This is a genomic window from Thermosulfurimonas sp. F29 (genome assembly GCF_019688735.1).
Lineage (GTDB): Bacteria > Desulfobacterota > Thermodesulfobacteria > Thermodesulfobacteriales > Thermodesulfobacteriaceae > Thermosulfurimonas_A.
This window is the reverse complement of sequence record NZ_JAIFYA010000002.1, coordinates 57,672-169,724: the sequence shown is the minus strand read 5'-3', so window position 1 is coordinate 169,724 and position 112,053 is coordinate 57,672. Positions and strand designations below refer to the sequence as shown.

117 protein-coding genes, 4 tRNA genes, 1 pseudogene and 1 riboswitch (2 of these 123 running past the window's edge) are annotated in these 112,053 nt (G+C 56.8%); of the genes and pseudogenes, 76 read left to right on the top strand and 46 right to left on the bottom strand.

Going from position 1 to position 112,053, the window contains the following annotated elements; translation table 11 throughout:
• Positions 1 to 369, bottom strand: partial view of an ABC transporter substrate-binding protein gene (locus K3767_RS05445; RefSeq protein ID WP_221172556.1) — the 5' portion only. 771 nt of this gene lie to the left of the window's left edge; the window shows 369 of its 1,140 coding nt (coding positions 1-369); its start codon is at positions 367 to 369; the stop codon falls past the left edge of the window.
• Between the two features lie 159 nt (positions 370 to 528).
• On the opposite strand from K3767_RS05445, the gene K3767_RS05440 reads away from it, so the two are divergent.
• Complete coding sequence (locus tag K3767_RS05440) at positions 529 to 1,788, top strand: glutamate-5-semialdehyde dehydrogenase (protein ID WP_221172555.1); 1,260 nt, start codon at positions 529 to 531, stop codon at positions 1,786 to 1,788.
• 5 nt (positions 1,789 to 1,793) lie between these two features.
• Here K3767_RS05440 and K3767_RS05435 read toward each other — a convergent pair whose 3' ends face one another.
• The 5 genes from K3767_RS05435 to K3767_RS05415 form a co-directional block, all read right to left on the bottom strand.
• A complete protein-coding gene (locus tag K3767_RS05435) occupies positions 1,794 to 3,110 on the bottom strand; it encodes an amidohydrolase (RefSeq protein ID WP_255592303.1) in 1,317 nt (438 codons plus the stop codon).
• Positions 3,111 to 3,450: 340 nt separating this feature from the next.
• The gene (serS, locus tag K3767_RS05430; protein ID WP_221172554.1) at positions 3,451 to 4,731 is read right to left on the bottom strand and encodes a serine--tRNA ligase; all 1,281 of its coding nucleotides are present in this window, start codon (positions 4,729 to 4,731) and stop codon (positions 3,451 to 3,453) included.
• Positions 4,732 to 4,750: 19 nt separating this feature from the next.
• A complete protein-coding gene (feoB, locus tag K3767_RS05425) occupies positions 4,751 to 6,772 on the bottom strand; it encodes a ferrous iron transport protein B (protein WP_221172553.1) in 2,022 nt (673 codons plus the stop codon).
• A complete protein-coding gene (locus K3767_RS05420) occupies positions 6,757 to 7,068 on the bottom strand; it encodes a FeoA family protein (protein WP_221172552.1) in 312 nt (103 codons plus the stop codon). The genes feoB and K3767_RS05420 overlap by 16 nt, the downstream gene beginning before the upstream one ends.
• Positions 7,069 to 7,070: 2 nt before the next feature.
• A complete protein-coding gene (locus K3767_RS05415) occupies positions 7,071 to 7,520 on the bottom strand; it encodes a Fur family transcriptional regulator (protein ID WP_255592302.1) in 450 nt (149 codons plus the stop codon).
• Between the two features lie 388 nt (positions 7,521 to 7,908).
• Here K3767_RS05415 and K3767_RS05410 point away from each other — a divergent pair, with 388 nt between their 5' ends.
• Positions 7,909 to 8,076 carry a hypothetical protein gene (locus K3767_RS05410; protein WP_221172550.1) on the top strand — a complete coding sequence of 56 codons (168 nt, stop codon included), beginning with the start codon at positions 7,909 to 7,911 and terminating at the stop codon, positions 8,074 to 8,076.
• Positions 8,077 to 8,158: 82 nt separating this feature from the next.
• Positions 8,159 to 8,302, top strand: coding sequence for a hypothetical protein (locus K3767_RS05405; RefSeq protein ID WP_221172549.1), 144 nt, complete (start codon positions 8,159 to 8,161; stop codon positions 8,300 to 8,302).
• Here the strand turns inward: K3767_RS05405 and K3767_RS05400 are convergent.
• From K3767_RS05400 to K3767_RS05380, 5 genes are all read right to left on the bottom strand, one after another.
• Entirely contained in the window at positions 8,295 to 8,840 is a 546-nt protein-coding gene (locus tag K3767_RS05400) for a hypothetical protein (protein WP_221172548.1), read from the bottom strand. The genes K3767_RS05405 and K3767_RS05400 overlap by 8 nt on opposite strands.
• Before the next feature lie 88 nt (positions 8,841 to 8,928).
• Complete coding sequence (locus K3767_RS05395) at positions 8,929 to 9,168, bottom strand: hypothetical protein (protein WP_221172547.1); 240 nt, start codon at positions 9,166 to 9,168, stop codon at positions 8,929 to 8,931.
• A 270-nt stretch (positions 9,169 to 9,438) separates the two neighbouring features.
• Positions 9,439 to 9,876, bottom strand: coding sequence for an ATP-binding protein (locus tag K3767_RS05390; RefSeq protein ID WP_370630441.1), 438 nt, complete (start codon positions 9,874 to 9,876; stop codon positions 9,439 to 9,441).
• A gap of 165 nt (positions 9,877 to 10,041) precedes the next feature.
• The gene (locus K3767_RS05385; protein ID WP_221172545.1) at positions 10,042 to 10,272 is read right to left on the bottom strand and encodes a putative toxin-antitoxin system toxin component, PIN family; all 231 of its coding nucleotides are present in this window, start codon (positions 10,270 to 10,272) and stop codon (positions 10,042 to 10,044) included.
• Positions 10,272 to 10,457 (bottom strand): hypothetical protein, encoded by a 186-nt coding sequence (locus K3767_RS05380; protein ID WP_221172544.1) that lies wholly within the window; start codon positions 10,455 to 10,457, stop codon positions 10,272 to 10,274. The genes K3767_RS05385 and K3767_RS05380 overlap by 1 nt, the downstream gene beginning before the upstream one ends.
• A 208-nt stretch (positions 10,458 to 10,665) precedes the next feature.
• On the opposite strand from K3767_RS05380, the gene K3767_RS05375 reads away from it, so the two are divergent.
• A complete protein-coding gene (locus K3767_RS05375) occupies positions 10,666 to 10,890 on the top strand; it encodes a type II toxin-antitoxin system HicB family antitoxin (RefSeq protein ID WP_221172543.1) in 225 nt (74 codons plus the stop codon).
• A gap of 226 nt (positions 10,891 to 11,116) precedes the next feature.
• Here K3767_RS05375 and K3767_RS05370 read toward each other — a convergent pair.
• A tRNA-Met gene (locus K3767_RS05370) sits at positions 11,117 to 11,193 on the bottom strand.
• A gap of 63 nt (positions 11,194 to 11,256) precedes the next feature.
• Between K3767_RS05370 and K3767_RS05365 the strand changes: the two genes are divergently transcribed.
• The gene (locus tag K3767_RS05365) at positions 11,257 to 14,667 is read left to right on the top strand and encodes an AAA family ATPase (RefSeq protein WP_221172542.1); all 3,411 of its coding nucleotides are present in this window, start codon (positions 11,257 to 11,259) and stop codon (positions 14,665 to 14,667) included.
• Here K3767_RS05365 and K3767_RS05360 read toward each other — a convergent pair.
• Positions 14,664 to 15,041, bottom strand: coding sequence for a hypothetical protein (locus tag K3767_RS05360; protein WP_221172541.1), 378 nt, complete (start codon positions 15,039 to 15,041; stop codon positions 14,664 to 14,666). The genes K3767_RS05365 and K3767_RS05360 overlap by 4 nt on opposite strands.
• A gap of 208 nt (positions 15,042 to 15,249) precedes the next feature.
• On the opposite strand from K3767_RS05360, the gene K3767_RS05355 reads away from it, so the two are divergent.
• The 8 genes from K3767_RS05355 to K3767_RS05320 all read left to right on the top strand — a co-directional run bounded on the left by K3767_RS05355 (position 15,250) and on the right by K3767_RS05320 (position 22,390).
• Entirely contained in the window at positions 15,250 to 16,359 is a 1,110-nt protein-coding gene (locus K3767_RS05355; RefSeq protein ID WP_221172540.1) for an inositol-3-phosphate synthase, read from the top strand.
• Positions 16,349 to 17,026 (top strand): hypothetical protein, encoded by a 678-nt coding sequence (locus K3767_RS05350; RefSeq protein WP_221172539.1) that lies wholly within the window; start codon positions 16,349 to 16,351, stop codon positions 17,024 to 17,026. Before K3767_RS05355 ends, K3767_RS05350 begins: the two co-directional genes overlap by 11 nt.
• A gap of 20 nt (positions 17,027 to 17,046) precedes the next feature.
• The gene (locus K3767_RS05345; RefSeq protein ID WP_221172538.1) at positions 17,047 to 18,210 is read left to right on the top strand and encodes an LL-diaminopimelate aminotransferase; all 1,164 of its coding nucleotides are present in this window, start codon (positions 17,047 to 17,049) and stop codon (positions 18,208 to 18,210) included.
• Positions 18,210 to 18,731, top strand: coding sequence for a 2-amino-4-hydroxy-6-hydroxymethyldihydropteridine diphosphokinase (gene folK / locus K3767_RS05340; RefSeq protein ID WP_221172537.1), 522 nt, complete (start codon positions 18,210 to 18,212; stop codon positions 18,729 to 18,731). Before K3767_RS05345 ends, folK begins: the two co-directional genes overlap by 1 nt.
• A 10-nt stretch (positions 18,732 to 18,741) precedes the next feature.
• Entirely contained in the window at positions 18,742 to 18,999 is a 258-nt protein-coding gene (locus K3767_RS05335; protein WP_221172536.1) for a YHS domain-containing protein, read from the top strand.
• Positions 18,969 to 19,529 (top strand): lytic transglycosylase domain-containing protein, encoded by a 561-nt coding sequence (locus K3767_RS05330; protein WP_221172535.1) that lies wholly within the window; start codon positions 18,969 to 18,971, stop codon positions 19,527 to 19,529. Before K3767_RS05335 ends, K3767_RS05330 begins: the two co-directional genes overlap by 31 nt.
• A 91-nt stretch (positions 19,530 to 19,620) precedes the next feature.
• A complete protein-coding gene (locus K3767_RS05325) occupies positions 19,621 to 21,459 on the top strand; it encodes a cache domain-containing protein (protein WP_221172534.1) in 1,839 nt (612 codons plus the stop codon).
• 100 nt (positions 21,460 to 21,559) lie between these two features.
• Positions 21,560 to 22,390 carry an MBL fold metallo-hydrolase gene (locus K3767_RS05320; RefSeq protein WP_221172533.1) on the top strand — a complete coding sequence of 277 codons (831 nt, stop codon included), beginning with the start codon at positions 21,560 to 21,562 and terminating at the stop codon, positions 22,388 to 22,390.
• Here K3767_RS05320 and K3767_RS05315 read toward each other — a convergent pair.
• The 3 genes from K3767_RS05315 to K3767_RS05305 all read right to left on the bottom strand — a co-directional run bounded on the left by K3767_RS05315 (position 22,368) and on the right by K3767_RS05305 (position 25,845).
• Positions 22,368 to 23,846 (bottom strand): Rne/Rng family ribonuclease, encoded by a 1,479-nt coding sequence (locus K3767_RS05315; RefSeq protein ID WP_221172532.1) that lies wholly within the window; start codon positions 23,844 to 23,846, stop codon positions 22,368 to 22,370. The genes K3767_RS05320 and K3767_RS05315 overlap by 23 nt on opposite strands.
• Before the next feature lie 279 nt (positions 23,847 to 24,125).
• Positions 24,126 to 24,950: a purine-nucleoside phosphorylase gene (locus tag K3767_RS05310; RefSeq protein WP_221172531.1), complete on the bottom strand. Its 825-nt coding sequence runs from the start codon at positions 24,948 to 24,950 to the stop codon at positions 24,126 to 24,128.
• Positions 24,943 to 25,845: a mechanosensitive ion channel family protein gene (locus tag K3767_RS05305; protein WP_221172530.1), complete on the bottom strand. Its 903-nt coding sequence runs from the start codon at positions 25,843 to 25,845 to the stop codon at positions 24,943 to 24,945. Before K3767_RS05305 ends, K3767_RS05310 begins: the two co-directional genes overlap by 8 nt.
• Before the next feature lie 74 nt (positions 25,846 to 25,919).
• Here K3767_RS05305 and K3767_RS05300 point away from each other — a divergent pair, with 74 nt between their 5' ends.
• The 4 genes from K3767_RS05300 to ahbD are packed head-to-tail and all read left to right on the top strand — an operon-like array spanning position 25,920 to position 28,766.
• Complete coding sequence (locus tag K3767_RS05300; protein WP_221172529.1) at positions 25,920 to 26,675, top strand: fumarylacetoacetate hydrolase family protein; 756 nt, start codon at positions 25,920 to 25,922, stop codon at positions 26,673 to 26,675.
• A 1-nt stretch (position 26,676) separates the two neighbouring features.
• Positions 26,677 to 27,237 (top strand): Uma2 family endonuclease, encoded by a 561-nt coding sequence (locus K3767_RS05295; protein ID WP_221172528.1) that lies wholly within the window; start codon positions 26,677 to 26,679, stop codon positions 27,235 to 27,237.
• Positions 27,237 to 27,692, top strand: a complete 456-nt coding sequence (locus K3767_RS05290) for an MOSC domain-containing protein (RefSeq protein WP_221172527.1) — start codon at positions 27,237 to 27,239, stop codon at positions 27,690 to 27,692. Before K3767_RS05295 ends, K3767_RS05290 begins: the two co-directional genes overlap by 1 nt.
• Positions 27,693 to 28,766: a heme b synthase gene (gene ahbD / locus K3767_RS05285; RefSeq protein WP_221172526.1), complete on the top strand. Its 1,074-nt coding sequence runs from the start codon at positions 27,693 to 27,695 to the stop codon at positions 28,764 to 28,766.
• Here the strand turns inward: ahbD and K3767_RS05280 are convergent.
• On the bottom strand, positions 28,763 to 29,482 hold the full coding sequence (locus K3767_RS05280; protein WP_221172525.1) for a YkgJ family cysteine cluster protein: 720 nt from the start codon (positions 29,480 to 29,482) through the stop codon (positions 28,763 to 28,765). The genes ahbD and K3767_RS05280 overlap by 4 nt on opposite strands.
• Positions 29,483 to 29,546: 64 nt before the next feature.
• On the opposite strand from K3767_RS05280, the gene K3767_RS05275 reads away from it, so the two are divergent.
• From K3767_RS05275 to K3767_RS05250, 6 genes are read left to right on the top strand one after another with little or no spacing between them, the layout of a single operon-like run.
• Positions 29,547 to 29,957: a hypothetical protein gene (locus K3767_RS05275; RefSeq protein ID WP_221172524.1), complete on the top strand. Its 411-nt coding sequence runs from the start codon at positions 29,547 to 29,549 to the stop codon at positions 29,955 to 29,957.
• Positions 29,958 to 29,960: 3 nt separating this feature from the next.
• On the top strand, positions 29,961 to 31,619 hold the full coding sequence (locus K3767_RS05270) for a CTP synthase (RefSeq protein WP_221172523.1): 1,659 nt from the start codon (positions 29,961 to 29,963) through the stop codon (positions 31,617 to 31,619).
• A gap of 4 nt (positions 31,620 to 31,623) precedes the next feature.
• Positions 31,624 to 32,280, top strand: a complete 657-nt coding sequence (locus K3767_RS05265; RefSeq protein WP_221172522.1) for a 16S rRNA (guanine(527)-N(7))-methyltransferase RsmG — start codon at positions 31,624 to 31,626, stop codon at positions 32,278 to 32,280.
• A gap of 54 nt (positions 32,281 to 32,334) precedes the next feature.
• The gene (locus tag K3767_RS05260; protein ID WP_221172521.1) at positions 32,335 to 32,820 is read left to right on the top strand and encodes a hypothetical protein; all 486 of its coding nucleotides are present in this window, start codon (positions 32,335 to 32,337) and stop codon (positions 32,818 to 32,820) included.
• Complete coding sequence (polA, locus tag K3767_RS05255) at positions 32,783 to 35,371, top strand: DNA polymerase I (protein ID WP_221172520.1); 2,589 nt, start codon at positions 32,783 to 32,785, stop codon at positions 35,369 to 35,371. The genes K3767_RS05260 and polA overlap by 38 nt, the downstream gene beginning before the upstream one ends.
• 1 nt (position 35,372) lies before the next feature.
• Entirely contained in the window at positions 35,373 to 36,062 is a 690-nt protein-coding gene (locus tag K3767_RS05250; RefSeq protein WP_221172519.1) for a PilZ domain-containing protein, read from the top strand.
• Here the strand turns inward: K3767_RS05250 and K3767_RS05245 are convergent.
• From K3767_RS05245 to K3767_RS05225, 5 genes are all read right to left on the bottom strand, one after another.
• A complete protein-coding gene (locus K3767_RS05245; protein ID WP_221172518.1) occupies positions 36,059 to 37,033 on the bottom strand; it encodes an SIS domain-containing protein in 975 nt (324 codons plus the stop codon). The genes K3767_RS05250 and K3767_RS05245 overlap by 4 nt on opposite strands.
• A gap of 769 nt (positions 37,034 to 37,802) precedes the next feature.
• Positions 37,803 to 37,879, bottom strand: a tRNA-Pro gene (locus K3767_RS05240).
• A gap of 53 nt (positions 37,880 to 37,932) precedes the next feature.
• Positions 37,933 to 38,412, bottom strand: coding sequence for a DUF1992 domain-containing protein (locus K3767_RS05235; protein ID WP_221172517.1), 480 nt, complete (start codon positions 38,410 to 38,412; stop codon positions 37,933 to 37,935).
• Entirely contained in the window at positions 38,409 to 39,065 is a 657-nt protein-coding gene (locus tag K3767_RS05230; protein ID WP_221172516.1) for a tetratricopeptide repeat protein, read from the bottom strand. Before K3767_RS05230 ends, K3767_RS05235 begins: the two co-directional genes overlap by 4 nt.
• A gap of 2 nt (positions 39,066 to 39,067) precedes the next feature.
• On the bottom strand, positions 39,068 to 39,547 hold the full coding sequence (locus tag K3767_RS05225) for a flavin reductase family protein (RefSeq protein WP_221172515.1): 480 nt from the start codon (positions 39,545 to 39,547) through the stop codon (positions 39,068 to 39,070).
• 119 nt (positions 39,548 to 39,666) lie between these two features.
• Here K3767_RS05225 and K3767_RS05220 point away from each other — a divergent pair, with 119 nt between their 5' ends.
• The 12 genes from K3767_RS05220 to K3767_RS05165 all read left to right on the top strand — a co-directional run bounded on the left by K3767_RS05220 (position 39,667) and on the right by K3767_RS05165 (position 49,053).
• Positions 39,667 to 41,442: a chloride channel protein gene (locus K3767_RS05220; RefSeq protein ID WP_221172514.1), complete on the top strand. Its 1,776-nt coding sequence runs from the start codon at positions 39,667 to 39,669 to the stop codon at positions 41,440 to 41,442.
• Between the two features lie 24 nt (positions 41,443 to 41,466).
• Complete coding sequence (locus K3767_RS05215) at positions 41,467 to 42,447, top strand: PhoH family protein (protein WP_221172513.1); 981 nt, start codon at positions 41,467 to 41,469, stop codon at positions 42,445 to 42,447.
• Positions 42,437 to 43,468: a molybdopterin-binding protein gene (locus K3767_RS05210; RefSeq protein ID WP_221172512.1), complete on the top strand. Its 1,032-nt coding sequence runs from the start codon at positions 42,437 to 42,439 to the stop codon at positions 43,466 to 43,468. Before K3767_RS05215 ends, K3767_RS05210 begins: the two co-directional genes overlap by 11 nt.
• Positions 43,469 to 43,765 carry a YggT family protein gene (locus K3767_RS05205; RefSeq protein ID WP_221172511.1) on the top strand — a complete coding sequence of 99 codons (297 nt, stop codon included), beginning with the start codon at positions 43,469 to 43,471 and terminating at the stop codon, positions 43,763 to 43,765. It abuts the gene before it with no gap.
• Positions 43,762 to 44,247, top strand: coding sequence for a DivIVA domain-containing protein (locus K3767_RS05200; protein WP_221172510.1), 486 nt, complete (start codon positions 43,762 to 43,764; stop codon positions 44,245 to 44,247). Before K3767_RS05205 ends, K3767_RS05200 begins: the two co-directional genes overlap by 4 nt.
• Positions 44,171 to 44,458 (top strand): DUF167 domain-containing protein, encoded by a 288-nt coding sequence (locus K3767_RS05195; protein ID WP_221172509.1) that lies wholly within the window; start codon positions 44,171 to 44,173, stop codon positions 44,456 to 44,458. The genes K3767_RS05200 and K3767_RS05195 overlap by 77 nt, the downstream gene beginning before the upstream one ends.
• On the top strand, positions 44,455 to 45,108 hold the full coding sequence (locus tag K3767_RS05190; protein WP_221172508.1) for an HAD family phosphatase: 654 nt from the start codon (positions 44,455 to 44,457) through the stop codon (positions 45,106 to 45,108). Before K3767_RS05195 ends, K3767_RS05190 begins: the two co-directional genes overlap by 4 nt.
• Entirely contained in the window at positions 45,095 to 46,021 is a 927-nt protein-coding gene (locus K3767_RS05185) for an RsmB/NOP family class I SAM-dependent RNA methyltransferase (RefSeq protein ID WP_221172507.1), read from the top strand. The genes K3767_RS05190 and K3767_RS05185 overlap by 14 nt, the downstream gene beginning before the upstream one ends.
• Positions 46,018 to 46,488, top strand: a complete 471-nt coding sequence (locus K3767_RS05180; protein ID WP_221172506.1) for a hypothetical protein — start codon at positions 46,018 to 46,020, stop codon at positions 46,486 to 46,488. The genes K3767_RS05185 and K3767_RS05180 overlap by 4 nt, the downstream gene beginning before the upstream one ends.
• 53 nt (positions 46,489 to 46,541) lie before the next feature.
• Positions 46,542 to 46,703, top strand: coding sequence for a twin-arginine translocase TatA/TatE family subunit (gene tatA, locus K3767_RS05175; protein ID WP_221172505.1), 162 nt, complete (start codon positions 46,542 to 46,544; stop codon positions 46,701 to 46,703).
• A complete protein-coding gene (locus tag K3767_RS05170; RefSeq protein ID WP_221172504.1) occupies positions 46,700 to 47,983 on the top strand; it encodes a cytochrome c biogenesis protein ResB in 1,284 nt (427 codons plus the stop codon). Before tatA ends, K3767_RS05170 begins: the two co-directional genes overlap by 4 nt.
• A 131-nt stretch (positions 47,984 to 48,114) precedes the next feature.
• Positions 48,115 to 49,053 (top strand): DnaJ C-terminal domain-containing protein, encoded by a 939-nt coding sequence (locus tag K3767_RS05165; RefSeq protein WP_221172503.1) that lies wholly within the window; start codon positions 48,115 to 48,117, stop codon positions 49,051 to 49,053.
• Here the strand turns inward: K3767_RS05165 and K3767_RS05160 are convergent.
• The 9 genes from K3767_RS05160 to K3767_RS05120 all read right to left on the bottom strand — a co-directional run bounded on the left by K3767_RS05160 (position 49,050) and on the right by K3767_RS05120 (position 59,254).
• On the bottom strand, positions 49,050 to 50,255 hold the full coding sequence (locus K3767_RS05160; protein WP_221172502.1) for a type II secretion system F family protein: 1,206 nt from the start codon (positions 50,253 to 50,255) through the stop codon (positions 49,050 to 49,052). The genes K3767_RS05165 and K3767_RS05160 overlap by 4 nt on opposite strands.
• Positions 50,256 to 50,258: 3 nt before the next feature.
• The gene (gene guaB, locus K3767_RS05155) at positions 50,259 to 51,734 is read right to left on the bottom strand and encodes an IMP dehydrogenase (RefSeq protein WP_221172501.1); all 1,476 of its coding nucleotides are present in this window, start codon (positions 51,732 to 51,734) and stop codon (positions 50,259 to 50,261) included.
• Positions 51,735 to 51,770: 36 nt separating this feature from the next.
• Positions 51,771 to 52,937, bottom strand: coding sequence for an HU family DNA-binding protein (locus K3767_RS05150; protein WP_221172500.1), 1,167 nt, complete (start codon positions 52,935 to 52,937; stop codon positions 51,771 to 51,773).
• The gene (gene sppA / locus K3767_RS05145; protein ID WP_221172499.1) at positions 52,934 to 53,809 is read right to left on the bottom strand and encodes a signal peptide peptidase SppA; all 876 of its coding nucleotides are present in this window, start codon (positions 53,807 to 53,809) and stop codon (positions 52,934 to 52,936) included. Before sppA ends, K3767_RS05150 begins: the two co-directional genes overlap by 4 nt.
• A 23-nt stretch (positions 53,810 to 53,832) precedes the next feature.
• On the bottom strand, positions 53,833 to 55,515 hold the full coding sequence (locus tag K3767_RS05140) for a 30S ribosomal protein S1 (RefSeq protein ID WP_221172498.1): 1,683 nt from the start codon (positions 55,513 to 55,515) through the stop codon (positions 53,833 to 53,835).
• A 77-nt stretch (positions 55,516 to 55,592) separates the two neighbouring features.
• The gene (gene cmk / locus K3767_RS05135; protein ID WP_221172497.1) at positions 55,593 to 56,273 is read right to left on the bottom strand and encodes a (d)CMP kinase; all 681 of its coding nucleotides are present in this window, start codon (positions 56,271 to 56,273) and stop codon (positions 55,593 to 55,595) included.
• Positions 56,270 to 57,352: a histidinol-phosphate transaminase gene (gene hisC, locus K3767_RS05130; RefSeq protein ID WP_221172496.1), complete on the bottom strand. Its 1,083-nt coding sequence runs from the start codon at positions 57,350 to 57,352 to the stop codon at positions 56,270 to 56,272. The genes cmk and hisC overlap by 4 nt, the downstream gene beginning before the upstream one ends.
• Before the next feature lie 4 nt (positions 57,353 to 57,356).
• The gene (locus K3767_RS05125) at positions 57,357 to 58,526 is read right to left on the bottom strand and encodes a SufD family Fe-S cluster assembly protein (RefSeq protein WP_221172495.1); all 1,170 of its coding nucleotides are present in this window, start codon (positions 58,524 to 58,526) and stop codon (positions 57,357 to 57,359) included.
• Complete coding sequence (locus K3767_RS05120; RefSeq protein WP_221172494.1) at positions 58,502 to 59,254, bottom strand: ABC transporter ATP-binding protein; 753 nt, start codon at positions 59,252 to 59,254, stop codon at positions 58,502 to 58,504. Before K3767_RS05120 ends, K3767_RS05125 begins: the two co-directional genes overlap by 25 nt.
• A 123-nt stretch (positions 59,255 to 59,377) precedes the next feature.
• Between K3767_RS05120 and alr the strand changes: the two genes are divergently transcribed.
• The 5 genes from alr (at position 59,378) to K3767_RS05095 (ending at position 62,618) form a co-directional block, all read left to right on the top strand.
• Positions 59,378 to 60,529, top strand: a complete 1,152-nt coding sequence (alr, locus tag K3767_RS05115; protein WP_221173112.1) for an alanine racemase — start codon at positions 59,378 to 59,380, stop codon at positions 60,527 to 60,529.
• Entirely contained in the window at positions 60,522 to 60,785 is a 264-nt protein-coding gene (tatB, locus tag K3767_RS05110) for a Sec-independent protein translocase protein TatB (RefSeq protein WP_221172493.1), read from the top strand. Before alr ends, tatB begins: the two co-directional genes overlap by 8 nt.
• Entirely contained in the window at positions 60,745 to 61,470 is a 726-nt protein-coding gene (gene tatC, locus K3767_RS05105; protein WP_221172492.1) for a twin-arginine translocase subunit TatC, read from the top strand. Before tatB ends, tatC begins: the two co-directional genes overlap by 41 nt.
• A gap of 132 nt (positions 61,471 to 61,602) precedes the next feature.
• Positions 61,603 to 62,004 (top strand): cytochrome c3 family protein, encoded by a 402-nt coding sequence (locus tag K3767_RS05100; protein WP_221172491.1) that lies wholly within the window; start codon positions 61,603 to 61,605, stop codon positions 62,002 to 62,004.
• A gap of 140 nt (positions 62,005 to 62,144) precedes the next feature.
• Entirely contained in the window at positions 62,145 to 62,618 is a 474-nt protein-coding gene (locus tag K3767_RS05095) for a MerR family transcriptional regulator (RefSeq protein ID WP_221172490.1), read from the top strand.
• On the opposite strand, the gene secG is transcribed toward K3767_RS05095, so the two are convergent.
• Positions 62,578 to 62,907, bottom strand: coding sequence for a preprotein translocase subunit SecG (gene secG / locus K3767_RS05090; RefSeq protein WP_221172489.1), 330 nt, complete (start codon positions 62,905 to 62,907; stop codon positions 62,578 to 62,580). The two genes, K3767_RS05095 and secG, sit on opposite strands and share 41 nt — an antisense overlap.
• 105 nt (positions 62,908 to 63,012) lie before the next feature.
• Positions 63,013 to 63,331: riboswitch (cobalamin riboswitch) on the top strand.
• 132 nt (positions 63,332 to 63,463) lie between these two features.
• Between secG and K3767_RS05085 the strand changes: the two genes are divergently transcribed.
• The 7 genes from K3767_RS05085 to K3767_RS05055 all read left to right on the top strand — a co-directional run bounded on the left by K3767_RS05085 (position 63,464) and on the right by K3767_RS05055 (position 73,068).
• A complete protein-coding gene (locus K3767_RS05085; RefSeq protein WP_221172488.1) occupies positions 63,464 to 65,380 on the top strand; it encodes a TonB-dependent siderophore receptor in 1,917 nt (638 codons plus the stop codon).
• A gap of 193 nt (positions 65,381 to 65,573) precedes the next feature.
• Positions 65,574 to 69,041: a cobaltochelatase subunit CobN gene (locus K3767_RS05080; protein WP_221172487.1), complete on the top strand. Its 3,468-nt coding sequence runs from the start codon at positions 65,574 to 65,576 to the stop codon at positions 69,039 to 69,041.
• Position 69,042: 1 nt separating this feature from the next.
• Complete coding sequence (locus K3767_RS05075) at positions 69,043 to 70,239, top strand: adenosylcobinamide amidohydrolase (RefSeq protein WP_221172486.1); 1,197 nt, start codon at positions 69,043 to 69,045, stop codon at positions 70,237 to 70,239.
• Positions 70,236 to 71,975, top strand: coding sequence for a hypothetical protein (locus K3767_RS05070; RefSeq protein ID WP_221172485.1), 1,740 nt, complete (start codon positions 70,236 to 70,238; stop codon positions 71,973 to 71,975). The genes K3767_RS05075 and K3767_RS05070 overlap by 4 nt, the downstream gene beginning before the upstream one ends.
• A gap of 160 nt (positions 71,976 to 72,135) precedes the next feature.
• Positions 72,136 to 72,657, top strand: coding sequence for a hypothetical protein (locus K3767_RS05065; protein WP_221172484.1), 522 nt, complete (start codon positions 72,136 to 72,138; stop codon positions 72,655 to 72,657).
• Positions 72,658 to 72,713: 56 nt separating this feature from the next.
• The gene (locus K3767_RS05060) at positions 72,714 to 72,905 is read left to right on the top strand and encodes a hypothetical protein (RefSeq protein ID WP_221172483.1); all 192 of its coding nucleotides are present in this window, start codon (positions 72,714 to 72,716) and stop codon (positions 72,903 to 72,905) included.
• An 86-nt stretch (positions 72,906 to 72,991) separates the two neighbouring features.
• Positions 72,992 to 73,068, top strand: a tRNA-His gene (locus K3767_RS05055).
• Between the two features lie 155 nt (positions 73,069 to 73,223).
• Here the strand turns inward: K3767_RS05055 and K3767_RS12090 are convergent.
• Positions 73,224 to 73,868, bottom strand: a pseudogene (locus tag K3767_RS12090) (tyrosine-type recombinase/integrase).
• A gap of 39 nt (positions 73,869 to 73,907) precedes the next feature.
• On the opposite strand from K3767_RS12090, the gene K3767_RS05040 reads away from it, so the two are divergent.
• The 11 genes from K3767_RS05040 (at position 73,908) to K3767_RS04990 (ending at position 83,990) form a co-directional block, all read left to right on the top strand.
• On the top strand, positions 73,908 to 74,294 hold the full coding sequence (locus K3767_RS05040; RefSeq protein ID WP_221172480.1) for a putative toxin-antitoxin system toxin component, PIN family: 387 nt from the start codon (positions 73,908 to 73,910) through the stop codon (positions 74,292 to 74,294).
• A gap of 126 nt (positions 74,295 to 74,420) precedes the next feature.
• Positions 74,421 to 74,744, top strand: a complete 324-nt coding sequence (locus K3767_RS05035; RefSeq protein ID WP_221172479.1) for a DNA adenine methylase — start codon at positions 74,421 to 74,423, stop codon at positions 74,742 to 74,744.
• A gap of 60 nt (positions 74,745 to 74,804) precedes the next feature.
• Positions 74,805 to 75,515 (top strand): DNA adenine methylase, encoded by a 711-nt coding sequence (locus tag K3767_RS05030; protein WP_221172478.1) that lies wholly within the window; start codon positions 74,805 to 74,807, stop codon positions 75,513 to 75,515.
• A gap of 694 nt (positions 75,516 to 76,209) precedes the next feature.
• Positions 76,210 to 76,368: a hypothetical protein gene (locus tag K3767_RS05025; RefSeq protein ID WP_221172477.1), complete on the top strand. Its 159-nt coding sequence runs from the start codon at positions 76,210 to 76,212 to the stop codon at positions 76,366 to 76,368.
• A 115-nt stretch (positions 76,369 to 76,483) separates the two neighbouring features.
• On the top strand, positions 76,484 to 76,933 hold the full coding sequence (locus tag K3767_RS05020) for an AAA family ATPase (protein ID WP_221172476.1): 450 nt from the start codon (positions 76,484 to 76,486) through the stop codon (positions 76,931 to 76,933).
• Positions 76,930 to 77,283, top strand: a complete 354-nt coding sequence (locus tag K3767_RS05015; RefSeq protein WP_221172475.1) for a hypothetical protein — start codon at positions 76,930 to 76,932, stop codon at positions 77,281 to 77,283. Before K3767_RS05020 ends, K3767_RS05015 begins: the two co-directional genes overlap by 4 nt.
• 162 nt (positions 77,284 to 77,445) lie before the next feature.
• Positions 77,446 to 80,520, top strand: a complete 3,075-nt coding sequence (gene drmD / locus K3767_RS05010) for a DISARM system SNF2-like helicase DrmD (RefSeq protein WP_221172474.1) — start codon at positions 77,446 to 77,448, stop codon at positions 80,518 to 80,520.
• Positions 80,521 to 80,526: 6 nt separating this feature from the next.
• The gene (locus tag K3767_RS05005; RefSeq protein WP_221172473.1) at positions 80,527 to 80,829 is read left to right on the top strand and encodes a nucleotidyltransferase family protein; all 303 of its coding nucleotides are present in this window, start codon (positions 80,527 to 80,529) and stop codon (positions 80,827 to 80,829) included.
• The gene (locus K3767_RS05000) at positions 80,822 to 81,166 is read left to right on the top strand and encodes a DUF86 domain-containing protein (protein ID WP_221172472.1); all 345 of its coding nucleotides are present in this window, start codon (positions 80,822 to 80,824) and stop codon (positions 81,164 to 81,166) included. The genes K3767_RS05005 and K3767_RS05000 overlap by 8 nt, the downstream gene beginning before the upstream one ends.
• 23 nt (positions 81,167 to 81,189) lie before the next feature.
• Positions 81,190 to 83,268, top strand: a complete 2,079-nt coding sequence (locus tag K3767_RS04995) for an N-6 DNA methylase (protein ID WP_221172471.1) — start codon at positions 81,190 to 81,192, stop codon at positions 83,266 to 83,268.
• 5 nt (positions 83,269 to 83,273) lie between these two features.
• Positions 83,274 to 83,990 (top strand): TIGR02391 family protein, encoded by a 717-nt coding sequence (locus tag K3767_RS04990; RefSeq protein WP_221172470.1) that lies wholly within the window; start codon positions 83,274 to 83,276, stop codon positions 83,988 to 83,990.
• 12 nt (positions 83,991 to 84,002) lie between these two features.
• On the opposite strand, the gene K3767_RS04985 is transcribed toward K3767_RS04990, so the two are convergent.
• The gene (locus K3767_RS04985) at positions 84,003 to 84,230 is read right to left on the bottom strand and encodes an AbrB/MazE/SpoVT family DNA-binding domain-containing protein (protein ID WP_221172469.1); all 228 of its coding nucleotides are present in this window, start codon (positions 84,228 to 84,230) and stop codon (positions 84,003 to 84,005) included.
• Between the two features lie 194 nt (positions 84,231 to 84,424).
• Here K3767_RS04985 and K3767_RS04980 point away from each other — a divergent pair, with 194 nt between their 5' ends.
• The 4 genes from K3767_RS04980 (at position 84,425) to K3767_RS04965 (ending at position 86,511) form a co-directional block, all read left to right on the top strand.
• Entirely contained in the window at positions 84,425 to 84,667 is a 243-nt protein-coding gene (locus tag K3767_RS04980; RefSeq protein WP_221172468.1) for a DUF6364 family protein, read from the top strand.
• 165 nt (positions 84,668 to 84,832) lie between these two features.
• The gene (locus K3767_RS04975) at positions 84,833 to 85,093 is read left to right on the top strand and encodes a type II toxin-antitoxin system Phd/YefM family antitoxin (protein ID WP_221172467.1); all 261 of its coding nucleotides are present in this window, start codon (positions 84,833 to 84,835) and stop codon (positions 85,091 to 85,093) included.
• Entirely contained in the window at positions 85,090 to 85,515 is a 426-nt protein-coding gene (locus K3767_RS04970; RefSeq protein ID WP_221172466.1) for a type II toxin-antitoxin system VapC family toxin, read from the top strand. The genes K3767_RS04975 and K3767_RS04970 overlap by 4 nt, the downstream gene beginning before the upstream one ends.
• 9 nt (positions 85,516 to 85,524) lie before the next feature.
• Positions 85,525 to 86,511, top strand: a complete 987-nt coding sequence (locus K3767_RS04965; RefSeq protein ID WP_221172465.1) for a DEAD/DEAH box helicase — start codon at positions 85,525 to 85,527, stop codon at positions 86,509 to 86,511.
• An 86-nt stretch (positions 86,512 to 86,597) separates the two neighbouring features.
• Here the strand turns inward: K3767_RS04965 and K3767_RS04960 are convergent, their stop codons facing one another.
• Positions 86,598 to 86,792: a hypothetical protein gene (locus K3767_RS04960; RefSeq protein WP_221172464.1), complete on the bottom strand. Its 195-nt coding sequence runs from the start codon at positions 86,790 to 86,792 to the stop codon at positions 86,598 to 86,600.
• Between the two features lie 180 nt (positions 86,793 to 86,972).
• Positions 86,973 to 87,314, bottom strand: coding sequence for a hypothetical protein (locus tag K3767_RS04955; protein WP_221172463.1), 342 nt, complete (start codon positions 87,312 to 87,314; stop codon positions 86,973 to 86,975).
• A gap of 462 nt (positions 87,315 to 87,776) precedes the next feature.
• On the opposite strand from K3767_RS04955, the gene K3767_RS04950 reads away from it, so the two are divergent.
• The 8 genes from K3767_RS04950 (at position 87,777) to K3767_RS04915 (ending at position 97,931) form a co-directional block, all read left to right on the top strand.
• Positions 87,777 to 90,767, top strand: a complete 2,991-nt coding sequence (locus K3767_RS04950) for a helicase-related protein (RefSeq protein WP_221172462.1) — start codon at positions 87,777 to 87,779, stop codon at positions 90,765 to 90,767.
• Positions 90,768 to 91,288: 521 nt separating this feature from the next.
• Complete coding sequence (locus K3767_RS04945) at positions 91,289 to 92,233, top strand: glycosyltransferase family 2 protein (RefSeq protein WP_221172461.1); 945 nt, start codon at positions 91,289 to 91,291, stop codon at positions 92,231 to 92,233.
• The gene (locus K3767_RS04940; protein WP_221172460.1) at positions 92,230 to 93,108 is read left to right on the top strand and encodes a lysylphosphatidylglycerol synthase transmembrane domain-containing protein; all 879 of its coding nucleotides are present in this window, start codon (positions 92,230 to 92,232) and stop codon (positions 93,106 to 93,108) included. The genes K3767_RS04945 and K3767_RS04940 overlap by 4 nt, the downstream gene beginning before the upstream one ends.
• Positions 93,095 to 93,733, top strand: coding sequence for a MarC family protein (locus K3767_RS04935; protein WP_221172459.1), 639 nt, complete (start codon positions 93,095 to 93,097; stop codon positions 93,731 to 93,733). The genes K3767_RS04940 and K3767_RS04935 overlap by 14 nt, the downstream gene beginning before the upstream one ends.
• Positions 93,730 to 94,758, top strand: a complete 1,029-nt coding sequence (locus K3767_RS04930; protein ID WP_221172458.1) for a histone deacetylase — start codon at positions 93,730 to 93,732, stop codon at positions 94,756 to 94,758. The genes K3767_RS04935 and K3767_RS04930 overlap by 4 nt, the downstream gene beginning before the upstream one ends.
• 3 nt (positions 94,759 to 94,761) lie before the next feature.
• Positions 94,762 to 95,496 (top strand): ABC transporter permease, encoded by a 735-nt coding sequence (locus K3767_RS04925; protein ID WP_221172457.1) that lies wholly within the window; start codon positions 94,762 to 94,764, stop codon positions 95,494 to 95,496.
• Positions 95,477 to 96,685, top strand: coding sequence for a pyridoxal phosphate-dependent aminotransferase (locus K3767_RS04920; RefSeq protein ID WP_221172456.1), 1,209 nt, complete (start codon positions 95,477 to 95,479; stop codon positions 96,683 to 96,685). Before K3767_RS04925 ends, K3767_RS04920 begins: the two co-directional genes overlap by 20 nt.
• Positions 96,666 to 97,931: a phenylacetate--CoA ligase family protein gene (locus K3767_RS04915; RefSeq protein WP_221172455.1), complete on the top strand. Its 1,266-nt coding sequence runs from the start codon at positions 96,666 to 96,668 to the stop codon at positions 97,929 to 97,931. The genes K3767_RS04920 and K3767_RS04915 overlap by 20 nt, the downstream gene beginning before the upstream one ends.
• Here K3767_RS04915 and K3767_RS04910 read toward each other — a convergent pair.
• The 4 genes from K3767_RS04910 to tpiA all read right to left on the bottom strand — a co-directional run bounded on the left by K3767_RS04910 (position 97,928) and on the right by tpiA (position 100,627).
• Positions 97,928 to 98,647: a TonB family protein gene (locus tag K3767_RS04910; protein ID WP_221172454.1), complete on the bottom strand. Its 720-nt coding sequence runs from the start codon at positions 98,645 to 98,647 to the stop codon at positions 97,928 to 97,930. The two genes, K3767_RS04915 and K3767_RS04910, sit on opposite strands and share 4 nt — an antisense overlap.
• Before the next feature lie 13 nt (positions 98,648 to 98,660).
• Positions 98,661 to 99,077, bottom strand: a complete 417-nt coding sequence (locus tag K3767_RS04905) for a biopolymer transporter ExbD (RefSeq protein WP_221172453.1) — start codon at positions 99,075 to 99,077, stop codon at positions 98,661 to 98,663.
• 11 nt (positions 99,078 to 99,088) lie between these two features.
• Entirely contained in the window at positions 99,089 to 99,550 is a 462-nt protein-coding gene (locus tag K3767_RS04900) for a CoA-binding protein (RefSeq protein WP_255592273.1), read from the bottom strand.
• Between the two features lie 315 nt (positions 99,551 to 99,865).
• On the bottom strand, positions 99,866 to 100,627 hold the full coding sequence (gene tpiA, locus K3767_RS04895) for a triose-phosphate isomerase (protein ID WP_221172452.1): 762 nt from the start codon (positions 100,625 to 100,627) through the stop codon (positions 99,866 to 99,868).
• 226 nt (positions 100,628 to 100,853) lie between these two features.
• Between tpiA and rbr the strand changes: the two genes are divergently transcribed.
• The 6 genes from rbr to ppcA all read left to right on the top strand — a co-directional run bounded on the left by rbr (position 100,854) and on the right by ppcA (position 106,693).
• Positions 100,854 to 101,429 (top strand): rubrerythrin, encoded by a 576-nt coding sequence (gene rbr / locus K3767_RS04890; protein ID WP_221172451.1) that lies wholly within the window; start codon positions 100,854 to 100,856, stop codon positions 101,427 to 101,429.
• A gap of 55 nt (positions 101,430 to 101,484) precedes the next feature.
• Positions 101,485 to 101,560 (top strand) — tRNA-Ala (locus tag K3767_RS04885).
• Positions 101,561 to 101,661: 101 nt separating this feature from the next.
• Positions 101,662 to 101,865, top strand: a complete 204-nt coding sequence (locus tag K3767_RS04880) for a heavy-metal-associated domain-containing protein (RefSeq protein ID WP_221172450.1) — start codon at positions 101,662 to 101,664, stop codon at positions 101,863 to 101,865.
• A 7-nt stretch (positions 101,866 to 101,872) separates the two neighbouring features.
• The gene (locus K3767_RS04875) at positions 101,873 to 104,398 is read left to right on the top strand and encodes a heavy metal translocating P-type ATPase (protein ID WP_221172449.1); all 2,526 of its coding nucleotides are present in this window, start codon (positions 101,873 to 101,875) and stop codon (positions 104,396 to 104,398) included.
• 25 nt (positions 104,399 to 104,423) lie between these two features.
• On the top strand, positions 104,424 to 105,206 hold the full coding sequence (locus K3767_RS04870; RefSeq protein WP_221172448.1) for an HDOD domain-containing protein: 783 nt from the start codon (positions 104,424 to 104,426) through the stop codon (positions 105,204 to 105,206).
• Positions 105,191 to 106,693 carry a phosphoenolpyruvate carboxylase gene (gene ppcA, locus K3767_RS04865; RefSeq protein WP_255592272.1) on the top strand — a complete coding sequence of 501 codons (1,503 nt, stop codon included), beginning with the start codon at positions 105,191 to 105,193 and terminating at the stop codon, positions 106,691 to 106,693. Before K3767_RS04870 ends, ppcA begins: the two co-directional genes overlap by 16 nt.
• Positions 106,694 to 107,034: 341 nt before the next feature.
• Here the strand turns inward: ppcA and K3767_RS04860 are convergent, their stop codons facing one another.
• The 6 genes from K3767_RS04860 to K3767_RS04835 all read right to left on the bottom strand — a co-directional run.
• Positions 107,035 to 107,217 (bottom strand): PIN domain-containing protein, encoded by a 183-nt coding sequence (locus K3767_RS04860; RefSeq protein WP_221172447.1) that lies wholly within the window; start codon positions 107,215 to 107,217, stop codon positions 107,035 to 107,037.
• On the bottom strand, positions 107,214 to 107,435 hold the full coding sequence (locus tag K3767_RS12250; RefSeq protein WP_221172446.1) for an AbrB/MazE/SpoVT family DNA-binding domain-containing protein: 222 nt from the start codon (positions 107,433 to 107,435) through the stop codon (positions 107,214 to 107,216). Before K3767_RS12250 ends, K3767_RS04860 begins: the two co-directional genes overlap by 4 nt.
• 156 nt (positions 107,436 to 107,591) lie before the next feature.
• Positions 107,592 to 108,713: a glycosyltransferase family 4 protein gene (locus K3767_RS04850; protein WP_221172445.1), complete on the bottom strand. Its 1,122-nt coding sequence runs from the start codon at positions 108,711 to 108,713 to the stop codon at positions 107,592 to 107,594.
• A 4-nt stretch (positions 108,714 to 108,717) separates the two neighbouring features.
• Positions 108,718 to 109,695 carry a radical SAM protein gene (locus tag K3767_RS04845; protein WP_221172444.1) on the bottom strand — a complete coding sequence of 326 codons (978 nt, stop codon included), beginning with the start codon at positions 109,693 to 109,695 and terminating at the stop codon, positions 108,718 to 108,720.
• Between the two features lie 30 nt (positions 109,696 to 109,725).
• Positions 109,726 to 111,021, bottom strand: a complete 1,296-nt coding sequence (locus tag K3767_RS04840; RefSeq protein ID WP_221172443.1) for an ATP-binding protein — start codon at positions 111,019 to 111,021, stop codon at positions 109,726 to 109,728.
• 110 nt (positions 111,022 to 111,131) lie between these two features.
• On the bottom strand, positions 111,132 to 112,053 hold the 3' portion of the coding sequence (locus tag K3767_RS04835; protein ID WP_221172442.1) for an alpha-L-arabinofuranosidase C-terminal domain-containing protein. The gene runs 1,169 nt beyond the window's last position; the window shows 922 of its 2,091 coding nt (coding positions 1,170-2,091); its start codon lies beyond the right edge, outside the window; it ends in the stop codon at positions 111,132 to 111,134.

The following is a 112,053-nucleotide window of genomic DNA, read 5'->3' as shown; positions in this document are numbered from 1 at the left end:
CGCACAGGAAATAAGGGGCACCCGATAGCGTTCGGCCAGAGGGGCCACGGCCAGGCTGGTTCCGGTGCGGCTGGGACCGATCACCGCCAGCACACGATCCTGCATCACCAGGCGCATGAACTTCTGCACCGCAAGCGTCTCCTCACCCTGGGTGTCGTAGATGACCACCTCCACGGGATGGCCGTTTATGCCCCCGGCCCGGTTGATCTCCTCTACCAGCATCTCCAGGGTCTTCTTCTCCGGATCACCGATAAACGAGGTGGGACCAGTCACCGAAAAGAGGGCTCCTATTCGATAGGGTTTTTTGGCCAATACCGGGGAATCGAAAAGGAGAAAGAACAACAGAATCCAAAGACATACCTTACGCATCAGCCCCTCCTGCAAGCAAGATTTAACGGGGATAATGCCAAAGCCTTTACTCGTTGTCAAACCTTTTACCCGCCGAACCTTTTCAAAAAGCCCGTTTTGGGTTGCTTTTGCGTGGTCTTGCGGTTTAAATAGGAAAAATTTCCGGCAAAGGAGGGGGTTATGGCTGAGGTAGAAGCTATGGTTGCCGATCTGGCCCGGCGGGCCCGGGAGGCTTCCCGAAAGCTTTCCGCCCTTTCTACGGAAGTGAAAAATAGAGTCCTGCTGGAGACCGCCCGTCGCCTGCGTGAGGAAAAGGCCTATATACAGGCTGAAAATGAAAAAGACCTTGTTTATGCCCGAGAAAAAGGACTTTCATCCGCCCTAATCGACCGACTTACCCTTTCGGATAAGGTTATAGAGGGGATGGCCCGTGGACTTGAAGAGGTGGCGGCCCTCCCCGATCCGGTGGGGGAGGTGGTGAAGATGTGGCGCAGGCCTAACGGTCTGTGGGTGGGACGTATGCGTATCCCCCTGGGGGTAATCGCCATGATCTACGAAAGCCGTCCCAATGTAACCATCGACGCAGCCGGGCTCTGTTTCAAGAGCGGAAACGCCGTAATTCTGCGCGGGGGGTCAGAGGCCATCAATTCCAATCTGGCTCTGGCACGGATCTTTCGGGAGGCTCTCCGGTCCGCGGGGGCCCCGGAGGACGCCGTACAGGTGGTCCCCACCACCGATAGGACGGCGGTAAGTGTGCTTTTAAAACTTGAAGAATATATTGATCTCATCATCCCCCGGGGAGGGGAGGGATTGATCCGCTTCGTAACCGAGAACTCGCGCATCCCGGTCCTCAAGCACTACAAGGGAGTCTGTCATGTATATGTCGACAAATATGCGGATCTGGATATGGCTCGACGCATCGCGGTGAACGCCAAGGTACAGCGTCCCGGAGTATGTAATGCCATGGAAACCCTCCTTGTGCACCGGGATGTGGCAGGGAAATTTTTACCGGTGGTGGGTGAAGATTTTAAGAACTACGGAGTAGAACTGCGGGGTTGTCCCGAGACCCGGAAGCTTATCCCCTGGGCCAGGGAAGCCACGGAGGAGGACTGGGAGGCCGAATACCTGGATCTCATCCTGGCCGTAAGAGTGGTGAGTTCCATGGAGGAGGCTCTGGACCACATTGCCCGGTATGGTTCCAATCATACCGAAACCATCGTTACCGAGGACTATCACCGGGCTATGCGGTTTCTGCGCGAAGTGGATGCCTCCGTGGTAATGGTCAATGCCTCCACCCGTTTCAATGATGGCGGTGAGCTGGGATTGGGGGCCGAGATAGGAATCTCCACCACCAAACTACACGCCTACGGTCCCATGGCCCTGGAGGAGCTCACCTCGCTCAAATTTATTGTCTTCGGGGAGGGCCAGATTCGGGAATAGTGTGATCATTTCCGGAGGAGCGTGCGGATCTCCCGAACTACTTCCGCAATTCGGATCCGCACCTCCTCCTCATTAACGGTAAGAAACTTTCCCCTGCGCATGAGCCAGTGTCCCTCCACCATTACATCGACAACCGCCCCGGCCCGGGCACTGTAAACCAGAAGGGAAAGGGGATCGTGAACCGGGGTAAGATCCGGCCGGGTAAGGTCCAGGGTGACCAGATCGGCCCTAAACCCCCTCTCTAGCCGTCCGCATTCGGGGAATCCGAGAGCCCGGGCCCCCTCCTCCGTGGCCAGGCGAAAGACCTCCCGAGCCGGAAGGACGGTGGGGTCCCGGTAAAGACCCTTTTGAAGGAGGGCGGCGGTGCGCATCTCCGAAAGGAGATCCAGATCGTTGTTGCTGGCCGGTCCGTCGGTGCCCAGGGTCACCCGGACTCCGGCGGCAAGCATCTCCGGAATCCGGGCTATCCCGGAACCCAGCTTGAGATTGCTCTCCGGACAATGAGCCACCGAAACCCCCCGGCGGGCAAGGAGCTCTATTTCTCCGTCCGTGAGTTCCACCGCGTGCGCTATATGAAGGTTTCCCGTGAGGAGCCCCAGGGAGTCGAGATGAGCCACCGGCCTCCGACCGTAACGCGAAACACACTCTTTTACCTCATCTTCGGTCTCCGAGAGATGGATGTGAACGGTGGCTCCATAGCGTTCGGCAATACGACGGATCTTTTTAAGGGTCTCCGGGGAACAGGTATAAACCGCGTGCGGACATACCATAATGTTGATAAGGGGGTGCCTTTCGAAATTTTTAAGAAGCTCCTCGGTAAGGTTAAGTCCTTTTTCCAGGGCACCGTAACCCGGGGAAGGAAAATCAAACAGTCCCTCCCCCAAGGCCGCCCGAACCCCTGTCTCCTCCACCGCTCGGATCACCCAGGGCTCAAAAAGATACATGTCACAAAAGCAGGTAACACCCGAACGCAACATCTCGCACACGGCCAGTTTGGCCCCCCAGTAAACCCATTCGGCTCGCAGGTGGCTTTCCACGGGAAAGATATAGTTGTGGAGCCAGACCATGAGGGGAAGGTCATCCGCCAGACCCCGGAATATGGTCATGGGGGCGTGCGTATGAGCATTGACTAATCCGGGAAAGACCAGGACCTCTCCCAGATCCTCTACAGGAAGATTCGAATATCTTTGGATAAGTTCCTCGGTAGAGCCCACCGCTTCAATCCGTTCCCCCTGAATAAGAAGGGCTCCGTCTTGAATGGGTTCACGGTCCCAGGCCGGCAGAATCCACGACGCTTTAAGAATATACATCTTCCCAGCCATTTTAACGGAAAACCCCTTTTAAAGTTCCTCCCTATGTACCAACATAGTCGAAATCGGTGATTTTTAAAGATGGTCTCATGGCAAGGCGGGCTTCTTGACGCCCGTTCGGGATAATGCTAAATCCTTATTCAACTTTATGAAATCGGAAAGTCCTTCAGAAAAAATCGGACGGCGCTTGAGCGGAGAAGAAGAAGCCATTCTTCGGGCTACGAAGGAAATTGTCATAAAGTTTATAGAGATGGGGCGCTGTTCCCCCGCCTCTTTTGAGGAAGTATTCACTCTAGTGTTTCGAACTATAAAAAAAACCATCCAGGATAGTTCTATTAAAGAAAAAAAGTAATTATTCTGACTTTTCTAGGCGTTCCATCCCTCCCATATAGGGACGGAGGACTTCCGGTATCGCCACCGAGCCGTCGGCCTGCTGATAATTCTCCAGGATGGCCATTACCGTGCGCCCCACGGCCACACCGGAACCGTTCAGGGTGTGCACGAAACGGGGTTTACCGCCTCCTTTAGGGCGATAACGGATTCTCGCTCGCCGGGCCTGAAAGTCCTCGCAGTTGGAACAGGAGGAAATCTCCACAAAGCGGTTCTGCCCCGGGGCCCAGACCTCGATGTCGTAAGTCTTGGCCGCGGCGAATCCCAGATCACCGGTACAGAGAAGAACCACCCGGTAGGGAAGCCCCAGAAGCTGCAGCACCTCCTCGGCGTCAAGCAAAAGGCTCTCCAGCTCCTCGTAAGAGGTCTCCGGAGTGGTGAGCTTTACCAGTTCCACCTTGTTGAACTGATGCTGTCTCACGATGCCCCGGGTGTCCCGCCCGTGGGCCCCGGCCTCGGAGCGAAAACACGGGGTATAGGCCGTGTAATAAAGGGGAAGCACCTCCTCGGGCAGGATCTCGTCCCGGTGAAGATTGGTAACCGGAACCTCGGCCGTGGGGATCAAGTAGTAATCCCAATCCTCGAGTTTAAAGAGGTCTTCCTTAAATTTGGGAAGCTGTCCGGTGCCCACAAGGGTGGTCTCGTTCACGATAAAGGGGGGCAGAACCTCACGGTAGCCGTGCTTGCGCACATGAAGGTCGAGCATGAAGTTGATGAGGGCTCGTTCGAGAAGGGCCCCCGCCCCGTGATACACCACGAATCGGGAACCGGTGATCTTGGCCGCCTGTTCGAAGTTGAAGATTCCCAGCTCCACCCCGATTTCCCAGTGCGGTCTGGGTTCAAAGTCGAAGCGCGGAAGATCTCCCCAGCGTTTGACCACCTGATTCTGGGTTTCGTCCTCTCCCACCGGCACACTTTCGTGGGGAATATTGGGAAGCTCGAGAAGGAGGTTCTGCTCTTCCCTTTCTATTTCCCGCAATCGCTCCTCGAGCTCCCTGAGCCTCTCCCCGATCCCCCGGACCCGTGCCACCAGAACCTCGGCGTCCCGGCCCTCCTTTTTCAGACGGCCTATCTTCTCCGACAAAGTCTTTCGTTCATGGCGAAGGGCATCCACTTCGGCAGTGAGCCGCCGCCTCTCGGCGTCAAGATCGAGGATTTGATCCACCGGGTAATCTCCTCCCCGACTCCGCAAACGCTCCTTAACCCAGTCCGGTCTTTCCCGAATGAGCCTGAGATCGAGCATAGACCTCCTCCCTCGTCCTTTATCCTAGCACAATGAGTCCCAGGCGATAAGTGAAGAAGGCCATAACCCAGGCCAGGACCAATTGATAAACGACATTGAGTAAAGGATAACGGAAGCTTCCGGTTTCCTTCCATATGGCCGCAAGCGTCCCCACGCAGGGCACATAAAGCAGAACAAAAACCATAAAGGCCAGGGCCGCCGCCGGATGGAGTCCCGAAGCCCGGAGGGCTTCCTCCAGGGTCTGGGAGGTATCCTTCCCCACCTTGTAAAGCACCCCCAGAGAGGAAACCACCACCTCTTTGGCCACGAAACCGGTCACCAGGGCCACGCTCATACGCCAGTCAAAGCCCAGGGGCGCAAGCAGGGGTTCCAGGAGGTGTCCGGCCCGGCCTATATAACTCTGGCTCAACTCCGGAGGGCCGGCCTGGGTACGGGGGAAAGCGGAAAAGGCCCACAGCAGCACCGAGGCCGCCAGAATCACCCCTCCCATTTTCCGGAGATAGATCCTGGTGCGATCCCAGACATGGAAGAAAAGCCCTCTCACCGTGGGCAACCTGTAGGGAGGGAGCTCCAGAACGAAAGGGATATCCTCCTCTCGAATGAGGATCCGCCCGAAAAAGCGGGCCACCAGGGCCGCCAGCACCACCCCCAGGGCATAGAGTCCGAAGACCACCTGCGTTTCGTGCCCTCGAAAGAAGGTCCCGGCGAAAAGTACATACACCGGAAAACGGGCCGAACAGCTCATGAGCGGATTGATGAGAATGGTGAGGATGCGCTCCCGGGGATTTTCCAGGGTCCGGGTGGCCAGGATGGCCGGAACATTGCAACCGAACCCCATGAGAAGAGGAATGAAGGCCTTGCCGTGCAGACCCAGGGAATGCATTACCCTGTCCATGATAAAGGCCGCCCGGGCCAGATATCCGGTATCCTCAAACAGACTGATCCCCAGAAACAAAAAAAGGATGTTGGGAAGATAGACCAGGACCCCTCCCACCCCTCCCAGGACCCCGTCCACCAGGACATCCCGGAAAAGTCCGGGGGGGAGATGGGCGCGCAGGAGGTTTTCCGAAAACTCCAGGGCCCTTTCCAGCCAGGCCACCGGGTAGGCCCCGAGTTTGAAGGTCAGATAAAAAAGAAGGTACATGAGGCCTATGAAGATGGGGAATCCCAGAAGGCGATGGGTGAGGATGTCGTCCAGGCGTTCGGAGAGGGTCTTCCGGGAAATGGCCGAAACCCGCACCGCCTCCCGCACCGCCCCGGCTATAAAACCGTAGCGGGCCTCCACGATGAGGGCTTCGGGGGATTCGTCAAAGAGCCGCGTGAGCCGTTCCCTGATGGTCTCCAGCCGGGCAAGTACCGGTGCCGCCGCCGACTCCCCGCGCACCCGATCCAGCACCTCTCGATCTCCTTCAAGGAGTTTGAGGGCCAGCCACCGTCGGGGATAATCCGGAAGAAGGTCTGCCCCGGAAAGGAGTTCCGCAAGTTCGGAAAGGGCGGCCTCTATCTCCCGCCCGTAGTTGATGTGCACCGGACGGCTCTCCCTCCGTCCCTCCACCACCGCCACGAGGGTCTCCGCTAATTCTTCAATCCCCATACCCTTGGTGCCCACGGTGGGAACCACCGGCACCCCGAGGAGACGGGAAAGACCCTCCGTATCCACATAAATTCCGCGGCTCTTCGCCACATCGATCATGTTCAGGACCAATATCAGGGGCTTACCGAGTTCCATGAGCTGCACGGTGAGATACAGATTCCGCTCCAGATTGGAGGCATCCACCACATTGAGGATGACCCGCGGATTCTCCTCCAGGATGAAGTTCCGGGCAATGACCTCTTCCAAGGAGTAAGGGGTGAGGGAATAGATACCGGGAAGATCTACCAGCCGGAAGAGGTACCCCCCGGCCCGGAATTCTCCTTCCTTCTTTTCCACGGTCACTCCGGGCCAGTTGCCCACCTTCTGGCGGGCCCCGGTAAGCCGGTTAAAAATGGTGGTCTTGCCGGCGTTGGGGTTCCCGGCCAGCGCCACTACGATTTCGGACATTTCTCCACCAGCACCTTGGCCGCTTCCTCGTGGCGCAGGGCCACATGGTAGCCCTTTATCTCGTACTCCACGGGATCCTCAAGAGGCGCGTAACGGATGACCCGCACGCGGGTGCCGGGCAGAAACCCCATCTCCAGCAATCTCTGGCGAAAGGCACCGTTGCCCAGGATTTTCACGATGGTGCCTTCCTCTCCGGTGCGCAGTTCATCCAGGGTGGTAAGGTTTTCCACGCGCGGACAGACCCGGCCCTTACGACCGTGACAGTGTCCCCTCCTCCAGCGCCACCGAAACCCCATCACTATGCCCCCTTCTCTCGACAGTTGGAACAGTAGCCCAGGATCTCAAACCGGGTCATCTTGATCTCCACGCCATACCTTTCCGCGTATTCCCGGGCCACTTCCTCCAGACGCTCGTCCCGAAACTCCTCCACCCGGCGACAGGAAAGACAGCGAAAGTGAGCATGAGGCTCGTGCCCGTAAATGTGCTCGTAGTGCATGTGCCCGTCTTCGTGATAGACCTCCTGTACCAGACCGCACTCGATTAGAAGAGGAAGCGTTCTATAAATGGAGGCCTTGGAAATGCGATGTCCCTTATTACGCAGCCGCAGATACAACTCGTCCACATCAAAGTGATCATGTATATTGAAAATCTCTCGCAATATAATCTCACGCTCATTTGTATATCGAAGCCCTTTCTTTTTTATAAAATCCCTAAAAATTTCGAGCTCCGAACCGGGAGGTCTTTCCATAAATCACCTTATTGAAAATTTATTTCAATACTTTAAAGTCTTTCCCCTGGTTGTCAACCAGGCATTATCCTCAAAATTTCCGGACAAGTCCGACTCCCGCGTTGGGGGCTTCGCCACCAAATCCCGGGATGCCTCTCGGTGCGGCTCCTCACTTCTTTTCCGTCTTCACCTATCGGGGGCAGATTACCCCGGGTTTTCATTAACCGGAAACCCGGGAATTTTGGTTGTATTTTCTGCTTATCAAGATAAAAATGGAATAATCAAAGGGAAAAAATATGGGTTATGCCGTAAAGATTTACGAAGCCTTTCGGGAATACGGGGAAGAGAAGGCCCGTCTCCTGGCTGAGGTCTTCGAGGAACTGGAGCGCGCTATCCCCGGATCCCGGAAGTGGCCACCAAAAGCGATCTTTCCGAAACGGAACTCAAGCTCATCAAAGAGATCGAGCAGACCCGAAAGGAAATCAGGGAGGTGGAGGCCCGGATGGTGAGGTGGATGTTTCTTTTCTGGACGGGGCAGGTGGTGGCTATGGTGGGCATCCTCAAGTGGTTGTTTTGAAGTCCGGGGTTGCAGGAGCTCAATCACCGCAGGAGATGGAAACGCCAGGAGAAAAAAAGCCGGTGCGGGAGCCGGAGGCGAGGTGGGCTTCGGCGGAGCCCTCTCGGGACTTTCCGGAACGGCCATGGAGGAGGTGGCCCGCGATGTAATCATCCGGGCTTCCTACGACATCGCCCGCTTCCTGGCTCCGGAAAAGGTGCGGATCACCACCGTGCCGCTCAGGTAAACCAGGTCCCGGGGAGAAAGATCTCCCCGGGACGGGTTCTGCCAAGGCCAAACCATCTCCGTGAAAGGAGGCTATCATAATCCCGGGTGTGGGTTTCGGATCCGAAAAGTTCTTCCTTTTTGAGATTCGCGGTGGTTTTCCCCATCCTGAAGGCCCGCCATTTTTTACCCAGGTAGTCCAGAGCCTCCGGATAGCTCTTTCTGAAGGAGCGAGGGGGCCAGGCCAGGGTGGAATTCCACCATTCCGGTCTCAGGACGGGAAAGGAGGGGATCTCAGGCGGCGGATTGGAATCAGCTCCGTAAAGATCTTTAAGACGATTCTTTAATTTGCCCAATTCCTGCCCGATAAAAGAAGAAAGATTCTTTCCTTCCGGCTTCGCGAAACTTACCGGGGCCTCGTCTCCTTCAAGAGGCACCACCCGGAAACTTCCGAAGCCCCGTCGGCTTCTCGCCCCCAGGCCTCCGAAAACCAAAGCCAGCCACAGGGCGCAAAGCCCGGCGGAAAAGGCCGGCTCCGGCCCGGAAAACCGCACTATCATATAACTTTCCTTCGGATCGAGAGGGGCAACTTTTGGATCAATCCCGGGACCGAGAAGGTAGTTCACCCCCGGTTTCTGTCGTCTTATTTTAAAAAAGTTGGAGCTTTCCCTTTCCCGTTTCTCCAGAACCATAATTCTCAACGGACTTCGCCTTTCGGTGGTCTTTGATTTCCTTTCTGGTTTCCTCGATCTCCCTGGAAAGCTCAAGCTCCACCTCCTCGATTTCCCTGGCCAGCCGGCCCTCCACTTCCTTGATTTCCTTTCGGGTCTGCTCGATCTCTTTGATGAGCTTGAGTTCCGTTTCGGAAAGATCGCTTTTGGTGGCCACTTCCGGGATCCGGGGATAGCGGCGCTCCAGTGCGGTGGCTCCCAGAATAGGTCAAGCACCTCACCGATACTTACATCCCGTTCAAACCCAAGGGGCTCCCTCCAGACCTTCCACCAATAAGGGGTTCCTCCGATGGTGGCATATATCCTGAAAAGCCTCTCCGGGGAAACTTCCTTGAAAATCTCCGTGAGTTCCCTCCACTCAAACGGCCCGAGGTCTATCGTGCCTTAGGTCCGTCCAAAAAGGGGCTGATTACGGTCCTCAAAGGCTTTACATAAGAGAAAGAGAAGAACCCGCAAAGATGAAAAGGACATTGGCCTCGGGATGGAGATCAATCCAGCGCCGCAGATGCCCGGCCAACCCCGGCCAGGACTCAAGGAGATCAGGAAATTCGTCAATAGCCACGACCGGCTTGCGCCCCGAACGCTTACTCTTCTCCGCGAGCAACCAGAAAACTCCCTCGAAATCAAGGGGTAACGGATGCTCCGGCTTGAGAAAACGCATCAAGGACTCCAGAAAAATTCGCGGTGGTTCATGAGAGACGGCCTCGTGGTAAAAAGCCTCCGTTCCGGCTTCCTGCAAGAAATGGCGAATAAGCGCGGTCTTTCCCACCCGTCTGCGTCCCCGTAAAAGGAAAATCCTCAACCCAGGCCGAGTGAGCTCTCGTTTGAGAACCTCGATTTCTCTTTCGCGTCCCCAAAACTCCATAACTTTTCTTGTAATTATTTCTGCCCAAGGGTCTCAAGATCGGACACAAAGCCCTCGCCCTCACCACCACATCGTCATCTCCTTTAAAAGAGCCCTTTTCAAGCTCCTCCCAAAGCTCCTCTTTGAGACCGTAGAGATGTTTGGCAAGAAGAGCTTTCTTTTTAATTAGGGGCTTACAAATTGAGCTATTTCAGATAGCCATACCGCTAGGCGGGCAAGTTCTTCCCGGTCTTTGCTGAACTTAGTCGCTAAGACTCTCAATAGCTCGTCAAAGATCGCTTTGGAAATGAAAAGCTCGTCTTTCCCTTCAAGGACTCGATAGATGGCCTTTTCCGCAAGACCTCCGGGAAAAACCAGAGCGGAGATATAAATGTTGGTATCGAAGACAACCCGCATTAATCCTTGAGATAGCGCTCAAGATCCTCTTCGGTGAGGATGCCCTTCTCGCGAGCCTTGCGAGACCAGTAGTCCTGGATGGACTTAAATTCCTCGGAAAATCTTTGCCTTTTGAGAAGCCTCAAGGCCTCCTGAACCACGCCACTAAGAGTCTTTCCTTCCTCCCGGGCTATCTCCTCCGCCACCCGGGCAAGCTCTGGCGGAAGGGAAATGGTCTCATTCGTTTTCTTCCTGATGGCGAGGGCACCACGACGAAAGGCTCAAGAGCGTTGCCGGAACCGGTCCAGGAGGCGTTCTTACTATTCCAGTAAAGGGTGGACAAAAAGTCAAAGGGTTCTATATTCGGCGATTGGTTGCTATACTTAAACAAATAGTTCCTGAAGAGTTTGAAGAATGAGTAGAAAACGCATTTCGATTGAACCCATACTGCCCGAAGAAGGCGGGGGCTGGCGGGCTTACATCCCCGAACTAGGGGAACTAGCCTTCCAGGGTGATGGCGAAACCCCTCAAGAAGCTCTCGCCAACCTCGAAAAAATCAAGGCCGACCTTTTTAAATTTTATCTCGAGAAGGGCATCCCTATCCCCGAACCGGCCCTTACGATCAAAAAAGCTGCCTAACAACTCTCCTTGAATCCGTTACTTTTTCCCAAAGAAAAATCGGGAATAACCGCCCAAAATCAGAAACACATTCTTGAAAATTACTTTTGTTGTAATTGTGTCTCACCGAGAAACCCTTGGCTATCAACGCTTTCCAGAGAGGTGCCCCAAAGGTACCCCAAAGAGACTATCAAGAATGAATCTCAATTGATGATTTGCTCTAACTCGGCTAAAAATTGAGGAAAATTGGGTGCGGGGGCGGGATTTGAACCCGCGACCTCCGGGTTATGAGCCCGACGAGCTACCAGGCTGCTCTACCCCGCGTCCGCGTCCATTAATGTAAAGACCTTTTCCCAAAAGTCAAGAGCCCTTAAAATAGAGAGGCCCATGAGGATCAAGCGACTGGAGATCTACGGCTTCAAGTCCTTCCCCTATCGGGTTAGCCTGCCCTTTCCTCCGGGGATCTCCGCCATCGTGGGCCCCAACGGAAGCGGGAAAAGCAACATCGTGGACGCCCTGCGCTGGGTCCTCGGTGAACAGAGCCTCAAGCGTCTCCGGGTGAAAAACGCTGAGGACCTGCTTTTTGCCGGGGATCACGGTCGGGCTCCCGGTTTCGCCGAGGTGAGGCTGGTTCTGGAAAACGACGGAAAAGCTCCTGAAAAATTCAAGGACTGGCCCGAAATAGTGGTGGCCCGCCGCCTCTATCGCACCGGAGAATCGGAATTTCTTCTCAACAACCGGGCCTGCCGTCTGAAAGACATCCAGTACCTCTTCCTGGACACCGGCGTAAACCCCAGGGGATACGGACTCATCGATCAGGGGGAGGTGGGGAAATTTCTGGAATGGAGCCCTCAGGAAAGGAGATTCTTTCTGGAAGAGCTGGCCGGCATCTCGCGCTATCGCTTTAACCGGGAGGAGACCCGCCGCAACCTGGCCCGCACCAGGGAAAACCTGGCCCGGGTAGAGGATCTTCTCGCGGAAATAAGGGATCGGGTGCGACACCTCGAGGAACAGGCCCGGCTGGCCGAAGAATTTTTGCGTCTCAGGGAAAAGTTGCGTCGGCTTTCCCTGACCAGGCTGGCCATTCTTTATCTCAAAGCCCTGCGGGAAAGGGAGAAGGCCGAAAAAGCCCTGGAGCGTCTTGAGGAAGCCCGGAGTGAGCTTGAAAAACGAAGGGAGCACCTGATTCCCCTTTACGAGGAGGCCCTGAGGAGGGCACGCACTCTAAAACGAATAAGCAGGGAAAAAGAGGAAACCCTTCACAGCCTCAAGGCCGAGCTTCGCGAGAGGATCGAAAAACTGCGCAGGCTTTATCGGGAAGAGGCAGAAATAGGTAAGCGTCTGGAGAGGGAGCGCACCCGGGCCGAGGCCCTTTCCGAGGAGCTGGAACGCCTGGAGGAGGAAAGACGCCGGCTCGAGGAGGAGATCGCCTCGGGGGAGGAACTTCTGGCCCGGGAAAAAGAGGCCTTTCGCGAGCTGGAAAAGCGTTATCTGGAGCACCGGAAGGCTATGGGAGACCTGGAAAGGGAGGTGCGGAAGAGGGGGGAAGAGGAGGTATCCCTTAAAGAGCGACTCCGCAATGCGGACCGTCTCCTTCAGAAGCTGGAAAAGGAACTGGAGAGGATTCTCGATCGCGAAAACCGTATAGTGAAAACGAGAGCCGAACTTTCTTCCCGTCGGATGGAACTCTCCCGAAGACGAAAAGAGCTGGAGGAGAGGCTGGAGCTCGTGGAGGAAAAACGGCGGAAGGTCGGGGAAGAGGAGGAGGCCACGCGCAAAAAGGAGGAGGGGCTCCGGGCCGAGGTAAAGGTCCTGGAGGAGAGACTTAGGGACATCGCGGGGGAAGAAAGGGCCCTTTTGAGGGAAAAGGAGGGGCTGGAACGGGTAATTCGCGGGGCTCTCCCCCCGGAGCTCAGGCGGCTCAGAGACTCCGGAGAAGGGCTTCGGCTTCTGGCCGAGGTGCTGGAGATACCCCCGGAACGGATTCCCGCCGCGGAAGCCCTGCTCGGTGAAAAACTCACCTATCCCGTGATCAGGGACACGAAAGCGCTGGAGGATCTCCTGCCCAGGGAGGGGGTGCGAGGGGTTTTTGTGGCTCCGGGGGAGGAACTCGAGATCCTGCGGGCCCAGCTGGAGGACCTGGACACCAGGGAGGAGCTGAAAAGCCTTACCGCGGAAAGGCCCGTAAAGAGGGCTTTTTTCCGAAGGGAGAAGGTCCTATTCGAGCCCCCCGGATTTCTGATCAAGGTCGAGGCCGGGGAAAGCGGATTGCTGGCCCTTCGGAAACGACTCCGGGAGATTGCGGTTCGGCTCGGGGAGCTCGAGGAGGAAAGGAAAGGATTGGGGAAGAAAAAGGCCGAGCTGGAAAGAGCGCTTCAAGACCTGCGGGAGTATGCCGGGATCCTGGCCGGAAAAAGGGATACCCTGGAAAGGGAGCGAAAGGCCCTGGCCGGGGAGGTCGAGAATCTGAGACGGGAGGGCGAAAGACTCTCCCAGGAAGAGGCCCTTCTTGACCGGGAGAGAAGGGAGCTTGAGGAACAGCGCGAGATCAGTGTGGCGGAAAAGAAGGCCCTTGAGGAGGAGAGAGCGATCCTCGAAAGGGAGCTGGCGAGGATGGAGGGGGAGGGGAGGAAGGTTCGTCAGCGGTGGGAGGAGTTGAAACGAAGCGGAAGGGAGCTGGAGAGGGCCTTTCGGGAAAGGGAGGCCCGGGTTTCCGAGCTTGCGGGAAGGCTTGAGGCCTTGAGGCGTCGCCGGAACGAGCTTGAGGGAGAAAAACGGAAGGTGGAGGGGCGTCGCAGGAATGCCCTTCAACAGGAGTCCCTCCTTTCCGAGGAACTGAACTTCGTGCGAAACATGTTGCGCAACGAAAGGGAGAATCGGAGCCGGTTGGAAGAAGAGATGGAGAGGGTGGAAAAGGAATGGCTGGAGATCCGGGAAGCCCTGCGGGAGGCGGAGGCTCGAGTTGCCGAGCTCGAGGCCGAGGAGAAGAACCTGGAGAGGGAGCTCGGCAGGCTCCAGGAGAAACGCCACAGGCTGGAACTGGATCGGGTGGAAGCGGAAATGACGCTGGAGCACCTGCGCAGGGAGGCCCGGGAACACCAGGACACGGAAATCGAATCCTTCCTCGAAGAAACGCGACCGGTGAGGCAGGATCTATCCTCCGTGGAGGAGGAAATGGTTCGCTTAAGGGAGCGTCTCGCGGAGTTCCCTCCGGTGAATCTGGCCGCGGCGGAGGAATTAAAGGAGGCCCGTGAACGCCTGGAGTTTCTTTCCTCCCGACGGAGTGAGCTTCTTTCCGCGGCAGAGGATCTGGAGAAGGCCCTTAAACGCCTGGATGAGGAAAGCCGAAAGAGACTACGGGAGGCCCTGGCCGAGGCCAATCGCAAACTCGCCGAGGTGTTTCCCCTTCTGTTTGAGGGAGGGCGAGCGGAACTTTACTTTACCGAAAGCGAGGACCCCCTTTCCGCCGGGCTTGACCTGAGGGTTAAACTCCCCGGCAAACCCGTGAAACACCTGACCATGCTTTCCGGGGGCGAGAAGGCCCTCTGCGCCCTGGCCGTTCTATTTGCCTTTTACCTGGTCAAACCCGGACCCTTCTGCATCCTGGACGAGGTAGATGCTCCGCTCGACGAGGCCAACACCCTGCGTTTCAACGAACTTCTGAAAAAGCTCAGGGAACACTCCCAGGTCATTCTGGTGACGCACAATCCCCGGGTCATGGAAATCGCCGACGCCCTTTTCGGGGTAACCATGGAAGAGCGAGGGGTCTCGAAGGTGGTGAGCGTGAGGCTGGATTAGATGCGTATGGAACCCGGTCGGGGCGGCCGACGGGAGCGGACTAACACGAGAATGATTACCAGGATCAGCACCGCTACCAGAGCGATAAGGGCTTTTCCCAGGATCTGGACCTGGATCTTCAGTTCCTCCAGCTGAACCTGGAGCTCCCGCAAGCGTCTTTCGAGAAGGGGGTTAAGGGTGGAGTTTTCCGTCTGCACGAGGGCCAGGATGCGCTCGTTCTGGTCCTGAATTTGGAGGATCTGAGAGGTAAGGTAACGCAATCGAGCATTATTGTCCCTTACAATCCCGGCCAGGTCCTCCCTCTCCGGGGAAGGAGGGGAAGAGGCCCTCAAAAGACCCGGAAGGATTAACCCGAGCCCCAACAGAAGAAGCACTAACCCGATCCGCCCCCCTTTTTTATCCATAGTTCCTTACCTACCAGAGTTTGTTTTCTTTCACAAGGGGGGCGCGCGGCCCCTTGCACATCAAAACCTTAAAACTTATAGTTATGGCAGCCCGTTTTTTTGCGGGAGGGGCTACCTCTCTGAGGCGGGTCTATAGCTCGGCTTTATTTCAGCAAAATCCAGAGAAGGAGGGGAGGTTATGGCGGAGAAGAAGGTCAGGCTTGCCATTGTGGGCGTCGGAAACTGTGCCAGTTCGCTCATTCAGGGAATCTACTATTACAAGGAGAAGGGTCTCGACGCCATCAAGGGGGTGATGTTTCCGGAGATCGGCGGTTATCATCCCTGGGATGTGGAGGTGGTGGCGGCCTGGGATGTGGACGCCCGCAAGGTGGGCAAGGATGTGGCCGAAGCCATCTTCTCTCCTCCTAACTGCACCACGGTGTTTTACCCGGATGTCCCGAAGACGGGGGTCAGGGTGCGCCGGGGAAAGACCCTGGACGGCTGCGCCGGACACATGAAGGATTACCCCGAGGGGCGCACCTTCGTGCTCTCGGACGAGAAGGAGGACGATCTGGAGGATGTGGTGGCGGTGCTCAGGGACACCGGAGCGGATGTGCTAATAAACTATGTTCCGGTGGGGTCCGAGGAGGCGGCCCGCTTCTACGCCGAGGCCTGTCTCAGAGCGGGGGTGGCTTTCGTTAACGCCATGCCCACCTTCATCGTTTCCGACAGGCAGTGGGGCGAGCGTTTTGCCAAAGAGGGCATTCCCGCGGTGGGCGACGACATAAAGAGCCAGGTGGGGGCCACCATAGTGCATCGGACCCTGGCTCAGCTCATGGTGGATCGCGGGGTACCCATCAAGCGCACCTATCAGCTCAACTTCGGGGGGAACACCGACTTCCTCAACATGCTCGCCCGGGAACGCCTGAAGACCAAAAAGATCTCCAAGACCGAGGCGGTCTCCAGTCTTCTCCCCTACGACATCGGGGCCGAAAACATCCACATCGGTCCCTCGGACTATGTGCCCTGGCTCAAGGACAACAAGATCGCCTACATCCGGCTCGAGGGAGAACTCTTCGGCGGGGTCCCCATGTACATCGAGCTCAAGCTCAGCGTGGAGGACTCGCCCAACTCCGCGGGTTCGGCCATGGACGCCATTCGCTGTGCGAAACTGGCCAAGGACCGGGGAATCGGCGGGCCGCTTATCTCCATTTCCGCCTACACCATGAAACACCCTCCGGAGCAGTATCCGGACTGGAAGGCCCGTCAGATGACCCTAGAGTTTATCGAGGGCAAGCGTGAACGATAGTCCGGAGATCCGCACCTTCAGTGACCTTCTGCGGGTGCTCCGGAGCCGCCCGGAGTGGCTGGAGGAATTGCGTTCCGTGATTCTTACGGCGGACCTCTTGGAGCTTCCCCGCAAATTCGAGGAATTTCTGAGACACCGGTATCCGGAACTGGAAAGACGCGTGGGGGCTCAGGAGGTCCGCCTGTCCCGCATTGAGCGGGATGTGGAACAGCTCAAGAAAGATGTAGAGCAACTCAAGAAAGATGTAGAGCAGCTCAAAAGGGATGTGGCCATGCTCAAGGGAGACAACTTCGAGCGCAAGGTGCGGGAGAAGGCCCCTTCTTACTTCGGGAGGGTGCTTCTCCGCTGTCGGGTGATCCCGGCCGAGGACCTTGCCGAACTGGTGGATGAGGCCTTCGAAGTGGGACGCATTACGGAGGAGGAGCGTCTGGAGGTCCTGCGTCTGGATGTCCTGGTAAGAGGCAAACTCAAGGAATCAAAAAAGGAGGCCTGTCTTGCGGCGGAGGTTTCTCTTACGGTGGATGTGGAGGATGTGAAACGGGCCGCCCGACGGGCCGAAGTCCTGAGACGGATCATGGAGTGTCCGGTGTTGCCGGTGGTTATCGGGGAGAGGATTACCGAAAGGGCCCTGCAGGAGTCCCGGGCCCTGGAGGTAATCGCCGTTTAAGTAAGGAGAAGGAGGAGGCGGTGTTCGAGTTTTCGGAGCGTCTAAGGAAGCTTCCCCCTTACCTTTTCGTGGAGCTTGACCGGCTAAAGGCCGAGGCCAGGGCCAAAGGTATGGATGTGATCGATCTCGGTGTGGGGGATCCGGATCTTCCCACCCCTCCCCACATCGTTAAGGCCGGAAAACGGGCCCTGGAAAAACCGGAGAATCACCACTACCCCTCAAGCGTGGGGATGATGGCCTTTCGGGAGGCGGTGGTCGAGTGGTTCAGGAATCGTTTCGGGGTGGAGCTCGACCCCGCCACCGAGGTGGTGACCCTGATCGGGTCCAAGGAGGCCATTGCCCACTTCCCCCTGGCCTTCGTGAATCCCGGGGATGTGGTCCTGGTGCCCACGCCGGCCTACCCGGTCTATCACATCGGAACTCTTTTTGCCGGGGGAGAGACCTACTATCTTCCGCTTACCGCGGAAAACGACTTCAAACCCGATCTTTCGGCCATTCCCGGGGAGGTTCTCTCCCGGGCCAGGATCCTCTGGATCAATTACCCCAACAATCCCACCACCGCGGTGGTTACCCGGGAGTGGTTCGCGGAGGTGGTGGCCTTTGCCCGGGAGCACCGGCTCATCGTGGCCCACGACGCGGCTTACAGCGAGCTTTACTACGACGGGTATGTGCCGCCCAGTATCCTGGAGGTGCCGGGGGCCAAGGAGGTGGCCATCGAGTTTCACAGCCTTTCCAAGACCTACTGCATGACCGGCTGGCGGATCGGTTTTGCCGTGGGAGGGGCCGAGCTGGTGAAGGGGCTCGTGACCGTCAAGAACAATGTGGACTCCGGATGCTTCCAGGCCGTACAGGAGGCCGGCATTGCGGCCCTCACCGGCCCGCAGGACTGTGTGGCCGAGCACCGGCGCATCTTCGACGAGCGGCGACGGGTGATGCTTGAGGGCCTGCAAAAACTCGGCTTCGAGGTCTATCCACCGAAGGCCACCTTTTACCTCTGGGTCAGGGTGCCCGAGGGATACACCTCGGCGGAGTTCTGTGCCCGCCTGATCAAAGAGGCCGGGATCGTGGTTACCCCCGGAAACGGCTTCGGAGAGCCGGGGGAGGGCTTTTTCCGTATTGCGCTCACGGTGGGGAAGGATCGCCTCGAGGAGGCTCTGGGACGCCTGGCGGCCTTAAACCTTTAGTGCGGGCTTACCTCGGCCTGGGTTCCAACCTGGGAGATCGGGCCGGAAATCTGCACCGGGCCCTTGAGTACCTTTCCGCTACACCGGGAGTCCGTCTGGGGAGGGTCTCTTCCCTCTACCTGACCGAACCGGTGGGGTTTTCCTCACCGAACTGGTTTTACAACCTGGTGGTGACCGTGGAAACCTCTCTCTCGGCCTGGGAGCTGGTGAGCCGGGGGCTGGAGATAGAGCTGCGGCTGGGCCGAAGGCGAGGAAGGGAGTGCGGAGACCGGGTGCTGGACATAGACCTCCTTTTCTACGGGGATCTGATCCTCCGGGAAGAGTGGGTACAGGTGCCCCACCCCCGCCTGCACGAGCGGGCCTTCGTGCTGGCACCTCTTTGCGAGATAGCCCCGGACCTCCGGCATCCCGTTTTCGGTAAGACCGTGCGGGAGCTGTGGGAGAATCTCGAAAACAGAGAGAGGGTGGTCAGGATGGGTTCTCTCACGGGTGTCTTGCCGAAAAGGGAAAGGTGGAAGTAAAGTAACAGGGATGATCCGGCTCATTCTTCTTCTGATACTTGTCCTGCTGGTGCTGTGGTCCGTGCGGGGCCTGGTGGAGGATCTTAAGGCCCTTTTCCACGGGGAAGGACGGGAGAGGAAGAGGACGCCGCTTTCCGACGAACTGGTGAGGGATCCGGTTTGCGGGGTTTACTGTCCCAAGAGCACGGCTTATAAACTCAAAAAGGAGGGGGAAACCTACTATTTTTGCAGCGAAAAATGTCGCGAGCGATTCTTGCAGTCCTCCTAGTTCTGGGGGTGGCCTCCTGGGCCCGGGCGGACATTTACCGTTATGTGGATTCCGAGGGAAGGGTCCACTTCACCAATGTGCCCCTGGGGCGGGGGTGGCGTCTTTACCTTCGCACGCCTCGCCGAAGCCCTTCGGGCCCCCTGGAATCTCTTTTCGAGGAGGTGGCCCGGAGGGAGGGGGTGGACGCGGCGCTTCTTAAGGCCGTGGCCCGGGTGGAATCCGGCTTCAATCCCAGGGCCGTGTCCCCCAAGGGGGCCCTAGGTCTCATGCAGCTTCTTCCCGAGACCGCCCGGCTGATGCGGGTGCGGGATCCCTTCAACCCCCGCGACAACCTCTACGGGGCCGCCCGGTTTCTAAAGCGCCTTCTCCGGGAATTCGGCGATCTCAGGCTGGCCCTGGCCGCCTATCACGCCGGCCCCGATGCGGTGCGACGCTTCCGCGGCCTCCCCCCATACCCCGAAACCCGGAGGTATGTGCAGGCGGTCCTTCGTTACTACCGTCTGTATCGTCTTCGCGGTTTTTCCCGATGAGTCCTCGCCCGCCCTTCTCGGACCCGGTCGTCGGATCGGGTTTTCTGTGTTATGGTGGGAGAGGCATTTTCAGGCAAGAAGGAGGTCGGTCATGCCCAGGTGGAATCCGGACAAGAGGCTTCTCGAGCATGTGCACACCAAGTTCTGGCAGCCGGAACTGAAGGATGTCCCCGAACCCAATCTCATGAAGGAGATCTTCCCCTACACGGATGTGCCCTACATCGAGTTCGATCATCGCTATGTCCCCCCGAATCCGGCCCGGGACATCTGGATAACCGACACCACCTTCCGCGACGGTCAGCAGGCTCGTCCCCCCTATACCGTGGAACAGATCGTGGATCTCTACAAGCTCATGCACCGGCTGGGAGGGCCGAACGGGGTGGTGCGGCAGAGCGAGTTCTTCCTCTATACCCAGAAGGATCGCGAGGCCGTGGAGAGGTGTCTGGCTCTGGGATACCGCTATCCGGAGGTCACCGGCTGGATCCGGGCCAGGACCGAGGACCTCAAGCTGGTAAAGGAAATGGGGCTCAGGGAGACCGGTATCCTTACCTCCTGTTCCGACTACCACATCTTCCTCAAGCTAGGGAAGACCCGCCGGGAGGCGCTGGAGGGGTATCTGGCCATCGTTAAGGAGGCCCTCTCGCTGGGGATCGTGCCCCGGTGTCATTTCGAGGATGTCACCCGGGCGGACATTTACGGATTCGTGGTGCCCTTTGCCATAGAACTCATGAAGCTCCGGGAGGAATCCGGAATAGATGTCAAGATCCGGCTGTGTGACACCCTGGGGCTGGGGGTTCCCTTTCCCGAGGCGGCTCTTCCCCGGAGCGTGCCCAAGCTGGTGCGGGTCCTCATCGAGGAGGCCGGGGTGCCGGGGGAGCTTCTGGAGTGGCACGGGCACAACGACTTTTACAAGGTGGTCATCAACGCCACCGCGGCCTGGCTTTACGGTTGCGCGGCGGTCAACTGCGCCCTCCTGGGATTCGGAGAGCGCACGGGAAACACCCCGCTCGAGGCCATGATCTTCGAGTACATATCCCTGCGCGGGACTCACAACGGAGTGGATACCCGGGTAATTACCGAGATCGCCGACTACTATCGGGAGGTGCTGGGCGAGAAGATTCCGGCCAACCAGCCCTTCGTGGGCTCGGAATTCAACGCCACCCGGGCCGGCATCCACATCGACGGTCTCCTCAAGAACGAAGAGATTTACAATCCCTTCGACACCAAAAAACTCCTCAACCGTCCCGTCGGGATCATCATCACCGACAAGAGCGGCACCGCCGGTATCGCCTACTGGATCAATACCCACTTTCACCTGAAGGGAGACAAACAGATCGACAAGCGTCATCCCGGAGTGGCCAAGATTTACAAGCACATCATCAAGCAGTACGAGGCCGGGCGCATCACCTCCATCTCCAACGAAGAGATGATGCAGTTGGTGCGCAAGTACATTCCGGAACTCTTCGTCTCCGACCTGGATCGCATGAAGGCCCGGGCTGAGAAGCTTCTCACCAGTCTCGCCGAGGAGCTTGCCGAACGCTCCGAGATCCGTTCCATGGATCCGGAGAAAATCGTTCCGGTCCTGCGGGAGTTCCTGGAGGAACATCCCTACATTCAGTTCATCTATGTGGTGAACAGCGAGGGGCGACGCATCACCCCCCTCATAACCCATGTGGAGGATCGGGGACGCTACGAGCACCTCCTCAAAGACGAGGACTATTCGGATCGGCCCTGGTTCCTGGAACCCTTTAAGACCGGGCGGGTGTATGTGTCGGACTTTTATTCCTCGAAGGTTACCGGAGCCCTGTGTCTGACCGTCTCGGCCCCCATCCGGGACAGATACGAGGAGATCGTGGGCATCCTGGGCATGGACATACGCTTTAAAGAGCTTCTCAAGATGGAGGAGGAGGACGAGGAGGAGCATACTTGAACTGGCGGCCGCCGGAGGGCACCGTCTGCCGGAGGGCCGTTTCACCAATCCCTGGCTTGAGGCCGAAGGGCCGGCTCTGGTCGAGATCCTGAAGTGGAAGGTGGCCCGGTTCTCCAAGAACCGGGCCCCGAAGACCTTTCCGCTTCGGGTGTCCTTTCCCCCGCCCGAAGTCCTCGAGGAGGACTTCCTCCTCTGTTTCCTGGGGCACAACACGGTATTCCTCAGAGCGGGGGGACGAACTCTTCTTTTCGACCCCATCCTGGGGCCCATAGGGGGCGTCCTGCGGCGCCGTACCCCTCCCCCGCTTTCCCCTGAATCCCTGCCTTCCCCGGATCTGGTGCTCGTCTCCCACGCCCACCTGGATCATCTGGATCGTCCCACCCTGAAACGCCTTTCCGGGGACTTCACCCTGGTGGCCGGGGTGGGGACGCACCGGTATCTGGAGAGGAATCGTCTGGTGGAGCTGGACTGGCTTGAGGAGCGGGTGATTTTCGGGGTGCGGATTCTGGGGCTTCCGGTTCAGCACTGGTCGCAGAGGGGGCTTTTCGATCACAACCGAAGTCTCTGGCTCGGGTTTCTGGTGGAGGTGGCCGGATTGCGTCTCTTTTTCGGGGGAGACACCGGATACTTCCGGGGGTTCCGGGAAATAGGGGCGGAGTTCGGGCCCTTTGATCTGGCCCTTCTTCCGTGCGGGGCCTACGAACCGAGGGAGCTGATGGCGCCCTTTCACATGACCCCGGAGGAGGCCGTGCAGGCGGCCCTGGATCTGCGGGCCGAAGCAGCCGTCCCCCTCCACTGGGGGGCCTACTTTCTCGGGGACGAACCCCCGGAGGAGCCTCCTCAACGATTCGCCGAAGAGGCCCGGAGAAGGGGCCTCCGGGCTCGGGTGCTCTATCCGGGGGAGATCCTCAGGCTCGATCGTTCTTTATGAAGAACTTGTATTCCCACAGAGGGAGGTCGCTCTCGGGAGAGACGGTCAGCTCAAAGCCGTAGCGGCTCTCGATCTCCCCCAGGTAGTCCATCTCCTCGGCCAGGAATTCGGCCATCTCCGGATGAAGGCGGATCTCCACCACCTTACCCCGGATGTGAGGCCCCATGCGCTCCAGGCGCCGAAAAATCTCGTAGCCGATGGTGCGCCGGCTCTTGAGCCGCCCCTCGCCCCCGCAGCAGGGACAGCGTTCCAGGAAGACCTCGTAAAGGGATTCGCGGCGGCGTTCCCTGGTCATCTCCAGCAGTCCGAAGTCGGAGATGGGTTTGACCGAGGTCTTGGCCCGATCCCGTTTCAGGGCCTCCTTCAGGGTCTGGTAAACCTCTTCCCGGTGACCGGGGTCCTCCATGTCGATGAAGTCGATCACGATGAGGCCGCCGATGTTGCGCAGGCGGAGCTGATAGGCGATCTCCCGGGCGGCCTCGAGGTTGGTCCTGAAGACGGTTTCCTCCAGGTCCCTGCGGCCCACGAAGCGTCCGGTGTTTACATCGATGGCCGTAAAGGCCTCGCAGGGCTCGATAACGATAAATCCCCCGGACTTGAGCCATACCCGCGGGGAGAGGAGACGCCTGGGGTCCACCTCTAGACCGTAGGTTTCGAAGAGATCCCGCGGCCCCTCGTGGAGGCGCACGCATCCCTTGAGGTGGGGAGCGGCCCGGGAAAGAAAGTCGAGGATCTTCCGGTATTCCTCCCGGTCGTCGATCACCACCGAGGAAACCTCCCGGGTGAGGAGGTCCCGCACGGCCCGCAGGCTCGCCTCCAGCTCCTCGTAGATCAGGGCCGGGGCCCGGGAACGCTCCGCGCGGGTGGAGATCTCCTCCCAGAGGGAGAGCAGAAATTCCATCTCCGGCTTTATCTCCTCGGCCGAGGCTCCCTCCGCCGCGGTGCGCACGATCCAGCCCGTGCCCGGAGGACGAGCCTCCTCCACGATGCTACGCAAACGCTCCCGCTCGGCCTCGTCCTTTATCTTGCGGGAGATGCCTATGTGACTCATGTAGGGAAGATACACCAGATAGTGTCCGGGAAGGGTTATGTTGGTGGAAAGACGCGCCCCTTTGGAGCCCACGGGCTCTTTTATGACCTGAACCAGGATCTCCTGTCCCTCCCGGAGGACCTCGCAGAGGGCCCTATCGGAAACGAAGGCCGACTCCCCCAGCAATTCCTCTCCTTCCAGAATGGGCAGGAAATCCCCCCCGTAAAGGAAGGCGGTGCGGGAAAGCCCCACCTCCACGAAGGCGGCCTTCATGCCGGGGAGCACCCGCACCACGCGCCCCTTGTAGATGTTTCCCACCACCCCCTTTTCCTTGGGGCGCTCTACATAGAACTCGACGAGCTGCCCTCCCTCGACGAGGGCCACCCGTGTCTCGTAGGGGGCGTAATTGATGAGAAGCTCGGCCAATTATCCTTCCTGTGCTCCCTTGTGTTTGAGGTAAAGTCCGTAGATAAACAAGAGCATTCCTCCCAGAGCTATAAACACATAAGTCCAAAAAAGATCGTCCATTTTACTCCTCCGGAGTTAACAAAACAGAAGAAATGGTTAGAAAAAGCCAAGCTACCGTCCCACCAACTAATATCGCCAACGGGGCTTTATTCAGTATGCCTCCTACTAACATGCCACCCATCACAATCTTGGAAAAATCTCCCAGCAGGTCGGATAGTCTTTGAAGTTTGTTTTTCCTCATAGTTTCTCTATAAACCTCTCGATAAGGCGCGTCAAACGGTTCTCGGCGGCCTGGGCCCGGGCGATGACCTCTTCCAGGAGGATGGGTTGAAAGTTGTCCGGATCGTTCACATTGGCGATCACGGATATCCCCAGAACCTCCATCCCGGCGTGCACGGCCACGATGACCTCCGGCACCGTGGACATCCCCACCGCATCGGCCCCGATAAGACGCAGGAAACGGGTCTCCGCCGGGGTCTCGAGACTAGGCCCGGGCACGGCCACATAGACCCCCTCCCGGATCGTTTCCCCCAGTTCCCGGGCCGCTTCCCGGAGGATCTCCCGCAGGCGGGAGGAATAGGCTTCGGAAAGGTCCGGGAAACGCGGACCCCAGTCCTCCCGGTTGGGACCCCGGAGGGGATTGTCGGGGATGAGGTTGATGTGATCCCGGAGGAGCATGAGGTCGCCGGGACGAAAGTCCAGATTGAGCCCCCCGGCGGCGTTCGAGACCACCAGGATTCGCGCTCCGAGGAGACTTAACACCCGCACCGGAAGCGTGATCTCCCTGGTGGAATATCCCTCGTAGTAATGAAATCGTCCCCTGAAGGCCGCCACCCTTTTGCCCGCAAGATGCCCCACCACCAGCTCCCCGGCGTGACTTTCCACGGTGGAGACCGGGAAGTGGGGGATCTCCCGGTAGGGAAGTCGCAAGAGCGCTTTTATGCGCTCTCCCAGGCCGGAAAGCCCGGTGCCCAGCACCAGGAGAATCTCGGGGCGGAAGGGTAATTTCCCGGCGAGAAAATCGCGGGCTTCCTCCACCCGGGTGAAGTAATCCTTATCCATGGCCTCCTCCCACAAGGGTTTTAAGGTTCCGGATGGCCTCGCCGGAGAGGCTCTTTAAGTGAAGATCCCTCTGCGGGAAGGGGATCTCGATGCCCGCCTCGATGAGGGCCCGGTGGATGGCGTAGTAATAATCGCTCTTTATGCCGGTCAGGGCCCGCTTGGCCTGGGACTGCCTGATCCAGACCGCAAGCGAAAACTCCAGGGCGCTATCGCCGAACCCGGTAAACCACACCTGCAGGGGGTGATCCGCGTCCTCCTGCGTTAGGGGGACCTTCCGGGCCGCCTCGGTGACCACCCGTTTCACCAGTTCGGGGTCACTTCCGTAGGCCACCCCGAAGGGAATGTGGATCCGGCGCCAGTCGTCCTCGTAGGTCCAGGTGGAGATGCGCTTGGAGACGAATTCCGAATTGGGCACGATGAGGTCCTGCCCGTCAAAGGTCCGGAGCACGGTGGAACGCATGTTGATCTCCTTGACCACGCCCAGGGTGCCGTCCTCCAGTTCCACCAGGTCGCCCACCCGAAGACTCCCCTCGGTGAGCAGTATGATGCCGGAGATGAAGTTGCTGGTTATGGTCTGGAGCCCGAAACCGATACCCACGCCGAGGGCCCCGAATATGAGGCCCACCTGGGTGAGGTTGAGCCCGGCGCTGGAGAGCGCCACCAGAAGCAGTATCACCAGGAGGGCATAGTAAATGAGAGTGGTCAGGGAATTGATCGCACTTGCCGAGGCCTGAAAACGCCCGATGAAAAACCGTTCGGCCCGACGCCGGAAGTAACGAAGGAAAAACACCCCCAGCCCCAGGATGAGCAGAAACTTGATAAACCCCAGGAGGGTGAAGGTGATGCCCCCGGTCTGCCACAGGGGATAGGTAAGGATTCTCTTCAGGGTTCCCATACGACTTAACGGAAACGGAATTTCTGGATATCTTATCAACTTCAGCGGATCCGGAAAAGGAGGATTGGGGCTTCATGAAGATCGTGCGTTTTCGCTGGAGGGATCTTGAGGGCTGGGGAAGGCTTGAGGGAGAGCGCATTCTGGGTCTTCCGGGGGTGGAGGAAGCGGTCCGGGTGCCGGAGGAGGGGGTGCCGCTTACCGAGGTGCGTCTTCTGCCTCCCACGGTGCCCACCAAGATCGTGGCCGTGGGTCTGAACTATCGCGACCATGCCGAGGAACTGGGCCTTCCGGTGCCGGACGAACCGCTCATTTTCCTTAAACCCCCTTCGGCGGTGATCGGGCCGGAGGATCCCATCCTGCTCCCCCGAAAGATCGGTCGGGTGGATTACGAGGCGGAGCTGGCGGTGGTGATCGGGAAGGTCACCCGGAAGATTCGACCGGAGGAGGCCTCCCGTCACATCCTGGGCTACACCTGCTTCAACGATGTGACCGCCAGGGATCTCCAGAAAAAAGACGGTCAGTGGACCCGGGCCAAGAGCTTCGACACCTTTGCCCCGCTGGGCCCCTGGATAGAGACCGACCTCGACCCCTCCGCCCTGAGGATCCGGGCCTACCTTAACGGTCGGATCGTTCAGGATTCCTCCACGGAAAAACTCATCTTTCCGGTAAACGAGCTGGTGAGCTTCATCTCCCACATCATGACCCTTTATCCGGGAGATGTCATCGCCACCGGGACGCCCCCGGGGGTGGGACCTCTTTCCCCCGGAGATGTGGTGGAGGTGGAGGTGGAAGGGGTGGGTCGGCTGGCCAACTTCGTGCGGGAAAGTTAGAATGAGACCGGGGATGATGGCCTTAGCTGAAAATCTTCCACGATATACCTGGGAGGATTACCGCCTGTGGAAGGGCCGCTGGGAGCTCATCGAAGGGGTGCCCTATGCCATGGCTCCCCTGCCTTCCTTCGAACACCAGATCGTGAGCGGCCGTATTCATGTGGAGCTCGTGCGGGCGCTTGAGGGATGTCCCCACTGCGTAGCTCTTCTTCCGGTGGACTGGAAGATAGATGAGCACACCGTGGTCCAGCCCGACAACCTCGTGGTTTGCGGTAAGCTTCCGCCGAATCCTCCCCTGGAAAAAGCGCCGATCCTGATCTTTGAGGTGCTTTCTCCTTCCACGATCCTCAAGGATCGTAATTTAAAATTCCGGCTTCACGAAAGGGCCGGGGTAAAGTATCTGGTGCTGGTGGATCCTGCACGCTCCGAGGCCGAGATCTTTGAACTAAAAGAGGGTCGCTACGCCTTACCTGAAAAAGTCCGGAACGAGAAGGTTCGTTTTGATCTGGGGGTCTGTGAAATGGAATTCGATTTCGGGAAGATTTTTCCGGGAGGTGGATAATGGAGGGGCGAGTGGTGGCCCTTTCCGTGAGTCGGGACAAGGGCGTCCCCAAGGAAAATGTGACCGAGGTGAGGATCGTTGAGGGCTACGGGGTGGAGGGAGACGCTCACGGAGGGGCGTGGCACCGTCAGGTGAGTTTTCTGGATCTCGCCACCCTGGAGTGTATGAGGGAGACCCTGGGGAGGGAGGTCCGTCCCGGGGAGCTTGCCGAGAATGTGACCGTGGATCTGGATCTTTCCGCCGTGGAGGTGGGGGATCGTATTGCCGCCGGGGAGTGTCTCTTTGAGGTCACCCAGATAGGGAAGAAGTGTCACACCGGTTGTGCCATTTTTAAGCGCGTGGGCCGCTGCGAGATGCGCAACCGGGGCGTTTTTACCCGGGTGCTCAGGGGTGGAGTGCTTCGGGTGGGGGATCCGGTGCGAATCCTCGCGAGATCCGAGGGAAAGGGGGATTAAATGCATCTGCACGGAGAGGGAAAACCGCAGTTCGTCCCTCGCCTCGTGGCCTGGGAGCTCACCCGTTCGTGCAATCTGGACTGCGTGCACTGTCGGGCGGCGGCTTCCAGGGGACCATACGAGGGGGAGCTTACCACCGAGGAGTGTCTGAGGATTCTTTCCGAGATTGCCGAGGTGTCCAAACCCATCGTCATACTTACCGGAGGGGAGCCTCTGCTCCGGGACGATCTCCTGGTTCTGACCCGCAAGGCCCGTGAACTGGGTATGCGTCCGGTGCTGGCCACCAACGGAACGCTTCTTACGGAGGAACTGGCCCTCAAGCTGAAAGAGGCCGGCCTGGCCCGGGTCAGCATAAGCCTGGACGGGGCGAGCCCCGAGGCCCACGACAGTTTCCGGAAGGTGCCCGGGGCCTTCGAGGGGGCCCTGCGGGGAATAGAAATCCTCAAAAAGGTGGGCATTCCCTTCCAGATCAACACCACGGTCACGGCCAGAAACCTTGAGGAACTACCCGGGGTCCACGAGCTGGCCAAGAAGCTGGGGGCCGTGGCCCATCACATCTTTCTTCTGGTGCCGGTGGGGCGGGGAAAGGAGTTGGCGGAGGACTCCCTTCCCCCCGAGGTCTACGAGAAGACCCTGCACTGGTTTTACGACCAGAGGGAGAAGGCCGGCCTTCACCTCAAGGCCACCTGCGCTCCTCACTACTACAGGATCCTCCGCGAACGAGCCCGGGCCGAGGGTAAACCGGTGACCATGGAGACCTTCGGACTCGACGCCGTGACCCGGGGGTGTCTGGCGGGGACGGGATTCTGTTTCATCTCCCATAGGGGGGTGGTTCAAACCTGCGGGTATCTGGAGATCGAGTGCGGGGACCTGCGGAAGCAGTCCTTCCCGGAGGTGTGGTGGAATTCCGAGGTCTTCAGGAATCTCAGGGATTTCAGGAAGTACAAGGGCAAGTGCGGACGCTGCGAATACATTCGGGTCTGCGGGGGATGCCGGGCCCGGGCCTACGAGGCCACCGGCGACTACCTGGAAGAGGAGCCCCTCTGCACCTACCAGCCCCGTAAATCGCCTTAATCGAAGATGAGGACCCTCTCCAAAACGAACCGTATACCGGCCTCAAGGAGGTCCTCATCGCTGACCCCGGCGGGGTCCTCAAGATCCGGGACCTCCAGACGGCCGGAGAGGGCTTCCTCGCGGAAGCGGGGCAGATCGTAAAGGGCCAGAAAGATGAGGTCCAGCTGGTCGGCGGTGAGGGGAGTTTCGGCGTGGGCCTGTCTTCTGGCCACCACCTCTCCGAAAAGGTCGTTAAAGCGGAGGTAGGGCTCCAGACCCTGTTCCCTCACGAAGTCCCGCACCCGGATGGTACGCTTTTCGTAGTGCCCCTTACAGTGGGTTTCCCTTATGATGCGGTAAACCTCACGGCGTTTTCCGGTCTCGGGATCCTCGCGGAGGTAACGGGCGAGAGGGTAGGTGCGACAGGCCGACGGCCGATCCGGATAGACCGAACAGCCCTCGGGCTTCAGAAAGGGGCAGGCGAAGTCGTAGGGATTCATCTTTATCGCCACCACGGGCAGCTGGGTCACCTCGCCGATGTAGGCTTCGCCGTAGCGCTCGATGAGTTCCTGAGGAGAGACCCCCAGGGCCCGGCGCAGTCGCAAAAAGTCGTAGGGCGAAAGGACTAAATGCACATCGTAGCAGCACCTGTTGAAGCAGGGGACTCCCGGATGACAGGCAAAGACGATCTCGTCGTCCGGACCGAGTTCCCGCGGATCGAAAACCGGTTCTTCCACTTTTTGTCTCCCTGAAGATTTTGCGCTAAAATACCCCATAAACGGAGAGAAGGAAAGGTTCGTCATGCGGCGTCCCTCTCGTTCCCCGCTCTGGAATCTGGTCTTTGTGGTGATCCTGATCATGGCCCTGATCTGGGCCCGTTATTCCCGCACCGAAAAAAAACGGACTCTTCTGGTCCGTTTTCCCATTCTTTCCCCGGCGCGGGAATCCCTGGGGGAGGTGAGCTTCTGGGTGGAGGATCGGGGGGATCGGCTTCTCAAGGTGGAGCTTTCCCGAAAGCCCGGGGAGGATCTCTATGTAATTCTTTATTATCGGGGAGGGGTGGGGCGTGAGGTAGGTCGTATTTCCGGGACGGTGCTGATACGCTCCTTGGGCCCCACCTTTTCTCCGGAGAAAATTTCCGCTATCGTTCTCAAGGGCGTAAGTTCCGGGCGCATTTACGGTGAGGCCCGGCCAAGTTCACCGAAGGGGTAGATCATGGCGCGTCGAAAACGCGGATTCCACACCAAGTTTATCTTCGTGACCGGTGGAGTGCTTTCCTCTCTCGGCAAGGGGCTGGCCTCGGCCTCCATAGGGGCGTTGCTCGAGGCCCGGGGTCTTCGGGTGACCTTCCAGAAACTCGATCCTTACATCAATGTGGATCCGGGGACCATGAACCCCTTTCAGCACGGGGAGGTCTATGTCACCGACGACGGGGCGGAGACGGATCTCGATCTCGGGCATTACGAGCGCTTCACCTCCGCCCGCATGGGGCGCAAGAACAATTACACCTCCGGAAAGATCTACTTTTCGGTCATCACCAAGGAGCGTCGGGGGGACTATCTGGGAGGCACCGTTCAGATCATCCCTCATGTGACCGACGAGATCAAGGCGGCCATCGTGCAGTTGGCCGGAAGCGAAGTGGATGTGGCCATCATCGAGATCGGGGGCACCGTGGGAGACATAGAAAGCCTCCCCTTCCTGGAGGCCATAAGGCAGCTCCGTTACGACCTGGGTCGGGAAAACACCCTTTACATTCACCTCACCTATGTTCCCTACATCAAGGCCGCCGGAGAGCTAAAGACCAAGCCCACTCAGCACAGCGTTAAGGAACTGCGGGCCATCGGTATCCAGCCGGACATCCTGCTGTGTCGCACGGAGCGGTTTCTGCCCCCGGAAGTCAAGAAAAAGATCGCCCTTTTCTGCAATGTGGAGGAGGACGCGGTGATCACGGCCAAGGATGTGGACTGCATCTACGAGATCCCGCTCATCTTCCACCAGGAGGGGCTGGACGAGAAGATCGTGGAGCTGCTGAACATCTGGACGCGGGAGCCGGATCTTTCCGGCTGGGAAGCCCTGGTGCGAAAGTACAAGAACCCCAGGGATCGGGTGACCATCGCCATAGTGGGAAAGTATGTGGACCTCAAGGACTCCTACAAGAGCCTGCACGAGGCCCTGGTCCACGGAGGGCTGGGGAACGAGGCCTGGGTGGACATTCGCTATGTGAGCGCCGACGAGATCACCCGGGAGAATGTGGCGGAAAAGCTGGAGGGCGTGCACGGGGTCCTGGTGCCCGGAGGGTTCGGGTATCGGGGGGCCGAGGGCAAGATGGAGGCCATCCGCTACGCCCGGGAAAACGGGATCCCCTTTTTCGGAATCTGTCTGGGAATGCAGCTGGCGGTGATCGAGTTTGCCCGCAATGTGGCCGGGCTTTCCGGGGCCAACTCCACGGAGTTCGATCCCGACACCCCTCATCCGGTGATCTACCTCATGCGGGAGTGGTTCAACTACCGCACTCAACGGGTGGAGGTGCGGGACGAGAAGTGCGACAAGGGGGGCACCATGCGGCTCGGGGCCTACCCCTGTCGCCTGGTGCCGGACACCATATCCCACCGGGCCTACGGGTGCGACGAGGTCTTCGAACGCCACCGGCACCGCTACGAGTTCAACAATCAGTACCGGGAACTCCTCACCGAAAAAGGTCTAAAGATCGCCGGGCTTTCCCCGGACGGGGAACTGGTGGAAATCGTGGAACTGGAAGGGCATCCCTGGTTCGTGGGGTGTCAGTTCCATCCGGAGTTCCGGTCCCGTCCCATGGAACCCCATCCCCTCTTCGTGTCTTTCATAAAAGCGGCCCTTGAGCACAAGGGAAGCTGAAGGGATGGATCTCACCTGGGAGGAAGGGCGGGCGTATCTTAAGGCTCTGGTCGCGGAATACGGTCTTCCCTTCCGGGTGGAGACCTTCTGGGGTGAGCTTTTTCTGTATCTGGAAAGACTCTCCGCGGAGGCCGGGCGTCTCCGTCTCACGGCGCTCTCCGATCCCGGGCAACGCCTGCGTTTTCCCGTTCTGGAAAGTCTGATCCTGGCAACGCTTCTCCCGGAGGGGAGCTTCCGGGTGGCCGACCTGGGCAGTGGGGCCGGGGTGCCCGGACTGGTCCTCAAGCTCGTGCGTCCGGAGCTCGAGGTGGTTCTCTACGAGGCCCACGCCCCGCGGGTGACCTTCCTGGAGGAGACCATCGCTCTCCTCGGTCTTTCCGGTATTCGGGTGGAACGAAAACACCTCGGTCGCGAGTGGCCGGAAGCGCGTTTCCCGGTGGTGGTCTCCCGGGGCTACGGTTCGGCGGAGAAATTCGCCGCCCAGGCCGCTCGTCTCCTCACAAGACCCGGCCTGGCCTTTTACCTCTGGCGAAACGATGTGGAGCCCCGGGGCGACCCTGAAAGACACCTGCCCCTCCTGCGGGAGGTATCCTTCGAACTCCCCGAAAAAGGAGGAATCCGCCGACTTCTCGTCTTTTCCTCCACCTCGGAGCTCCCTTGAAATTTATCCTTTTTTGTGGTTTTTTGAGTTGAGGAGTCTGCGAGGAGGTTTCGAATGGGCGGAAGAAGTCGTAAGTCGGTTCTGCGCCAGAAGCTGGCCAAGTATTACCGGGAGAGGGAGAACCCCCTGGCCCTCATGTCCCTTCAGGAGACCATCATCCGGAGGCACAAGGATCGTTACGATCTCATCCAGCAGAATCTGGCCTATCTTCAGGGGGAGGCGCCTCCGCCGGCCGAGGAGAGGCGGGTCTCCAGGCTCACCATAAGGAAATTCACCGGTGAGCCGGACAAGAAGTTCCTGAACCGGGCCTTTTACGAGGTCCTCTATCCCATTACCATGGAATATCGCTACATGCCCCTTCACGCCATCTTCCTCTGGTATCTCCAGGCCCTGGAGATGGTTTACGGGGAAAAGCTCAACAAAACCCACCTCAATCGGCTTCAGAAGTGGATCCTCAGGTGGCTCACCACCATGACCCCTGAGGAAGAGATGAATCTCAAAAGTGAGATCGTCACCTGGATCCTCAATCGTTTTACCTAAGGCCGGTGAGGGCCCGGTAGTCTATCTGATTGACGGCACCACCTTTGTCTACCGGGCCCATTACGCGGTAAAGGAGTTCCTCTCTACCTCCTGGGGTCTTCCCACCAAGGCGATCTATGTCTTTACCCGCATGTTGCTGCGGGTGCTGCGAGAGCTTCAGCCGGAATACCTGGCCCTGTGTCTGGACGAAAAGGCTCCCACCTTCAGGCACGAGGCCTTCCGGGACTACAAGGCCCATCGTCCCCCCATGCCCGACGAGCTTGCGGTGCAGATTCCCTACATACGGGAGATAGCCGAGGCTCTGGGGGTGCGCGTCCTCAGCGTGCCGGGCTACGAGGCCGACGACCTCATCGCCACCCTGGCCACGAAACTTCCCAATCCGGTGCTCATCATCGCCGGCGACCGGGATCTCTTTTCCCTGGTGAGCGACCGGGTCTATGTGTGGGATCCGCTCCGGGAAAGGATCATTGATCCCGCGGAGGTGGAAAGGCGCTACGGGGTGCCCCCGGAGAAGATGCCGGAATTGCGGGCCCTTTCCGGAGACGCCAGCGACAACATTCCCGGAGTAAAGGGGATCGGGGAAAAGACCGCCGCCACCCTTATCCGCACCTTCGGTTCGGTGGAAGACCTTTACGCCCGGCTCTCCGAGGTGACCCCGGCCCGGGTCCGCAGGCTCCTGGAGGAGGGACGCGAGTCCGCGTTCCTTTCCCGGAAACTGGTGGAACTGGAGACCTCGGCCCCGGTGCCTCTGGCCCTGGAGGAATATCGTCTGCGCGAGCCCGACTATTCCCGTCTGAGGGAGCTCTTCGTGAGACTCGAGTTTCGCAAGCTCCTCTCCGAGCTTCCCCCCTCAAGGGATCTCTCCGGTCCGGTCAATGAGGTCGCGGAGATCCCCCCGGAGGTCCGGGAAACCGAACGGGTGGCCCTCTGGGTTTCCGAAGGAGAAGGTCTTTTCGGTAGGGGATCCGTTTCCGGTGTGGCCCTGGCCCTTCCCGGAGCAGTCTTTCTCCTGCCCCCGGAAGGGCTCACGGCCCTGAGGGATCTCTTTTCCCGGGAGGATTGCGTTTGCGTGGTCTACGATTTCAAAAACCTGTGCCATCTTATGGGGGAGGCTCCGGAGTTTTCCGGGGAGGTCTTTGATGTAAGGCTTGCGGCCTGGTTGCTTGACCCGATCCGTAAGGGATACGAGCTTGAGGAACTGGCCGCGGAGCGCCTGGGGGTGAGGATGTCTCCGGACCCGGACAGAGGCGGTATGGCGGAGCGGGCCCGGGCCCTTCTCGAACTCTATCCCCTCCTGAGGGAGTCCCTTTCGGAGGCCGGTCTGGAACGCCTCCTTTTCGAGGTGGAGGTTCCCCTGGCCCCGGTGCTCTTCAGGATGGAGCGAACGGGCATCCGCGTGGATCGGGACTATCTGCGGGAATGGTCCGGGAGACTTCGCGAAGAACTGCGGACCCTTGAGGAGGAGGCCTTTCGGCTGGCCGGGGAACCCTTCAACCTCCGTTCCGGGCGGGAACTTTCCCGGATTCTCTTCCAGAAGCTGGGACTGCCCCGGGGCAAACGCACGCCCAAGGGCACGGGTTATTCCACGGATGTGGAGGTGCTTTCGGAGCTGGCCCCGCTTCATCCCCTTCCGCGGGTGCTCCTTCGCTATCGCACCGTGCACAAGATCCTTTCCACCTATGTGGAACCGCTCCTGCGCCTCGCGGACCCCGCCACCGGGCGGGTCCACACCACCTTTCACCAGACCGGAACGGCCACGGGTCGGCTCTCCTCCTCGGATCCCAATCTTCAGAACATTCCCGTAAAGGGCGAGGAGGGGCAGGCCATGCGCCGGGCCTTCGTGGCCGAGGAGGGCTGGGTGCTCCTTTCGGCGGATTATTCTCAGCTCGAGCTCCGGCTGCTGGCTCACTTCTCCGGAGACGAGAATCTGCGGAGAGCCTTTGCGGAGGGGCACGACATTCATGCCGCCACCGCCGCCGAGATCTTCGGGGTCTCGCCGGGGGAGGTCACTCCGGAGATGCGACGCTTGGCCAAGGTGATCAACTTTGGTATTGCTTACGGTATGAGCCCTTACGGCCTTTCCAGGGAACTCGACATAGACTTCAAGCAGGCCAAGGCTTTCATAGAGCGCTATTTCGAAAGGTATCCCGGGGTGAAACGCTACATGGAAGAGGTGGTAGCCGAGGCCCGGGATAAGGGGTTCGTGAAAACCATTCTCGGCCGGCGGCGTCCCATTCCCGGTCTTTTCAGCCGGGAAAAGGGCGTGCGGGAGTTTGCCGAGCGCACGGCCATCAACACTCCCATACAGGGTTCCGGGGCCGATCTGGTGAAGCTGGCCATGCTGGCCATAGACCGTCGTCTGAGAGAGGGGAGACTCCGGGCCAGGCTCCTTCTTCAGGTCCACGACGAGTTGCTCTTCGAGGTGCCTCAGGAGGAGGTTGAAGAGGTCAGCGCCCTGGTCCGAAAAGAGATGGAAGAGGTTTATCCCCTGAGCGTGCCGCTAAGGGTGAATCTGGCCGTGGGTAAGAACTGGGCGGAGGCCAAGGCCTGAGATGTGGGAACCCTGGGAGGGTGGCTACGAGGTAAATAAGGACCCAGCTCACATCGAGGTCCTGCTTCAGGATCTCAAGAAAATGGGTTACTGGGTGATTTTCGTGAGCGGGAGGTTTCGTTCCGGTCCCACCCTTCTTCTTCATGTACTGGAGGATCGACTCGTCTTTGACTACCCCCGCCCCTGGGCCCCGGGTCTCGGCACGGCCCGGGTCATCTATCGCGATAACACCAACATCGAACACTTTTTCCGCGTGGACATCCTCAAAGAGGACACCCAGAATCGATACATCTTTACCACCCGTCCCACCGCCATCTTCCGGCTGGAACGACGAATGTACTATCGCGTCCCCACGCCGCCCGGTTCAAAGGCGCAGTTCAAGTGGAAGGATAAGGAACTGACGGGAGAGATTTTAAACCTCAGTGCCGGAGGTCTGGCCCTTCTCCGTCCCAATCTCAGAGTGCCTGAAAGAGAGATTCTCCTGGAGGGGAAACTCGATCTTCTGCTTTCGGCCAGCCGCCCCTTCGGTCAGATAGAGATCCCGCGAGCCGAGGTGGTTCGGGCTCAGGAATCCCCCGATGGCTTGCTTCTGGGGGTTAAGTTCCACATCAACGAAAGGAAACGCCAAGAACTGATGCAGTACATCATCCGGCGGGAAATCGAAATCCGCAAGGCCAAGGCCGAGGGCTAAACCGTAAACTTGAAGCTTCCCTTCCCCAGAATGTCGTGCAGGTGAAGGATTCCCACCAGGCGTTCGTCGCTGTCCACAACCGGAAGGACGGTAATCAGGTGTTTTTCCATGAGATCCAGGGCTTCGGAGGCCAGCCGGTCCTTATCTATGCGTTTGGGATCCGGGGTCATGATCTCCTCCACGCGCACCCCTTCGAGGCTTCCCCGGCGGACCAGCGTCCTTCGCAGATCACCGTCGGTGATAATCCCCTTAAGCCGATCCCGTTCGTCCAGGATCAGGATACAGCCCAGGCGCTTGCGGTCCATCTCCGGGAGGGCCTCGGTCATGAGGGTACCCATTCGGGTGAGGGGAATGCGGTCGCCGGTGAGCATAATCTCGGCCACGCGCACCTTGAGCCGCTCCCCCAGGGAGCCTCCGGGGTGATTGCGCCGGAAGTCCTCCGGTCCGAAGCCCCGGGCCTCGGCCAGGGCCACGGCCAGGGCGTCGCCCACCGCCAGGGCCGCGGTGGTGCTTGCGGTGGGGGCGAGGTCGTAGGGACAGGCCTCCCGCGGCACCCCCACATCGATGACCACATCGGCAAGGCCAGCCAGCGGTGAGTCCGGATTTCCGGTGAGGGCGATGGCGCGGACTCCCCTCCCCTTAAGGACGCGCACGATGAGGTTTACCTCCTCGGTGCGCCCGGAATTGGAAAGGGCCAGCAACACATCCTCCGGGGTCACCATGCCGAGGTCTCCGTGAAGGGCCTCGGCGGGATGGAGAAAGAAGGAAGGGGTGCCGGTGGAGGAGAGGGTGGCGGATATCTTGCGGCCAATGAGACCGCTTTTTCCGAGCCCGGTTACCACCACCCGACCTCTGGAGGATAGAACCAGTCGCACCGCTTCCTCAAAGGAGGCTCCCAGCTTTTTCTCTACTGTACACAGTCCCTCGATCTCTACCCGGAGGACCCTCCTGGCCGTCTCGAGCACACTCATGTGCTCAAATATACCCCTTTTTGCCAACCTGGCATTATCCTTTGGCCCTTCCCCTATCCCTCCTCCCGGAGGGGGGACAAGTTCCCTCCCCCTGACCCCCTCCCGGAGGGAGGGGGAACCAGGTTCCCTCCCCCTCTGGGGGAGGGTTGGGGAGGGGGAGTTGAAGTGGACCCCGAAATTTGGACAGTGTGGTAAGGTGAAAAAATCAGACAAAGTAGGGGTCCAATGTCCAGGAAAAAGTTCAAGAGGTATTATCCGGAATTTAAGGCCAGGGTAGCCCTTGAGGCTCTGAGGGAAGAGAAGTCCCTTGCGGAGCTGGCTGCGCAATTTTAATATGCCCCGAAATTTGGACCACCTGGAATGTTAGGGTCTTTACTCATCGCTGTCATTTTCTGAACCACCCTCCCTTCCTTATGACCTCCCTCACCCTGTACGCTACCGCCCCCTCAGTATCGGTCGCCTGTACTTAGTTACCCACACTATGTGCAAGTGAATCTTGTAAACACTATGATTACCATGCCTGTAATCTCCCATTATGTCCGCATTCTATCATGCTCAAGCTTTCGCCTAAAGGCGAGGGTTTTAACCCTCCCCAAGTGGGACAATAAAAATCGCGAATAATTGCCCAAAATCGGGGATGGATTTTTAAGAAACTCGCCTTATTGAAAATGAATTGCAGCGAAATTTTTACGACTTACTGGGAAGTTAGAGAATAGGTGCCCCAGGCGGAAAATTGTGCTTCGTAAGTCCTCAAGAAATCGTTAATTTTTGGTCGGGGCGGCAGGATTTGAACCTGCGACCCCTGACTCCCGAAGCCAGTGCTCTGCCAGGCTGAGCTACGCCCCGACCGACCTTAAGCTTAAACCGGCTCAGAAGCCTGTCAAGACAGGAGCGTTGGGCTAGAAAACCTTACGGGATGTGCGCACCAGACGGGATAGACCCAGACGATGCGAAAGACCGCTCCAGTCGATGGCCTTCTTCCGCCTTTCCGATTTTCGAAGGCGCGCCACCCTTTCCGCCACCAGCCGATAGTAGCGGGAGTCTTCCTCCAGAAGAACGGAAGTCCCGCGCAACTCTTTTAACTCGAGCAGGAGGAATTCCAGGCGGCGCATGACCCGATACTGTTCCTCCACCTCCTCCTCCCCCAGACTCTCCAGGAGGTCCTCCAGGGTGCGAATCTCCCTCTTGAGTTCCAGCTCCGGCGGGACGAACCCGGCGTTCTTGAGGATCTTGTAGGCCAGGCGAACCTCTTCCGGGACAAAGCTCAGGTCCTCCATCTGAATAGGGCACCCCTTGCCCGGAAGATCGTCAAATTCTCCGTTCCGGATGGCCTCCTGAATGCGTTCCTCAGCCAGACGCTGAAAGACGAGAAGGCTCATGATCCCGGGGAAGCCAGCCTTTTCTTTATCTCGTTAAGTTTGTACTCCACGAAGTTAAGTCCCCCGGAGGGAGGTCTGGTCTTGAGGTACTTCCGGTAATACTCCAGGGCCTTACGGTAATCCTTAAGGGCTTCGTAGGCCCGGGCCAGATCGGCATAAACGATTTCCCCGGCGTAGGGAGCCTCCTTCAGGACCTTTTCGTAAAGGCGCACCGACTCCTTCACTCGCCCCTGGGTTTCGCGGAGATAGGCTTCTCCCAGGAGCACGGAGGTCTTAACCTCTCCCCGGTTTTCCCTCTCGATCTTCTTGAGTGCGGGGAGAAGTTTTTCCGGCGCAAGGGTGGACAGATCTCTTTCCCAGAGATTGAGTCTGGCCTCTCTGGCCGCCACCGTCCCCGGATAACGCTTGACCAGCTCTTCGAGTTTACGAAAGGCCTGGTTACGATCCTTCAACGACAAAGCCTGTGCGTAAAGGAGAGCCGCCTTCCCTTCTCGCCGATTCTGATACATCCGGTAGCCGGACCAGAAAGAAAGCAAAAGGATAAGCCCCACCACGGCGGCCACGATCTCGCGAAGGTGAGCCCGGGCGGCCCGCACCCACTTTTCGTGAAGAACTAGAAGCTCCTCGCCGGCTGAGGTCTCCTTATCCGTCATCTTCAGGCCTCCACCCCGCCGAAGTAATCGTCCCACCGAAAGAGGAGAGGCTTGGCTCCCTCCACCTGGACCGCATAGTCCCCTACCTCACCCACAAACAGCACATGATCCCCTACCTCACAGGTGGAAACCACGGTACATTCGAAGTAGGCGATGGCGCTCTTGAGCACGGGTGAGCCCTTCAGCGCGTTCAAATAGGGTACCCCCGCGAACTTATCCACCTCTCTTCCGGACTTGAAACCGAAGTGCCGCGCCAGATCCACCTGGTCGTCTCCCAGAACATTTATGCAAAACACCCCTGATTCCTTGAGCAACTCGTAGGTGTAACGTTCGGGGGCTATGGCCACCGCCAGGAGCCGGGGCCGAAAGGAGACCTGGCTGACCCAGGCCGCGGTCATCCCGTTGATTTTGTCCCCGTGACGCACCGTGATTACGAAAACACCCTGGGGAATGTACTGCGAAATGGTTCTCTGAAGACCCATGAAACACCCCCTCCTCCACGATCTCGTTTTTAGAGCATACCTAAAGCTCGAATTACAATCAAGTCGTTGAGTGTTCGCTAATAATATAGTAGTAAAGGAGGGCCAGGAGGGCGTGGGAGTTGAAGAGAAAACAGGTTCGGCTCCTTATCGATGCAATTCTTCTCGGAGTGGTAGGGGCCGTGGTGGCCCGTTTCTTTAGTCTCATGGTGGATTTCTCGCAGGAGTTGTTCCTGGGAAAAATCGCCCTCTATCACCCTCCGGGACTCCCCAATGAAGGTGGTATCCCTCGGGAAATAATCGGTCCCTACGGAAGGACCCTCGTTCCCCTGGTCACCACCTTGGGAGGCTTTTTTTCGGGACTGGTGGTCTATCTCCTGGCCCCGGAAGCCCGGGGGCACGGAACCGAGGCTGCCATTAAGGCCTTTCACTTTCTCGAGGGACACATTCGGGCCAGGGTCCCCTGGATCAAAATGGTGGCCTCGGCCATTACCCTGGGATCCGGGGGTTCTGCCGGAAGGGAAGGGCCGGCCTCACAGATCGGAGCCGGAGTGGGCTCCTTTTACGGGCGTCTGACCCGTCGCCCCCCCCACGAAAGGCGTCTCCTTCTCCTTATGGGGATGAGCGCGGCTCTTTCGGCCATCTTCCGCTCCCCCATGGGCACGGCCTTCTTCGCCGTGGAGGTCCTTTACAGTCAAATAGAATTCGAAACCCAGGCCCTCATCTACTGTATCTTTTCAGCGGGGGTGGCCTACCTCCTGACCGGATTCATGGTGGGATGGGAACCTCTGTTTCGCCTGCCCGGAGATATCTCGGTTACCTCTCTGGATCAATATTTGAGTTTCCTGGTTCTGGGACTAATGGCCGGAATCATAGGAACCCTTACCCCGGTCGTCTTTCATTACACCACCGAGGCCTTTGATCGCCTTCCCTTTCCCCTTTATTTGCGTGCCGCTCTTGGGGGGCTCCTGGTGGGAGTTATGGGGCTGGCCCTGCCCCAGGTTCTGGGTATCGGATACGGCTGGTTACAGAAAGCCATTGATGGTGAACTCCCCGGGAACCTGATGCTCATCATCTGTTTGGCCAAAATACTGGCTTTTTCCATCACCATCGGCTCGGGAGGCTCCGGAGGAGACTTCGCTCCCACCCTGGTGGTGGGGGGGATGCTGGGAGGATTTGTGGCTCACCTTTTCCATCAATCCCCGGCTCCCTATGTGGTTATAGGAATGGCCTCGGTCTTCGGAGCCGCGGCCCGGGCCCCCATGGCCAACATCTTCATCGTCCTGGAGATCACGGGGGCCTTCGGACTCATGCCCGCCGCTGCCCTCTCGGTAATGCTGGCCTATATAGTTCAGATCACCCTATCGTCCCCTCTCCGGGTGAAAAGTCTCTATCACTCTCAGGTACCGAGTCGAGTCCACTCCCCGGCCCATCGGGGAGAATTTTTCACCGACATCCTGGCCGACATCAAAGTGAAGGACATCTTCCGACCGGAAAAGGTCTATGCCGTGGTGCCCGAGGACATGACCCTCCGCCAGTTCGTTACCCTCTTCGGACGCACCGAACAGCAATACTTTCCGGTGGTGGACTCCGAGGGATTCCTTTCCGGGATCTTCTCCATAAACGATGTGCGTCCCTATCTTCTCAACGAGCACCTCTGGGACATCGTCATCATCAGAGACATAGCCCGAAGAGATGTCATCACCACTCACCCGGAAGAGGACATCAACACCGTGCTCCGCAAGTTCACCGTACGGAACATTGACCAGCTTCCGGTGGTGAAAACCGACGATCCGCGCATCTTTCTGGGGATGATCAGTCGCCGCGAGGTCATAAACTTTTACAACCGACAGCTGGAAAGGATGCGCCGGGCTGAAAGTTTGCCCTATGTGGTGTAAAATAAACCCAAAAACCCGAGGGAGGTGCATAAGACTTTGACCACCACTCTGGAGCGCACCTTTGAGGATTACAAGCTGGCCCGCAGCCTTTTCGGGGAAAGAGGGGCCCATCTAAAGGCCCTGGAGAAGGCCTTCCGCGTCCAGATCACCGCCCGGGGCAACCAGGTCATGATTACCGGGGATCCCCTGGACGCGGAACTGGCCGACCGGGTCTTCGAGGAACTCTACGGTTTGCTCAAGGCCGGCTACACCCTCTATCCCAGTGATGTGGAGTACGCGGCCCGAATACTTGCGGAGAATCCCCGGGCCAACCTGAAGGAAATTTTTCTGGATACCGTTTTCGTGACCTCCGGGCGCAAGGTCATCACCCCCAAGGGGATCACCCAGAAGCGCTACATCGAGGCCATAAGGACTCACGACATCGTCTTCGGGGTGGGGCCGGCCGGAACCGGGAAGACCTATCTGGCCATGGCCATGGCTATCTCCTTTCTCATGAAGGGTGAGGTTTCCCGGATCGTGCTGGTGCGTCCGGCGGTGGAGGCGGGGGAAAAACTGGGATACCTCCCGGGCGACCTGGTGGAAAAGGTTAATCCCTACCTGCGGCCTCTTTACGACGCCCTTTACGACATGCTTCCCTTCGACAAGGCTTCCCGCCTTCTCCAGAAAGGGGTCATCGAGGTGGCCCCGCTGGCCTTCATGCGGGGAAGGACCCTTAACGAGGCCTTCATCATCCTGGACGAGGCCCAGAACACCACCTCCGATCAGATGAAGATGTTCCTCACCCGGCTGGGGTTCAACTCCCGGGCGGTGATCACGGGAGACATCACCCAGATCGACCTGCCGGATCCGAAGCGTTCCGGTCTGGTGGAGGCGGTGGAGATTCTGCGGGGCGTGGAGGGGATAGCCTTCGTGTTCTTCAGCAAAAAGGATGTGGTACGGCATCCCCTGGTGCAGCGCATCATCGAGGCTTACGAAAAGAAGGAGGAGCGCGCGCATGAGGGCTAGGACCATCCCGGTGGAGGAGGCGGTGGGGATGGTCCTGCCCCACGATGTCACCGAAATCCGTCCGGGGGAGTTCAAGGGGCCGGCCTTCCGGAAGGGCCATGTGATCCGGCCGGAGGATATTCCGCACCTCAAGCGGCTGGGCAAGGAACACATCTATGTGCTGGAAATGGAGCCCGGTGAGCTTCACGAGGACGAGGCGGCCCTGCGGCTGGCCCGGGCCGTGGCCGGAGAGGGAGTGGGTTTTACGGAGGAGGTTCGGGAGGGAAAGGTGACCTTCTTCGCCGAAAGAGAGGGACTTTTCAAGGTGGATGTGGAGGCCCTCTACCGCATCAACCTCCTGGGAGAAATAGCCCTCACCACCCGACACGGGAACTTCTGGGTCAAAAAGGGGGAAAAGCTTGCCGGGGGCCGGGCCATTCCCCTGGTGGTGAGGGAGGAATTGCTCGCCCGGGTGGAGGAGGTGGCGGAAGCGAGTCCCGGCGTGCTGCGGGTTCTCCCCAGAGCAATGTCCCGGGCCGGGCTGGTCATCACCGGAAACGAGGTCTATTACGGCCGCATCCGGGACGCCTTCGCCCCGGTGATGGTTCCCAAACTGGAGGGTTACGGGCTGGAGGTGCTGGGTCCGGTGTTCGTGCCCGACGACCGTACCCGCATCCGGGAGGCCATAACGGGAATGCTCGAGGACGGGGCGGAGGTGGTGCTGGTGACCGGGGGTATGTCCGTGGACCCGGACGATGTGACCCGGGCCGCCATAGCGGATCTCGGCCCCGATCCCCTCACTTACGGAGCCCCGGTGCTTCCGGGAAACATGTTCCTGGTGGCCTATCTGGGAAGGAAAGCCGTACTGGGAGTTCCGGCCTGCGGGATGTATCACGGGGTTACCGTTCTGGATCTGGTGCTCCCCCGGGTGCTCGCCGGGGAGGTGCTCACCCGGAGGGAACTTGCCGCCCTGGGCCACGGCGGTTATTGTCTCCACTGTAAGGAGTGCCGGTTCCCCATCTGTCCTTTCGGGAGGGGTTAAATGTTTGTGCTTTCCTATTTTCTGGCCGCGCTGGCCAAGGTGATCGATCTGGTATTAAACCTCTACCTCTGGATAATCATTATCCGGGCGCTCATCTCCTGGGTGAATCCGGATCCCTTCAATCCCATCGTGCGTTTCCTGTATCAGATAACCGAACCGGTGCTCTGGCGGGTAAGACGGTTTCTTCCTCCCCTGGGGGGGCTCGATCTTTCCCCCCTGATAGTGATCCTGGCCATCGTCTTCCTCCAGCAATTTCTGGTACCCACCCTCTATGAGCTTTCCATGAGGTTGAGATGAAGCTCACCCCCAAAGAAGTCCGGGAAAAGAGTTTCAATGTGGTACCCATCGGGTACAGCCGGGGAGCGGTGCGGGCCTTTCTGGAGGAGGTGGCGGACTTTCTCAAAGAGGTAATCCGGGAGAATCATCAGTTGAAGGACGAATTGAGCCGCAAGGATCGAGAGATTGAGGAGCTTAGGAAGGAGGCCCGGGCCTTCCGGGAGGCCCTCAGGCGTCTGGACGAATTTTCCGAAACGGTGAAGGCCCAGGCCGAGGCCGAGGCGAAAAAAATAGTGGAGGAGGCGGAAAGGGAGGCCCGCCTCATAGAGGAAGACATTGAGCGCCTCTGGAAACTCCGGGAAAAACTTCGTCTGGATCTGCGGGCGCTTCTCTTATCCTATCTGGAACATCTGGAGGAGAGTCTCCGTGTCAGAGGTGGTGAAGGAACATCCCAGGGGAACGATTCTCGCGGTCCATCTTCAACCGAAGGCCAGGAAGACTGAAATCGTCGGAGTACACGGAGGAGCTCTGAAGATAAAGGTGGCCGCTCCTCCGGTGGAAGGTCGGGCCAACCGGGTGCTCCTGGAATTTCTGGCTAAGCGCTTGAAGATCGGTAAAAAAGACCTTACCATCCTTTCCGGGGAAAAGGCCCGGGACAAACGGATACTCATCACGGGAAAGAGTCCGGAGGAGGTGCGGAGGGCCCTTCTATGAAACCGGGCGTACTTTTCGATCTCGACGGGGTATTGCTGGACAGTATGCCCTGGCATGTGAAGGCCTGGCAGGAGGCCTTTCGGGCCCTGGGGCTCGAGGTACCCGAAGAGGCCATCTATCTCCACGAGGGGGCCATCGAACTCGATACCGCCCGAAAGCTCTTCGAAGATCAGGGAGTAAACCCCACGCCGGAGTTTTTCCGGGAGGCCTTCCGCCTCCAGAAAAAGATCTTTACCGAAAAGTACCGCAAAAGGGTAAAACCCTTTCCCGGTGTGGAGGAAGCCCTCCGGGAACTGAAACGGGAGGGCAGACGCCTGGCCCTGGTCACCAGTTCCCATCGGGAGATCCTCGAGGAGGTGCTTCCCGGAGGGTTTCTCGGTTTCTTTGACTTCGTGGTTACCGGGGATCAGGTATCCCGCCGGAAACCCCATCCGGATCCCTACCTAACCGGACTTTCCGGACTGAGGATGAACCGGGAGGAGGCCCTGGCCGTGGAGAACGCCCCGGCCGGAATTCGAGCCGCCAAAGGAGCCGGTCTTCTCTGCGTGGCCATCACCACCACCCTTCCCCCGGAACACCTGAAGGAAGCGGACCTCATCGTGGAGAATCACGAGAGGCTTTTCGGGATCCTGCGAAATGGCCGGATTTGAGACGGCGGATCAATACTTCGAGCGTTATCGGGACATCATACCGGATTACGAGGGTTTTCTCTCCTCCCTTTCTGAACCGCTCCCCCTCTATTTTCGCTTAAACACCCTGAAGATCAGAGACCCGGAACCGGTGCTCCGGGGGCTCCGGCGCCAGGGTTTCGAGGCGGAGCCGGTGGAGGCAGTGCCCTGGTTCTTCCGGGTGGAACCGCGGGAGGCCTCCCTGGGCAACACCGAGGAGTATTACCTGGGGCTCATCTATCCCATGACGCTTTCCAGTTCCCTTCCGGTCTACGCCCTGGACCCCAGGCCGGGGGAACTGATCCTGGATCTCTGCGCCGCCCCGGGAAGCAAGACCACCCAGATGGCCCAGCTTACCGAGGATCGGGCCGTGATCGTGGCCAACGACCGGCGTCTCGACCGCATCACCGCCCTGGTGGCCAACCTCAGACGGCTGGGAGTGGCCTGCGTGGTGACCACCGTTTACCGGGGCGAACAGTACCCCCTGGAGGTAGCCTTCGACAAGGTCCTGGTGGACGCGCCCTGTTCGGGTGAAGGGCGCTACCGGAGGGGCTACGAGGGCGAACTCCTTTATCAAAAGGAGGGACGCACCAACCTCTCGGGGATCCAGAAGGGGCTTCTCGTGCGAGCCTACGATGTGCTCAAACCGGGGGGAATCCTGGTTTACTCCACCTGCACCGTTAATCCCGAAGAAAACGAGGCCGTGGTGGACTATCTGTTGAGAAAACGCCAGGCCGAGGTGCTTTCCTGGGAGGCCCCCCTGCCCTCCCACCCGGGGCTTACCGAATGGGAAGGGCGTCCCTTCCACCCCGATCTCCGAAAGGCCAGAAGATTTTACGCCCATGAAATAGGGGCGGTGGGGTTTTTCGTGGCCAAACTCAGGAGGATCACATGAGCGGCCGGGCGCGAAAAAAGATGGATCCCCGGGCCCGGTGGCCGGTGCCCGTCTCCCAGGAGGAACGACGGAACATCCTGAACTACCTTTCGGATCGCTTCGGTTTTCCTCCGGACTTGTTCGAACCCTACGAATTTCTGGCCACCTCCAAGAATTACTGGCTCTTCGTGCGCACCCCGTATCTCCGGGAACTCACCCGACTCCGCATCCAGACCGCGGGGCTCCTCTTCCTGCGCAAGGTTTCGGGTTATCTGAAACCCACCACCGCCGCCCTTCAGCGATTCGGCCATCAGGCCACCAGAAATATCCTGGAACTTGATCGCTACACCCTGGATCGCCTGCGACTGGAAAAAAAGATTCCCTACGAGAGTGATCTTGAGCCGGGATATGTAATCCTTAAATGCGAGGGGAGAATCTGGGGCTGTGCACTTTATCTTCCCGGAAAGCTTATTTCTCACCTTCCTTGAGGCTCTCCCCTTTACGGTTTAAAATGCCCGGTAAAAGTTCGCGGGAGGATTGAATGTTTGGTATAGGACTTCCGGAATTACTCCTGATTATGTTGATTATAGTCCTGATTTTCGGGGCCTCCCGGCTGCCGGAACTCGGGCGAGGCCTCGGAGAGGGTATCCGGAACTTCAAAAAGTCTCTAAAAGAAAACGCCGAAGAGGAAGGGAAAAAATGAAAAAGCTAGTTGATTTGTTGTCTTCTTTAAGGCTGGCCATCTTCCTTTTTCTGGCTCTGGCCGGGACTTCCATCCTGGGGACCATCATTCCCCAGGGACGGGAACCGGGCTTCTACCTCTCCAGGTACGGAACCTTCTGGGGCAAAATCATTAACTTCCTCTCTCTCTACGATGCCTATCACTCCTGGTGGTATGTAGCCCTTCTCAGTCTGTTCCTGGCCAACCTGATCTTCTGCTCCCTAAAAAGGTTTCCCGTTTCCCTCAGGCTCTTCCGGAAGGACCCTTTTTCCGTGGATCCCGAAAAAATCCCTCTGGCCCGGGAGATTACCGTTCCGGGCTCTCCGGAAGAAATCAAGAAATTTTTAAAAAATTTTCACTTTAAATCCCTAAAAGAGGGAGAGCTCGGCGTTAAAGATCGATATCGCTGGAGTTATTTCGCGGTCTATTTTGTTCACGGCTCCATCATAGTTATCGTGATAGGTGCCCTTATCGGAGCCCTTTTCGGCTATCGCGGTTCCATGAATATTCTGGAGGGAGAGGTCAGCAACAAGGTTTTTCCCTTCAGACGGCATCACGGATTCATAACCCTTCCTTTCCAGATAAAACTCGAAAAGTTCGAGATAGAATTCTATCCCAACGGTGCTCCCAAGGATTATCGTTCTCATGTGAAGATCCTTGACGGAGCCAACAGTTTCGAATACCTCATCCGGGTAAATCACCCCCTGGAGTACCGGGGTATAAAGTTCTATCAGGCTTCCTATCAGGAATACGCCACCATCAGAGTTCGGGTTAAAACCTCCACCGGCAAGGAAAAGGAAATTCTGGTAAAGCCCTTTGAGGACGGTCAGTGGCCGGAGGAGCAGCTCACCATAGGACTTATCCGCTATGCCCGGGCTCACGGGTTCCGTATGGCTCAGGTCTGGATCACCAAGGGAGGCAGCGAACCCCGCATGCTCTGGCTCATTGAGGGACACCGTGAAACGATCTCCTTTTCCCCGGAGAAAGTCTCCCTTACCCTTGTGGGAACCCGGCCCATCTTCATGACCGGATTGCAGGTGAGAAAGGATCCCGGAGCCTTTCTGGTCTATCTGGGATGCGTTTTGATGATTCTCGGGGTATTTGCCACCTTTTTCTGCACTCATCGAAGAATCTGGGTGTACCTGGTCTCCCGGGGCCACGAAACACGCATCATAGCCGGAGGATACAGCAAAAGATACCGGGAGGACCTTCGTCGGGAAATCGAACGGCTCTTGACAAATTTGAAAAGCTCGTTAACTTAAAAGGTGGCTCCTCGAGGGAAGCCCCCCTCATCGTCTCTACCCTCAGACGATACCCACCTCCACCCCCCTTACCCCTCGAGGAGCCACCTTTGATTTCTTGACTTGGGGCCCGTCGGGTTTACCTTTAAGCCATGCCCAAGGATTACTACAAGATTCTGGGAGTTCCCCGAGACGCCTCTCAGGAGGAAATTAAGAAGGCCTATCGTCGTCTGGCCCTCAAGTACCACCCGGATCGGAACAAAGGAAACAAGGAAGCCGAGGAAAAGTTCAAGGAGATAAACGAGGCCTACGCGGTGCTTTCCGATCCGGAAAAGCGCCGCCAGTACGACATGTTCGGTTCCGCGGAATTCGAACGCCGTTACACCCAGGAAGACATATTCCGGGGATTCAATTTTGAAAATCTCTTTCGCGACCTGGGTATAGATTTCGATTTGGGGAGGTTTTTCCGCTTCAGCGAGGGAGGGCGTGCCAGAGGGTTTACCGTGGATCTTTCGGGCCTCTTCAGCCATCTCTTCGGAACGGAATCCGGACCCTTTCGGGAGGAATTTCATTCCCCCGAGCCGGAAATGGTTCTGGAGCTTCCCGTAAGCCTGGAGGAGGCTCTTCACGGGACGGAAAAGGTCATAGTGGTGGCGCCGCTGGGCCGTCCGGAAAAAGTAAAAGTAAGGATCCCGCCCGGGGTGAGGGACGGACAGAAACTGCGTCTTTCCGCCAAAGGGCCTCTGGGGCCGGATGGACGGCGCCGGGATCTCTTTCTGAAAATTAAAATAGAACCCCATCCGGAGTTTGAATGTCAGGGAAAGGATCTCTTCACCACCAGAAGGATCCCCCTTTCCACCTTTTATCTGGGAGGGGAGACCGAGGTTACCACTCCTTCAGGAAAAAGGGTGAAGGTCCGTATTCCTCCGGGGACCTCTCCGGGGACCAAACTCAGGCTTCGAGGGCTGGGACTTCCGGACCAGAACGGACACGCCGGCGACCTTTATGTAAAGCTTGAACCCCTGGTCCCCAAACGGCTTACCCGAAAACAGCGTGAACTCCTTGAGGCTCTTAGGGAAACCGGCCTTTAACCCCCCACCACGCTGGCCAGCTTGAAGATGGGAAGGTAGAGAGAAACGATAATGCTTCCGATAATTCCCCCCAAAAACACGATCAAAACGGGTTCTATGAGGGTGGAGAGGGTATCCACGGTGCGATCCACCTCGTCCTCATAAAAGTCGGCCACCTTGTCAAGCATCTGTTCCAGGGTTCCGGTGGATTCTCCCACGGAAACCATCTGAGTGACCATGTGAGGAAAGTAGCCGCTCACCGCCATGGGCTCGGCGATGGACTGCCCCTCCGAGACGCTGAGGCGCACCTCCTCCACCACCCTTTCGATGACCAGGTTACCGGAGACCCGACCGGCAATCTGCAATCCCTGAAGAAGAGGTACGCCGCTGGCAATGAGACTGCTCAGGGTTCGGGAAAATCGGGCTATAGCCGACTTGTGCAGCAGCTCTCCCAGCACCGGGAGTCGCAGAAGGAGCTTGTCCAATTTATAGCGTCCGCCTTCAGTACGATAATACCAGCGGATTAAAAAAATTACGCCCACGAATCCCAGAACCAGAAAGGGAAAAAATCTCTTGGTGATGTTACTTGCCGCGATGACTATCTGGGTGGGAAGGGGGAGGGCCTGACCGGCCTCCTGAAACATTTGCGCAAACTTGGGAATCACGAAGACCATGATTATGGAAAGCACCACGATGGTAACGAATACTATTACCGCCGGATACATCATGGCGTGTTTTATCTTGGACTTGAGGGCCAGGATCTTTTCCTGATAGGTGGCCAGTCTTTTTAGAATTTCGTCGAGATTACCCCCGGCCTCTCCGGCGCTGACCATCTGACAGTAAAGCTCATCGAAGACCCCGGGAAATTCGCGAAGAGAATCGGTGAAACTGCTTCCCTCTTCTACGGAGGTCTTGATCTTGCGGATTACCTCCTGAAAGTAAGGATTTTTCTGCTGGCTGGCCAGGGCCTCCAGGGCCTGAACGAGAGGAAGTCCTGACTCGAGCATGGTGGCCAGCTGACGGGTAAAGATGGCCAGTTCCTTCCCCCCCACCTTTTTGCGCTGGAATCGGGAAAGAAAGGTCTGCTTGCGTTCGGTGATCTTAACCGGGATGATCTGGAGTCTTCGCAGCCGGGCTTCAACCAGCCTCGCATCCGGGGCCTCCATCTCTCCCCGGCGCACCTCACCGGAAAGGGTCTTGCCCACCCACTGATATACGGGCATGTCTCATCTCCCCAGCCAGTAATTAGGGGCTTCCTTCACAATGGTTACATCGTGTACATGGCTCTCCCGGAGCCCGGCCATGGTAATCTTCACGAAGCGGGCCTTTTTCCGCAATTCCTCAATGGTGCGGCAGCCACAGTATCCCATGCCGGAGCGAAGACCTCCCACCAGCTGGAAGATCATGTTGGAGACCGGACCCCGATAGGGTACCCGCCCCTCAATACCCTCCGGGACGAACTTGGAGGGTTCCCCCTGAGTCTGACCGTAGCGTTCCCGGGCCGCCTGACCGCTCATCATTGCCCCCAGAGACCCCATTCCGCGATAGACCTTGTAGGTGCGCCCCTCGTAAAGAATGGTCTCACCCGGAGCCTCCTCGGTCCCGGCGAGAAGGGAACCGATCATAACGGCGTGGGCCCCGGCTCCGATGGCCTTGGCGATGTCCCCGGAAAACTTTATCCCCCCGTCGGCGATAACCGGAACGCCGTACTTATCCGCCACCCGCGCACAGTTGAAGATGGCGGTGATCTGAGGCACCCCTACTCCGGCCACTATCCGGGTGGTGCAGATGGAACCCGGCCCCACCCCTACCTTGATTCCGTCGGCCCCGGCCTTGATCAGGGCCTCGGCCCCCTCAGCCGTGGCCACATTCCCGGCGATGACCTGGGCCTCGGGAAAGTGGGCCTTGATTTCCCTTACCGTCTCGATCACATTCCTGGAGTGACCGTGGGCCACATCCACCACGATCACATCACACCCCGCTCGGAGGAGGGCCTCCACATGCGCCAGACGATCGGGACCCACGCCCACCGCCGCCCCCACCCGCAAACGGCCCCATTCGTCCTTACAGGCGTTGGGATACTTCCGGATCTTCTCGATGTCCTTGATGGTAATCAGCCCCTTGAGACAGAAGTCCTCGTCCACGATGAGCAGTTTCTCTATGCGACGCTCGTGAAGAATCCGCTTGGCCTCCTCCAGGGTGACCCCGGGAGGAGCGGTAACGAGGTTCTCCCGGGTCATTACCTCCTTCACCGGGCGCTCCAGGGCGGTCTCAAACCGGAGGTCCCGGTTGGTCACTATCCCCAGGAGCTTCTTCCTGGGACCCTCCACCACCGGAATGCCGGAAATCTTGTACTCCTCCATCAGGCGAAGAACTTCCTTTATGGGAGTATCCGGCCCCACGGTGACGGGATCGAGAATCATGCCGCTTTCGGACTTCTTCACCCTCTCCACCTGCCGACACTGTTCCTCCACGCTCATGTTGCGATGGATGACTCCCAGGCCCCCTTCCCGGGCCATGCTGATGGCCATACGGGCCTCGGTAACCGTATCCATGGCCGCGGAAAGGATGGGAATGTTGAGCTTTATCTTGGGAGTAATGTAAGTGGAAACATCCACATCTTTAGGAAGGACCTCCGAGTAAGCCGGAACCAACAAAAGATCGTCAAAGGTATAAGCCTCTTCCACCGGAAAGGTTAACATAAAATCCCCCTCCTTCCTTCTTATACGGAATTTTGATTAAAAAGACAAGAGGAGGCCCTCCAGGAGCCCCCACTCGCTGATCACCAGTTCACTGATTCCCGCCTTTCGTAAAAGTTCCTGAAAGATAAGAAGACCGGGAAGGGCAATGTCCTCGCGCCCCGGCTCCATACCCCGCAGGCGCCTTATCCTCGAAAGGGGTAATCCCCGGAGATGCTCGGTAATGGTTTCGATCCGGGAAAGAGAGACACGGTGGCCGTGAATCCTTTCCGGAAGATAGGTGGTAAGGCGGAGGTCGAGAGCGGCGAGCAGACTGGCACTCCCCCCGCAACCTACCAGTAAAGAAACCTCTTCAGGGATTTCCAGCTCGGAAAGGATTCGGGCTACATGCCCCCTGATCCCACGGAATTCCTGAGGAGTCAAGGGATAGGCCCTAATAAACCCCTCTTTCAGTCGGACGGCTCCCAGGGGAATACTCACCTCCCAGATCTTCCGGCCCTCCTTTACCAGCGAGAGCTCCGTGCTTCCTCCTCCCACATCGGCCAAGAGAAACGGACCGTCCGGGGAAAGACCCGCCTGCACCCCTTTCAGAACCAGCTCGGATTCCCTCTCCGGAGAAATCACCTCGATATGAAATCCCAGTTTGCGGGAGGCCTCCATAAATTCTCCGGCGTTGGCGGCTTCCCGGAACACCGCCGTTCCCACCGCCTTTATCTCCGACACCCCGAGGTCGTAGAGATAATTTCTAAACTCCTTAAGGGCCGCAAGGCCCCTCTCCAGGGCAGGAGGAGAGATAATTCCTTTCTCCAGCCCCTCCCCCAGCCGCACATTTACCCTGCGCCTCTCAATGACCCGCAATCCATCCGCTTCGAGTTTACCCAGAGCCAGTCTGAAGGTCTGGGTCCCGAGATCCAGAACCGCCCTCGGAGGAGTGTTCACCCTCTCGAAGAGATCCTTGCCCACCTTAAACACCAGACGCCGATTTCCACGAAGGTAATAGGTCTCTTTATTTTGGGGATTTACGAAAACCCTTTCCTTTCCGTGATGCACCTCAAACCTTCCGAAACCCCGAATCTCTATCCGCTCTCCTCTCACCAGCGCACGGGTCATTTCCTCGAAAAAGGCCTCTACGAGCCCTTCAAGATCGCGTTTTCTAAGTTCGGGAAAGTGGGCCAGTAATCGGCAGATCAGATCCTTCCTCTTCATGCTCCGGCCATCCAGAGATAAAGAGGACTGGTCAAAAGATTCTCCAGGGAAAGCCTTTCCCGTCCCTCGAAAAACATCCTCCACCAGGGCTTCTTTCGACGCCCGTAGACCAGACGGGGACGCCCTTTAATGTGGGCGAGTCTTGCGGCCTCCTCCACCGCCTCGGCAAAATTGCCCAGCTCGTCCACCAGCCCGAGCTCCCGGGCCTTCTCCCCGGTAAAGATCCTGCCGTCGGCGATCTCTCGAACCCTGTCCAGCTTTAAACCGCGACTTTCCGCCACCGCCCGCATGAATTGCCGATGAATCTCGGAAAGGGCCCCCTCCAGGATCTTTCTCTCTTCAGCGTTCGGAGAACGGTAATATGAGAGGATATCCTTGAAACGACCGCTTTTGAGAACCACCGGCTCCACGCCGATCTTCTGAAGGAGTTTTTTCAGGTTGGGGACCTGCAGGATCACCCCGATGCTTCCGGTAATGGTTCCCGGAGAGGCCACGATCCTGGTCCCCCCCAGGGCTACATAATAGGCCCCGGAAGCCGCCACCGAGCCCATGGAAACCACCACCGGCTTTCGGGCCGCCACCCGGCGGAGTTCCTCGTAAAGTTCCTGAGAGGCTCCCACTGTGCCCCCCGGGCTATCAATTCGAACCACAACAGCCTTGATCTCCCTCTGGTACAAAAAGTCCTCAAGGATGCGAATCTTTTCGTCAGCCTCGGTGATGATCCCTTTGATCTCCACCACCCCTATGGCCTCTCGAAAAGAGGCCCCGTGAGACCTGAGCCCTACCAGAAAAGAGACAAGAAAACCCACCAGGAGGAGGAAAAGAAAGACCCCTCCCAGAAAGGCCAGACCGTATAGGACCCCCTTCTTCATGAAAGGATTTCGAGCTTCGAAATTTATTTACCGGCTGCTTCCTTGAGGAGGGCCCCCAGAGTCACCCCGGTTCCCTTGCGGCCCTCTGAGGCCGCCTCCAGATACTGCTGCCGTTCCAGCTCTTCCTGGTAACGCCTTATGGAAAGGGCCATGCGCTTCTTCTCCGGCTCGAGCCGGATGACCTTGGCCTTTACCTCCTGGCCCACCTCAAAGAGCCCCACCGGACTCTTGACCCTCTCCGGACCTATTTCGGAAACATGAACCAGCCCCTCAAGACCCTCCTCAACCTCCACGAAGACACCGAAATCGGTAACCTTGGAAACCCTTCCGGTCACCGTGGATCCCACGGGGTATTTTTGAGGGGCGGTCTCCCAGGGATTGGGGGTGAGCTGCTTGATCCCCAGATTGAGACGCTCCTTTTCCGGATCAATCTTGAGCACCACCGCCCGCACCACCTCACCTTCCCTGAACTTCTCCGAGGGATGCCCCAGCTTGCCCCAGGAAAGATCCGAGATGTGGATGAACCCGTCGATCTCCTCGGTGACTTCCACGAAGATGCCGAAGTCCGTAACGGTCTTGATGGGGGCCTCGATCACCGTGCCCGGGGGCATGTTCTGGGCCAGCACCTCCCAGGGATTAGGCTCCACGCGGCGCAGACTCAGGGATAGCCTCCTGTTTTCCGGATCCACCTTGAGAACCACGGCCTCCACCTGGTCCCCCACGGAAACGATCTCCCGGGGATGTCTTATACGCTTGGTCCAGGAAAGTTCGGAAATGTGAATGAGCCCTTCCACTCCGGGCTCCACCTCCACGAAGGCCCCGAAGGAAGTGAGGGACACCACCCGCCCCTTCACCCGATCGCCCTCGCGGTACTTCTCCCCCACGCTCTCCCAGGGATCCGGAGTGAGTTGCTTTACTCCGAGCTTGATCTTCTCCTTTTCCGGATCTAAGGAAAGAACCTTCACCCGGATGCGATCTCCCTCCTTAAGAAGGTCTCCCGGATGCTTCACCTTGCTCCAGGAAAGATCGGAAATGTGCAGGAAACCCTCCACTCCGCCCAGATCCACGAATACGCCGTAGTCCAGAATGCGGGTGACCATGCCTTCCCGCACCTGACCCTCCTCCAGGCTCTCAAAGAGGGCCTTTTTCCGGGCCTCGCGTTCCTTCTGAAGGACATTTTTCCGGGAAACCACCACATTTTTTCTCTTTCGGGAGGCCGAGATCACCTCTACCCTAACGGAGCTTCCCACGATTTCGTTGGGATCCGAGGGGCGTTCCAGGTAGGCGTGGGAAAAGGGCAGAAAGGCCCGCACGCCCTCGATTTCCACGGCAAAGCCCCCCTTGATCGGTTCCACCACATAGGCCTCGAGAGGCTCGCCGTCCTTCTGGGCCTTGAGGATCTTTTCCCAGGCGCGGTTTTCCATGAGTTTCGCAAAGGAAAGCCGTACCAGACCGTCCTCCCCGCGCACCCTTTCCACCAGGGCCTCTATGCGATCCCCCTCCTTTACCCGCAGCGATCCGTCGGGCCGGCGAAACTCCTCGGTGGGGATGAGCCCCTCCGACTTGTAGCCGATGTCCACGAAAGTCCAGTCCGGATTAATGGTGATGACGGTTCCTTCTATGATGGACCCCCGCCGCAGGAACTGGGGTTCGGCTTCGGATTTCAATAATTCTTCGAAGTTTTCCGTATCCTGCACCTCTACCATCTCGGCCTCCCTAAAAGATTAAAAAGGGTTGATGGTGTGCTTATACCAGAGATAGGGGAAGCCTTCAAGGGCACCCCTTACTCAATGTACGCAAGCACCCTCCGAAGAACCTCCTCCGGAGAAAGTTCCGAGGTGTCTATGACCACCGCCCCTTCGGGAATACTGAGGGGGGCTTCCCTTCGGGAGGAATCTTTATGGTCCCTGGCCTTGATCCCTTCGAGCACCTCTTTTTCGGAGACCTCAAGGCCTTTGGCCTTCCACTCCAGGTAACGACGGCGGGCTCGCACCTCGGGAGAGGCCGTAAGATAAAACTTATACCTGGCCTCCGGGAACACCACCGAACCCATGTCCCGCCCTTCGGCCACGGCGTCTCTTTCGCGAACCAGACCCCTCAGGATCTCGTTGACCAGTCTGCGCACCGCACCGAGAGCCGCCACCTCCGAAACCCGGGCCTCGGTTTCCGGAGCCCGCAATTCCTCCGAAAGGCGCCTCCCCCGGAAGTAGATTCGAAGCCCCTCCTCCCCCAGTTCGCACCGGAGATCCGGAAGAATCCCCCGGAGAAAGTTCGCCACCGCGGTCTCCTCCGGAGATTCGAGCAACCGGGGAGCCTCCCTGAGCAAAATCCAGGTGAAGGCCCGGTAAAGGCTCCCGGATTCGAGAAGCCCCCAGCCCAGACGACGGGCCAGCATCCTGGCCACCGTGGTCTTACCGCTTCCGGCCGGGCCGTCTATGGTGATGACCGTCCCTCCCCCGCTCACAGAACCTCCGCAAGCGCCTCTATCAGGGCCCGATTCTCCTCGGGAAGCCCCACCGAGATCCGCAGGGCCTCGGGAAAACCGTAAGCCTCCATGGAACGCACGATCACCCCTCTGCGCAGGAGGGCCTCGTAAAGAGGACGCGCCGGACGCCCGCATTCCACGAAGAGGAAGTTGGCCTGGGATGGAAGAGGCTTGAGGCCGAGCCGTTCCAGCTCGGCGGAGAGATAATCCAGGCCCTCCCAGGTCAGTTCCTGCGTGCGCCGCAGGTGTTCCTCGTCGGAAAGGGCGGCGAGGGCCGCCACCTGGGCCAGCAGGTTCACATTGAAGGGCTGGCGCAACGCGTTGAGCACCCGGGCCAGCTCCTCGGGCATGAGACCGTAGCCGATACGCAGCCCGGCCAGCCCGTAAGCCTTGGAAAAGGTCCGGAGGACCACCACCGGAAAGCCCCTTTTCAGAAATTCCACCCCGCGGGCCGCAGAGGGCTCCCGGACGAACTCCCCGTAGGCCTCGTCGAGGACCACCACCACCTCCCCGGGGACCCCGCGCAGGAAGGATTCGAATTCCTCCCCGGAAAATACCGAACCGGTGGGGTTGTGAGGATGATCCAGGAAGACGATCCTGGTTCGGGGGCTTACGGCCGAAAGTATCCCTTCCAGGTCGTGGCGATAGCCCTTCAGGGGAACCTTTTTCAGGGAAGCTCCGGCCGCGGCCCCGAACTTTTCGTACATGAGAAAGGAAGGCTCGCTCATCAGGATCTCGTCCCCGGGGGACACCAGAGCCTTCACCAGAAGATCAATCACCTCGTTGGAACCGTTTCCCAACACCACATTTTCCGGTCTGAGTCCGTAACGACGCGCCAGGGCCTCGGAAAGAGTCCGGTTGGCGGCCTCGGGATAGCGATGCAATCGGGTAAGACTTTCCCTTACGGCCTCAAGGGCCCGGGGGGAAGGCCCTAGGGGGTTCTCGTTGGAGGCCAGTTTGTAAATGGGCCCTTTGAGGCCGAGCTCCCTTCTTACCTCCTCCAGGGACTTTCCCGGAGGATAAGGCGAAAGCCCGGCCAGCCAGGGTTTGATCCGCATGGGCTTATAGCCCCTCACGGGCCAGGGCCACGGCCCGATCTATCCGTTTCTGAAGCTCCTCGGGAAGCCCTTCGATCCGCACATTGAGGAACCCCTGGACGATAAGCGAGGTGGCCTCTTCCTCGGAAAGTCCCCGGGCCATGAGGTACTCGATCTCCTCCTGGGCGATCTTGCCCACGGCCGCCTCGTGGGACATGTCCACATTGGCGTAGTAGGCGTCGAGCTGAGGGATGGCCTTGATGGCTCCCTCGTCCGAGAGCATAAGCCCCTGGCACTCGAGGTGGGCCTTAATTTCCGGGGCCTTGCCGATGAGGTGCCCCCGGGCTACGGACTCCCCACCGGTGGAAACGCTGCGGGAGATGATTTCCGCCCGGGTTCCTGGGGCCTCAAGGGACACCCGGGCCCCCAGATCGAGGATACTCCCCTCCGGAGCCACCACCACCGAGCCGAAGACGGCCCGGGCCCCGGGCCCCACCAGCCGACACACCGGAAAGCTCTGCACCGTGGCCACCCGGTGAAGGGTCACATAGGTGGAGATGTAGGTCCCCCCTTCCTCCACGATAATCCCGGTGCGAGGCCGCACATGGAGTTCCTCCCCCCACTGATGAATCATGGTGAAGGTGAGTTTTCCGTTGCGCTTCACATAGAACTCCGAAACCCCGATGTGAAATCCGGAACGCACCCCCGGATGGGTGGTGCAGGAGGTGATCAGGTTGAGTTCGGCGCCCTCCTCCACGATGATGAGGTTGTGGACCTTCTGGACCACCTCCGGGGTGCGGATGTAAAGACAGGTGGTCACCGGGTAGACCAGACGATACCCCGGAAGCACCCGTATGAAGTATCCGTCGTCCAGATCCTCGGCCGTGGCCCGGGTGTAGTCGTCCTTGTCCGCGGGGACCGCCTTCCACCAGTACTCCTCGATCCAGTCGTACTTTTTGAGGGCCTCGGTGACCGGAAGAAGCTCAAGCCCCTCCGGCAGTTTACGGCACTGAATCACGCGGGCATCGGTTTGCAGGAATTCCCCCTCCTTGGGGGCTTCGGGGTCGAACCCCGCCTCCTTCAGGCGCTGCCACTCTTCGGGGCTCAACTCCTCCGGAGACCGCGGTGTTTCGGCCTCCTTCGCCGGCCTGAAGTCCTCCACCCGGGGTTCTATTCTTCTATTCTTCTCAGACATGACACGCACTCCTCGTAGCCGTGTTTTTGAATCCCCTCAAAGATCTCCTGGGGGTTGCCCCTGCAGTAAATGCGGCCGTCCATCATCACATATCCCAGGTCCGCCGGTACATACTGCAGGATGAACCCGGTGTGGGTGATGACCAGACCGCTTCGGGTGCGGGGACGATGGGAGTCCTTCTGGAGGAGCTTCCGGATCATGCGCCCGATGACCTGTAGATTCTCCACATCCACCCCGGACTCCGGCTCGTCGATCAGGGAGAGATCCGGACTCTGTATGAGAAGCTGCAAAAGCTCGCTCTTTTTGAGTTCCCCCCCGGAAAAACCGCGGTTCACATCCCGATCCAGAAAACTCTCGAACCCGAACTCCCGGGCCAGCTCCTCGATCCTGATTCCGTTGTCCCTGGCGCAGAGTTTGAGCATCTCCCGGAGCTTTACCCCGCGAATGGTGGGCGGGCGCTGAAACATGATGCCTATGCCCCGCTTGGCCCGCTCGTAAGGGGGGAGGTGGGTGATGTCCTCTCCCTTGAAAATGATCTTTCCGTGCTTGACCCGATAGGCCGGAAAACCCATGATGGTCATGAGCAGCGTGGTCTTCCCGGAACCGTTTCGACCAAACAGGGCGTGAGTCTCCCCCTTGGGAATGGTGAGACTCACCCCCTTCAAAACCTCCTTGCCCTCCACCTCCACCCAGAGATCCCTTACCTCCAGCAAAGCCTCCTTACCCATACACCCTCTCCTTTAGTTGAGTATCTCTATCCAAAAATATGAATATTCTTCTTCCCTGTCAAGGAGGATATTCAAAGATATATTCCCTTAAGATTTTTGCCAAGAACCGGGCTTTGAGGTTAAATCAGAACTGAACCCGAACCGGGGGAGGTTTCCATTCGCTGGTCGCGCTGGCTGGAAATAGATCTGGCCGCCCTACGGGCCAATCTACGGGCCCTTAAGGCCCTCCTTCCCGAAGAGACGGCCGTTCTCGCGGTCATAAAGAGCGAGGCCTACGGACACGGGCTCCTCGAGGTGGCCCGGGTCCTTTCCCAGGAGGGGGTGTACGGATTCGGGCTCTCCGAACCCGAGGAGGCCCTGCGCCTTCGGCGCGCCGGGCTGGCCCTTCCTCTCTTTCTCCTTTCGGGGTTCGAGCCGGATTGGTTACCCGAGATACTTCGGCTCCGGATCATCCCGGCCCTGGCCTCTCTACACATGATCGAGGCCGCGGCGGAGTTTTCCAGGCGCAAGGGAATAGCCCTGGAGGTTCACCTCAAGATGGATACCGGGATGCACCGACTGGGGCTCACCCCGGAGGAACTTCCCGCGGCCCTGAATCTCCTTCGCGAAAATCCGCAACTCCGGGTCTCGGGGTTGATGACGCATCTGGCCTGCGCCGAAAAACCCGAAGACCCCCTAACCCGGGAACAGCTCCGCCTTTTCCATCAATTGAAAAACGCACTCTCCCGGGAATTCCCCTCCCTCCGTTTTTTCCACGCGGCCAACTCCGCGGGGATCATATTCCTGCGCGGAGCCGGAGGCAATCTGGTTCGCCCCGGAATAAGCCTTTACGGAGGATATCCCTCCTTTCGAGCCCGGGCCCGTGTTAAACTTAGACCGGTCATGACCTTAAAGGCGCGTATCCTGGAGGTCAAAAACATCAGGGCCGGAGAAGCGGTGGGCTATGGTCCCCTTTATCGAGCCCGGGAGCCCCGCCGGATAGCCATCGTGCCGGTGGGCTACGACGACGGATATCCCCGCGGTCTTAGCAACCGGGGGTTCGCCTGGTTGCGGGGCCGAAGGGTCCCGGTGGTGGGGGCGGTGTCCATGCGCTCTTTAACCCTGGATGTCACCGAAGTGGAGGGTGAGGTCAAACCGGGAGAGGAGGTCATCCTCCTGGGCGGTGCGGAGGAAAGGGTCCCGGTGGACGAACTGGCCGAGCTTGCCGGAACCATCAGTTATGAAATATTCTGTGCCCTGGGAAGACGACTGGTGAGGATCTATCGGGATGTTTAACATCGGATTCCCCGAACTGGTGGTTATATTCATCGTGGCCCTGGTAGTGGTGGGGCCGGAAAAACTTCCGGAAATGGGGCGGGCCGTGGCCCGACTGGTGGTGGAATTCCGCAGGGCCACCGAGGAATTGAAAAAGGAACTCGCCCTTGACGAAATCGAAGAAGCCCGCGACGAGATAACCTCTCTAGGAGAGGATCTAAAGGAGCCCCTGGAAAATGTTTCCTCACCGTCGGGAACTTCCCAGACTTCCTCTTGAAGTCCATCTCGCCGAACTGCGCAAAAGGCTCATTTTTTGCCTGGCCGTACTGTTTTTCTTCTGGTGTCTCCTTTTCTATCTCTTTCCCCGGTTGACCCCCCTGCTCTTCTGGCCCTACACCCGCGCCATGGGCGAGGCCCACCTAAAACTGGTCTTCACCACCCTTCCCGAGGCCATCATGGCCGCCCTCAAGACCACCTTCTTCCTCGCCCTCGCCCTCACCCTCCCCGTGATCAGTTATCACGCCTGGGCCTACCTCTCCCCCGGACTTTATCCGGAAGAAAGACGCCTCGGAAGACGGGTGCTCCTCCTCTCCTTTTTCCTCGTAGTCCTGGGAATATCTCTCGGTTACTTCGTGTGGTTGCCGGTTCTCCTGAAATTCCTCCTGGGCTTCGGCTTCAGCCACTTTGAGGCCAACCTGCGCCTCCAGAATTACTTGGCCTTTCTGGGCAAAACCGTACTCGTCTCCGCACTGGTGGCCGAAATTCCCCTGGCCATCGCCTTTTTAACCCGAATTAACCTTATCTCCCGAAAGATCCTGGCCCGGAAAAGATGGTACATCCTCGGGGGGATCTACCTCCTGGCTCTTTTCCTCGTCCCCGGAGATTTTCTCTCCCAGGTGCTCATCTTTATGAGCTTTTACCTTCTGATGGAACTGGGCTTTATTTTGGCCAAAATCATTTGAAAAAATTAGATTCGTCCGTATTTCCGGCGATAAAAATGGCAGAAGTTCTCTCAATGGTCTTTTTAAGTTTTTGACCTTTGAAAGTTACGGGAGTATATATGTTTAAAAAATTTTTAACAAAGGAGGAGGGTTATGCGTAAATGGTTAGCCATGTTGGGAGCTATGGGTTTAATCTTGGGGGTGTATGGAGTAGGGATCGGTAGTTGTGACAAGGGGCCCGAGGTTATCAAACTTCCGGCTCCCAGGATGATGCACTCCACTGTGGTCTTCCCTCATCGCAAACACCAGGAAATTCTCAAGGGTAACTGCGGAGAGTGTCATCACAGCCGCACGGCGGACTGGAAGCAGGTTCCCTACAAGCCGGGTATGAAGATCCAGGAGTGCAAGGTGTGTCACAACAAGCAGCACCCCAATCCGAAATTGCGCTCGGTAAAAAATGCCATGCACATCAACTGTAGGGGCTGCCACAAGGCCATGAAGAAAAAAGGAGAGAAGACCGGTCCGGTAGGGTGCAGGGGTTGTCACAAGAAATAGTTCGCCTTCCGGTCTCATAGCTTTTGAGAAAGGGGGGGTTCTTCCCCCCTTTCTAATGTGGTAGAAATTCTTCCCCCTTGTCCCCTCAGTGAAAGGTGGTAATTTAGGTAAAAAGGACGGTACTTTTTCGGGAGGTTTTTATGTCTGCGAGGCTGAAAAAGGTAATCCCCGAAAAAGATGAACCTTTATTTCCTATAGGTGTGGCCGCCAAGATCCTGGGGGTGAATCCTCGAACCCTTAAAATTTACGAACAGGAGGGGCTGGTAAAGCCCATAAAAAAAGGAAACAAACGATATTTTTCTTACAATGATATAGAGTGGCTCAAGTGTCTGCGCTCTTTTATTCACGAAGAGGGTATCAGCATCCCGGGGATCAAAAAGCTTTTAGAGTTTACTCCCTGCTGGGAAATTAAGAACTGTCCCGAAGAGGTGCGTCAGGAATGTACCGCCTACCGGGATCGATCTAAACCCTGCTGGCAATTGGTCAATTCGGCATGCAAAAAGATGCAACAATGCGAAAAATGTGAAATTTATCTGAGAGATAAAAACTACCTCCTCCAAAAGGAAAAAGAGCTCATTGAGAACGAGGAGGCACCGGAAGGGGAGGAGGGGTAGGTAGGGATTTTTCCTTCTGGGGATGCACAGCCACCGGGGCCCTTTCCATGAGGGAAGCTTTTCTTTTCTGAACGGAAAGGTAGGTGAGAAGGAGGGAGTTAGCGAAAAACAGTATGGCCAATAAAGCGGTAACCTTGTTGAGAAAGGTGCCCGGTCCGGCTCCTCCGAAGATGGCCTGACTGCCGGTGAACACTGCCCCCACCTCCGAACCTTTGCCTACATTGACGAGAACGATAGCCACCAGAAATATGGCCAGAATTGCCTGCACCACCACCAAAACTGTAAACATTTACCGCTCCTCCCTGCGAACTTGCCGATTTAATTACTCCTTTTTCAAGGCTTTTTCAAGTACTCCCCGGAACGGTCTTGACACTGTTTAGAAAACTGGTAGCACATTATTTAACGGTCTCCGGGTGCCCCGGGCCTTGGGGGTTCGGGGTTAAACGGGAAGCCGGTGGAAATCCGGCGCTGGCCCGCAACCGTGACCGGGGACGAAAGCCGCTGGGAGGCCGGTTAACCGGTCTCCCCGCCCGGGCGCTCGAGGGGCGAAGGCCCCGAGGGTTTCCGGGTGGGCCGCCGGAGGGCAAGCCTTCGGTGGCGACAGGCCACTGGGTGGGCCACGGGCCCGGGAGGGGTCCGTAGGTCGCCCGGGAAGGCGCGGCGAGTAGGACGATCCGGAAGCCGGGAGACCGGCCCGGAGGCCGAGGAAGGGAGCGGAGCTTCGAGGCTAACTGCTCCGTTCCCGAGCGGGAAGGTGGTCTCCGGAGTCTCTCCCGGACCACTGCCTCCTCGGGAACCCCTCGAAGCTCCCTCCTTCGAAAAATTTTTGCGAAGGAGGGAGGCGTATGCGAAAGGTTTGTGTTTTCCTATCGGTACTCCTGGTGTGCAGCCTGGGGCCGGTCTTCAAATCCCGGGCGGAAACCCCCGACCGAACCGGCGAGGTGGTGGTCACCGCCACCCGGGTGGAGACCGACATCCGGCACCTTCCGGACTCGGTAACCGTAATCACCGGGGAAGAGATCGATCGCCGGGAGGTGCAGGGACTGTACCAGGCCCTGGAGAGCTACCCCTCGATCACCATCAAACACAACGGCTGGCTGGGGCAGTGGGGGTATCTGCGTCTGAGAGGTGGAAAGAATCAGGACACCGTGGTTCTCTTCGACGGGGTACGCCTTTACGATCCTTCTTATACGGCCAACGATTTCGGGGATCTCTGGTCCTGGTTCGATGCGGAAAATCTTAAACGCATCGAGATCGTCCGGGGCCCTCAGAGCGCCCTTTACGGTTCCAACGCCATGAGCGGAGCCGTCAATCTCATTCCCCGAAAGGGAGGAGGGCCGCTTGAGGTCCGGATGAAGGCCGGCTACGGGCGATACGAAACCTGGCGGGGCTCGGGATACATAAAGGGCTCGGCCGGGCCGGTGGGCTACTTCCTGGGACTGTCCGGGGTGAACACCGACGGACTCTACCGGGACGACGAATTCCGTCAGAGCACCGTGGATCTCAACCTGAACACTCAGCCGTTCGAGACAAGGGGAGGCTTTCCGGGGACTCTCAGGCTGGATTACACCATGCGATACTCTTACGGGTATCTGAATTATCAGCAGTGGGACTGGACGAGCTTCAGGGCCTATAACGACCCCCACGCCGAGCGCCGGGAGCAGATCCAGATCCATCACCTAACCCTCTCCGGAAAACCCTTCCCCTGGTGGAAAAGCCGCCTCACCGTGGGTTATCACCTGACCCGCCGGGATTACCTGGATCGGGACGACGGCATTCTGGGATACCGGCCCGATGGCTCCCCGGTGACGGACAGCTACTTCGACGGTTTCTATCGCGGTCGGGTCTATCCGGTAGTCTTTCAGAACGACTTTTATCTGCGGGAATGGGGCATTCTCACCGCCGGCGTGGAATATTACCGGGAAAAGGCGGACTTTTACAGCGCCACCGCCTGGGGAACCAAGGACTACGACGACGAGGTGTCCACCACCTCCTACTTCGCCAATCTATTTCTGAATCTTTTCGAGGATCGCCTGGCCGTGGATCTCGGAGCCCGGATCGACGACCACGAGGAGTTCGGCACGCACTTCACCTATAAGCTGGGGGTGGCCTACTTTCTCACCGATACCCTGAAGCTCAGGGCCACCCTGGCCACCGGTTTCCGGGCCCCCTCGCTCTTCAATCTTTACGACCCCCGCTACGGTAATCCCGACCTTGATCCGGAGAGGAGTACCGGAGGAGATGTGGGCCTGGAACAGGAACTCTGGAACGGTAAACTGCGCTGGTCCGTAACCTGGTTCAACACCCACTACAAGGAGCGGATAAGCTTCAACTACAGCACCTGGCGTTACTATAATTCAGGCGGCGGGGTGGCCACCGGACTGGAGACGGAGGTGGAGGTCCGTCCCTACCGATGGCTCTCCCTTTCGATAAACTACACCTATACCGAGGGTCAGGAGGACGATTTCGAAAATCTGGCCCTGGTACCTCATCATCAGGTAGGAGCCCGCGCCACGGTGCAATGGCAGAGGTGGAACCTAAACCTCTATTACAAGTATGTGGGCAGGCGCACCGCCTACGATCACCGGCACATCATTCCCGATTACAGTCGCGTGGATCTTACGGGAAGTTACGCCCTGAACGGGAACACCAGAATCTTCCTGCGCGCCGAGAACCTCTTCGATGTGGATTACGAATGGGCTGCGGGGTATCGGGCTCCCGGTCTTGCTCTGTTCGGTGGAATAAAGGTTAGGATCTTTTAGGACCGTGGGCAATACCTCCTCCCCCACCAAGCACCACACCTTCCTCTCCCCGGGGCGGGGGGCCTACTCGCCCTCGCCCCGGGGGTTTACTTTAGAATTTCCTGGGAAGACCGGCCTGTTTCAACACCGCGTTAGCGGTGTGGCGAGGTACTAAAATGGGTTTCTCCATCCAATTCCCTCCGGGAAGGTTTCTATGATTCTCTATTATACCGCAACCGGAACGGAACTGGGGGCGCTGGAGGAGGCCGTTCGGGACCTGCGAAGGGGAGGGCTCACCGTACCCCTCCGGGCCCTCTTTCGCGAGACCCTTCCGTCCGAAGGGGAGCTGGCCTCCCTGGCCCGCCGGGCCCGGGCCCTGGTGCTCGTCCCGCACGGCGGCGAGGAGAGCCTCCCCGGGCTCTCCACCATCCTCGCGGCCTTTTCCGGAGAGATCGTCCATGTGCAGCCGGTCTCCGGAAGCCCGGCGGACCTCTCCCTGGCGGAAAGATACGCACGCCCCCGGGGAAAGCTATTGAAAAGAAGGCAAGAATACCTTTCCCGCGGCGGCGTCGAAAACTTGAAGGGCTTCCTCCTTGCCCTTCTCGCCGAACTGGGGGAAGCGGTGCCCTCGCCCCCTCCCCCGAAGGAAATCCCCTCCGAGGGAATCTGGCATCCGGAGGGAGGGTTCTTTCCCGACCCTGAGGCCTATCTTTCCTGGCTCCGGAAACGCCCCTCGGGGCCCAGTCCCCTCGTGGGTATCTGGTTTTACCAGGGTTACTTCGTAAACGGGGATCTCGCTCCGGTGAAGGCCCTCGTCGAAGAACTTGAAAGCCGTGGACTTTGGGCCCTGCCGGTGTTCCACCGGCGTTTCGTGGCCGAGGGCGAGGGCCTCCCTCCGAATCGGGTGGCGGAGGGATTCTTCCGGAAAGGGGGAAGGACCGTCGTTTCGGTTCTCGTAAACCTTCAGCCCTTTTCCCACCGGCTGCTCTGGCCGGAGACCGGGGATCTTTATCCCTCCCTGGGGGTGCCGGTGGTGCACGGGGTGATAAGCTTTTCCGATCCGGATCACTGGCGACGCTCTCCGGCGGGGCTTTCCCCGCTCGAGGTCTCGGTCAGCGTGGCTCAGCCGGAATTCGACGGGGTGATCGTTTCCCGGGTGGTGGCCGGGAGGCGACTATCCGAGCCCTCGGAGGTCCTGGGGGTTCCCGTCCCCCGGCTCGTTCCCGTGGAGGAGGGGATCAGGGCGGTGGTGGAGGAGGCCGCGGCCTGGGTGCGTCTTGCGGAAACCCCCCCGGGAAGCCGCCGGATTGCCATCGTCCTCCATCACTATCCTCCGCGGGAGGATCGAATGGGCTGCGCCTTCGGGCTGGACAGTTTCGCCTCGGTGGTGCGTCTTCTGGAGATCCTGGCCCGGAAGGGCTATCGGGTGGAAAGGTCTTACTCCTCGGGGGAGGAACTGGCTCAGGCGTTTCGTCGTCTCCAGATCTACGACGCCAGGTATCTTTCCCCGGGGGAAATGTGGCAGCGGGCCCTGGTGCGATGGCCGGTTGAGGCCTTTCGCCCTTACTTCCGGCGATTTCCCCGGCAGCTTCGGCGTCGGCTCGAGGAGGCCTGGGGACCCTTTCCCGGCACCTTTCTCGTTCAGCAGGGGGCCTTCCTCTTCTCCGGTCTTCGCAACGGGAACATCCTCCTTACCCTGCAGCCTCCACGGGGCAAGATCGAGCGGCTCTCCGCCGGGGCCGTGCACGACCCGGCCCTTCCTCCGCCCTATCACTATCTGGCCTTCTACACCTGGCTTCGCGAGGAATTTCGAGCGCACGCGGTAATCCATGTGGGCAAACACGGGACCCTCGAGTGGCTTCCCGGGAAGGCGGTGGGGCTTTCGGAGGAGTGCTTCCCCGCCGCGGCCCTGGGGCCGCTTCCCAACCTCTATCCCTACATCGTGAACAATCCCGGCGAGGGAACCCAGGCCAAACGGCGCAGCCACGCGGTGATCGTGTCGCACCTCCCGCCTGCGAGACAGAAGGCCGGACTCCACGGGCCTCTGGAGAGGCTTTCCGAACTCCTTGCCGAATACCGGGAGAGCGCGGCGGAAAACCCCGCCCTTGCGGACTCCATCCTGAAGAAGATCCTCGAACTCTCCCGGAAGGAGGATCTCTTTTCCGAAGTCGGACTTTCCCCGGAGGAAGTCTCCCGGGATGCGGGAGGATTCCTGCGCCGGCTTCACGAATACCTTGAGGAGGTGGCCGAAACCTATGTGAATCGTGGACTTCATGTGCTGGGGGTCCCCCCTGAGGGAGAGGCCCTTTCGGAGACCGTCTCCGCCATAAGGCGCCACACCGATCTGTCCGAGTCCCGGCTGAAGGAGCTTCTTTCCCGGGCCACCGAGGAGGTGGAGGCGCTGCTGTCCGGTCTTTCCGGGGGGTTCGTCCCGCCGGGGGCCTCCGGGGCCATCACCCGCGGAGCGGTGGAGGCCCTCCCCACCGGGCGCAACTTCCACAGCGTGGATCCGCACAGGATCCCCACCCGCACCGCCTTCGAACGGGGAGTGCGCCAGGCCGAGGCCCTGATGGAAAGACACCGGCGGGATCACGGGCGTCCCCTCCGCACCCTGGCCATGGTGCTCTGGGGGTCTCCCACCATGCGCACCCGGGGTGAGGACTTCGCCTGCGCTCTGTGGCTTCTCGGAGTGCGTCCCGGGTGGCGCGAGGACGGACGGGTGAAGGGCCTCGAGGTGGTACCCCTTTCCGAGCTCGGTCGCCCCCGGGTGGATGTAACCCTTACCGTGAGCGGTTTCTTCCGGGATGCCTTTCGCAACCTCATGGAACTCTTCGACCGCGCCGTGGCCGAAGTGGCCGCCCTCCCCGAACCCCCGGAGATGAATCCGCTGGCGGAAAACTTCCGGCGCGATCTGGAACGACTGCTCACGGAGGGGCTTCCCCGGGACGAAGCCCGGCTCAAGGCCCGGTTCCGGGTCTTCTCCGAGGCCCCGGGCACCTACGGAAACGGGGTGGAAACGCTGCTTGACGCCGGGGCCTGGCAAAGCCGGGGAGATCTGGGACGAATGTACCTTTCCTCCATGGCCTACGCTTACGGAGAGGGAGCTTACGGGGAAAAGGCCGTGGAGTCCCTTCGTGCGGTGCTTTCCCGCACCGAGGCCACTTACAAAAACGAGGATACCCGGGAGGTGGACATCCTCTCCTGCGACTGTTTCAACGCTTACCACGGGGGTCTTAACGCCGCGGTGGAGGCCGTGCGGGGAACGGCCCCGGTCTCCTACTCCGCCTCCGGCGAGGATCCCGAAAAGCCCCGGGTGCGCACCACCGCCGAGGAGATGCGCTTCCTTTTCAGGATAAAGGTGCTGAATCCGCGCTGGATAGAGGCCCTGAAGACCCACGGGTTCAAGGGAGCCGGCGACCTTTCCCGCACGGTGGACCTCGTCTTCCACTGGGACGCCACCAGCGGGGTGGTCTCGGACCGCATGTGGCGAGACCTGGCCGAAACTTACGCCTTCGACGCTTCCATGCAGGAATTCTTCCGGCGGCACAACCCCGCGGCCCTTCTCAACATCGCCGAAAGACTCCTTGAGGCCATCCGTCGCGGACTCTGGGAAAACCCCGATCCCGAGATCAGGAGTAAACTGGAAGACCTCTACCTATCCCTGGAGGCGGAGGTGGAGTAAAGTGGTTATTCTCGAACCCTATGAAGGATTGAGGGTGAAACGCGGCGAGCGGGTGCTTGCGGCGGAGCTTGCGGCCCCGCACGCGGTGCTCTCCACCTGTCGGGTGAACGGGGGTCTCAGGGAGGATCTCTCCCTGGTGGTGAATCACCAGGCCTGCGAGCCGAGACCCCATCCGGACTGTGAGCACCGTCGGTGTCTCGCCGCGCGGGACCCGGAAGGCTACCATAGACTCATCTGCAACACCTACGGTTTCCCCCCGGAAAAGACCGCTCTTCTCGGCACCGCGGCCAACATGTATCTTGCGGGATTCGCTACGGAGGCCTTTCGGGACCTAACGGTCTTCTGCGCCGCCACCGCGGGAGTGGAGACCAACGCCGGGCGCGCCGGGGACCCCGCCCACTTTTACGAGGAGGAAGGCCGTTTCTTGAGGATCGAGGGCGGGGGCGCGGTGGCCTGCGACAGACGGGGAACCATAGTCCTCATGGTCTTCGTGAATCGGCCCCTTACCCCCGGGGCCCTGGTGCGGGCGGTGAAGATGGTGACCGAGGCCAAGGTTACCGTGCTTGAGGAATTGCATGTGGCCTCCCGCTATTCCTCCGGACTGGCCACCGGCACCGGCACCGACCAGATCGCCGTGGCCGCAAGACTGGATCCCTCCCTCCGCCCTCTCTCCGGGGCCGGAAAACATGTGAAACTGGGGGAGCTTCTTTCCCGGGCTACGCGCCGGGCCCTGTTCCGCGCCCTCTCCCTCCAGAACAAGCTCACCCCGGAGACGGTGCGTTATGCCCCCAGGCTTCTCGAACGCTACGGACTGGGAGAGGAAACCCTCCTCGTCGCTCTCAGGGAATTTCTTCCTCCCCCGGTGCACGAGTGGTTCGCGAGAAACCGCTATCCCCTCCTGGGAGATGCGGTGCTGGTTTCGCACCTCCTGTCCTACCTGCACCTGTGGGACAACGCGCGCTGGGAGATAGTGCCCGAGGAGGTGGCCTCCGAGGTGCTACTTGACGAAGCCGCCCTCCTGGCCACGGCCCTTTCTCAGAGGCGCGAAAGCTTTCCCGAGTTCCGTAAAAAGCTGGCCCCCGAGACCGGGAAACCGCAGCGTTTGCTCCTATCGGCCCTGGCCCTGGGTTTTTACGAAAAATGGCACCACGAGGTGGGTGAAAAGGCCGGCGTGGTTCCGGAAAGCTCCGGCTCATGAGGGGTCGATTCTCCTGCCTCCTGGTCCTGGGATTCCTTCTCTTTATAACCGGCTGCGAGCGTTCTCCCCTGAAGCCCCGGGTGATTTTCGGTCCGCTCGGTCTTGAGGTTTACGGCGTGCCCGAAGGCACCAGAGCGGAACTCCTCTCCGCAAACGGAACGATCCTGCTGCGCTATCCCCCGCTCCCCACGGAAAACCTCCTCCTGATCCATCCCTGGACCCCCGGAGCCACCTATGTCCTGCGCCTTAACGGGAAGACCTTTCCCCTCAGGGCTCCGAAAAGCCGGGTGCTGGCGGAGCTGGAGGTGTTTGCCCCGCTGGGAAGCCCCGGACGCCGATATATCCTCTATCGAGACGGGACCCTCTCTCCCGTAAATGTCTCCGACACCCGTCTGGTTCTCTTCTCCCCGAACCGGTATCCGGAAATCGGCCTCCTGATAACCGGTTACGCTCCCCGCCTCACCGTAGAACTTTCGGGGAGGAAGATCGAGCTTTCCGGGGAGTGCGCCCGTCGGCTTTTCCGGCTGAGACCCGATCTCTCCCGGAGTCCGCAGAAGCTTATCCTGAAGATAAACGGTCATGCCCTGGAGTTCCGGCTTGAGCGCCGTTTCTTTGATCCCGCCCGCAGGGTGCACCTTCTCGCCTGGCACATACCCACCGAGGAGTCGGGGCTCAGGGTGCGTCATCGCCGGGAGGGACTGCTGGCGTTGCCCAATCCCCTTTTCGAACGCCTGGGATACCTCCTGGGGTTGAAAAATCGGGGTTTTTCTCGCTACGAACCCTTCGCCTATCAGACCGTATGGCTTCAAAACGAAAGCGACATCCCGCTCAACCTGGTGGTGGAGACGGAGTTTACGGATCTCTCCGGAAGGAAGGTCAAGGGTTTTTACCCTCCGCGGTGGGGATCAGGGGGGCATGTGAAAAAGCCCCTCGCCCTGGTTTACCTTCCGCCCCGGGGACGCGCCCGGGCGGTACTTCCGGTGTATGTGCGCGATGTCCCCCCCGGGGAATACCGGGTGCGGGTAAAGGTGCGCGTGCTGGGGGAGAAACACCCCTTTCTGGTGCGCGAACGGCGCATCGGGGTTACCCGGGGAAGTACGGCTCTAGCTGCCGGTCTTCTCCTTATTATGGGAAGCGGTCTTGCGTTTACCCTCGTTCTGATTTTTCGTCTGCGGGCCCTGCTGGCCGCCTTCAGTCTGCGGGAGCTCTCGCTGGTGGCCCTTTCCGGCGCCGTGGCCTTCGGACTCGACTTCCTGGGCGGGCTCGCCTCCACCGTGCTTTACGCCATCCTGGGCCCCTTCAACATCCTCGTGGGGGGACTCATCACCGAGGTCGTTCATTACCTGGTCTTCACCGCGGTCTTTATCCTGGTGCCGAAACCCGGCTTTGCCACCCTTTCGGGGCTCCTCCATTATCTCATGGGCACGATCCTCTTCGGAGGGCTGCGGGCCACCGATCCCTTCTTTCTGGGGGCACGCCTCCTGGCCCTGGAGACCGCCCTGTTACTCTTCCGGGCTTATGGTAATCCATCCGGTACGCGCACGGCCGTGGCCCTGGCCTTTGCCGACGCCGCAAACACCCTCTCCTCCCTCGTCCTCCACATGGCCTTCTACCGCCTCTTCTTCCCCGGGTGGTACCTCTGGCTCTCGGTAACGGTGAAGGGCTTTCTCTACACCCTGATGGGCTCCCTCCTCGGCCTCCGGCTGGGCCGGACCTTGCGGGAAATTGAACGCTGACCGGACGGAAAGACCGGGTGAAGTGGAGCCCTGAAACCGGATTCGCTCAGAATTTCACCCTCTCCCGCTGAGGTCCCTTGACATTCGGAGCATATTTTAATATTAAATAAGCTCAAAAACGGGGAAATAAAAACCGGGGGAAGCAAAAATGAGAAGAAGGATGGAAGTGGGGTTCATTGCTCCATTGTTTGTGCTGTTTCTACTGGTATCCGGGGTGGGGGCTTCTCCGTTCCTGGTAAAGTTTATCGACACCGGGAACGATAACCGTGTTACCTTTCAGGTTGTGCTGGGTAATACGGATAATCAGACTTACTGGACGGGAATAATGTCCGCTGATCATTCCGAAACAAAATGGGAGGCTTCGGTTTCAGCGAATTCCTTGAGTTCTCTCAATTCTACGGTGGAGCCAGGAATTTACGATATTTTTGTGGCCTGGGACAATGACGGAAACGGAGAGCCTGACACCTATGTGTGGACCTCGGAGGGCGGGGCTGGTTACTCTATTTCGAATGATGGACAGCAACTTTTTATTTCCTGGTCCGGTCTTAATTTCTCTCAGTATCAGATCAGTTTTACCGACAAATTTGCCATTTCTCCGGTCCCTCTTCCGGGGGTGGTGTGGCTGCTCGGGTCGGGATTGCTGGGGGTGGGAATTATTAAAAAGAAATTGGGCCGGAATTAAGATACCGGGTTGCGAGGAAGAAAGGATTGTGGCCTCCGGATAGTTGGAAAAAGAGATTGATTATTTCCCTTGTCTTTTTTCCCCTGTTAGGCTGGCGGATGGAGGATCTGTGGTGGGAATTTCGGGATGGAAACTTTCACATGACCCTCAGGTTCCTGGTTATTCACGGAACCACGGCTTTCGTTCTTCAGACCCTGATCATTCTGGGGCTACTTATCAGCTGGATGTATTTCTGGTTAAAAGTCTGATTCCGGAATAGCCTTCCTCCATAAGCCCGCTTATGGGGAGTTGCAAATCCCGGGAAGGGAGGTATTTTAAATATACAATCGTGGCGGTGACCGTAGCTCAGCTGGTCAGAGCACCGGGCTGTGGCCCCGGGGATCGTGGGTTCGAATCCCACCGGTCACCCCAAAAATTGGCTATTTCTTGTGGACTTACAAACACCAAAATTCACCTGGGGCACCTTTGGGGCACTCGTCCGGAAGCCGTTGATACTCAAAGCTTTCCCATCGAGATTCAATTGCAACAAGGCGGGTTTCGGGAGCTCCGTTCCTGATTTTCGGCGATTATTCGGAGTCGGTTTTGCGGCGTTTCTCCCGGTAGTCTGAAAGGCTCACGATCCTGGCGGCGCGGTCCTCAAGTAGAGGACGCACGGCTTCGGTCCGGAGTTTTCCGTAGCGGCGGGGGGTGGAGACATGCTTGTGTCCCAGGGTGCGGGCGACAGCTTCGTAGGAGTAGCCATCGTTTAGGGCCTGCATGGCCAGGCTGTGCCGAACCGCCTGGTAGAGAGTTATCCCGCGGATGCCCACCACTTCACAGGCCCGCTTGAAGATCTTCCGTAACCGCTTGTCCCCGTAGTGATATCAGAATTTACCCTGGGTGCCCTCGCTGTGGCAGAAGACAAAAGGGCTTTTCTTGTCTCTGGCTCGCCGCAGAAGCATCTCCTCGATGACCGGCGGCATGGGAAGGGTCTTCCAGTCGCCCTCTTTAGGGATGTTCACCAGCTGGTGCTCGGAGAAATTTCGCCGGATGACGATGCGCCTGTTCCGGAAGTCCACGCAGTCCCATTGAAGGGCGCGGGCCTCTGAGGGGCGCACTCCGAACACGAACATGAAAAGGAAGATGTCCCGATGCTCCTCAGGTATGGCCTCAAGGAGCCTCTGCTGGTCCTCAAGCTCCAAATATTTGATGACCGGCTCAGGGGTCTTCACTTTGGGGAAGCGCGGAACCTGCGGGATGTACTCGAGGCGATGCAGGTAGCGGAAGAAGTTTACACTTTTACTCTGATTTTTCCCGGAGGTCTTGCGGAAAAGGCCATCTATCGAGTCCTTGAAGGGAAAGACGAGCTTTTCATTTCCAAAGAGATTCTTGATGAGTTATTAAGAGTCTTGGCTACCAAGTTCAGCAAAGACCGGGAAGAGCTCGCTCGTCTGGTGGTATGGCTGTCCGAAATAGCACAATTTGTAAGCCCTAAGAGAAAAATAACCGTCCTTCGAGATGAGACGGACAATCGGATTCTGGAGTACGCGGTTGAGGCTGGAGCCGAGGTCATCGTTACCGGAGACCGGGAGATCTTGGATCTTGTCCAGTTTGAGGGGATCAGGATTTTGAGCTTAAGAGAGCATTTGAAAATCTGAAGCCTCTTACCCAAGCCTGCCCAACATCTTCACATACTTCCACCACACGATTTTTCCTCAGGGCTTCTTTTCTTTAAAAGGACCAAAAGCATCCTGTAAGCAGAGACCCGAATTATGAGAAGGGGCTTGAAGCCTTTTCTGCGGTGGGTGGGAGGCAAGAGGTGGCTTACCGTAAGGTATGGGGATATGTTTCCCAGAGAGTTCAACCGCTACATCGAGCCCTTTCTGGGCTCCGGAGCAGTCTTTTTCTCTCTTCTTCCCGAAAAGGCCATTCTCGGAGACATAAACGAAGATCTGATCCTTACCTATGAGGCACTGCGGGAGGACTGGTGCCAGGTGTACGAGCTTCTCAAGGGCCACCATGGAAGGCACTCGAGGGATTATTACGTTCGGATTCGGAGAGAGCAGCCTGAAGGGTCTTCGAACGGGCCGCATGGTTCCTGTATCTAAACAGTGCCTGTTTCAATGGGCTTTGTCGGTACAACATGCGGGGCGAGTTCAACGCCCCCCATGGGAAAGAGGATCAGGGCTCTTCCGCCCCCGGAATTCTGGGAGGAGGTTTCCTGGGCCCTTCAAGCTGCGGATCTCCGCGTGAGTGATTTTGAGGCCCTGGTGGATGTGGCGGGGAAGGGTGACTTTCTCTTTATAGATCCTCCGTATGCGCTTCCCGAAAAAGGAGGGTTCAAAGACTATGTGCTCAAGGCCTTCGGCTGGGAGGATCAGGAGAGGCTCCTCAAGGCTCTATCGCGGGCGCTTGAGCGGGGAGCCCTTATCCTGGGTTCGAACGCTTTTGACGAAAGACTCGTTGAGATGTCCCGGGAGGTTTTCGGGGAGAACCTGGCCCTGGTGGAGAGGGTAAGCTGTTTGGCTGCTAAAAAGGAAGGGCGAGGGGAGTATCGGGAGTTCATCTTCTGGGGGAACCTGGAGATCTCGGCCGAGCTGAGGCCCGGGTTACCTCTTGAGGATCTTCCTCGGAATTGCGTTTCGCTTTCGATCTCAGAGGGCAATTTTTCGAAAGAGGGTTTTCAAAACACTTCCCCTTCTGAGTCTTCTAGAGAGGGGATAGGTCGGATAGTGACGGAGGTCGCTGTCTGGCGGTGGCCGTATGTTTCTGAGGAATGCCACGGTGCCGCAGGGTTAGCAGCCTTAATCAAACCCGTTTTCAAAAATTGGCTTCGAGTGAGAGACGGTCCTTTCGTGGGGGATCAAGGCTTTACCTGAGGAATGATCCGACTCAGGCGCCTTAAGGTTGCAGTAATGTAGGCCTTTTCTTCTCAAAAGCTGGGCCGAAAGAGGGATATTGCGAAAAAAAGCCTGCCAGAGGCCTCTCTGGATCGAGCCCTTTTCTTCTGCGGACTCCCCAAGCCCCTTCCCTACAGGAGGAGTCTTGCACGATCAAAAGGTGATCGAAAATGACGACCATTCCACGAATTTCTGCTATTCGAAAATCGTTTTACGGTTAGAACAAGCGGCGTTTTTTTTGACAACCATTGGGCATTTTTAGGATCTAGACCTATCGAAAACCTGCTGGCCGCCCCGGTAGAGGGAGAACTTAAAATTCGAAAAGGCAAAAGATCTGCCCTTTAGTGGGAAAGATCGGCTCCGCCAGGAAGAACTAATCATTATTGGGGATCTATATATTCTTCCACGAGACCCCCTCTGAGACCCTTCTGAAAGCTTTCTTAGTCCTTCCGGAAAGATCTTTTCCTCGGATCTTTCTTTAGGTGAGGACACCGAAGGGGAGGACGAAAGGAAATGGATCTGGATCTCATGGCGATCTTGGGTGCGTTGGTTTCCGTGGCGCTCCTCCTTGTGCGGAGTTTCCAGATATCCGGATCTTCGGCATCCGCTCCTTCGGAGGTGCTCTTTTTTCTTCTTTTTAGAAAGGGGTGAAAACCCCACAAGGAGGTGCGCTATGAAGAAGTGTCATTGTCCGAAGCAAAAACTTATGAGGCTAAAGGAAGAGCTTCTCGCCAAACATCTCTACGGTCTCAAAGAGGAGCTTGAAAAGAGCTCTTTTAAAGGAGATGACGATGTGGTGGTGAGGGCAAGGGCTTTGGGTAGCTGGTCTTGACGAATTTCGGCTTTTCTATCCCCAGCTTCAGCGTCCGGTCTTAGAAAATCTTTCCGATGAAAAGGTCCTTGAGCTTTTCGAGCACATGAAAAGGGAGCTTCCTTTAAGGGAAGAGGTGGTTAAGAGGATTCTGGTGCAGTTTCTTTTAAAGTTTTTGGTGGGGTCTCGGTGCGCGCGGGCTCCTTTCCTGGTGGGACCTCCGGGAACCGGCAAGAGCCAGGCGGTCGAGGCGCTTCGGTATGTGCTTGATAAGATCGGGGTTTCGGCAAACGTCATAAGGGTGGTCTGCACCTCGGGTAACCTGGCCAAGGAACAGATGGAGATGAAACTTTTCGGGACCGAAGCTCACTATTCCAACGCCCAGCCTTCGGAGATTTTCAAGCTCGCCTCTCGGAAGAACCCGAAGGTGGTGATCGTCTTTCTGGATGAAGTGGACAAGGCCGGGCTTGAGGCGTTGCCTTTGCTGGTGAAGCTTTTAGATCCGGCCCAGCCGCTTGAGGACATCTTTGTTTCGGGGATGTTTCCTGGTCACAGGCATGATATGAGAGGTACAAGGTTTTTGTGATGCTTGCGGGGAATAGGACCGGGGAGTTCGAAGGGCTACCGGAGCTTTGCGATCGGGTGGAGTTCATTGGGTTTCCGGCTTACAGCCCGGAGGAGAAGGTGAAGGTTCTCCTGAGCCTTCCTTACGAGCACCGCTCGGAGATCTTGAAAACTTATTCTGCTGCTACTGTTCGAGAAGTGGCCCAAGAAGTTTCGGCGACGCACAATGGTGTCAAGGTGACCTTCCGGTATCTGGTTAATCAGGTAGAAGGCAGACTTTTGATGAGACGGTTTCCGTGTTTGGAAATCAACTACGAGAAGAGACTGCAGAGGTCTGCAAATGAGCCCAGGTTCGGGTTTCTTCGTCCCTAAAAAGCATAGAGGATAACCGCTAACTAATGAACCCCGGGAATAGGCCAATTTCCAGACCTTCCCCGGGGCCTGTTTTTCCCAAAAAACATTTAACCTCCTTTTCTGCGGAGTCCTTCTTTGCTATGGTTGGAAAAAGTAAGGGAGAAAGGCCGTCCAGGGCGAATGATAATCCCAGAACCCGGTCAGATAGTAAGGGTAAGGAACCAGACCTTTTTAGTTCAGGATGTTCACCCCTACTCAACCCCTGAGACGACTTTTCACAAAGTTACCCTTGAATCCCTGGAGGACCACCGCTTGGGCACACCCCTTGAGGTTATCTGGGAGCTTGAAGTCTCTCCCCGGGTCGAAGATGTGATAGGTTTTCCCGACCTTTCGGCCTGGGACCCTCCGGAAAGATTGGCCTCACTTCTTCTTTCTCTCAAGTGGACCGAGGCCTCGGTATTCGCCAATGACTCGTTTACTGCGCCCTTCCGTGGTGCTATAGAGATCGAACCCTATCAGCTTGAGCCGGTGGCAAGGGCGCTGGCCATGCCCCGGGTCTCTCTCCTTCTTGCCGATGATGTGGGGCTCGGGAAAACGGTAGAGGCCGGCCTCATCCTCCAGGAACTTCTTGCTCGCGGCCGTGTGCGCAGGATCCTGATTCTTTGCCCGGCCTCGCTTCAGAGACAGTGGCAGGACGAAATGCTTACTAAATTCAATCTGGTCTTCAAGATCATAGACCGTGACGAAATTCTAAGGCTCCAGAGGGAATACGGGCTTCATGTGAACCCCTGGGAATCCTTCCCGCGGCTTATCACCTCCATGGACTTTTTAAAACGAGAGCCTTATCTACAGCAGTTCCTGAGCACCACCGAAAACAAAAACGGTGGGAAGCCCGGTATCTCAAAGTGGGATCTTCTTATCGTGGACGAGGCCCATAATTGTGCCCCTTCGGGCCGCAAGGACTATATTCAGGATTCCGATCGCACGAAGCTCCTTCGCCAGATAACCCCTCATTTTGAACACCGCCTTTTCCTCACCGCCACCCCTCACAACGGCTATACCGAGTCCTTCACCGCCCTTCTGGAGTTGCTTGATCCCCTGCGTTTCACCCGCGGCCCCAGAGTGGACCCCCGTCAGGCAAAACTCGTAATGGTGCGGCGCCTTAAAAGGGACCTCATCCCCGAGGTCTCCAACCGAACCTTCCCGAAAAGGACCATCAAGGCCCGGGAGGTGACCCTTTCTCCCAAGGAAAGGGAACTCTTTGACTGCCTTGAAGCTTATATTGAGAAGAGACTCAGAGCCCCCAAAGACAAAGTTCAAAGAAACGCCCTGCGTTTTGCCCTAACCATTCTCAAAAAGCGCCTGCTCTCAAGTTACGCGGCCTTCCGAAATTCCCTTGAAGTCCATCTGGAGCATGTAACCAGGCCTACCATCTCAATGACCGAAGAAACTTCTTCCAGGGCCGTGGTCTTTGAACGGCTTGCCGAAAGGCTTGCCGAAGACACGGCCGACGATCTTGAGAAACAGGCCTTAGAGCTGGAAGCCTTAAAAGAAGGGAGTCTTCTTCTTGGAGAAATCTCTTCCGAAGAGGAGGAATTACTTTCCCGTATGTGGGATTTAGTGTCTTCCCCCGAACTTCCCGACACCAAGTTGAAAACTCTATTTTCTCTCGCCGATAATCTGATCGCCCAAAAGCGACTTATCGTCTTCACAGAATATAAGGACACTCTTGATTACCTTTACGAAAAGCTTTCCGCCCGCTATGGGGAGGAGAAGGTCCTTGCGCTTTACGGGGGGCTGAATCTTTCTGAGCGCGAAAAAATCAAAGAGGCTTTCCAGGCTCCGCCCTCCGAACATCCGGTGCGTATCCTGGTGGCCACCGATGCCGCCGCTGAGGGCATTAATCTACAGAATCACTGTCACCATCTCCTGCATTACGAAATCCCCTGGAACCCCAACCGTCTTGAGCAACGAAATGGCCGTATTGACCGTCACGGCCAGAAGGCCGAAGAAGTAAGGATTTTTCACTTCGTCTATCAGGATCACAAAGATTCAGAATTTCTGAGCACCATCGTGCACAAAGTGGAAAAGATGCGAGAGGATCTGGGTTCTGTAGCCGCGGTGCTTGAGGAAAAACTCCACGAAAGAATGCTCGGCCGGAAGGTGAGTCCTCAGGAAATAGAGCGACTCACCCCCCGGAGAAAGCTCGAAGACGAAATTCGAGAAAGACTTTTCGACCTGGAGCGCATCCGAAAAATAAAGGCCCAAATAAAAACTATCCGCCACGAGAAGAAAATTTATCCCGAGACCCTGTGCCTTGTTCTCGACCAGGCCCTTAAACTTTCGGGGCATCCCGGTCTTAAAAAACGGGAAGGCTTTGAGGAAGGATATCTTCTGGAAAGTCTTCCACCTTCTTGGGGAAAAGATCTACTTTCGACCATCAGGGATGCCGAAGGGCGGCTCCTTACCCTGGTCTTCAGGCCGGAGCTTGCCCGGGACCGCCGGGATGTGGTGCTCCTTCACCTGAATCATCCCCTCATGCAGAAGGCCTTTTCGGCCTTCAAGAAAGCCTTTTATTCCCTGGGCTTTACCGGAGAAAAACTTCACCGCGCCTCCTTTGTGGTCTGCGGGAGTGGGGAATGGGCAATGGGGAGTAGGGAGCAGGCCCAGGCGGTAATCTTTCTGAAACTCCTGGCCTCAAGTGTGCAGGGGCTGAAACTTCATGAGGAACTTTTTTCTCTTCGTTTTTCCTTTAATCCCGGGGAACCCCTCGTGTATTCTGGCGAGGATGGAGATTTCGGATTTCTCCTTACCGGAGAGCATCGCCCCATCCCCAGGGAATTGGCCCGGGAAATTCGCTCTTCTTTCCGTAAAAGCCTCAATTTTATCGAGGAAAAGATCAAGGCCCTTGAGAAGGAAAAATTCCGCAAGCTTCGGAAGCTTCTCAAGGAAAAGGCCAACCACGAGATTCAGCAGGTAAGGGAAGTCATTCGAGAACGCATCCGGGAAATAGAGGGCCGTTTGAAAGAGCTTTATAAAAGAACCGAGATACCTCTTCTTTTCTCTCTTGAAGAGCTTCGGCGTATAGATGAGACCCTGCGCGAGGACATAAAGTATCTTGAGGCGCGGCGAAGGACCCTGGAGGAGGATCTTTCAAAAGAACCCGAAAGAATCAGAACGCGCTATGAACTTAAAACGGTAAAAATACTCCCGGTGGGTGTGTGTTTTGTCTTGCCGAAATCCTTGCTAAGTTAAGTAAACATGCGAGTCAGAAATTTAGAAGAAGCTCAACAAATCTTGAAAGAACACAAAGAATTTTTGAAAAAACGTTTCGGAATAAAAGAAATAGGAATATTTGGATCTTATGCTCGGAAAGAACAAACATCCACTAGCGATATAGATATTGTTATAGAGTTTGAAACCGGCCATAAAACTTTTGATAACTATATGGATTTGAAGTTTTACCTTGAGGATATTCTTGGACTCAAAGTAGATCTTATCACTAAAAAATCTATAAAACGCAGACTACAACCCTACATCTTGAAGGAACTTATTTATGTCTAAAAGAGAATTAAGAATCGTTTTAGAAGAAATACTCGATGAGATTGATCGTATTAGAAGATTCATGAGAAATATTTCTTCTTTAGATGAGTTCACAGAAAATGAGATGGCATTTTATGCAGTATTGAAGTGTTTAGAAAACATAGGCGAAGCTGTAAAGCATATTCCAGAAGAACAAAGAAAAATTTATCCAATCGAATGGAGAAAGATAGCTGGATTGAGAGATATTTTAATACATGAATATTTTGGTATTGACGAAGAAATTATTTGGGACGTAATCAATCACAAACTTCCGGAACTGGAACTTGCTATCAGGTACTTACTTGAGCACATTTCATAGTTTAAATGAGGCGTAAGAAAAGGTTGCCGGAAGAAGAGCGAGATCATCGGCTCTGGCTTTCGCAGGTGGATCTCCACGGCCTGCTTTTAAGCGAGCCCGTTCTCAACCTCCACTTCCCCCAGGGTCCGGAAAAAGTCCCCGAGGGGCTTTTTCGGCGTTACCTCCGGGAATGGGAGCGTATAAGAAGCGTGGAAGATACTCCCGAAAAGGCCGTCCCGATCCTGCGCCACTGGCTCCATTTTATTTTCGGCGATCTTCTGGGCTACCGTGCCCCTTACTGGGTTACCGGAAGGGAGGTCCCCGAGTCCTGCAGCCTTTACCTTGAAGAGCATCGGGAAACCTTAAAGCCCTACGGAGCCCTTATTTCCAACGGATCCCCCGTCTTTATGGTATACAAAGCCGATTTTGCCCATCCCCTTGACCGGAACGAGAGGCGCCGGCACACCTGGAGGGCCTCCCCCACGGTAAAGCTTGAAAGGCTTCTGCGCGGCCTTGATTGCCCTCTAGGCCTGGTCACCAACGGCCTTCACTTCCGTCTGCTCTACGCCCCCATGGGGCTTCCCTCCTCCTGGATTACCTTTTCGGCGGAGGCCCTGCAGGGAGACAAGCTGGTTCTCGACGCCTTCTACACCTTCCTCAGGCTCGAGCGTTTTATCGGCGAAGGGAAACTTCTTCTAGTTGAGCTTTGCCGTGAGAGCGAGAAGCGCCAGGCCGAACTTACCGAGACTCTGGGAGAACAGGCCCTTCGGGCCCTTCAAATATTTGTGGAGCGCGCGGAGATAGACGGCCCGGTTTCCCCGCAGGAACTTCATGCCGCGGGCTTGGCCCTCATGATGCGCCTGGTCTTCATTCTCTTTGCCGAAGAGCGCGAGCTTCTCCCCCACGGAATGCCTCTTTATGAGGAGTCTTACAGTCTCGGCAGGCTCCTTTTTCGCCTGGAAGAGGAAAAAAGAGAACACCCCGAGGCCTTTCGCGAGGGCTACGACGCCTGGCCCCGGCTTCAGGCCCTCTTTCGTCTGATTTACCGTGGCTGTCCTCATCCCGATTTGAACCTTCGGCCTTACGGCGGCGATCTTTTCAATCCCGAACGCTTTCCCCTTCTTGACGGAGCGCGCCTTAGGCTCTCAAACGAAGTGGTTTACGAAATCCTCAAGGCCCTGACCAACACCGAGGCCAGGGTAGGCCGGCAAAAGATAGCCCAGCGGGTAAGCTACCGCACCCTTCAGATCGAGCACATCGGCCACATGTACGAGGGCCTTCTGGGTTATAGCGTAAAAATCGGGAGTAGTGAGTCGGGAGTCGGGAGTGGGGAAGAAGGAGAGAACAAACGGTGCCTTGTCCCCTCCGGGCTTCGCAAACGCACCGGCACCTATTACACCCCAAAGGTCCTGACCACGGAGGTCGTAAGGCGTACCCTCGGCCCCCTTCTTGCCGAAAGAAAGACCCCGGAGGACATCCTGAGCCTGAAGATCCTTGATCCGGCCATGGGCTCCGGGGCCTTTCTCGTGGCCGCCGCGGAGGAGCTGGCCGAGGATCTGGTCTCCGCCTGGGAGAGGCGACGCGCCCGAATTCGCGCCGAGCTTGACGCCATTTTCGCCCATCTTTACGGTCTAACCCATGACGAATTCGCCTACATCCTGGACACCTTTCCCATCGTCCGCCGAAAGGACGAAGAACGTTTCGGCGAGTACCGCACCAAACGCCTCTGCCTCGAACAATACGACCGCTTCGACGGCCAGATCCCCCACCCCAAACCCCTGGACCAAAAACCGATCACTAGGGTAATTTCTCTCAAAGAGGCCCAAGAAAGAAAGCGAGAAAAACCAACCGTTACTTACGAAGAACTCCAGGAAAAACTTTCCCCGGAATACTCCCTCCCCAAAGCCGCCGAACCCAAGAGCGAGTACATTTCTTCCGAAGACCTGGAGCGTATCAAAGAAAAAATTTTCGACCTTTTAGTTGAATCAAACCGTGCTTTGAGTGCAGAAGAGATAGCCAAAAAACTGAAAATTTCGTTGACAATATGTAAGAAAGCACTAACAGAACTCGTTCGAATGGAGGTAGTAAAAGATCTTAATGCTAAATTTTCATTAGCGGAGTAATGAACATGAATTATAGGTTGATAGCTATTCAAGTTGGAGATCTTTTGAAATATGATGCAACAATTAACAAAATAGAAAGAGCTGCCAGATCGGTTTTTAATTTTATGAGAGAAGAATTTCCAAATGAAGTTATTACATCTGAAAGAGCTAAGCTTATTCACGATTGGATCCTCTCTCTGGCCAGGCAAAAAATGAATAATGATGAGAGAAATGAATTGCTTAGAAAATTTTTAAGATTGATTACTCCGGAAAATCTTTTTCATAAAGTAGAAGAAATTCTAAGAGAAGCTGGTGTGAATGTATATCTAGATAAATCGTTAGAAGAGTTCTATTCTCGCAATTTTCATTATTTAATTCATAAACATTGTTTCTCGCTTTATAAGCAAAGAAACTATTTCCATGCTGTTTTTGAAGCTGCCAAAGTATATAACAAAGTGGTAAAAGAAAAATCGAAGAGTTCGAAAGATGGATACTCTCTAATGATGGAGGTGTGGGATTGCAAGGGAAGTTTAAAAGTTACACCTTGCGAAACAGAGACTGATAAAAATGTTCAGGAAGGACTTAAATTTCTTTCAGCAGGTTTGATGCGAGCCGTGAGGAATCCAACTGCCCACGAACCAGCCATGGATTGGCCTATAACAAAAGAAGATTGCCTTGATCTGTTAAGTTTTCTCTCATTTTTATTGAGACAACTGGATAAAGCTGTATATTACAAAAACTAAGACTGCTCGATATTACTTTTTCTGAGCCCGTTCAATAGCCTCGGTTACCGAATCTTCAGAAAGACCAAGCTTTTTCATCTTTTGTCGGATGGCATCCAATTTTATTGGTTCTATCTGGACTGGTCTAAGAATTATGGCACCGTTTTCGTAAGAAACCTCGAAATATTCTACCGGAGGGAGTTTAGCTAAGATCTTTTTCGGAATGGTGATCTGGTTTTTAGAAGACAACTTGGCCAGCATACCAAGCCTCCTTACTTCTTGGTTTACAGAAATTTTAATATTTTTACCGAGACAAAACAAGGTATCGGGCAAAGGCGCTGCCGAACGCCTTATAGCCGAACACCTCCTAGGAGATAGGCACTGATTTACGCTTTTACAAAGCTCCTTTGGTCTGTGAAACTGTGAAAAAGAATTAATTTTCTTGAGGAAAAGCCATGTACAAAAACGTAACTATAGCTCTTCCCGAGCATGTGTGGCGCAAGGCCCGGGAGCTGGCGGCCAAAAGAAGGAAGAGTTTAAGCGCCCTTATCAGGGAACAACTTGAAGCCCTTACCCAAGAAAAAAACGAATTAGAAGAAGTAACCGAAGAGATCCTCACCATCATGCAAGAACATTTCGGGACGTTGACCAAATGGCGCAGGGAAGAACTTTGTGGTGTTCCTTCTGGGACGCCCTGATCGTGAGTTCCGCCTTGGAAGCTGGCTGTCGAGTGCTTTTTACGGAAGATTTAAGAAAATCGAAGGCGTTAAGATTGTAAACCCCTTTCGGATGAGTCGTGTATAATATGTCAAATGTAGCCTCATGTGTTAAAATGAGACCACAATCACATTAGGAGATGTATTATGCAGGTTTCGGTAAGAGAACTTAAAAGCAATCTTTCTCGTTACTTAAGAGAGGTCAAACAGGGGAAAATCATTGAAGTCACGCGCCACCGCCGGCTGATAGCCAGACTTTGTCCCGCTGGAGAACAAAAAAATGGTATTGAGGCCCTGATGGCGAATGGATTGGTTATCTGGGATGGTGGTAAGCCCAAAGGTGGACGTGTCAGACCAAAAATATCCGGTAAGAGTGTCGCCGAATGTGTCCTGGAGGATCGGCGGTGATTCTCTATTTGGATACTTCTGCTTTGGTAAAGCTTTATGTAGAAGAGGAAAACAGCTCTACAGTTGAGCACGCGGTTTCTAAAGCCAAAATTGTAGCTACGCATTTAATTGCTTATGTAGAGGCTCATGCGGCCTTTGCCAGGCTGTGTCGTGAAGGTGTAATTTCCGAAGAAATGTTAGAAAACATCCAGGCAGATTTTGAAAAAGATTGGCCTCACTATATGAAAATTGGCCTTAACCAAAGTCTTTTAGAGCGAGCCAGTGATTTTGCGAAAGCTTTTGCTCTGAAGGCTTATGATAGTGTTCACTTGGCAGCAGCAGATCTCTTATTAAAAAAGGCAAGCGAAAAGGTAATCTTTGGTTGTTTTGATAAAAAACTTAATCAGGCGGCTAAAATTATTGGTTTTCCGTTGTTAAGTTAGGAGTAACCAATGCCCCTGAATCCGGTCCAGTTTGGTAAGGATGTTATAGATCAGTTTGGGCGTTATTTGCTTACCACCTTTCCGGTGGCTGATCCCAGGCTTCGTCAACAATTCAAGGAAGGGCTTTCCTTTGGGCTCGGTGGAAAGGAGCGGCTGGCTAAGGGACCATATATATACTTAAGCCGTCCGTTTGTGGAAGGCCCGACGCTAAGAGAACTAATTGAGGACCCCTCTCTTGATCTGCATCCCGCTCTGGCCGGAATTTTCAACTTCGAGAGGCTTTACAAACACCAGGAGGAAGCCTTACGAGCCGTAAAGGCCGGAAATCATGTCATTATCGCTACCGGCACGGGTTCCGGTAAAACCGAAGGTTTTCTCCTTCCCATCATCGATGAATGTCTCAAAGCACGAGATCGGGGAGAGAGCAGGGGACCTATTGCCATCCTGGTTTACCCCATGAACGCCCTGGTAAACGACCAGCTTGAACGCCTGAGGAAATTTCTTGCCGGAACGCGCATCACCTTCGGACGCTATACCGGAGAAACCCCCGAAACCGAAGAAAACCTTCCAAGGCTTCCCGAACCCCGGCCTTATACCAGAGCCGAGCTTTTAAAGGCGCAAAAGCCTGGACATATGCTTCCTCTTCCCTGGGAAGAATGTTTCTCGCGAAAGGAAATTCTTGCGAGAAGACCTCAGATTCTTCTCACCAACTACAGTATGCTTGAATATCTCCTCCTGCGTCACAAAGATATTGAGCTTTTCCTGGAGGCCCCTTTGAAATTTATCGTCTTAGACGAAATCCACACCCACACGGGCTCACGAGGATCGGAAATTGCCTGTCTCATACGTCGGGTGCGAGGCATAGCCGGTAAAACAAGGGATGAAGTTATCTGCATAGGAACCTCTGCCACCCTTAAAAGTGAGTCGGGAATGGGGAGTGGGGAGTCGGGGATGGGGAGTGGGGAGTCGGGAATGGGGAATGGGAAGCGGAATTAAAACGTTTTGCCGCCAATATTTTTGGTGTACCGGAGGACAAGCTCTATCTTGTTCAGGAAAGCTATCAAGAGAGAAAAGAAAAAGGTTCATTCAGACCCCCGCCACCCGAAGATCCGCAGAGACTTTTTGAGGAGATCCTCAAAAGCGTGCGTGAGGTGCAACTGCAGGATGAGGTGACCGAGGTCTCCCGGGAGACCATAAAACTCGCTGAAAAACTGGTGAGCCTCAAGGCCCCGGAGGGGGAAGACACGCTCGCCGTGCTTTACAAACTTCTTTCTCAAAGCGAGATAGTTTCTTTCCTTGAGACGATTACGGAAACTCCACGCCAGCTCAAAGAAATTGTAGATGAATTTAAAAAGGCTTTTCCCGAAAGGAAGAGGCTTCCGGACGCCGCCCTTGAGGCCGAAATCCTGAGCTACCTGACTTTAGGAGCCCTGGCACGCCTCCATGATGAGCCTCTGCTAAGACCCAAGCTCCATTATTTCGTGCAGGGACTTCAAGGTGTTTACATCGCCTGGCAGGAAGATGGAGTCCCAAATATCTTTTTCGACCAGGCGATAAAGACGGATCGTGTTCCATTTGAACCGCAGATCTGTCGCTCCTGCGGTCAACACTATGTCAGAGAAACATATTCTTCTCCCTTTGCGGTAGATCACGAAGGAGAAATATACGGAGTAAGAATTCTCTCTGAGAATTCGGAAGATGCCGAAAGCCTTTATTTTACCGACGCTATCATCCCGGGGGTGGAGGAAGAGGTGCCCGGGGAGTCGGGCTATCTTTGCCCCTACTGCGGAGCCATCCATGATCGGGATCTCTCGATCTGTCTTAACGAAAAGTGTCGCCGAGAGACTAAGTTAATACCGATTATTTTCTTCCCCGCACCTTTACACCACTGTGTTTCCTGTGGGGCGGCCAACCCGGATCGGAGCCCGGTCATCACTCCGGTAAAGTCGGCCGAGGTTTCCGATGTTATGATCCTTGCCCAGACCATGCTTTCGGCCATGCCGGAGCCCAGCTTAAGAAAACTTATCGTCTTTGCAGACTCCAGACAGGAGGCCGCGTTTCAGGCCGGCTGGATGGAAAACCGGTCTCGAAGACACCGTTTAAGGCATCTTGTCTATCGAATTTTAAGAAGTGAGCCGGAAAGAATTTTTTCCATTGATTCGCTACATGAAAAACTGATTGAAAAAGCCGCGGAGGAGGGACTGCTTCCCCGGGTGCGCTGGGGCCAGGAAGAGGAACACAAAAGGCTCCGCTGGTTCATCGTGGAGGAACTGGCCTCTTTGACCCGGCGTCAGATGCGCGGAAGCCTGGAGCAGCTGGGACTCGCGGCGGTTCTTTATGACGGTCTAGAACCGGAAAATCTGACGGCCCTTTCCCACTGGCTGAAAAAGTTTGAGATGAGCGCCGAAGACCTCGGGAACCTCATCCACGCTCTTCTCGATATTTACCGCATACAAGGTGTTTTAAGCGATCCTTTCCTTCAGCGGGACTGGTCTTCACAGGATGCCGAGGTGCGAAAGGGGATAGTAAACATTACGGAATATTACTGTCCGCATGTTCTCGTCTTTCAAAAAGAGGGCGAGAGCAAATATCAAAAAGGGTGGATGGCCCCAAACGGTCGTTCCGCGGCCCAGGTCTTTTTGAGAAAGGTCTTTCCAGCACTGAAATCAGACGCGAGAGACCGCTTTCTCGAAGAACTCTGGGAATGGCTTATAGAAAGAGACCTTCTGATTCCGGCGGAAATAAAAAGGAAACGGGCCGGAAGAATTGTCTCCGTTAGAGGCGGTTCAGGATACCAGATCAATTACAAGAAAATTGGAATTACGCATAGTGAAGGGCGATATGTCTGCCAGAGCTGTCGGCTGTCCCGTTCACGGCCTACGCCCGGAGGCGTCTGTCCGGCCTATCGTTGCAAAGGTCGTCTTGTTTATCAGCACTGGGATGAAGAACATTACGATGTGGTCCAGTATACCAAACTCGACTTTGTCCCCCTGATTCCCAGAGAACATTCGGCCCAGGTTCCTCAGGACGATCGCCTGAGGTACGAAAGAGAGTTCAAGGAAAAGGAAAACACCGTTAACTGCCTGGTTGCCACCCCCACCCTTGAATTGGGCGTGGATATCGGTCAATTGGAAATGGTCCTGATGCGAAATGTTCCCCCTTCTCCGGCAAGTTATGTCCAGCGAAGTGGTCGTGCAGGCCGGAGGCATCGTATAGGAGTGGTTTTCACTTACTGCCGAAACCGCTCCCATGACAAGTACTTTTACCGACATCCAGAGCAAATGATATCGGGGAGAATTCTGGTACCCGCTTTTTCCATGCAGAATGAACCCTTAATTCGCAAACATATCTTTTCTACGGTTTTGAGCTTTTTGAGACAGAAAGAAGATACCGCTGAGATAATAAACGCCATTATTCCGTCTTTTATATGGCATTACTTTGGGCAAAAAGAAAACGGAAGAGAGCATTACCGCGACGAACCTTTAAAGGTAAAAACTCCTCTAGAAGAAGCTATCAGGAAGTACCGGGACGAAATATTGAACTTTCTGGAAACCATTTTTACCGAGACCTGGCCTGAGGAATCAAGAAACCTCGTCTCCCGGGAGAGCCTTGAAAAAATCCTAAAAGATATGCCAGATGAGCTTCAAACTATTGTAGATGATCTTTTTGCCCGGGTTTCGGCTTATAAAAGAATCCTTAACGAATATGCGGAACTCGAAAGGAAAGGGGAACGCCTTTCTCCAGAGGATAAAAATAAAAGAAACCGATACGAAAAGGCGCTTGATCGATTGTGGATTGAGGAGCAGGAAAACTACGCCATCACCTATCTGGCCAAAAGGGGGTTTTTGCCCGGGTACGCCCTGACCAAGGATACCGTTCGGGCCCAGTGCGCGGAACCTTATATCGATCTTCCGCGCCCCACCTGTGTGGCCCTCCGGGAATTCGTGCCGGCCAATCTTATTTACGCCAACCGGAATGAATTCCGAGTCGAAAGACTCAATTTTTATGTTTTACAAGCCCGAGACAAAAACTTCCGAAGCCAGATGGAAACCTTTTATGTTGACGGATCTTTTACCAGATTAGCTCCAGGGAAAAGAGAATTCGAAGGTGGGGGGCAGGAAACCTTAACTCTCGGTTCCGTAAAGCTTGTGGATGTAGAGCTCGAGCCGCGTGGGAACATCGGCGACCAGCAGGAGTATCCTAAGCGCACCTCCTATCACATACTGGGGCTTTTGAGCCCTTATCATGCCGGAGGCTTTAAAGGACATCTGGGTAAAATAGACTGTGTTTACTATTACCAGGGGCAATTAAAGCTGGTTAATGTAGGTCCCTACCAACTCCTTGCCAAAGGAGAATATGGTTTTCCGATCTGTCCTGTTTGCGGCGAGCTTAGAAGCCCCTTTGCCGGCGAGACCGAAATTAAAAGCTTTGCGGAGGGACATCGTAAAAAATGCGGTCGAGAAATCGAACGTCTATGTTTACACACCGAGGTGCATTCGGATCTTTTAATTATCGGGCCTTTTGAAAATGAGTTGGATTCCCATCATGTAGCCGAAATAATTCGTATTGGAGCCCGTCTGGTTCTTGATATGGGAGATCAGGAACTTGAAAATGTGAGTATTAAAGATGATGCCGGGGGCACGAAACTGGTATTTTATGATCCGATTCCGGGAGGAACCGGATTTTTGCCGCTCATCTTAAAGTTTTGGTCGGACATAGTGCTTAGCGCCAAAATTGCTATTGAACAATGTGATTGCGAAGAGGCCTGTTATAACTGCCTTCTACACTATCGTAATCAGCCCTATCACAACCTTATGAGTCGTTCACGAGCCCTCGCTTTGATCGAGGACCTTTTACCCTGGCAAAAAGAATATGACATTCCACCCAATTATGTTGAGGTTGATATTGATGAAGAGCAACTTGAAAGTCCGGCGGAAGAACGGTTTTTAAAGATTCTGGAAAGACGCGGATTCCCTGCGCCGGTTCCACAATTTGAGGTTGTTCTGGGCGGCTCCCAAAAAACGATAGCCGATTTTGCCTATCCGGACCGAAAAATTCTGATCTATATTGACGGACTCTCTGAAGGTATACACGGAAATCCTGTTCAGCGACAGAAAGATAAACTCCTCAGGGCCAAGGCCCAGGCCAAGGGTTACAGAATCCTGGAAATCCCTGCCGAGGCTCTTCACGACAAAACCATGCTGACCGATTACCTGGATATATTAAGCGATTATCTGAGTCGATTTTCATGATATGGCCCATTTGGTCAGCGAAATAGCCACCTTCGAGAATTTTAAAATCATCTCTTCATGAGGGGCAAATTTAATTGATAAACATTATTACATCTATTCAAGGCACCGCGGTGTGCTTTTGGGTCACCACACGAATTCGAAATTTCTCTCATTTTCTTGCGGAACCTTACTCATAGATGGTGGTAAAATTTGGTTCGAATCCCACCGGTCACCCAAAAAAATTGCGATTTCCTGTGGACTTACAAATACCGAAATCTGTCCGGGATATCTGTAGGATGTTCGTGAGGTCTTCGGAGGCTCCGTTTTCCGGACTCGCCAATCATTCCAAAATGGTGCGGTGAGCCGTGCCCGGATACCTGAAGAGCCGGAAGAAGAATTCCTGAGGCACAAAGTCTTCCCACTTCTGGAGTCCCTGCCCCCCTGGGTACCACCGCGTTTGACAACCTTCCGGTAGTTTGGCAGGAAAATCGGTCCTAATTTTTCTTGTCGGTCCCGGGCTTCTCGGTTATAAGGAGTAGGACATGGAACCCGCGGTGTCCATAGTCATTCCGGCCTACAACGAGGAGGAGGCCCTGCCCCTTCTTCTCGAAAAGCTGGATTCGGTCATCCGCTCTCTTCCTCACCCCTCCGAGGTCGTCGTGGTGGACGACGGCTCGAGGGACCGCACGCCGCAGATCCTCAAGGAAGCGGTGAAACGCTATCCCTGGCTCCGGGTCTTTATCCTGCGGCGCAATTTCGGACAGAGTGCGGCCCTTACCTGCGGCATCGAAAACGCCCGGGGTAAGGTGATCGTGACCCTGGATGCCGATCTCCAGAACGATCCGGAGGACATCCCCCGTCTGCTGGAGAAGATAGAGGAGGGCTACGATGTGGTCTCGGGATGGCGCAGGGAGCGTCGGGACCCCTTTCTTTCCCGCAGACTCCCCTCCCGTCTGGCCAACTGGCTTATAGGAAGGATCACCGGGGTCAAAATCCACGATTACGGATGTACGCTTAAGGCCTACCGTCGGGAGGTCATCCAGGGGATCCCCATTTACGGGGAACTGCACCGTTTCATCCCCGTGCTCACCGACCTCCGCGGTGCCATGATCACCGAGATCCCCGTGCGCCATCATCCCCGACGGTTCGGAAAAAGTAAGTACGGAATATCGCGAACTTATCGGGTATTGCTGGATCTTTTCCTCATGTTCTTTTTTCAGCGTTTCGCCACCAGACCCCTTCACTTTTTCGGTCTGGTCGGTCTCGTCCTTTCGGCGCTGGGTTTTTCCATCGAACTCTATCTTTCCTTTCTCAAACTGGTCTATCATCAGTCCATCGGTCAGCGCCCCCTCCTCCTCCTGGGAGCCCTTCTGCTAATAACCGGAGTAAATCTCCTGGGAACGGGGCTTCTGGCCGAACTCCTGGTGCGCACCTACTACGAGGGGAGTGGCCGAAAGATCTACAGCGTTAGGGAGAGACTCCCGTGAAAAAATTTCTGGGACTGTTTTTCAGGATCGGGGTCAGCGCCGGGCTTCTCGTGTATCTGCTTCGCGAGGCCGACCCGGGAGCCCTCAAGGAGGCCCTTTTTCACTACTCGCCGGGCTGGTGGGTGGCCGGGCTTCTGGTCTACGCCGCATTTCAGGCCCTGAGCGTACAACGCTGGCGGTACATCTGCAAAAGATACGGCTTCGAAAAAGATTACCGGTACTTCGGTAAGCTTTATCTGGTAAACATGTACTTCAATACCCTTCTTCCGGGAATCATGGGGGGGGATGTGGTGCGGGGGTACTATCTGGTCCGGGACGGATTCGGACTTAAGGAAAGTTCCCTCAGCGTAATTCTGGATCGGGCCTCCGGGCTTCTGGGGATATCCTTTTTACTGATCCTGGCCCTTCCGCTATGGGGGGACTTTTTGCCTCCCAGGGTGCGTCATGTAACCCTCCTCTGTGCCGGACTGGTACTAGGGGGCGGGTTTGTGCTTTCCCTCCGGGCCACCGTGCATCGGAAGGGGCTTTTCGCTCCCGTGGCCTGGCCCTCCTTCGCGGGGCTGTTCGCCTACGGATTGGCCGTGCAGATCCTCTATGTGGTGCAATTCTGGGTGCTGGCCGGAGGATTGCACCTGGGTCTTCCCTTCAAGGACTATCTGGTGATCGTGCCGGTGACCGGTTTCCTGGCTTCTCTTCCCGTAAGTCTCGGAGGGCTCGGGGTAAGGGAAACCAGTCTGGTCTATTTTCTGGGGCTTCGCGGGCTCCCCCAGGAGAAGGGATTGCTACTGGGGTTGCTGGTCTATTCCACGGTGCTGGCGGGGGCGTTACCGGGGGCCATCCTTTATCTGAGAGGGGTTCGCGGTGCCGGAGATTAGTTTTCTCCTCAAGACCTTCGTAGCCATTTTCGTCATCGTGGACCCCATCGGAGGTCTTCCCCTGTTTCTGAGCCTCACCGCAGACGAAACCGAGGAGGAACGGCGCCGGACCGCGCTAAAGGGGGCCCTCGCCGCTTTTCTCGTGCTCGCGGTTTTTACCCTTTTCGGGGAGAAAATTCTGGCCTTTTTCCAGATTTCCATGGGTTCCTTCCGGGTGGCCGGAGGGGCACTCCTGTTTCTCATCGCCATGGAGATGCTTCAGGCCAAGCCCCGGAGCACCAAAAGTACCCCTCCGGAGGAGGCCGAGAGCCGGGAAAGAGAGGATGTCGCCCTGGTTCCCCTGGGGGTGCCCATCCTGGCCGGCCCCGGGGCCATCACCACCGTCATCGTGCTCGCCGGAGGAGAGCCCTGGCCGACAAAACTGGGGGTTCTGGCTTCCGCGGCGGCCACCTTTATCCTCACCGTGTTGCTGTTTTTTCAGGCCTCCAGGGTCTCCCGCTTACTGGGACGCACCGGGGCCAACCTGATGGTGCGTATCATGGGGTTACTTCTCTCTGTGATTGCGGTGGAATACATGGTAGAAGGATTAAAGGAGGTATTCCCTGCTCTGGGAGGTGGGGCATGAAGGTAGGATTGGTTTACAGCGACCTTTTTCTGGAGCACAGGCCCGGGGATTACCATCCGGAAAGGCCGGAGAGGCTCGCGAAAATCCTGGACCGTCTGCGGGCCGAAGACATAGCCCCGCTCGTGGAATACATCCAGCCCCGGGCTGCCGAGAAGGAAGAAATCCTGTGGAACCACAGTGAGGCCCATTACGAGCGGGTGGCCGCCACCGCGGGAAAGCCTTATGTACAGCTCGATCCCGACACGGCCACCTCCGAGCGTTCCTTCGAGGCCGCCCTTGCCGCGGTGGGGGCCCAGTTCGTGGCCCTTGACCAGATCTTCCGGGAAAACTTCCGCACGATCTTCTGCCTGGTGCGCCCCCCGGGCCATCACGCCGAATACGATCGGGCCATGGGGTTCTGTCTCTTTAACAATGTGGCCCTTGCCGCTCACTATGCCCTGAGGGTCCTGCGCTTTTCCCGGATCCTCATCGTGGACTGGGATCTCCATCACGGAAACGGAACCCAGCGTTCCTTTTATTCCAGCCCGGAGGTGCTCTACTTTTCCACCCACCAGTTTCCCTATTATCCGGGGACGGGTCGCCTCGAGGAGGTGGGGCACGGGGAGGGACAGGGTTTTACCGTAAATGTACCCCTTCCGGCCGGTTTCGGGGATGCGGAGTACTTCCTCGTCTTTCGGGAGATCCTGCGTCCGGTGGCCCTGGAATACCGGCCGGAGATAATCCTGGTCTCGGCCGGTTTCGATCCCCATCGGGACGATCCCCTGGGGGGGATGCGGGTTTCCGCCGAAGGATTTGCGGCTCTGGCCGGAATCCTCCGGGAGGTGGCCGAGGAGGTCTGCGAGGGGCGCATGCTTCTGACCCTTGAGGGGGGCTACAGCCTCACCGGGCTTGCGGAGGGCGTGGCCCGGGTGATCGGGGTGCTTGCTGGAGGCGACTATCCGGCTCCGGCGGAGGAACCGGACCCACGGGCCGTGGAGATCGTGCGGGAAGCCCGCAGCTTCTTATCCCGCTACTGGCCCCTCTGAAAAATGGCTCCTCAGGCCTTTCCCTCCGGGGCCCTGCTTCTTTTCGCCCTTCCCGTAGGGGTTATCGTACTTTTCCGGGCCAGGTGGTTTTCCGGAGGCCTGAAGGTCCTTTACGGATTCACCCGCATGGTCCTGCAGCTCACCCTGCTGGGTTATGTGCTCGTCTACCTCTTCTCGGCCCGCCATCCCTATCCGGTGCTTGCGGCGCTCGGGGTAATGCTTTCCGCCTCGGCCTGGATCGCCCTCCATCCCCTCCAAAAGAAAGGGCTTCATCTTTTCGCCCGGGCCCTGGCCGCCATCTTCCTGGGGGCCGGAGGGACCCTGGCCCTGGCCCTCTTCGGGGTGTTGTCCCTGTCTCCCTGGTGGAACCCCCGTTACCTCCTACCCCTTGCGGGGATGACCTTTTACGGGGCGCTCAACGGGCTGAGTCTTGCGGCGGAGAGGTTCTTTTCCGCCCGGAGTATGGGAGCTTCCCCGGAGGAGGCCCGCAATCAGGCCTACAGGGCCGCTCTGATTCCTTATCTCAACAGCCTGTTTTCCGCCGGGCTGGTCTCCATCCCCGGTATGATGACCGGACAGATCCTGGCGGGGGTCTCCCCTCTGGTGGCCGTAAAGTACCAGATTCTCATCATGCTCATGATCTTCTCCTCCGCCGGCCTCTCCGCTTTATTTTTTCTCTTTTTTGTAGTAAAAGGTGAGTCCCGAAAGGAGGAGAGAGATGATCGCCGCGCGGATTAAGGAATACCTCGAAAGGGCCTCCTGGATCCGGAAAATGTTTGAGGAAGGAGCCCGGCTAAAGGCCCGGTACGGAGCGGATCGGGTCTGTGACTTCAGTCTGGGCAACCCGGATGTGCCTCCTCCACCGGAGGTGAGCGAGGCCCTGCGGGAGATCGTCTCCGAGGATCGGCCGGAACTTCACGCCTACATGCCCAACGCCGGCTTCCCCTTTGCCCGGGAGGCCATGGCCCGAAAGGTCAGCCGGGAGCAGGGTCTTGAGGTCTCCGCGGAGGAGGTGATCCTCACCTGCGGAGCGGCGGGGGGCCTCAACATCATCTTCAAGGCCCTGCTCAATCCCGGAGAGGAGGTGGTCTTCCCCTCCCCCTTCTTCGTGGAATACGGATTTTATGTGGAAAACCATCACGGAGTGCCCCGGCCGGTTCCCACGCGAGAGGATTTTTCCCTGGATCTGGAGGCCCTTTCCGCGGCCATAGGGCCCCGCACCAGGGCCGTACTCATAAACTCCCCGCACAATCCCACCGGACGTCTCTATCCGGAGGAGGATATCGCCCGCCTGGGGGAACTCCTTCGCGAGAAGAGCCGGACCCTGGGACGCCCGGTATATCTGATCTCCGACGAACCCTATCGCAATCTCGTCTTCGACGGGCGCAGAACCCCCTCGGTGTTCCTCCATTACGAGGCCAGTTTCGTGGTTTCCAGCTTTTCCAAGGAACTCAGCCTTCCCGGAGAGCGCATCGGATTCGTGGCGGTCCATCCGGAAATGCCGGGGAAGGAGGAGGTCCTTTCCGCCCTGATCCTGGCCAACCGGATCCTGGGTTTCGTGAACGCCCCGGCCCTGGCCCAGCGGATCGCGGCCCGGTGCGCCGAAAGCCTGGTGGATGTCTCGGTATACGAGAGGCGCCGGGATCTCCTCTGCGAGATCCTTTCCGAGGCCGGGCTGGAATATGTGCGTCCGGAAGGGGCCTTTTATGTGTTTCCGCGGACCCCGGTGGATGATGTGGAGTTTTGCCGGCTCCTCCAGGAGGAGCTTATTCTGGCGGTTCCGGGAAGGGGCTTCGGAGCCCCGGGACACATTCGACTGGCCTTCTGCGTTGACGAAAAGATCATCGAACGGTCCCGCGAGGGTTTCAAGCGGGCCGTGGAGAAAGCCCGTAAGGGAGGTCCGTCAGATGTATCAACCTCGGCTTGAAACCATGCCCCGGGAAGAAATCGAGAGGTTACAGCTCGAGCGGCTCCGGAACACCCTGAGACGCATCCGGTCCCGCAATCCCGAATACGCGGCTCGATTCGGGGGCCTCGCTCCCGAGGACCTTACCGACCTCTCCGATCTCCGAAAACTTCCCTTTATAACCAAGGAGGAACTGCGCGAGGCCTATCCCTTCGGGCTGGCCTGCGCTCCCAGGGAGGCCTTCGTGCGGTTCCACATGTCCTCCGGCACCACCGGCACCCCGGTCATCAATCCCTATACCCGGGCGGATGTGGAACAGTGGGCCGAGATTATGGCCCGTTGTCTTGCCGCCGCCGGGCTCACCCACGCCGATGTGCTTCAGATCACCCCCGGTTTCGGGCTCTTCAACGGGGGCTTCGGCTTCCACTACGGAGCCGAAAGGATCGGCTGTTTCGTGGTGCCCATCGGTCCGGGACGCACCCTGATGCAGCTCAAGTTCATCCGCGATTTCGGAACCACGGCGCTTGCGGCCATATCCTCATACCCCCTGCGACTCATTGAGGTGGCCCGGGAGGAGGGGTTCGATTTCCGGGAGACCCGTCTGCGGGTGGGGATCTTCGGGGCCGAGGTCTGGAGCGACGAGACCCGCCGTTACATCGAGGAGGCCATGGGGATTGAGACCTTCGACATCATAGGCATGACCGAGACCGGAGGCGTGGGGCTGGGGATAGACTGTCAGGCCCACGAGGGCATCCATGTGTGGGAGGATCACTACCTGGTGGAGATCGTTCATCCCGAAACCGGGGAGGTGCTTCCGGACGGCGAGGAGGGAGAGCTCGTCGTAACCACCCTCACCCGGGAGGGGCTTCCCCTGATTCGCTACCGGACCCGGGACATTACCCGCATCCTTTCCCGGGAGCGCTGCGCCTGCGGGCGCACCATGCTGCGGCTGGCCCGGATCAAGGGACGCACCGACGACATGTTGAAGGTGAAGGGGGTGAACTTCTACCCCCGTCAGGTCGAGGAAATCCTCATGCGCCACCCGGAAACCACCCCGGAGTACCTCATCCGTATAGGGAAAAAGGCCGGAAAGGACTTCATCGAGATCCTGGTGGAATGCCGCCGGCGGGACGAAACCCTGCGGGAAAGACTGGAGGAAGAAATTTACAACTTCCTCGGCTTTCACGCCCGGGTGGTCCTTCTTGCCGAGGGGGAGCTACCCCGTCGGGAGGGCAAGGCCAAACGGGTGGAAAGGGTTTCCGATTAGAGCCGGAGTCCCCCGGGGGTAAAAATGGCTTTAATGGTAACCGGGGTCCCCGGGGCGGGATAGGGAGCCGCGGCCTTTACCGCGGCAAGCACCGCCCGGTCAAAGAGCTCGTTGCCGGAGGACCTGAGCAACTCATAGGAGAGAAGTTCTCCCCGGGCCGAAATCCGGAGGCGAACCGTGGCCGAAAGATTTTTCTTCTTTTCCAGGGCCAGGGGCACCTCCCAGAAGCTCTCGATGTGGGTCTTGAAGATTCCGGTATATCCCGGGGAAGGGTTGCCCCCGGCCGTCCCCCCGGAGCCCGCGGAGCCGCGTTCCTCCTTTAACTTCCTTTCCAGCTCCCTGAGTTTCTTACGGAGAACCTCCTCCCTTTTGAGGGCGGCCAGTCGCTCCTCAAGGATTTCGTCACCGTTTTCCCGGGCCGGGGCCGTCTTTTTCCTCCGCTCGAGGGCGGGCTTCCTTTTTCCCGCGAATCGCTTGCGGGAAGGGACTTTTTTCCTCCGAAGGGGTCTCTTGGGGTTTCTTTTGCGGGGTTTCCTTTTCGGGGAAGAGGAAACGGCCTTCTTGACCGGTGAGGAACGATTCTTCCGCAGGGGGCCGGGGGAAGAGGGATTGATGGCGAGGCTGGTGAGCCGGACCTTCACCGTGGGGTAGGCCTTTTGCGCCGGAAACTCCCGGGAGAAGACCCCGAGAAGCCCCAGGTGAAAGATCAGGCTCAACAGAAAAAACTTTTTAAGGCCGCGCATGTTCCAGGGGCTGGGTAACCAGGGCGATGTCGGTGAGCCCAGCTCCGGAGAGCTCTCCCAAGACCCGGGCCACGATCCCATAGGGCACCGCACGGTCGGCCCTGAGCTGCACCTCCCTGACCAGTCCGGCGGCCCTGGCCTCGGCCAGCCAGCGGGAAAGCCGCGAAAGGGAGACGGCCTCCTTTCCCACCAGAATCCTGCCCTCCCGGGTTATCGTGATCACCAGGGGCCTTTCCGGGGTTTTGAGTTTGCCCGCCCGGGTTCTGGGCAGATCCACCCGGAGGCCGGTGGTGAAAAGCGGGGCCGTGATCATAAAGATTATGAGAAGCACCAGCATCACATCCACCAGGGGGGTAACATTGATCTCGGCGAGCAACCCCTTGCGTCCCGGAGAGGCGGGCATCGTTTCCCTCCTCAGGCCTCCCGCGTGGCTATCTGATGCACCTTCTTGAAGCAGCGATTCATGATTACCGTAAGCCCGGCGGCCCCGGCCTTTCTGGCGGCCTCCTCGTTAACTATTCCCTCCTGGAGCCAGAGCACCCGGGCCCCGATCTTTATGGCCTCTTCGGCTACGGGGGGAACCTGATCCGCCCGGCGAAATACGATGACCACCTCCGGACGGCGGTTTTCGGGTATCGCCGAAAGGGCGGGATAACAGGGCTCCCCGAGAATCTCCCTCTGACCGGGGTTCACCGGGATCACCTCAAAGCCCCTCTCCAGCAGGTACTTCATGACCTGATGACTGGGGCGCTCCGGTTTGGGGCTGGCCCCCACCACGGCCACCCGCCGGAACTTTCTCACCACCTCCAGGGCCTCGGGCTCAATCCGGGTGTAATCCGGAAGGCGGCAACTTTCCACGGAACTTGAACTTTTCATGATTTTTGCCTCGTGTAATAATATTTCAACATCGTGGTCTGGCGCGAAGTAGGAAAGTTTTTCTTAAATCTGGCCCTTCTTTTGATTGGGACATTAGTGGTGCAACCGATTGCTCATTACCGGACCGACTGGAGTATATTGGGAAGCGGTGCCATGGCTGCTCTTTACTTTTTCGTGGTAGGTATTTATTGTCTAAAAAAAGGAGAGGAACATGCACGGACTTGAGGGTTTCTGGATAGGAATTGGGACGGCCGTAATAGCCTCTATTATAGCCCTTATTTGGCTTAGACCGAAAAAGCCGGAGCACAAGCCCTCCTAAAGAGTCTCATATTTCACGATCCTGGAGAAGGTTTCGGGGTCAAGGGAGGCCCCGCCCACCAGGGCTCCGTCCACATCCGGCCGGGCCATTAATTGAGCGATGTTTTCCGGCTTAACGCTCCCTCCGTAAAGGATGCGTATCTTTTCGGCAAAATCATCCCCGAAAAGTTCCCCCAGCAGACCCCGGACATACCGGTGGGCCTCCTCGGCCTGCTCCGGGGTGGCCGTCCTCCCGGTGCCGATGGCCCACACCGGCTCGTAGGCGATCACCAGTTCCCCGAGATCCCCCGGGGCAAAACCGGAAAGGGCCTCCCGGATTTGTCTCTCCAGGACCTCGAAGGTCCTCCCCGCTTCCCTTTCCTCGAGCCGCTCTCCGACGCAAAGGATGGGACGCAGCCCGGCCTTAAGAACCCCTTCCAGCCGTTTTCTTATCATCTCGTCGTTCTCACCGAAGACATTTCTTCTCTCGGAATGACCGATAATTACATAAGTTACCCCGCACTCTTTAAGCATTACTGGGGATATCTCCCCGGTGAAGGCGCCCTGTTCGGCCCAGTGGGCGTTCTGGGCCCCCAGGCGGATGCCGGTGCCGGCGAGCTCCCTCCCCGCGAGGTACAGGGCCGTAAAGGGCGGGGCGATCATGATCTCCCGGTCTTCAATTCCCGCAACCAGCTCCCGAAACCGGTGAATATAGTTCAGGGTCTCGGTCACGGTCTTGTGCATCTTCCAGTTTCCGGCGATGAGAGGAAAACGGGCCATTCTCTTTCTCCCTCCTCGGTTTGAGGTTAAGTATACCATCTTTCCTGCGTTCAGCGAGGGTTTTCTTTACCCTGAAAATGCGAAAACTTTCGAGTCGAAAGGCAAACCTCCCGGATCTGCATGGAGTTTCGTCAGGAATTCGGCCCCGGATGCAGTGATAGGAGACTTGACTTTTCTTTATATTGACTTTAAGGTAGTAAAAAATTTAAGTTCAGGGAGGTAATCAATGAAAAGCATCAGGGGAACACGGACGGAGAGGAATTTACTCACGGCTTTTGCCGGGGAGTCTCAGGCCCGCAATCGTTATACTTTTTTTGCTTCCAGGGCCAGGAAGGAAGGTTATCAGCGGATTGCGGACATTTTTCTGGAAACGGCGGAGCAGGAAAAGGAACACGCCAAGAGGTTATTCAAGTTTCTTGAGGGAGGAGAGGTGGAGATTCAGGCCTCTTTCCCGGCGGGCCGAATCGGGAACACTCTGGAAAACCTGCTCGCTGCCGCCGAAGGAGAGAATTACGAGCATTCCCGGATGTATCCCGAGTTCGCCCGGGTGGCTCGGGAGGAGGGATTTCCGGAGATTGCCGCCGTATTTGAGGCCATCGCGGAGGCGGAGAAGTTTCACGAGAAGCGTTATCGTGCCCTGGCTGAAAAGGTAAAAGATGGGACCCTGTTTAAGCGTGAGGGAGAAATAGCCTGGCGCTGCCGGAACTGTGGGTACATTCATGTGGGTCCCGAGGCCCCGGAAGAGTGCCCCTCCTGTGCCCATCCCAGGGGTTATTTCGAACCCCTGTGCGAAAACTGGTAAACCGCGGGACCTTGACATTCCTCCCGGAGACGGTTAAGGTAGAATCGCTACGGGTGGGGCCGTAGCTCAGATGGGAGAGCGCGTGAATGGCATTCACGAGGTCGTGGGTTCAAGTCCCACCGGCTCCACCAGGTCTCTGTCCCGGTGCCGGTGAAAATTCCCTTCCGGAGTCTGAAATTCCTTTTTGTAAAGGTTGGGCTTCCTGTCCTTCAATTAATTTCAGGAGGAATCCATGGAACGCATAAGGGTTAGAATTTCCGGTATGAGCTGCGAGCATTGCGTCAAACGGGTAACCAGAGCGCTTGAGAGTATTCCGGGAGTAAGAGAGGTGCGGGTGGATCTAAAGAGCGGGATCGCTACTTTTGAGAAACCCGAAGGTGTGACCCGGGAGGATATTGCCCGGGCGATAGAGGAGGCCGGCTACCGGCTGGAATAACCCTCCCATGCGGGAAAAGATCCCCAAAAACACCTGTCCCCTTCCCCGGGGTGAGTCTCTCGGAAGGGGGGTTTCCGGAGGGTCCCTACCCGAAGGGGGACGGGTGATGCGGTTTCGTATTTCCGGGATGAGTTGTGCCGCCTGTGCGGCCCGCATTGAAAAGATTCTCTCGCGTCTTCCCGGGGTTTTTGAGGCTTCCGTAAATTTCGCCGCAGCCAGGGCGCGCGTGGTTTATGATCCCGAAAGGATTTCCCCTCAAAAAATGGTGGAGGCCATCGGGAAGGAGGGCTACGAGCTCGTACCCGAGCTCGCGAGGCAAGAGACGACGGTGGTGGCCATCGGGGGAATGAGCTGTGCCGCATGTGTGGCCCGTCTGGAAAAAGTTCTGGGAAAACTTCCCGGCGTCTTTGAGGTTTCGATCAATCTGGCCTCCGGTAAGGCCCGTCTTACCTATGATCCGGAACTTACGGGGATTTCCGATTTCCGGCGGGTGATCGAGAACGAGGGTTATCAATTCCTGGGCCTTTCCCGGGAAACAACATCCTATGCCGGAGGTCCGGAGGAGGCCAGGCTTTACGAACTCAAAAGGAGGCTTCTTGCGGCCTGGGCTCTCGTGCCCCCTATTTTTCTGCTCTCCATGGCCGACCTCTTCCCCTTCGTTTCCCGGATTCCGCGGGAGACCCGGCACTTCCTCTTATTTCTCCTGGCCACGCCGGTGGAGTTTTACGCCGGCTGGGAATTTTTGCGCGGCGCCCTGAAGGGACTCAGGCATAACACCATGGATATGAATACGCTGGTGTCCCTGGGCACACTTTCGGCCTATTCCTATTCGGTGGTAATAACCCTTTTCCCGGAGGTCTTTGTCCGGGCCGGGCTTCCCCTTCATGTTTACTACGATTCCGCGACCATGATCATTGCCTTTGTTCTGCTGGGTCGGTATCTCGAGGTTAAGGCCCGCGGACGGGCCGGCGAGGCGGTAAGAAAACTCCTTTCCCTTTCCCCGCCCGTGGCCCGGGTCATCCGGGAAGGAGAGGAAAGGGAGATACCAGCCGAAGCCCTGCTCCCGGGGGACCTGGTGGTGGTCCGTCCCGGAGAGCGGGTCCCCGCGGACGGAATCATCGTTGAGGGACGGACGGCCCTTGACGAATCCATGCTTACCGGGGAAAGCCTTCCGGTGGAGAAGGAACCCGGGTCCCGGGTGATAGGGGGTACCCTGAACCTTTACGGTGTCTTCAGGTTTCGCGTGGAAAAGGTCGGACGGGAAACGGTACTGGCCACGGTGGCCCGGTTGGTGGAGGAGGCCCAGGGCTCCAAGGCTCGCGTTCAGCGTCTGGCCGATCGGGTGGCCGGGGTGTTTGTGCCGGTGGTGCTTACTGTAGCCGGCCTGACCTTCATAGTCTGGTATTTCATGGGGCCCGAGCCGAGGCTCCCCAATGCTCTCCTTTCCTTCGTTTCGGTTCTGGTAATTGCCTGTCCGTGTGCTATGGGACTTGCTACTCCGGCGGCGGTCATGGTGGGAACGGGACGGGCTGCCGAGCTGGGCATTCTGATAAAAAACGCCTCCGCACTGGAGGAGGGGGCCCGGATTACGGCGTGTGTCTTCGACAAAACCGGCACCCTCACTCTGGGAAAACCCCGGGTGCAGGAGATCATCCCGGCTCCGGGCTATACCGAAGAGGAGGTATTACGACTGGCGGCGGCGATTGAGAAGCATTCGGAACACCCTTTATCTCTTGCGGTGGTGCGGGCCGCCGCGAATCTTTCCGTCCCCGAGGCCCGGGAGATCCAGGCCGTTCCCGGGAAAGGCCTACGGGGATTGGTGGACGGGAAAGAAGTGTGGGTGGGTAACCCGGCCTGGGTGGCCGGTGAAACATCCATCTCCTCCGAATTCCGGGAGCGGATGGAAAGGGGCTCCTCGGGAAAGACGATCATTCTTGTAGCCCGGGATAAAGAGGTGGTGGGAGGACTGGCCATAGCCGATGTCTTGCGTCCCGAAGCCCGGGAGGTGATCAACACTCTTAAGGCCATGGGGATTTCCGTGTTCATGCTCACCGGTGACAACCGTGCTACCGCGGAGGCTCTGGCCCGGGAGCTTTCCCTGGACGGTTACCGGGCCGAGGTTCTTCCCGGAGACAAGGCCTGCATCGTCCGGGAGCTGCGCGAACGGGGTTTCCGGGTGGCCATGGTGGGAGATGGAGTTAACGATGCCCCGGCTCTGGCCGAGGCGGACCTAGGAATCGCGCTTTCCTCCGGGACAGACATTGCCCTTGAGTCTGCCGATGCCGCCCTCATGCGCCCCGATCTGAGGCTCGTGCCGCTGGCCATCAGACTCGCGCGGGCCACGCTGCGGATCATAAAGGAGAATCTCTTCTGGGCCTTTGGATACAATGTGCTGGCCATTCCGATAGCCGCCGGGGCCCTTTATCCTCTATGGGGTCTGCGCCTCAGTCCTGCTATCGCTGCGGCGGCCATGGCCCTCTCGTCCGTTTCCGTGGTGACCAATGCCCTGCGTCTGAAAAGGCTATCGCTTTAAGGTCCCGGTCTGGTATGATGAAAATATGGGGCGGCTGGATTGTTCCCGCTATGAGGAATGCTTTCGGCGGCTCAGTGCCAGCTACGAGGTGGTGGCCGAGCTGGAAAGGGCCTTCCGTTCGGAGCACACCAACTTCGACGAACTGGCCCGCGTTATAGAGAAGGATCCGGCCCTTACCGCCGAAATCCTTAAGGTGGTCAATTCCCCGTATTACGGATTTCCCCGCAAGATCTCCTCGGTGGCCCATGGGGTGGTGCTCCTGGGAATGGTAAACATACGCATCATCGTGCTTACGGTCTCCTTTTTTAAAAGCCATCCCCGGCTAACTCCCCTCTGGGCTCATTCCCAGTGGGTTTCCTATCTGGCCAAGGAATTGCTCAAAAGGCTACTAAAGACCAGTATGCGTCAGAGTCCTCTCCTCCTGGCCATTGATCCCACCACGCTAGCCACTGCGGGCATTCTTCACGATGTGGGTAAGATCCCCCGTTTTCTCTGCCCGGAAACCGAACTTCCCGAGGATCACGGAGAGGTGGGGTTCCTGATCGCCCATTGTTTTGACTTTCCGGAGGAACTTTCCACAGCCATAGCCTATCACCACCGTCCGTGGGAGGCCCGCACGGAGGTGGCCCTGGTCTCCATTCTGTACTTTGCCAACGAGATCGTAAACCAGAGAGAAATTTCCGAAGAAAATCTTTCCCGTGGAGCGGCCTATCTGGGGCTGTCGACCGAGGAGCTTAAAGGGGTTATAAAGGCCACTCAGGACATGTTTCAGAAATACCTGGAAAATCTGCGGTGCAGAAAGAGGTAACGGCCATGCGCATCCCCAGGGTTATGTCCACCCAGCATCCCGACAATGTCTCTCTTCCCTTCTTTGCCGAGACCTCGGACATGTCCGGGGAGGACGAGATTCAGGAGGCCTATTACGCCTTCTCCCATCTCGGATGTGATGAACAGATGTGGGATAGCGAGGGCAAAGAGGTGGACGACTTCGTGGTCAAGAAGTTACTTACCCGGTATGCCCATTTTTTCCGTAATCGCAGGCTCGGGCGGGACTGTTTCCTCACTCTGCGGGTGCCCAATCCCTCGGTGGAACGGGAGGAGGCCAAGATCCTGGTGGAGGCCCTGGAGAGCATTCCCCGTTCCATGGACGCTGCTCGCCTTTTTTACGGAGACCCCTCGCCTCCCATTTTTGAGGTTATTCTTCCCATGACCACCTCCGCGCGGGAGCTCAACCGGGTCTACTACTTTTACCGGAACTTTATTTCCGGCAAACAATACCAGCCCATCTACGAGGGAGACATAACGCTCGCCGAATGGGTGGGAGAATTTTTGCCGGAAAGGATCCAGGTAATCCCCCTTTTTGAGGACATTCCCTCCATGGTTCGGGCGGATGAGATCCTGGAAAAGTACCTTGCCGATAAGGAGATCGTGCACCAGAGGGTCTTCCTGGCCCGTTCCGATCCGGCCCTCAATTACGGGAGTGTGAGTGCGGTGCTGGCGAACAAGATCGCCCTGAAGCGGCTGGAAAGACTCGCGTCCAGACTGGAAATCGAGATCCATCCCATCCTGGGTGTGGGGTCCCCTCCCTTTCGGGGAAATCTTACCCCCTACACAGTGGAGCTGGTCCTTCAGGAGTATCCCTGCGTGGAGACCTTCACGGTTCAGTCGGCCTTTAAATACGATAATCCCATCGAGGATGTTATAGAGGCCATCAAAAAGATAAAAAACTTTATTCGCTACCCTCTGGAAGATTTTGATGAGGCGAAGGCCCTGGAGTTGGTGGAGAAGACCTCCCGGGAGTACCAGCGACTGATTGAGCCCCTGGCTCCGCTGGTCAACCGGGTGGCCCGGGATATACCCCGCCGTCGCATGCGAAAACTCCATGTGGGTCTTTTCGGATACTCCCGGAGTCTGGGACGGGTGACCCTTCCGCGGGCTATAGGTTTCTGCGGGGCATGTTATTCCATGGGGCTTCCCCCGGAACTCCTTGGACTCAATGTGTTATCCCGGGAGGAGCTTCAGGAGCTCAAGGGATTCTATCGCAACCTGGAGAGGGACTTTTCCCTGGCCATGCAATACTTTAACCCCCGGGTCCTCGATCTTCTGCCCGAGGAGGTCAGAAAGGCCTTACTGAGGGCCCTGGATCTCCTGAACACTCTCAGCCTGGACTGCACACCCGATACGGCTCATCAGGAGGCCACCTCCCGGATCATAAGGCGTCTCAAACGAAACGATCCGGGCCGACTTACCGACATAATCCTCGAGGCCGCTTATCTGCGCCGTTTTCTGGGATGACATCCCCGTACACCCCGAGCGTCCGCTCGGCTATGCGGTCCCGGTCGTAGTCGCGGCGGAGCCAGATTCCGGGAAGGCCTTTATCATTAGAAACTCGCGAAAACTCAACGGCATCTTTCAATCAACAGGATATACAACCTTAAGCCCTTTGAAATACTCTCGATAAAATCCCTTATCTCTGGTTAACAAACGATCACACTGAACCAAGGCATGAGCTCCTATGAGAAAATCAGCCGCAATCCTTCTCTTCTTGGGCCCCCTTTTTAAATATTCAGCCCAGCATTTAGCCGCCACTAAGGCGGCTTCCCGAGCAATAGGTGAAAATTCAAGCCCTATCTTCTCTAATTTATAAGGGCTTCCTGCGCCTCGACATAAACCACAGCCACCTCGGCCCATACAACTTCACAAGCTACAATCTTTCCTTCTCTTAGGCACTTTTTTAGAGCTTCTTTTGAGGCGGGCCCATAAAGGGGATCAGGTTCCAAAATATCTATCAGAATATTGGTATCAACGGCTGTAATCACTTATTTTCTCTTAACTGACGGAGGATCTCGTCCGTATGCCTTCCCCGACCAAGTTGACCATAAATTTGATCTATAGGATCCAAAGTCTCTACTTTCACGGCTACCAAACGCCCTGCTTCTTCCTTAAATTCCAAAATAGTCCCGGGCCGAATTCCCAACCGATCCCTCAAAGGTTTCGGTATCGTCACCTGTCCCCGTTCAGCAACCTTCGCACGCATCAACTTTTCCTCATTTCACTAATTACTTTCTACTTACATGAATTATTAAGCATGAATTCATACCTATCAATACATGGATCCACTCCATCCTTTTTCCCATGCTCCGCGAGGCCGCACCGCTTACCCCCGGAAAGATCCCCCGATCCCTTGTTGCACCTACGAAGTGCGAAAGTCTTGGGCCTCCCGATACACCCCGAGCGTCCGCTCGGCTATGCGGTCCCAGTCGTAGTCGCGGCGGAGGAGGTCCAAATATTCCCTGCGCTCCTCAGACGATACCCCACGGCGGAAAAGACTTTCCATAGCTTGTGCCAGGTGAGCCACGTCTCCCTTCCGAAAATAGCGAAAATCAGGAAGAGGAAGCTCTCGATGCTGCGGAATGTCACTTACGAGAACCGGGAGCCCGTAGCTCAGGGCCTCAAGAAGGGCGATGGGAAGGCCTTCGTAATAAGAGGGAAGCACAAAGAGCCCGGCGTTTGAAAAAAGTTCGGCAAGAGGCCTTCCGGAAACAAAACCCGTGAGCACCACGCCCGGCGTCCGGACGGCCAGTTCTTTGAGCCTCCGGCTGTAAGGTGTTTCGTGATCGGCGTCTCCGGCTATCACGAGTTTGAAGGGCGGATTTTCAAGCCGCCGATAGGCCTCAACCAGGTCATGAAGACCCTTTTCCGGCACGAAGCGGCAGGCGGTAAAGACATAGCTTCCGGGCTCAAGTCCCCATCGCGAAAGCCCTTCTCCGGGAGGAACGGCCTCCGGAATGTGCACCCCATTGGGGATGAACACGGCCTCCAGCCCGTAAAGCCTTCTCAGATGTTCCTGAATGCCCCGGGAGATGGCGATCACCCGGTGGCTGTACCTCACGCCCCAGCTTTCGCCCTGCTTGAGTGCCCTTCTGGCCAGTCGTCCCCACTTGGCCCGTTCATAGTCCGGCCCGTGGTGGGTCATCACCACCTTGAACCCAAGAGCCCGCGCCAAAGGTACGACCAGACACGGACCGATGGCGTGAATATGCAGGATATCCGGCTTAAATCTCCGCGCCAAAGAGACGGCAAACAGAGTATGCGTTATGGCCTCAAGGGATTTTCTCCGCGGACACCACAAATGGTAAAACTTTACTCCGCGCCATTCGAAAAGACGGTTGTCCCTGGGGATATACGGCGTGCGAGTGAAGACCAGAACCTCGCACCCGAGCTTTACCAGCCTGGGGTAAAGTTCCTGACAATGTTTCTCCACCCCTCCCTGAACACCGGGGAATCCCCTCGTTCCGCATACGACGATTCTCATGGAATCAGTCCAGACAGGGCTCCTTTCCCATCATCACCCGCAGCTTGTTCCTCACCACCCATTTTAGAGGCTTCCATATATATTTCTTCATCACCGGGGCGGCGGTCCCTATCATCCAGCACTGCCTATCACAGTTTTTGACCTTTTCTCTAACCTTCCGGGCCTGCTCACCGTTCCAGATCTCATCCCAGTCCTGCTCATTCAGATTACCCATGACCCACGGTTCCGGAGAACCATTGCAGGGAACCACTTCCCCGAAAGGGGTTACGAAGAAATTCTCCGTCCCGGCCTCACAAGGAAGAAGTCGCGGTTGCCTCCTCACCCTTCGGATAAGCCCGTAATTGAAGTAGGCTCTAAACCAGTTCTTTACCCTCTTTGTACAGAGCAGTTCCTTTATCAATTCCCGAAAGCAATCTTCGATCATTCTTTGATCCTTGAAAACATTGTCGTGTTTGTGAAAATAATAGGAATTGTGAGTAACCGCAGTGGCGAATTCGAACCCCAGACTTTTGGCAAGCTGGTAAAGTTCTATCATGTCTTTGGCGTTCCGGTCGGAGACCGTGATGCCGAAGCCTATGTCCTTCAGGCCCATGCGCTGAAGCTCAAGGAGCGTCCGCAGGCCGTGGTCAAAGCCGTCCTTTATACCCCGTAGCTCATCGTTGGCCGCCGGAAGCCCCTCAAGGCTTACCCTTATACCTATTTTGGGATACTTCCTGGCAATATTTACGATCTTTTCCGTAAACCACCCGTTGGTGCTTATGACCACTCTTTTAGACTTGCGCATCACAATGTCCACAATGTCTTCTATGTCTTCCCGCAAAAAGGGCTCGCCCCCGGTGAGGTTCACGAAGGCCAGATTGTCCGGAAGCTTCTCCAGCACCTCAGGCTTTATTTCCTCCGAAGGTTTTGTGGGATACTTCCAGATGTTACACATGTAGCATTTGCAGATACAGCGATAGGTCAAAATGATAGCCGCCTCCATCCTCAGACCCCCCTATGTTAAGGTAAAAATCTACATAAGCAAAAACCACTTGAAAGGAAAGATAACTACTTTATCCCTGAATTCCGGCACCTCCAGATCAAAATTCAGGAGAATACCGTAACGCATATTTTTAAGCTTGAGCTGGGAAACATCCCTTTTAGCGGTTCTCACTTCCAAAACCACGGGTGCAAGAGCGGTTTCCACCACAAAATCCGGGGTCTTCTGGGTTCCGGTAGGTAGATAGAACACTCTGTTGGGAAGGAGTCGCCTCAGAGAGAGGGCCACGGTATCCTCCAGAAACCTGGAAAAGAAAGACCGAAGGTCCGCAAAAAGCTGTCTGAGGATTCCGTATCTAAGGGTCGGAGAAAGGAAAAAGACCTTTCTGTGCCGGGCAACTCTGGTTTTGGTTCCTCCATAGGGAGGAAAGGCCAATAAGACTTCCGCTTCTATCAAGCTTTTTATTATTCGTTCTATCCGCTTTCTTGAAACCCCCAGATCCTGCGAAAGCCTCTCCGGGTTTATTTCGTCGCTGGCCGCAAGCTGAGAAAGCAGCTTGAAGACACTCACCACCTCGTTTTCCGGGTAGAGATTCCGGAGATCCTGATAGACTACTCTTTGAAGCATGTCGAAGGTCTGATCAGCCAGAACCTTCTCCTCCTCCACCGGGATAAAACGGGGGAGATTATGAAATAAAATGTATTCCCGAATGAGCTCCTGCCAGGGAAGCTTTTCTTTATAAAACTCCTGCACCTCTTTTTCTACGAGTTTCAGGCCTTTCTTTAACTCCTCAAGCGATTCGGAGAAGAAAAGTGTCTTCCTGAGCTCCTCCGCCCGGGAAAAGGAAGGAACTTCAAAGCCAGATTCCAGGAAGGCCTTTATCATTAGAAACTCGCGAAAACTCAAAGGGAGAAGGGATCTCAGGATCCACCGGGTGGCCAGATCCACCGTGGAGTGAAGATAAAGGGCTGAGCTTCCGCTTACGAAAATAAAACAGTCTTTGAACCTGTCATAGAGCACTTTTAGCATCAGAGGCCAGTTGGGGAGATACTGCACCTCGTCGAGAAAGAGCACCGGTGTTTTCCTTTGAGACTTCAAATCTTCGTATATTTTTTGCAATCCTTCGATAAGATCTTTTTCCGAAAAACCATAACTGTAGGCCACATCAAGGCTTATAAAGAAGGCTTCGGCTCTTTCCTTGAAGTTTCGAAGGAGATAGTCCGCCAGTTGCCAGAGGAGGGTGGTCTTCCCGGTTCCTCGCAGTCCGGCCAGGGCCACCATCCTTATCCCCCGGCCGGATTCGAGAAATTCGCTTAAATACCTCTGCAATTCCTCATAAAAAAATCTCTTCGGCAGCTTCTTTCCCCGGAAGCAAATGGTTTCCCTGAGGTGTGAGGGAGTTATCTTTTGATTCCGAACAAACTCGAGACAGCTATCCTTCAAGTTCCCTCCCTGCGCGTTAACTCTAGGGCCGTTACCGAATGCGGCTCGAAGGTGAAATAGAAGGCCCCCTCCTCAGGAGCCACCCTAATCTCACGGTAATGTATTTTAACCCTTTCCCGCCTATTTTCATTGGTGGCGGCCACCGAAGGGCCGTTCAGCACCCAGGCCCGAACCACGGGCTCAAAGGGAAAGCCATTGATTTTTATCCGCGTCCTCATGGACTCTTCCAGGTTTTTGTTGATCACCATAAGGTATATCCGATCCCTCTTCTCGTTGGTGCTCGCCAGGGCCGAAATATATGGCGTCGGCCCGTATTGCGGGGCGGGGCCAAGGTCCCCAATTTTCATATTTTTAATATAGACTGTTCCCTTAATTCCTTTATTTTCTTTTCCTTTGATAAAAAACAGCAAATTTAAAATTTTAATATTATCGGGAGTTTTAAAATCAAAGCCGATTTTTATCCACTCTGTATTTCCCCATAAAATCTTTGAATGTTTAATGCGTCTATACCTTTGATCTTTAATTTCTATAAAAAACCATGCTTTTTCCAAGTTTGTTTTTATTTCGGCTTCCCAAAAATATAACCAATTAGGTTTAACATTTTGAATTTTTTCAATAAAAAAGATTCCTAACTTATTATGTTTTTCGCAATCAAAATGAATTACCGAATAATCAAAATATTTTTTCATTCTAACACACGGAGGAAGCCATTTAAAATCAATTTTCAAAACTTTTTCTCTAAAAGTTTCAGTATCTAGAAGATCCAAATTTTGAGAAGATACTTTTTTAGCTTTTATAGAAGGTAAAATATTTTTATATCCAGATTGAAAATAACTCTTTGACTTTACTTGGGTTTTTAATAAAATATCTCCAAAATGATTGGCATAAAGATAAAAAACATAATAGTTAGGCCTTTTG

Bases quoted from the DNA above. Each gene is read 5' to 3' on its own strand.
- K3767_RS05440 (WP_221172555.1), top strand. From the start codon at position 529: ATGGCTGAGGTAGAAGCTATGGTTGCCGATCTGGCCCGGCGGGCCCGG.
- K3767_RS05435 (WP_255592303.1), bottom strand. From the start codon at position 3,110: ATGGCTGGGAAGATGTATATTCTTAAAGCGTCGTGGATTCTGCCGGCC.
- serS (WP_221172554.1), bottom strand. From the start codon at position 4,731: ATGCTCGATCTCAGGCTCATTCGGGAAAGACCGGACTGGGTTAAGGAG.
- feoB (WP_221172553.1), bottom strand. From the start codon at position 6,772: ATGTCCGAAATCGTAGTGGCGCTGGCCGGGAACCCCAACGCCGGCAAG.
- K3767_RS05420 (WP_221172552.1), bottom strand. From the start codon at position 7,068: ATGGGGTTTCGGTGGCGCTGGAGGAGGGGACACTGTCACGGTCGTAAG.
- K3767_RS05415 (WP_255592302.1), bottom strand. From the start codon at position 7,520: ATGGAAAGACCTCCCGGTTCGGAGCTCGAAATTTTTAGGGATTTTATA.
- K3767_RS05400 (WP_221172548.1), bottom strand. From the start codon at position 8,840: ATGATAGTGCGGTTTTCCGGGCCGGAGCCGGCCTTTTCCGCCGGGCTT.
- K3767_RS05390 (WP_370630441.1), bottom strand. From the start codon at position 9,876: ATGGAGTTTTGGGGACGCGAAAGAGAAATCGAGGTTCTCAAACGAGAG.
- K3767_RS05385 (WP_221172545.1), bottom strand. From the start codon at position 10,272: ATGCGGGTTGTCTTCGATACCAACATTTATATCTCCGCTCTGGTTTTT.
- K3767_RS05375 (WP_221172543.1), top strand. From the start codon at position 10,666: ATGAGTAGAAAACGCATTTCGATTGAACCCATACTGCCCGAAGAAGGC.
- K3767_RS05365 (WP_221172542.1), top strand. From the start codon at position 11,257: ATGAGGATCAAGCGACTGGAGATCTACGGCTTCAAGTCCTTCCCCTAT.
- K3767_RS05355 (WP_221172540.1), top strand. From the start codon at position 15,250: ATGGCGGAGAAGAAGGTCAGGCTTGCCATTGTGGGCGTCGGAAACTGT.
- K3767_RS05335 (WP_221172536.1), top strand. From the start codon at position 18,742: ATGATCCGGCTCATTCTTCTTCTGATACTTGTCCTGCTGGTGCTGTGG.
- K3767_RS05330 (WP_221172535.1), top strand. From the start codon at position 18,969: ATGTCGCGAGCGATTCTTGCAGTCCTCCTAGTTCTGGGGGTGGCCTCC.
- K3767_RS05325 (WP_221172534.1), top strand. From the start codon at position 19,621: ATGCCCAGGTGGAATCCGGACAAGAGGCTTCTCGAGCATGTGCACACC.
- K3767_RS05310 (WP_221172531.1), bottom strand. From the start codon at position 24,950: ATGGATAAGGATTACTTCACCCGGGTGGAGGAAGCCCGCGATTTTCTC.
- K3767_RS05305 (WP_221172530.1), bottom strand. From the start codon at position 25,845: ATGGGAACCCTGAAGAGAATCCTTACCTATCCCCTGTGGCAGACCGGG.
- K3767_RS05300 (WP_221172529.1), top strand. From the start codon at position 25,920: ATGAAGATCGTGCGTTTTCGCTGGAGGGATCTTGAGGGCTGGGGAAGG.
- K3767_RS05295 (WP_221172528.1), top strand. From the start codon at position 26,677: ATGAGACCGGGGATGATGGCCTTAGCTGAAAATCTTCCACGATATACC.
- K3767_RS05290 (WP_221172527.1), top strand. From the start codon at position 27,237: ATGGAGGGGCGAGTGGTGGCCCTTTCCGTGAGTCGGGACAAGGGCGTC.
- ahbD (WP_221172526.1), top strand. From the start codon at position 27,693: ATGCATCTGCACGGAGAGGGAAAACCGCAGTTCGTCCCTCGCCTCGTG.
- K3767_RS05275 (WP_221172524.1), top strand. From the start codon at position 29,547: ATGCGGCGTCCCTCTCGTTCCCCGCTCTGGAATCTGGTCTTTGTGGTG.
- K3767_RS05270 (WP_221172523.1), top strand. From the start codon at position 29,961: ATGGCGCGTCGAAAACGCGGATTCCACACCAAGTTTATCTTCGTGACC.
- K3767_RS05265 (WP_221172522.1), top strand. From the start codon at position 31,624: ATGGATCTCACCTGGGAGGAAGGGCGGGCGTATCTTAAGGCTCTGGTC.
- K3767_RS05260 (WP_221172521.1), top strand. From the start codon at position 32,335: ATGGGCGGAAGAAGTCGTAAGTCGGTTCTGCGCCAGAAGCTGGCCAAG.
- K3767_RS05250 (WP_221172519.1), top strand. From the start codon at position 35,373: ATGTGGGAACCCTGGGAGGGTGGCTACGAGGTAAATAAGGACCCAGCT.
- K3767_RS05245 (WP_221172518.1), bottom strand. From the start codon at position 37,033: ATGAGTGTGCTCGAGACGGCCAGGAGGGTCCTCCGGGTAGAGATCGAG.
- K3767_RS05235 (WP_221172517.1), bottom strand. From the start codon at position 38,412: ATGAGCCTTCTCGTCTTTCAGCGTCTGGCTGAGGAACGCATTCAGGAG.
- K3767_RS05230 (WP_221172516.1), bottom strand. From the start codon at position 39,065: ATGACGGATAAGGAGACCTCAGCCGGCGAGGAGCTTCTAGTTCTTCAC.
- K3767_RS05225 (WP_221172515.1), bottom strand. From the start codon at position 39,547: ATGGGTCTTCAGAGAACCATTTCGCAGTACATTCCCCAGGGTGTTTTC.
- K3767_RS05210 (WP_221172512.1), top strand. From the start codon at position 42,437: ATGAGGGCTAGGACCATCCCGGTGGAGGAGGCGGTGGGGATGGTCCTG.
- K3767_RS05205 (WP_221172511.1), top strand. From the start codon at position 43,469: ATGTTTGTGCTTTCCTATTTTCTGGCCGCGCTGGCCAAGGTGATCGAT.
- K3767_RS05200 (WP_221172510.1), top strand. From the start codon at position 43,762: ATGAAGCTCACCCCCAAAGAAGTCCGGGAAAAGAGTTTCAATGTGGTA.
- K3767_RS05190 (WP_221172508.1), top strand. From the start codon at position 44,455: ATGAAACCGGGCGTACTTTTCGATCTCGACGGGGTATTGCTGGACAGT.
- K3767_RS05185 (WP_221172507.1), top strand. From the start codon at position 45,095: ATGGCCGGATTTGAGACGGCGGATCAATACTTCGAGCGTTATCGGGAC.
- K3767_RS05180 (WP_221172506.1), top strand. From the start codon at position 46,018: ATGAGCGGCCGGGCGCGAAAAAAGATGGATCCCCGGGCCCGGTGGCCG.
- tatA (WP_221172505.1), top strand. From the start codon at position 46,542: ATGTTTGGTATAGGACTTCCGGAATTACTCCTGATTATGTTGATTATA.
- K3767_RS05170 (WP_221172504.1), top strand. From the start codon at position 46,700: ATGAAAAAGCTAGTTGATTTGTTGTCTTCTTTAAGGCTGGCCATCTTC.
- K3767_RS05165 (WP_221172503.1), top strand. From the start codon at position 48,115: ATGCCCAAGGATTACTACAAGATTCTGGGAGTTCCCCGAGACGCCTCT.
- K3767_RS05160 (WP_221172502.1), bottom strand. From the start codon at position 50,255: ATGCCCGTATATCAGTGGGTGGGCAAGACCCTTTCCGGTGAGGTGCGC.
- guaB (WP_221172501.1), bottom strand. From the start codon at position 51,734: ATGTTAACCTTTCCGGTGGAAGAGGCTTATACCTTTGACGATCTTTTG.
- K3767_RS05150 (WP_221172500.1), bottom strand. From the start codon at position 52,937: ATGAAGAGGAAGGATCTGATCTGCCGATTACTGGCCCACTTTCCCGAA.
- sppA (WP_221172499.1), bottom strand. From the start codon at position 53,809: ATGAAGAAGGGGGTCCTATACGGTCTGGCCTTTCTGGGAGGGGTCTTT.
- K3767_RS05140 (WP_221172498.1), bottom strand. From the start codon at position 55,515: ATGGTAGAGGTGCAGGATACGGAAAACTTCGAAGAATTATTGAAATCC.
- hisC (WP_221172496.1), bottom strand. From the start codon at position 57,352: ATGCGGATCAAACCCTGGCTGGCCGGGCTTTCGCCTTATCCTCCGGGA.
- K3767_RS05125 (WP_221172495.1), bottom strand. From the start codon at position 58,526: ATGTCTGAGAAGAATAGAAGAATAGAACCCCGGGTGGAGGACTTCAGG.
- K3767_RS05120 (WP_221172494.1), bottom strand. From the start codon at position 59,254: ATGGGTAAGGAGGCTTTGCTGGAGGTAAGGGATCTCTGGGTGGAGGTG.
- tatB (WP_221172493.1), top strand. From the start codon at position 60,522: ATGTTTAACATCGGATTCCCCGAACTGGTGGTTATATTCATCGTGGCC.
- tatC (WP_221172492.1), top strand. From the start codon at position 60,745: ATGTTTCCTCACCGTCGGGAACTTCCCAGACTTCCTCTTGAAGTCCAT.
- K3767_RS05100 (WP_221172491.1), top strand. From the start codon at position 61,603: ATGCGTAAATGGTTAGCCATGTTGGGAGCTATGGGTTTAATCTTGGGG.
- K3767_RS05095 (WP_221172490.1), top strand. From the start codon at position 62,145: ATGTCTGCGAGGCTGAAAAAGGTAATCCCCGAAAAAGATGAACCTTTA.
- secG (WP_221172489.1), bottom strand. From the start codon at position 62,907: ATGTTTACAGTTTTGGTGGTGGTGCAGGCAATTCTGGCCATATTTCTG.
- K3767_RS05085 (WP_221172488.1), top strand. From the start codon at position 63,464: ATGCGAAAGGTTTGTGTTTTCCTATCGGTACTCCTGGTGTGCAGCCTG.
- K3767_RS05080 (WP_221172487.1), top strand. From the start codon at position 65,574: ATGATTCTCTATTATACCGCAACCGGAACGGAACTGGGGGCGCTGGAG.
- K3767_RS05070 (WP_221172485.1), top strand. From the start codon at position 70,236: ATGAGGGGTCGATTCTCCTGCCTCCTGGTCCTGGGATTCCTTCTCTTT.
- K3767_RS05065 (WP_221172484.1), top strand. From the start codon at position 72,136: ATGGAAGTGGGGTTCATTGCTCCATTGTTTGTGCTGTTTCTACTGGTA.
- K3767_RS05040 (WP_221172480.1), top strand. From the start codon at position 73,908: ATGCAGGTAGCGGAAGAAGTTTACACTTTTACTCTGATTTTTCCCGGA.
- K3767_RS05030 (WP_221172478.1), top strand. From the start codon at position 74,805: ATGGGAAAGAGGATCAGGGCTCTTCCGCCCCCGGAATTCTGGGAGGAG.
- K3767_RS05025 (WP_221172477.1), top strand. From the start codon at position 76,210: ATGAAGAAGTGTCATTGTCCGAAGCAAAAACTTATGAGGCTAAAGGAA.
- drmD (WP_221172474.1), top strand. From the start codon at position 77,446: ATGATAATCCCAGAACCCGGTCAGATAGTAAGGGTAAGGAACCAGACC.
- K3767_RS05005 (WP_221172473.1), top strand. From the start codon at position 80,527: ATGCGAGTCAGAAATTTAGAAGAAGCTCAACAAATCTTGAAAGAACAC.
- K3767_RS05000 (WP_221172472.1), top strand. From the start codon at position 80,822: ATGTCTAAAAGAGAATTAAGAATCGTTTTAGAAGAAATACTCGATGAG.
- K3767_RS04990 (WP_221172470.1), top strand. From the start codon at position 83,274: ATGAATTATAGGTTGATAGCTATTCAAGTTGGAGATCTTTTGAAATAT.
- K3767_RS04985 (WP_221172469.1), bottom strand. From the start codon at position 84,230: ATGCTGGCCAAGTTGTCTTCTAAAAACCAGATCACCATTCCGAAAAAG.
- K3767_RS04980 (WP_221172468.1), top strand. From the start codon at position 84,425: ATGTACAAAAACGTAACTATAGCTCTTCCCGAGCATGTGTGGCGCAAG.
- K3767_RS04975 (WP_221172467.1), top strand. From the start codon at position 84,833: ATGCAGGTTTCGGTAAGAGAACTTAAAAGCAATCTTTCTCGTTACTTA.
- K3767_RS04965 (WP_221172465.1), top strand. From the start codon at position 85,525: ATGCCCCTGAATCCGGTCCAGTTTGGTAAGGATGTTATAGATCAGTTT.
- K3767_RS04955 (WP_221172463.1), bottom strand. From the start codon at position 87,314: ATGGATGGCTCCGCAGTAGGGGCAAAGATAGCCCGACTCCCCGGGCAC.
- K3767_RS04945 (WP_221172461.1), top strand. From the start codon at position 91,289: ATGGAACCCGCGGTGTCCATAGTCATTCCGGCCTACAACGAGGAGGAG.
- K3767_RS04930 (WP_221172458.1), top strand. From the start codon at position 93,730: ATGAAGGTAGGATTGGTTTACAGCGACCTTTTTCTGGAGCACAGGCCC.
- K3767_RS04925 (WP_221172457.1), top strand. From the start codon at position 94,762: ATGGCTCCTCAGGCCTTTCCCTCCGGGGCCCTGCTTCTTTTCGCCCTT.
- K3767_RS04920 (WP_221172456.1), top strand. From the start codon at position 95,477: ATGATCGCCGCGCGGATTAAGGAATACCTCGAAAGGGCCTCCTGGATC.
- K3767_RS04915 (WP_221172455.1), top strand. From the start codon at position 96,666: ATGTATCAACCTCGGCTTGAAACCATGCCCCGGGAAGAAATCGAGAGG.
- K3767_RS04905 (WP_221172453.1), bottom strand. From the start codon at position 99,077: ATGCCCGCCTCTCCGGGACGCAAGGGGTTGCTCGCCGAGATCAATGTT.
- K3767_RS04900 (WP_255592273.1), bottom strand. From the start codon at position 99,550: ATGAAAAGTTCAAGTTCCGTGGAAAGTTGCCGCCTTCCGGATTACACC.
- tpiA (WP_221172452.1), bottom strand. From the start codon at position 100,627: ATGGCCCGTTTTCCTCTCATCGCCGGAAACTGGAAGATGCACAAGACC.
- rbr (WP_221172451.1), top strand. From the start codon at position 100,854: ATGAAAAGCATCAGGGGAACACGGACGGAGAGGAATTTACTCACGGCT.
- K3767_RS04880 (WP_221172450.1), top strand. From the start codon at position 101,662: ATGGAACGCATAAGGGTTAGAATTTCCGGTATGAGCTGCGAGCATTGC.
- K3767_RS04875 (WP_221172449.1), top strand. From the start codon at position 101,873: ATGCGGGAAAAGATCCCCAAAAACACCTGTCCCCTTCCCCGGGGTGAG.
- K3767_RS04870 (WP_221172448.1), top strand. From the start codon at position 104,424: ATGGGGCGGCTGGATTGTTCCCGCTATGAGGAATGCTTTCGGCGGCTC.
- K3767_RS12250 (WP_221172446.1), bottom strand. From the start codon at position 107,435: ATGCGTGCGAAGGTTGCTGAACGGGGACAGGTGACGATACCGAAACCT.
- K3767_RS04850 (WP_221172445.1), bottom strand. From the start codon at position 108,713: ATGAGAATCGTCGTATGCGGAACGAGGGGATTCCCCGGTGTTCAGGGA.
- K3767_RS04845 (WP_221172444.1), bottom strand. From the start codon at position 109,695: ATGGAGGCGGCTATCATTTTGACCTATCGCTGTATCTGCAAATGCTAC.